This is a genomic window from Caballeronia sp. dw_276, assembly GCF_018449635.1.
Lineage (GTDB): Bacteria > Pseudomonadota > Gammaproteobacteria > Burkholderiales > Burkholderiaceae > Caballeronia.
Genome location: NZ_JAAVUV010000002.1, coordinates 1 through 114,299 on the forward strand (window position 1 = coordinate 1; position 114,299 = coordinate 114,299).

Below are 114,299 nucleotides of genomic sequence, written 5' to 3' on the forward strand. Positions count from 1 at the left end.
TTAAAAATTGATAATTTATCTTATGTAAAGTCATCTATTGATCACCCGATATACCCCTGGGCGTGCGCACATGCATCGTCACACTCGCGTTTTTAATAACGACCGTGGGATGCCGTTAACAACGTCATACGATTCCAGCAACCACGAATACAGAAGTCTCCGCCCCATGACCAGCCCAGACAATCCAGACAACACCCAAACCAACGAAGGTAACCTTCGGGCAGCCTTCCTGCCGCACGACGCCACCCCTGCCGCTCCCGCCCGCGTCTTCATCGATGACGACAGCGCCATCTACCGGACCCTGCTCGAATCCACCAAAGCGATCCCGTGGAAAATCGACTGGGCGACGATGGAATTCGCGTATATCGGTCCACAGATCGAAGCGCTGCTTGGCTGGCCGCCTTCGAGCTGGAAAAACGTCAACGACTGGGCCGAGCGCATGCATCCGGACGATCGCGCATCGGTCGTCGATTTTTGTGTCGCGCAGTCGAAGGCCGGCACCGATCACGAGGCCGATTACCGCGCGCTCACGCGCGATGGCGGTTATGTCTGGCTGCGCGATGTGGTGCACGTAGTGCGCAACGCGCACGGCGAAGTCGATTCACTGGTCGGTTTCATGTTCGATATCAGCGAACGCAAACGCAACGAAGAAAAGCTCGCGCAGCTTCAGAAGGAACTGGAACGACTGTCATTCCACGACAGCCTCACGAACGCAGGCAACCGCCGCATGTTCGACAGCGTCATGGAACGCGAATGGGCGGCATCGAAAGCTTCGGGAACGCCGCTTTCGCTGATCATGGTCGATATCGATTTCTTCAAGTCGTACAACGACTACTACGGCCATCTACAGGGCGACGAATGCCTCAAGCACATCGCCCGCGTGCTGGGCGAAGCAGCCGGCCCGGACGGTTTCCTCGCGCGTTTTGGCGGCGAGGAGTTCATTCTGGTTCTCGCCAATACGCCTGCTGAAAACGCCGTGAAGATTGCCGAACGTTGCCGCATGCTGATATCAGATGAAGGGATCGCGCACGTACGTTCACCGCATAACCAACGCGTGACGGCGAGTTTTGGTGTCGGAACGATCGTGCCGACCGGACGAATGGATGCAACGGCGTTCATCAATCTCGTCGATGCGCAGTTGTATCAAGCGAAGGACAATGGCCGTAACCGCATTGCCGCGGTAGATCATGCGGGAATGGGCGGCGAGGCGTTCAAGTCGCACTCGCGGTGAGAACACGCCCCTCCCTCACTCCGGCGTCGCGTTGCAAGTAACTGGCACCGCCGACACGTTTTCTTCGCGAGCGCCGATACTCAACAGTGCCACAAGCCCCAGCAGCGCGAGCGAACCGCCCAGCAAGAAGTCGGCGGGAATGCCCGCGCGATCGACGATCGTTCCGCCGACCAGCGACCCCGCCGCGATCGCGACCTGAATGATGCTGACAAAAAGCGCCGACCCGGCTTCCGGCTGATCAGGCGCCGCACGCTGGATCCAGACACTGAAGCACAGCGGCAACGCGCCGAACGCGATACCCCATGCGAGCACGATCGCGCTCACGCCCAGTTGCCAATGCTGCAAGGCAGGCATCAGCAACAAGGCGCATGTCAGGATGAAGATCATGGTTGCAGTCGACATCTTCAGATTCTTGACCACGGTCGCGGAGGCGGCGAAGTTCGACACGAAGCCGATCACGCCGAAGCCGAGCAGCAACCAGGTGATCGTCGAAATGTCGAGATGCACATCGCCGAGCAAAAACGGCGTGACGTATGTGTAGGACGCAAAGTGACCGCCGAAAACAAGGGCCACCATCAACAGGCTTTTTCTCGAATGGGACTGCTTCAGCAGCGACGTCAGGTCGGAAAAGCGCAATGCCGTAGACGATGGCAGCGACGGCACCATCACCAACTGAGCAATGAGCGCAACGGCGACAAGCCCACCGGTCGCCATGAACGAAACCCGCCACGAAGCCAGCCCCGCGATGAACGTCCCCAGCGGCACGCCGATCACGGTCGCGCAGGTCACGCCAGTCAATATCGTGGCCATTGCTTTCGCTGCATCCCGCGGTTGCACGAGCCGCCTCGCAGCGGAAGTCGCCAAGGTCCAGAAGCCGCCCAACGCGGCGCCGAGCAACGCACGCCCCAGAAGCATCACGGCGAAATTGGGAGCGAATGCGGACAACAAGTTCGATGCCAGCAACATTGCGGTCAGCAGCAGGAATACATGCCGGCGATCCATTCGCCCTGCTCCAAGCATCAAGCCCGGCGCGGATATCGCCGCAATGATCCCGGGCGTCGTCACCATCAGGCCCGCGGTTCCCGGCAAGACGTCGAGTTCGCGCGATACATAGGGTAAGAGTCCCACAGGCAGGAACTCGGTGGTGACGAAAGCGAATGCGCCGACTGCCACGGCCGCCACCGATAACCACTGGCGTAGCGAAGAAGCGGTGTCGTCGTTTTCCGGCAATGTTTCGCCGGCAGAGGGAGTGTTTTCCGTCAACATGGTTGGGCTTGGAAGTGCTTGCAGAAGAGAGGTTCGTCGAACGGCGTTCGCCTTGAGCAACGTGGCGCGAACGCGGCAAAACGAAGGGTTGCGGCAACATACCATCGCATTAAAGGTCTCGCAGAAACCATCCCCTGCTGATTGTGTGGATTAAGACCAGCATCACCACGCCAGCATGCCCATTCAACAAATGATGTTATTGCTCGATAAATCTGTTATTGGTCGGCTTTATTGCCGGATCGCCGGCGTGTTGCTTCGAGGATCTTCGGACAAGCACCATGCGAAACCAACTCAGCAGAGATTTCATTTTTTCGGGCATCGCGAAAGTCACGGTCGCGCTCTGCATGGCTGCATCGATCCCTGCATTCGCGCAGACGTGGAGCGCCGACGATCTGGCCCGCAGAACGGTCGAGCGGCGCGCCGTCGAAGCCGTCATCTGGGGCATGCCGGCGGTCAACTTCCAATTGATGCTGCAAGCGTTCCAGGCGGTTCAGGGAGCGCCCAACCAGGTCGCTTACTGGTCGCGCCCTCTTGACTGGAAGAACCAGACGCTGACGCCGAACCCGGACACGATCTACCTGATGCCGTTCTACGACACCCGAAATGGTCCGGTCGTGCTGGAAATACCGCCAGCGGGCGATGGCTCCATCACAGGAAGCATCGACGATGCATGGCAAAACGCGCTCGAAGACGTCGGCCCGGCGGGTCTGGACAAGGGCAAGGGAGGCAAGTACCTGATTTTGCCGCCCGGCTACAAGGACAAGATCCCTGCCGGCTACATGCCCGTGCGCTCGGATACGAACCAGGGCTATGCGATCCTGCGCTCGAACCTGAAGAGCGGCAGCGACGCGGACATCGGGCACGCGGTGGCGTATGGCAAGCGAATCAGGTTCTATCCGCTGAGCGAAGCCGGCCGCAAGGACGGCGCGCAAACCGTGTTCGTGGACGCCTTCGGCAAGATGTTCGACGCCAACATTCCCTACGATGCGCGGTTCTTCGATGCCCTCGATCGTTTCGTGCAGAGCGAGCCGTGGCTGACCCGCGACAAGGTCATGATCGACATGCTGAAGTCGCTCGGTATTCGCCAGGGCGCGCCATTCTCGCCCGATGCCGGAACGCGTGCCTTGTTCGACGCGGCCGCGCGGGAAGCGCATGCGTCCATCGACGTGCAATACGAAAAAGTATTCGTTCCACCCTTTAACGAAGGGAGCCACTGGGCGTTGCCGGCATCGAAAGACGTTGCCGAAGGCATGCCGAATTTCTTTGCAAATCCGCAGGCGTACCCAGTCGATGACCGCGCCATCACCTATTCAATGGCCTATTTCAGCGCGAAGACGATTGGCGTCGGCCAGTTTTATTTGATGACCATCAAGGATAAGGACGGCAACAGGCTCGACGGAAGCAAGCGCTACCGGCTCAACGTTCCGGCGAACGCCCCAGTGAGACTGTATTGGTCAGCAACCGTCTACGACGGCGCAACGCACGCGCTGATACGCGAGACACGCTGGTCCAGCCGTTCTTCCAATACACCGGGCCTGCAGAAGAACCCGGACGGTTCCGTCGATATCTACTTCGCCCCGGAAGCGCCTGCCGGCAAAGAGAGCAATTGGGTGCCGACTGATCCGAAGGGACGCTTCGAAGTGCTCTTCCGGCTTTATGGGCCGGAGAAACCGTTCTTCGACAAGACGTGGAAATTGCCGGACGTGGAAGCAGCGAACTAGAAGGTCGCTATCGCAGCATTTGTAGTGAACCCCTGCACGAACGCCTGACGCGGATCGCCGGCCGTCGTGGCGCCCGCCCTTGCAACCGGATTGTTACCGGCGCTCAGTGCCAGCCGCATTCCGAACCAGGCTAGTCCGAAAAAAAGTAGAGCTGCACTATATTGCGTACATGCCCGGTGTTCGAACCGGCAGGAGGCAGGCAATGGTGCGTCTCGTAATGATACTTCTCGGTGTCGACTATTTGCGGACTCGCTGGCGCGGGCTGTTGGCGGCAGGGTTTTTTAGTATCGCGCTCGGCACGGTGATTTTCATCGACGCGCTCGACGGTTCTCTCTACTTCCCGATCACGCCATTCGCCCTCTTGCTGTTGATCGAAGGACTTGCCACGCTCGCGGTGGCGTGGACCGGCATGGGCGGCCAACGTTCGTTGCGGTACGTCAAAGGCACGACGTTCTGCCTCTCGGCTGCCCTCGTGCTGATCGGCGGCGAACACGGTAACTTCGCGCTTGCGCTCATCTTCGGAACGCTCTTTTTCATCGATGGCGCCCTGCAAGTCATCTCGGCTCGACTGGTGCGCTACAGGACGTGGCGGCTCGCGATTGCTGGCGGCGTGCTCGAAATTGGCATTGCGATCTTCTTCTATCAGCCCTATCCGGATTTCTACACAGGAACCGTCGCCTACTGTGTGGCCTTTGGTCTGTTTTTCAGCGGCTGGAACATGATCTTGCTCGCCGTGCGCGTCCGGCGCATGGCGACCAATCCGGCTGTGGTTGCCGAACGAACCGGCGCAGCAGCAGGCGCGCCCATCGCTGCCGCCGAACGATGGGACGGGCCACCCGCGCCCCACGAAGCCGCGCTCACCGTGCACGTCTGGACGCCGGTGGGGTCATCGAAGACGCAGGCCCGGCGGCAAATCATTGTCGACAGATACATTGCAGCCATCGACAAGAACGGTGCGATTTCGACGGGCCACGCCGCGCTGGAGTCGGCCGAAGGTGTGTACATCAGCTTGTACCCTGCGGCCGAGATCGAGCGCTCGCCGGAGGAGTTTGCGCGCATCGTCCGGGCGACGCGCGACAACGATGTCCCAGGCATCTTCCAGCCCGACTACGCGACCGAATCCGCCGCGTGGTGTCCGTCGACCCGGCAAGTGCGTATCCGCAACTACGATCCCGTGCGCCTCGAGCGCTTTTGGCGGGAATACCGGCGCGATACAACCTACAACCTCACCTACCGGAATTGTTCGAGTACGGTCGCGAGAGCGCTGGAAGCAGCTATTGAAGGCGCGTCCGTACGTGCCTGGGGCAAGGGCGGCGGCTGGAAACCGTTTTTGCGCATCCTGACAACGCCTGAATTGTGGGTCGCGGCGCAAGTGAGAAAGCGCGCGGCGACCATGGCATGGACGCCGGGACTGACGCTGGATTACGCCCGCGCGCTCAGTATGCTTGCGGACCCGCGGCCTTCCGGATGGCCGAAGATGGCGCGGCTGGCGCTGCGCACCATGTACCGCTCGAAACAACGCTGGCGCGCTGAAAAACAGGCTGCGCCCAATGTCCATGATGTTGCGCCCGATCCAGCGCTGGCAAGCACGGGCTCGCCCGATATCGAATCAAGGCCGACGCAGTAAATTTGTCAGTCGCGCCTGCCTGTCCTGATCGTCCGATGCAGGCCTGGACGCCAGCCGAAGCGGAACAACGCCTCCGCCAGAACAAATAGCGGGCCGATCACGAGTCCGATGACATCATCGACGAAAGCAGGCTTGCGATGCTCATAGGCTATATGCCCCACGAACTGCAGCGTCCATCCGATCAGGAACAGCCCTGCTCCCGTGACCAGCCAGATGAAAGTGGATTGCGCCGCAAGCCACTGTCCCACGCCCAGACACAACACTGAAACGACCCCCATCATCAGGCCGAGCGGCACGTCGAGGACAAGATAATAGATTGTCGCCGCGACGAACAAAACGCATCCCGGCGAAAGCGCAAACGGCCACGTCCCGGCGAACCATGCGGGGCGGCTCAATAGCACGGCAAGTGCGAGGACGATCATCGGAATGCCCGCCAGGTGGGTGGCGACGTTTCGGCGGTCGCGATGATAATCCGCGTATTGAGCAAGCTGCTCGGTCAGCGTTTTCATACCTTTCTCCTAATTTGAAACAGCAATGCGCTACGGCACGTGTTGAATTATCCGCTGCCTGTTTATTTTATAGACGAGCCCAAAAAACACGCTGAATAACCAAGGGTTTACCCCTATAAATCCACTTTGAATTGGTCTCGATGTCACGTTGCTGTTGCGCATTGTGCGCAAACTGAGCTAGAACCAGATAATACGTTTCGTAGTCCGCTATTCATCTTCATTTCACCTGGTTTTCATCACTTCCCATCGTGCGGGCACGACTCCGGAGTTCTAATTTGAATCCTTATCTTTTCCATTTCTCGACCGACGCCTATTCTGAGGACCAGCGATTCGACGTATGGCGAGATGAAGTCAACGCGATATTCGACGTAGGCATCGAAAAACCCGCTTCTCAGCGGTTTAACTACAAATTGTCGACTGGATACATCGGATCTCTGTTAATGGGATGCGGCACGTGGGCTGGCGAAGATGATCCTGTTGCATATAGCGTCAAACGCCCGTCCCAAATGATACGCCGGGACGGACTCGATCATTTTTATCTCTGCCTCGGCATTACACATTCGATATCCGGGTATGCCGCCCGGGCGACGATCAATACAGAGCCGTCGAAGATTTATATCCTCGATCTCGCGCGCGAGCTGGATTCGGAAATCATTGCCGGCGATACGATCATATTAACCATCGCGCGTGATCTTCTCGATCCGCGCATCAAGTCAGCAAATCTGCACGGAACCGTGCTGGAAGGCCCGCTCAGCGCGCTGCTGGGCGATCACATGCATGCGCTGCGCCGGCAGTTGCCAAACTTGTCACCGGCGGAAATGCCGTATGTCGAGCAGGCGACACTCGCGATGGTTTCAGCTGCCCTCGCCCCGTGTATTGCTACGCTGGCGGACGCCGAAAATGAAATCAATCAAACGGTCTTTACCCGGGTGCGGCGGTTTATTGATGCAAACCTGCAATCCGCCGATCTGACACCGTCGCTTATTTGCCGTGATGTCGGTATATCCCGTGCGCAGCTTTACAGATTGTTTAGTCGCGAATCGGGCGTTGTTTCGTACATTCAACAACGCCGCCTCGACAAAATACGCCAGATACTCGAAAGCCCTGCGGGCGCGAGTTACCGCATATCCACGCTTGCCTTCGAATACGGCTTTAAAAGCGAATCACACTTTAGCCGAACCTTTCGCAATGCTTTCGGTTATTCGCCACGCGAAGCACGCGATCGCGGGTCGTCATTGGAAAAACCCGGTTCAACTGCCGCCAGTAACGCTCAATATGCCGGCTCATTAAAAGAGGTACTTGGAAAGCTTGATTGATTCGTTGCATTTGAGACGCTCAGGCAGGTTTTGGAGACAGTGAGGCAAATTGGATTGACGCGTCACTGTTACCATTTTCTCGCCTTATTCATCAGGCGTTAGACGCAACGAACAGCAATCGATAATCAAAGCGCATCGGGGATCAAGATGAAGTCTCGCTGGCTGGCGCTGTGCGCCGCCCTGGCGCTGGCAGCGTGCGCCCAAAACCCGTCGCACAGCGATCAAGTCCGGATCTGCGACGACCAGGGATGCAGCAACCGCCCCAAAAGTCAGGTGTCGTTCGAAGCATCGGGAAATGGCGATACCGCCGATAACGATGGCCGTATCACAGCATTGAAATCGGCGGCGCAAAAAGAACCGCGCGCGGCCTATGACCTCGGCCTCAGATATTTCCGCGGCGATGGCGTACGGCAGGATAGCTATCAGGCACTCGTGTGGATGAGAAAAGCCGCCGAAGGCGGCGATCTCGAAGCGCAAAAAGCGCTGGGAAATTTCTATTTGTTCGGCCTCGAAGAGATGGGATCCGATCCCCGCGAGGCCGAGAAATGGCTGCTGGTTGCATCGGGGCGAGGCGACGCCGAGTCGCGCAAACTTCTTGAGCAAGCACGGGCTGCGAAGAAGTCAGAGGAGACCTACTACAAATGGCAAACCGAATGGCGAGCGGTCTATTACGGCTACTGGTCGTCTGGCTATCCGTACTACGGTCATTGGCAGCAACGTAGCTGGTACGGATATTAAGCCCCCCTTTTAAACGACGTGCGCCGGCTTCGTGCGAGGCCGGCGGGTCGCGTGCCAATCACTCACAACGCAACTAATAACATGACTCTCAGTTCACAATTTCCCGGCGTGAAGAAAGTGCTTGCGGTCCTCCTGACTGCATCGCTGAGCGCGTGCGGCGGCATGGTATCCACGGGCGGACAAAGCGCGGGCGTCTCGGGCGCAGCGGGCGGCGCGACGAGCGCCGGCGCCGATGAAACCCTCGAACGCTGCACCGCGCCGCTCGGCACGATTGCAGTCGACGACGGCCGCAATGCGGACTGGTTCGGCGCATTCGGCAGTGCGACGCAGGTGACATCGATCGATCCGTTGCTGCGGCTCGCGGTCCAGCAATCGAACTGCTTTGTGATTACGTCGATCGGCAATCAGAAATCCGATGCACGCCTCTCGCGCATCACGTCCTTGCAGCGCAACTCCGGGGAATACAGGGCGGGTTCGAAACAGCAGAAAGGACAGCGCGTCGCCGCCGATTACTACATGGAACCGCAGATCGTCATCAACGACTCGGCCATTGGCGGCGTCACCGGCGTACTCGGCGGGCTCGTGGGAAATGCCGCAATCGCGAAACTTGCCGGCGGCATGCAGAGCCGCGCATCGGTCGTGACCCTCACGCTTTTCGATGTGCGCTCGGCAGTCCAGATTTCAGCGGCCGAGGGTAACGCCACGGCGACCAACTACGGCGCGGCTTTGTCGGGCCTCGGCGGCGGCGCTGGCGGCGGTCTGGGCGGCTTCTCGAAGACGCCGGAAGGCAAGGCCACGGTGGCGGCCTTTATAGATGCGTACAACAAGATGGTCGTCGCGCTGCGCAGCTACAAGGCGCAGGACGTTCAAGGCGGCCTTGGCCGAGGCGGTCAACTGAAGGTCAATTGAAGATCAACTGAATTGCCGGAGACTGCCGTGCCGGCATGCCTGAGAGGAGCGTTGCGATGAAAAGCCGTGTCAAACGGTTGTTGAAGTTCGCGAGCGTCATTGTGTTGCCTGCAATGGCGCTCGCAACCTCCCTTCCCGCCCGCGCGCTCACGGCGGCGGACCAGAAGGAAGTTCAAAACTTCACGCTCACCGACGACTTCCTCAAGCGCTTCGAAGCCGCGGCCGCCGAAGGTGGCGCGCGGCCCGAAGAAAATGACCCGAAGAAGGCGGCGGCGATGTTGTCATCGATCGACGCAATGAGCGCGTCGATCGCGAAGACGCCTGCGAGCAAGGCCGCGCTCGACCGGCACGGCTTGACTCCACGTCAGGCCGCCGTCGGTGCAATCGTTCTGATGCGCGTGCAGATGACGGACCAGATGCTCGCCGATCCCAAGCAGGCCAAGTACGTCGATAAAGCGAAGATTCCCAGCGCCGCAAACATGGCGTTTTATCGTGCGCACAAGGCCGAAATCGAAAAGGCATTCCAGCGCGACAACAACGACTGATCGTTTCAACCGAGGCCGCGCGTCAGGGCGCAGCCTGATTTGAAGCACGCATGGCCCTCAGGCCATTTCCTCCAACAGCACGTGTTTCAGAATGGCTTCCATGAGGCCGGGGAACCGGCTTTCCAGTTCATCGAGTCGCAACGTGTTCTGATGAACCGTGCCGGCCACGCGCGTCTGCACGAGCCCCGCATCCCGCAAGATCCGGAAGTGATGCGACATGCTCGACTTTGGCCTGCCGCCGTCGAGTTCGCCACACGTGGCCTCCGTCACCCGCGCCAGATGCCGCACGATGTCCAGGCGCACCGGGTCGCTCAAGGCGTTGAAGATCCGCTCGAGGGCGAAATCCTTTGGATCGGGATGGTTATAGTTGCGCATAAAGCAAATGGTAAAGGATTCTGCGATACTCCGGTTATTCGATTTTTATCGAACTATCGAAACAGCGCGTTTTTTGGAGCCTCGCAGATGCCGACATTGTTTGAACCCTTCAAGTTGAAAGACGTTTCCCTTCGCAACCGCATCGCCATTCCGCCAATGTGCCAGTACATGGCCGACGACGGGCTGATCAATGATTGGCATCGGGTGCATCTGGCGGCGCTTGCGCGTGGCGGCGCGGGACTCGTGATCGTGGAAGCAACGGCCGTGTCGCCGGAAGGCCGCATCACGCCGGGCTGCACCGGACTTTGGAACGACGAACAGGCGCAGGCTTTTGTTCCGGTTGTTGCATCGATCAAGGCGGCTGGCGCAGTTCCCGGAATCCAGATCGGTCACGCGGGCCGCAAGGCGAGCGCCAACCGGCCGTGGGAAGGCGACGACCATATTGCCGAAAGCGATCCGCGTGGCTGGGCGACCATCGCACCATCGGCCATTGCGTTCGGCGGCGGCCTGCCCAAGGTGCCGAAAGCCATGACGCTCGACGATATCGCGCGCGTGCGCCAGGACTTCGTGGCCGCTGCAAAGCGCGCTCGCGACGCAGGCTTCGAATGGCTGGAACTGCACTTCGCGCACGGCTATCTTGGCCAAAGCTTTTTCTCGACGCACTCGAACCAGCGCGATGACGCTTACGGCGGCAGCCTCGAAAACCGCAGCCGCTTTCTGCTGGAAACGCTCGCCGCGGTGCGCGAAGTATGGCCCGAGCATCTGCCGCTGACGGCGCGCTTCGGCGTGATTGAATACGATGGACGCGACGAACAAACACTCGCGGAATCCATCGAGCTGGCCCGCAATTTCAAGCGTGGCGGTCTGGACTTGTTGAGCGTCAGCGTGGGGTTTTCCACGCCGACCGCGAACATTCCGTGGGCGCCGGCGTTCCTTGCGCCGATCGCCGAGCGCGTACGCCGTGAAGCGCAGCTTCCGGTTGCGTCGGCGTGGGGAATCGACACCCCCGAACTCGCCGACGGCACCGTTCGCGACAACCAGCTCGACCTCGTGATGGTAGGCCGCGCGCATCTGGCGAATCCGCACTGGCCGTACTATGCGGCGAAGAAGCTGGGTATCGACCGTCCGGCCTGGACGCTGCCCGCACCGTATGCACATTGGCTCGAGCGTTACGCGGTCAGCTAACCAGCTTCATGCGTGATCACGGCTGGCGCATCCGGCTGTCGTGATCACGCGAACCGGTGATCCTCCAGCGCGTGGCGGCATACCTGCAGCATCCGCTGAACCACGGTACTCGCCGGATTCAGTTTCATTTCGCCAGTGAAAAGGCCTTGGACATCGGCACGTTTCAAAGCAATGCCAACGCCAATCAAGTCGCGCTGTGCAATTTTCAACGCCAGTTGCCCGAGACGAACACGGTCGAGCCAAGGCATATGCAGGCGGTTGCCCGAAAGCCATGAACGGCAGGCGATCACTACGTGATCGACACGCCAGTCGCTCGTGAGCGCGTACGTCGCCGCAGCCGTGGCGACGACAAAACACAGTAATTCAGCGTGCGCCTCGGGAAGGAGGCTCATATCACCTGTTTCCATACTTGGCACTTTTTACAATGAACGCCTGACGGCGGAAGAACTCATCCAATATCCTGCCACGACAAATGATCGGGCGCGGCGGTTTATCGGCTACGGTGAGTTTTGGAATTTGGGGCCCGGTCACACGCGTGGACGACATCGCAAGAGCTTACCCATATGGGGGCAAAATTGCTGGAACAACAGGCGGTCCTGCTATTTTGTCAGGAAGCGATCGCGCTCAGATAAGGCGGCAGTTCCGGTTGCTCAAGGCGGCTTACCAGATCGAAGCGCAGCATCCAGCGTGTATCGGCCTCGTCGAGGTGCTTCTGCAATTCCTTTGCCGCATGCGTCGGCTTGCCGGCGAGGAGTGCATCGATTACGCGCAGGTGCTCTGCAAAGGCGTTATCGATCAATTCGCCAGGAATGCGCAGATACGGGTCGGCAAGATAACGCGTCGGCACAAACAGCACGTGCGTGCGCGCAAGCGCCTGAACGATTTCGCGATTCGGACAATGCGAAAGCAAATCGATATGCAGATCCGTTTCCGCCGTATCCATATCCGAACCGCCGCGCGCAATTTCCGCCGCCAGGCGCTCGCGCATGATTTCCAGCTTTTCCCGGCCGACGAACGGCGCCGCGTGCATCAGCGCGGTGGGTTCGAGGAGCCTGCGCATTTCAAACAAGTGGCCGATGCGCTCCGCCGTGACGCGCTCTGCAACCCAGTGCCCGATGCGATCCTTCGATAATGCGCCCACGCTGTGCATGCGCGCCATGACATCGCGCGCGACGGTACGGCTGACGTTGAAATGTTGCGCAAGGCGCTCTTCCGTAATACGCACCGAACCGAATAACACGCGCGTGCACAGCTCGCGCTCGACAGCCGCGTACATGCGTTCCCATTGCGGCGTGCTCGTCAATTCAAGTTTATCGAGCGTGGCGGAGCGGCCATCGGGACAACCCTCCGATCCGCCCGCGACGAGATACCCCCGCCCTTCACTCTCTATCACGAGTTTGTCGGCGCAAAGCGCGGCCAGCGCGGAGCGCGCGGGAGACCGGCTGATACTGAAGGACTTTGCGACTTGCGCTTCGAGCAACTTTTCGCCTGGCAGGATGCGCCCGGATTCGATCATCTCTCTCAACAGAAGATAGACGCGCCGGTGAATCGAAGCGCTGGCTTCGGCGGACGGCTCAGCCTCTGGTGTGACGATTAATGAGCTCATGTTGGGTCGTGACGCGCGGTTCCGGAAGATCGATCAAGCGTTACTCTAGCGCATCGGCGCCCGGCGCATCGCGCATCGGCTGGAGCAGCGCGGGACGTGTTGTTACCGGGCGCGGAAGCCGCCAATCTCACGGTTGAGAAATTCAGCGGATCGCGAGTCGGCGTCGGTGGCCGCGAGGTGACCGCTCGTCGATGGCAGACGCAGGAACGCGCAATCTGGAATCAGGCGCGCCGCAAATTCAGCTGCTTCGACCGGGTTATACAGATCCAGTTCGGGTGCGCCGATCAAGGTTCGCGCTCGGATCGATCGAAGCGCGCGTTCTGTATCGTTGTCGAAGCTCGCGGTCGCGCCGACATCGTGCGCGTCGTACGCCCACGACTGATAGATCCAGTCCAGCGGATCGCTTTGCTGCGCGCCCCACCAGGCTGCACGTTGCGCGATCCAGCCGGAAACGGCCGTGGCGTCGGACACGTCCCGGGCAAATCGCTCAGGCGTGCGCATGGCGAAAACATGCATGATCGCGGTCCACGCCTCCATGCTGCCCGACTCGAGGCACAGGCGTGCGGCGTGGTTCATCGCGGCGGCCCATGGCGCGGTCTTCGCCATCGGCGTCAGCGCCACGATGCTGCGCATGAACTGCGGATAAGAAACACCCCACTGCAGCGCCTGCATGCCGCCCATCGATGCGCCGACCACGCATTCAAGGCCGCATACGCCAAGCTGATCGAGCAACGCCATCTGGCTGCGGACCATATCGCGAATGGTGAAGCGCGGGAACCGCCGGCCGGGTTGTTTCGCCGAGTTTGATGGAGAGCTCGACAAACCATTGCCAATTGCATCGATGACAATGATCGTAACCCGCGCGGGATCGAATGCAAGCTCGCGGCCAATCAGAAAATCAAGCCGATGATGCGTACTGCCGATCGCGCACAGACCAAGCACGACGGGTCGCGTCGGATCGGCGAGATCGCCGTGCACCACGTACGAGAGCTTCAACGCTTCAATACACTCGCCCGACTCCAGCCGGAAGTTGCCCAGCGCGCATTCGTGATGTGCGGATTCGATCCATCCGGGTTGCATCGGCGGATGAGACATGATCAGAACTCGATGACGGAACGAATGTCGATACCGCGCGCGAGCCGGTCCAGTCCCGTGTTGATATCAGCGAGCTTGATGCGGTCCGTGATGTATTCGTCGAGAAGCAAAGTCCCCTTGAAATAGGCATCGACCAGCATCGGAAAATCGCGTTCGGGCACCGCGCCGCCGTAACTTGCTCGCACGATACGCTTTTCGCCCATCAGCGATCCCCACCGCAATGCGAGGTTCTCCTGCGCCGGCAATTTGCCGAGCCAGACCACATTGCCGCCCACGCGCACGAGCTCGAGACTCGCCTGGAACGCCGCGGGATTTCCGGCAGCTTCAAATACATAATCAGCGCCTCGACCCGATGTCAGTTCCGCGAGCGCGCTGTTTAGATGTTCATCGGCAAGCAAGGTATGCGTTGCGCCGAATGTGGTTGCCAATTGCAACTTCTTCGGATCGCTATCCACCGCAATGATGCGCTCAGCGCCCGCAAGCCGCGCGCCCTGTATGGCCGATAACCCCACCGACCCGCAGCCGATCACGCAGACTGAACTCCCGGCTTCGACCTTCGCTACGTTGAGCACGGCGCCCACGCCCGTCATCACGCCACATCCAATCAAGCATGCGCGATCGAACGGCATCTCTTTCGAGATCGGCACCGCGCAGTCCGCCGTCACCACGCACAGTTCCGCAAAACTCCCCGAATACATCAGCTGATGCACGGGTTGGTCGCCGAGAAAGAGGCGCGGCCGGCCATCGAAATGCCATGCCGTTTGCGAACGGTCACGATATTGCTGGCATAGAATGGATTGTTGCCTCATGCAAAAGAAGCAGCCGTTGCAATGCGGATTCCACGATGTAATCACGTGGTCGCCAACCGCAACATGCGTCACGGCCTTTCCGACCCACTGCACGACGCCCGCCGCTTCGTGGCCGGGCACGAACGGCGCCGGCACGCCCAGATCGCCGCGCACCGCTTCAAGGTCCGTGTGGCAAAGGCTCGTTGCACGGACGTTGACCACGACATCGTTGTCGGCAAGCGCGCCGAGCGTCAGGCGTTCAACGCTCAAAGGCTGGCGCGTTTCAGTCAATACCGCTGCAGCAAAGTTCATAGGCTCGAAGGTTCAGCGGCGCTGCGCCGCGCCCTTATAAAGGATCTGCTGGTTTCGCTCGCCGATCTGCTGATGCAGCGCGACGAACTCCGGTTCGAGATCAACCGTCGGCCGCGGTTCGTGCTCGAAGGTATTGAAGGTGTCGACACCGCGCACGAGCGTCGCGCTGTCATCGCCTTCGAGCTGGCGGACGTAGGTCGGAATGTAGCGAATCGCGTAACCGATGCGGCGTTTGTCCGACGCGTTCGGCGGCGAGCCATGCACGATGCGCACGTGATGCAGCGACATCTCGCCAGGCTCAAGCTCGATCGATACCGCTTGCGACTGATCCACGTCCACCGCGACCTCTTGCCCGCGCGTGAGCAGGTTGTGTTCGGAGAACGTATCGCGGTGAGGAATCTGGTCCAGCAGATGCGTCTTGGGAATGACCTGCATCGCGCCATTCGATTTATTGCTCTCCGACAACGCCACCCACGCCGTCACCACGTCGGGCTGCGACAGCCCCCAATAGGTCGAGTCCTGATGCCATGAAACGAAGGCGGGATCGCGCGCGTCCTTGATGAAAAAACTGCTCGCCCAGCACAACAGGTTTTCACCGTAAAGATCATCGATGGCATCGACGATCTCTCGCCTTCTCACCAATTCGTTCAGCCACGCAAACAGCAAATGGCTCTTCACGTTCAGCGCTTTCTTGCGCAGCTTGTCGTTGCCATGCTCGAAATCTTCCAGACGTTCGCGCAGTTCCAGCGCCTGAGCCACGGGCATGACGCGAATCGGCGCAACGTAGCCAAACTCCTTGAAGTGCCGGACCTGCTCCGCGGTAAGTGTTTTCAACATGTATCGTCTCCGGTTAAAGCTTGTGTGCTCACGCCGCCTGAACGGCTGCAAGGTGTTCCGTGTGAGGTTCGGCGGCAATCGCCGGCGCGCGCAAATGGCCGCCCGATGTCAGCGCGCGGCAGTCGACCCCGCGCACATCTGTAATGCCGCACAGCGCCATGGTCAGGTCCAATTCGCTGCGAATGATTTCGAGGCAACGCGTCACGCCTGCCTCTCCACCCGCGCCGAGTCCGTATAAAAAAGCGCGGCCTATATACACCGCGCTCGCACCGCACGCGAGCGCCTTCAGCACGTCCTGACCGGAACGAATGCCGCCATCCATATGCACTTCCATCTCGCCACGAACGGCATCGGCAATATGAGGCAACGCGCAAATAGTCGATAACGCGCCGTCAAGCTGACGCCCTCCATGATTCGATACAACCAGCGCATCGGCGCCGCATCGGGCGGCCATCAACGCATCTTCCGGATCGAGAATGCCCTTCACGATCAGCTTGCCCTTCCACAGTCGACGCACCCATTCCACATCCTTCCATGTGAGGGTGGCATCGAACTGATCCGTGGCCCAGTCAGCCATGGAAGCAATGCCGGTCACGCCGGGCGCATGCCCGACGATATTGCCGAATGTTCGCCGCGTCGTACCCAGCATGCCGGCGCACCAGCGCGGGCGGCTCATCATGTTCACGAGATTGCGCGGCGTCAGTTTCGGCGGCGCCGACAAGCCGTTCTTGCGGTCCTTGTGACGTTGTCCCTGAATCTGCAAATCAAGGGTCAACACGAGCGCGGAACATCCCGCCTCTTCCGCACGCTTGATCAGGCTCGCGATAAACCCGCGGTCCCGCATCATGTAGAGCTGGAACCAGAACGGCCGCGTGGTCGCGCCGGCAACGTCTTCGATCGAGCAAATGCTCATGGTCGACAAGGTGAACGGCACACCAAATCGCTCCGCCGCGCGCGCCGCGAGAATCTCGCCGTCGGCGTGCTGCATGCCGGTGAGTCCCGTCGGCGCGAGCGCCACGGGCATGGTGACGGGTATTCCCGCCATGGTCGTGGCGAGGTTGCGGACGCTGAAATCCACTGCCACGCGCTGGCGGAAATGCAGCTTGGCGAAGTCGTCCGAGTTCGCACGATATGTGGATTCGGTCCACGAACCGGCATCGACATATTCGTAGAACATCTTCGGCACACGCCTTCTCGCCTCGATCCGCAGTTCTTCGACAGTCGCGAAGTAGGTCATCTTGAGTGTCCGTGAAAGTGGCAGTTTGCTTCAGCTTCGGGCCGGTTCGGCTTCAAAGGACAATTGCTCCTTGGGCGAGCGCACGAAAATCGCAACGGATATGGCTCCGAGCGCCGCAATCAAACCTGTCAAAAGGAACGCGCTCTTGAAGTTGCCCGACCATTGCACCAAAAACCCTGTTGCGGCCGGCGCCACGATGCCCGCCAGATTCGCGATCAGATGCACGAACCCGCTCACTGCGCCGACGCGATTTTTCTCGACGGTATCGAGGATGATCGCGAAGTACGTGTTGAACGATGCATACATGAAGAAGACTGCGACAGCCATCAACGTGACGGCGAACGTCAGGTCGGTCACGGCGCCCGTCGCGGCGATGCACACCGCGCCCGCAGCGAGGCTCGTGATCAGCACCAGCTTGCGCGCGAATATCGCCCGGCCCGTCTTGCGGTAAATCCAGTCGCACACGAAGCCGCCCGCCACCAGGCCCGTCGTTCCGACCAGCCACGGGATCACGCTCACCACCGACATCTTCTGGATGCTGAGGTGATGGGCCATCGTCAGGTAACTGGGGAACCACGAGAGGAAGAAGTACAGAATGTATGCGTAGCCGAAGAACGCAAACGCTGTCGCGAGGATGCCGGGACGCAATATATAGGTAAGCAGCGGGCCCGTTTCTCCGGCCGGCGCGTGCTGAATTTCGGCTCGTTCCTGACGCGCGTCAAGACCGGATTCGGGTGCGACATCGGGCTTGTCTTTCGCCCATAACATCCATGCAATGACCCACAGTACGCCAACCGACGCGATCACCACAAACGACGTCCGCCATCCGGCGCTCACTGCAATAAGCCCGACGATCGGCCCGGCAAGCGCGGCGCCGAACGACTGCCCTGAATTGGCCACGCCGATTGCCGTCGCCTGATCCTTGCGGGCAAACCAGTTCGATACAAGCTTGTTGATGTTCGCGCAGTACGGCCCCTCTCCCATGCCGAAGATCACACGCACGACCAGAAGGCTCGCAATGCTGAAGACGCCCGCCGTGAGGCCGCAGAAGAGCGACCAGACCAGCATCGAGACGCTCAGCACCGCTTTCGGGCCAAAGCGGTCAGACGCGTAACCGCCCACAAAGCAGAACAGCGCATAGCCGACAAAAAAACTGCTGAACACAATCCCGAGTTGCGCGGGATCGAGATGCAGATCTTTGGAGATCAACGGCGCAGTGATCGATAAAGCCGCCCGGTCGAGGTAGCTGATCATCCCGCCCACGAATAACAAAGTGATGAGTACCCAACGAGGCCGCTGCTGCGTCATGAACGTCTCCAGAATGATGGCGTCCGCTCTTTTGCCGGCTTGCCACGTGGGATCGGATGAGTTGAACATTTTGATCAAAAACGTCCTATGCATCCAAAGTACATTCACTCTAGTAACCGGCCCGTCCGATGTCAACGAAATCTTGAAGCGGGTTTACCCGCTTCCCAGACCTCGCGATATCAGCGCGTCGATAAACACGCGAACCCTCGGCGGCATCATCCGAGCGCCGGGTGTTATGACGTTCACCGGCAGCGGCGCAGGCCGGCATTCGGGCAATAGTTCGACCAGCGTCCCGTTCCTGAGATGACGCTCGGCCATGTGCTCGGGCACTTGTGCAATTCCCGCGCCGTCAAGCACCGCTTCGACCATGGCATCACCATGACTTAGAGCGAACCGCGAACGTGGGCGCAACTGGATAGCCCGACCGTCAACCACGAACTCAAGCGGGCGCTCGCGACCATTGGTAGGCATCCTGAACAATATGACCGGTCGCTGTTCAACCTCGGCAACAGATTTCGGTGTGCCGTTCGCGCTCAGATATCCCGGACTTGCGCACAGCACCAGATGCTGTTGGTCGATGCGGCGCGCGACCAGACCCGAGTCGTCCAGCGCGCCGATCCGCACCACGGCATCCAGCCCTTCGGTGACCAGATTCACACGCTCGTCGGTCAGTCGAATATCGACGTTAAGTTGCGGATACGCGCTGAGCAAGCGGTTGATCACGGGCACGATCTTGCGGGTTCCATAACCAATCGGCGCGCCGACTCGCAATGTTCCTGAGGGTGCTTCGGGTAATCGCGCAGCTGATAACTCCAGCGAATCGATCTCTTCCAGCACGCGAGCGCAACGTGCGAACAGCGCATCGCCCTCCGCCGTCAACCGTACCGCGCGGGTCGTCCTGTGAAACAGGCGCACGCCAAGCTCGCTCTCCAGGCGCGCGACGCTTTTAGCCACAGACGACGGCGCAAGACCCAGTTCGCGCGCCGCCGCGGCGAAGCTGCTGTTTCGTGCGACCGCCGCGAAGCTCATGAATTGTCTGAGGTTTTTCATCGATCATTCACGCTAAGTTGCCGTGAATGTTACGGCAGGCGGGACTATATTTCTTGAACGGTGTGAGGCCTATAGTGAGCAGCCAAACCCGACTACATCGAGAGGAACGCCATGTTCGTGTTGAACACCCAAGCACCCGAATACAACTTCGCAGGCACGCGCATCCGCCTGCTGATTTCCGGAAAGGACACCGCAGGCGTTTTCTGCATGATGGAGATCTTCGGCCCTCCGCATCGGGCTACGCCGCTGCATGTTCACGATCGCGAGGAAGAGACCATCACTGTGCTGGAAGGTGTTGTGGATATCACCATCGACGGAGAACAGGTCAGCGTGCGTGCCGGCGAGACCGCGCTCCTGCCGCGAAACGTGCCGCATCGGCTGGCGAATAATACGGATCAGCCATCGCGATACATGCTCGTCTGCACGCCCGCCGGCTTCGATGATTTTGTCGATACCTGCGCGCATGCAGAGACCGGTCCGGTCACGCCCACGGCGCCGGGCCCTGAAGACATCAGGCGGATGATCGATGCCGCGCCTCGCTTCGGCATTACATTGCTGCCAGGCTGACCGGCCCTTCCCAGTCATCAATCCGTGCAATCCCCACGCGGTGTTACCGCCAGCCTTCAAATGGCCGACGGGCCGCGTGCTGGCCTGGCGTTTTTCGCTCAGCGGTCCTTGTGGAGCTACTTTTTCGATAACCGCTCGCGCGCGAGCCGCGCTGCAGCCAGATCCCACGCGGCGCATCCGACGGTCTTGAACACCACCGGCCGATCTGCCGACGCGCTCCACGACCCGGCTATGACATCAGCCAGCGCACCGACCTTCATCCAGTCGATCCCCGCCTGAATCAGATCGCCCGCTTCGTGTTTCGCGCCCGCGGGATCGTCCACCACCACATCGCTTCCATGCACGATGGACGCCGCGATTTCCGCGCCATCCGGCGTGAATGCGCCGACACCCACAACCAGCCGCGTCGCACGCGCCGCGTCGTGATAGACCGGCGTCCTGCTTGTGGTGAGCGTGACGACCACGTCAATATCATCTGGCACGACGTCCTTGTCGAGTGCGACGATCCCCTGGCGTGTTGAAGCAAACCGCTGCGCCGATTGCAACGACGAACCCTTGACGTAAAGCACGGCGTCCGGAAAAAGCGCCGCAAACGCTTCGGCATGATTGCTTGCCTGTTTGCCGGTGCCAATCAGCAGGATCGACTTCACGCTGCGTGCAAGACGCCTGATGCCAAGCGCCGATATCCCGGCCGTTCGCCTGCCCGTGACCGTCGGGCCATCGAGCGTAAAAAACGCTTGTCCGGTGATCGAATCGTATGCCGTCACTTGTCCGTGAATGGTCGGAAAACCCTTTGCCCCATTTCCCGGACAGACGTTCACGAGCTTGTGGATCGCGAGATCGGTGGCGCTGGCCGGCATCGACAACATGACGCCGTTTGCCTGCAACGGCACGACGAGCCGTTCCGGACTGACGATCTTTTGCGCGCCATATTCAGTGACCGCAACACTCAAGGCATCGACGAGTTCAGGATAGGGAAGCAGCGCTGCCGTCTGTTGTTCATCGAAGGACTCGATCATGTTCATCGCACCAGGAAGCCGTAGGTGAGCGGGTCGCGATCGTCGATGATCCAGTTCGCAAAACCGCAGATATACGCGTTGCCTTCGATCTCGGGGATGACGGCATCGAAGGAACCGAGTTTTGTTTCGCTCAGCACGCGGCCCTTGAAGATGGTGCCGATCACCGATTCGTTGACGAGCGTTTCGTCCTTCTTCAACAAGCCGCGCAAGTACAGTTGCGCGACACGGCCCGCCGTGCCCGAGCCGGTAGGCGAGCGATCGACTTCGCGGTCGGCGAACACACAACAATTCGCCTGCGATGAACCCGCATGGCGCGCCTCGTTTGCGATGATCGTGCCGTAGATATGGTTCAACTCCGGAATCTCCGGATGCACGACCTTCACCGCCGCGTTGGCTGCGGCCTTCACTTCGGCGCCGAACTGGATCAGCTTGTCGACCGAAGATTCGCGGATCGGCAAGTCGAACGGCGCGCCATCGGTATAGAAATAAAACGCGCCGCCAAATGCGATGTCACCGGTCACGCTGCCAAACGATGGCGTCTCGACAGTCACATCGCGTTGCCAGATGAACGACGGCACGTTGACGAAGCGCACATTGCCCGCATGGTTGCCGTCCCACTGCACGAATGCTTCGATGAAACCACAAGGTGCATCGATACCCACGCGGGTTTCCGGCATCGTCCGCTCGATCCAGCCAAGCTCGACCGCCGCCGTTGCAAGCCCGATCACGCCATGGCCGCAATGATCGCTGTAACCCTCGTTGTGAACGAAGATGATGCCAAAGTCGGCGCCTTCGCTGACAGGTTCGGTGAGGTAGCCACCGTACATGTCGGCGTGGCCGCGCGGTTCGAACATCAGCGCGCGGCGAATATGATCCGCATGTTCCTTGAGCCACGCACGGCGCGCGACGATCGTCTTGCCTTGCATCTTCGGCAAGCCGCTCGTCACGATGCGAAACGCCTCCCCTCCGGTATGAACTTCGACCGCGCTGATTGCATTCGTGATTTTCATTTCTTGTCTGGTCCGCTTACTTCACGCTTCATAGCCATGCTTCATGGTTCGCTTCATTGCCCATAAGCGACCGGCAGGCCGTCCTTGATCTCGTAGACGGTCGTGGGGGCGCCTTTCAGGTCGCCTTTTGCATCGAAGGAATAGGTTCCCGCAATGCCCTTGTAGTCCGTCTTCGCGAGTTGCGCAGTCAGCTTGGCCTTGTCCGTGGTCGTGCCGGCTTTCACCATTGCGTCGGCAAGCAGCATCATGCCGTCGTAATAGCTCACGGCGTAGACCTGCGTGTCGGTGTGATACGTGTCCTTGTAGCGCTTGACGAAGTCACGTCCCGCCGCGGTTTTCTCGAGCGAGGTGCCGCCTTGCGCGCAATACACGATCGACGCCGCGTCGCCCGCGACCTTGCCCATGTCGGCGGAACAGATGCCGTCGCCGCCGAGCAGCTTGGCGCGCAATCCGCGTTGACGCATTTGCTTGGCCATCGGCGCGCCTTGTGCCGCGTATCCGCCGAAGAAGATGACGTCGGGGTTCTTCGCCTTGATCGTGGTCAGGATGCCCAGAAAATCGGTCGCGCTGGAGTTGGTGTATTGGCTATCGACAATCTGGATGCCTTGCGCCTTCGCCACGTTCACGAACTGTTCGGCCACGCCCTGACCGTAAGCCGTACGATCGTCGATAACCGCCGCCGTCTTCGCCTTGAGCGTCTTCTTCGCGAACACGGCCATGGCGCCGCCCAGTTGTTCGTCGCTTGCCCCTATGCGGAAAATATTCTTGAAGCCTTGCGTGGTCAACGCAGGATTCGATGCAACCGGCAGCATCGGAATGCCGGCCGTGTTGAAGACACGCGACGCCGGAATCGCAACGCCGGAGTTGTACGGTCCGAGCACGGCGACTACGCCGCCATCGGCCAGCTTCTGGGCGATTTGAACGCCAATTTTCGGATCAGCCTGGTCGTCTTCCGAATCCAGTTTAAACGTCACCTTCTTCCCCGCAACCGTGACGCCTTTTTTGTTCAGATCTTCCACCGCAAGGCGTGCGCCGTTCTCGTTGTCCTTGCCGTTGACCGCTTGCGGCCCTGTCAGCGGCGCCGAATGACCTATCGTCACCACCTCTTGCGAGTGGGCGCCCATGCTTGCGAGGGTCGCGGCGGCGACCATAAAACCTGCGACAGCCTTATTCATTTATTTCGCTCCGTGTGGGACTATACTGGTCTTTATTGCAGACCAGTTAATGTATGCCACAACGGGTCAAGGTCGCAACCATTTCAAAATAACTCGGACCAATTCTGGTTTTGCTTTTGACCACGCGGTTTGATTACACGAGCGAGATTTACGAATGTCAGCGGTGCACGCCGAACTCGACGGGTCGTTCCGGCCCAGGCAAATCTATGAACAGGTATCGCAGAAAATCCGCGATGAAATCGCGGCCGGCCGCTTCATGCCGGAGTCGCGTTTGCCGTCGGAGCGCGATCTTGCCGCATTGTTCGGCGTGGGACGGCCGGCCGTTCGCGAAGCAATCGGCGCACTGCAAAACGAAGGTTTGGTCGTCACAAAGCGGAACTCCGGAACCTTCGTGTGCGGTGACGCATTCGACCGTCTTTCACGGCCGAATACGAACAGCACAGAAACTGCGGACTTCAGCCCGAGTTCCACGCTCGATGTACGCATGGTGCTCGAACCGGCCATCGCGCGGCGCGCCGCGATTCGCGGCCAGCGGGACAGCATGGCGGAGCAGTATCTGAATCAGATGGAAAGCGTGCATGACATAGACGACCCGGCGCAGCGCGCGCTTTGGAACAGCAGCGACCGCTTGTTTCACCGGCAACTCGCCGTGATGACGGGCGATGCCTTGATGGTCAAGATCGCCGATGAAGTCGCGAGTTCAATGGACCAGCCTTTGTGGAAGCGCCTGAAAGACGAAGGCATTTACGACGCCGGCCGCATCCGGCTGTATGTGGCGGAGCATCGGCTGATCTACGAGGCGGTCATTCAAGGCGACGCCGATGCCGCGGCGTTCTACGTCGAGCAGCATATCAAGCGCGTGGAACGCGATATCGCCCCGAAATGAAGGCATGTGGTCACCCGATATTCTTCAGTACGAGCCGCGCCTCAAGGCCGCCACCGCTGCGGTTGTGCAACGTGAGCGTTGCGTCCATGGCCAATGCGAGTTGCCGCGCGATCGCAAGTCCGAGTCCCGTGCCCCCGGTATTGCGGTTACGCGAGCTCTCCACGCGGAAGAACGGTTCGAACACCGCTTGCATTGATTCGAGCGGTATGCCCGGACCGCGATCGAGCACCGAGATCGTCACCTTTCCGTCTGGCGCTGCCCCTACGTCGATCTTTGCCTCGCCGCCGAACTTCAGCGCGTTATCGACCAGATTGCACACGATGCGCCGCAACGCCTGAGGACGCGTCACCAGCGAACGCCTGATGATGCCTTGCATCGAGACCTGCTTCCCGGCATCGACGTAATCGCACACCAGGCTGTCGAACAACGCGTCAGGATCGATACGGCAAGGCACCTCGGTTGCGCCATGCAAGGTCCGCGCGTACGTCACACCCTCCTTCACGAGCGTCTCCATCTCCTGCAAATCCTGTTGGAGCTTGCCGCTTTGCGCGCTCTCCTCCATCACGTCGACACGCAAACGCATGCGCGTGATCGGCGTCTGCAGATCGTGCGAAATCGATGCGAGGATCTGCATGCGTTCGGTCATGTACATGGCGACGCGATCCTGCATGGCGTTGAATGCCCTCGCCGCGCGCGCCACTTCGTCCGGGCCGTCCTCGGGCAGCCGGCTTGCCTTGAGGTCGGGTCCGAGTGTATCGGCGGCGATTGCCAACTGCTTGAGCGGGCGCGTTGCCAGGCGCACTGCGAACCAGCAACACGCAGCGAGGACAAGCAGTTGCATCACGAGCACGAGCGGCAGCCACGGCGACAACGGCGTGCCCGACATGGGACGCAGATCGATGGTCAGCGGCGAGCCGTCGCTCAGGCGCAGATGGACCTGCAGGCGTTCCATGCCACCGGGAACGGCGTTCACCGTCAATGGATAGCGCTTGCCAATACCCTCTTCTATCGACGCCGCCACGCGCGCCGACAACTTCTCATCAGGCGCCTCGCCGCTCACGCCCGGCCCGAGAATGAAGGCGTAGCTGCGTCGTTCCAGCCGCGGCAGCCATGCGGCACGCTGGTCCGCCGGCAGAAGATCCAGCAGCGCCACCGAACTCGTCACCTCGCGTTCGATATAACCCGTCATGACGTTGGTCATCGACTGGTCGCGCTCGGTCATGGTGAGCCAGAACGACATGGTCTGAGCCAGCGCGAGACCGACCAGAAGAATCAGCGCGAGCCTGGCGAACAGCGTTCGCGGCCAGCGCAATGGCGATTGCGGGCTCATTGTGGTCCTTCGAGCGGGATCACCGCCGCCGAAAATACATAACCTTCACTGCGGAGCGTCTTGATGTAACGCGGTTCGCGCGCAACATCCTGAAGGCGCTGCCGCAAGCGGCTCACCATCAGATCGATCGACCGGTCGAACTGATCGGCCTGGCGGCCCTGGGTGAGGTTGAGCAATTGATCGCGCGTGAGGACGCGTTGCGGGTTGTCGAGAAAAACGCGCAACAGGCGATACTCCGCGCCGCTCAGCGCGACCATGGTGCCGTCCGCATCGAGCAGATGCCGCGCGGTGGTGTCGAGCCGCCAGTCGCCAAAGCTCAGGATTTGCGCTGATTCCGTCACCTCCATTCCAGGGGGCAGCATGCGCACGCGCCGCAGCACCGCCCGGATCCGCGCGAGGAGTTCACGCACCGCAAACGGTTTGGCGAGGTAGTCGTCTGCGCCCATTTCCAGGCCGACGATCCTGTCCGCCTCCTCGCTGCGCGCGGTCAGCATCAATACCGGCACCGCTCGGAATTTGCTCGCCCGCAACTCACGGCACAGCACGAGTCCGTCTTCGCCCGGCATCATCAGGTCGAGCACGATCAGGTCGGGCGCGCCCTGCTCCAGCACAGCGCGCATCTGGCGGCCGTTGGCGGCAAGCGACACCCGCATGCCGTTCTTCTCCAGATACGTGGCGAGGAGTTCGCGGATACCGCGGTCGTCGTCGACGATCAGCACGTGGTCGGTGGTTTCCATCTTGGGATCATCCCTTCCTGCGTTTCACCAGCATCCGGCTCGCGTTGATCAACTCGCATTGCACCGGATGCGCCATTTCTGTCGCGATCCCGCCCGCGAGGAAGGCGACGATTGCGAGAAACCGTCTCATGCGTCCTCCGCGACTTCCACGACAGACAGGCTGGCGCCATCGGCGACGCCGGCTTCAAGCGTATACGGATCGACACCTTCAAGGCAACCGATGTTGACCCGCCACAGCAGCGGGTCTTTGCGCGTCTGATGAAACGGATAGATACCGCAGTGCCTGCAGAAAAAGTGCTTCGCCACGCGGCTATTGAACTGGTAGAGCGTCAGCGCGCCCTCACCGCTCAGTATCTTTAGATCACTCGCGGCGAAAGGCGGCGTCATCAGCGCGCCCTTGCGGCGGCACAGGCTGCAATTGCAGCGCGATGCCGGCACGACCGCCGTGCGGACTTCGAATTTGACGGTCCCGCAATGACAGGATCCTCGCAGCAGATCGGCGTTCATAAAGCTCTCCGTTTTATCGATGTCTGCTTTATAGCGCCGCATCCGAAAAGTTTTATGTCGCAATGTATCTGGGTCCGTACACGATACAAAACCTTTCACAGACGGGGTTATCACGACACAAGCCAGATACGTGCAGGCGTTCAAATGCAATCACGCCAACCGACGGAAGCTCATCGTGCACAACCTGATCGAAACACCGCTCGCCCTTCTGGCAGGTCTCTTGACCATAGCGTCGCCCTGCATCCTGCCCGTGATGCCGATCCTGCTCGGCAGCTCGGTGGATCGGCCGAGCCGCGTGCGGCCGCTTTTTATCATCGCCGGATTCATCCTGACCTTTGCCTCGTTCGCAATGCTGCTCGGCGCCGTTTCAAGCTCCGTGCACATTGCCCAACAGGCGCTGCGCAACACCGGCATTGCGCTGCTCGCGCTGTCCGGATTGCTGCGCGTGTGGCCGGCGCCCTATGACTGGCTCGTGGCGCGCGTGCAACCGCAGTTGCAGCGCATGTGTCCTTCATCGCCGGGCGTCGGGCCGCGCAACGGCAATGCGGGTGGTTTTGTGCTGGGTATGTCACTTGGTGCGGTGTGGACGCCGTGCGCCGGACCGGTGCTTGCATCGATCCTGCTGCTGGTCGTCAAGGCGCAGGACTTCCAGTGGTCGGCCTTGCTGCTCGCGCTCTATGCCATCGGCGCGGCCATTCCGATGCTCGCAATCATCTATGGCGGCCAATTTGTCACGCAGCGCGTGCGGATCGTGGCGCGCCATGCGCACCGGCTCCAACAAGTGTTTGGTGTGCTCGTCGTGCTGACCGCACTCGCCATCTATCTCCAATACGACATCCTTGCCTACTCCTGGATTGCGTCGTTTCTTCCCGCACTCAAAGGACTTTGAAATGCGCTCCTCACTCAGGACCGTCGCCCTCTTTGCAGCAGTTGCCGGCGTTGCCACAGTCGCCGCCGTCGCCGAAAGCAGCCGCGGGGCAATCGCGGGGTCGCACAAGACCAGCCAGCCCGACGCCATCGCGCCGGAATTCACAGGCATCGATAAATGGCTCAACAGCGATCCACTAACCTTGCAGCAATTGCGCGGCAAGGTCGTGCTGGTCGACTTCTGGACCTACACGTGCAGCAATTGCATCAACACGCTGCCCCACGTCAAGAGCTGGAACCAGAAGTACAAGGATCAGGGACTCGTGGTGATCGGCGTGCATACGCCCGAGTATCCGTTCGAGCGCAGCACGGACAACGTCAGGACCGCGCTCAAGCGCTTCGACATCACCTACCCGGTTGCACAAGACAACCAGTACGCAACGTGGAGCGCATACAACAACCAATACTGGCCAGCGATTTATCTCATCGATAAAAACGGTCAGGTGGCCTACACGCATTTCGGCGAAGGCCATTATGCGCAAACCGAGGCGGCGCTCACGGCCCTTCTCGCGCAGAATTAGGACGGCGACCATTCAAGTAGTCAAACAACTCCAGCTAAGGAATCCATCATGACCCGAATCGAAAAAGTACTGTACACAGGCAAGACACACACGACCGGCGGCCGCGACGGCGCTTCGCAGAGTTCGGACGCGCGGCTCGATATCAAGCTCGCCGCTCCCGGCTCGACCTTCGCGGGGACGAATCCCGAGCAATTGCTGGCGGCGGGCTGGTCGGCGTGTTTTATCGGCGCGATGGGAATTGCCGCGGCAAAGCTCAAAGTCAGGCTTCCGGCCGAGACGGCGGTCGATGCCGAAATCGATCTCGGCACGACCGATGGCGCCTATTTCCTGCAAGCGCGTCTGAACATCAGCCTGCCCGGGCTGGACCGGGAAGTTGCGAGCGCGTTGGCGAATGCGGCGCACGAGACGTGTCCGTATTCGAAGGCGACACGCGGGAATATCGATGTCGTGATCAACGTGGTTTGACGCTCACGCAATGCGTTGAAAAAAGGCGCACCGTCCGGTGCGCCTTCTTCCCTAGCCTTTTGGCCCGGTCTCAGCCACGAGCGCCGGAGCCTGCGCCGTGCTCGCCAGTTCGTCGCTGGACCAGCCACCGCCCAGCGCCTTCACCAGTTGCACGTTCGCGCTCAGTTGCCGCGTCTGTATGTCGAGGACAGCACGTTGCGCATCGAGCGCGGCGGTCTGTGCCTGCACCACGTCGAGATAACCTACTGCACCTTGCCTGTACCGGTTCAACGCGAGATCGACGGAATGTTGCGCAGAATTGCCGGCATCGCGTTGCTGCTCGAGCGCCGTGCCGAGATCCTGGAGCAGCGAAAGATTGTCTTCGATCTGCTGGAACGCCGACAACACCACGCCACGATACCGCGCGCCCGCTTCATCGGTTGCCGCTTTCGCGGTATCGAGCTGTGCGCGGCGCAAACCGCCATCAAAGACGTACTGCACGAGTTGCGGACCGATGGCCCAGAACAGGTTGGGCGCGCTGAGCAATCCGGCATAAGCGGAACTCTGAAACCCACCTTGCACGCTCAGCGTGATCGACGGGAAATAAGCCGCGCGCGCCACGCCGATCTTCGCGTTCGCTTCGGCCACCCGGCGCTCGGCTGCGGCAATATCCGGCCGGCGCTGCAACAAGGTCGACGGCAAGCCGGCCGGAATCACCGGCAACGTGATAGACGCCGTCTGTTGCGGCAAACTGAACTCGGATGCCGAAGCGCCAATCAATTCCGCGATCGCATGCTCGATCAACGCGCGTTGCGCCAGGTTCTGCGATAACTGCGATTTCGCCGACGACAACTGCGTCTGTGCGCGCGACACATCGAGTCCTGACACAATTCCGCCGCCATGCAGCGTTTGCGTAAGCTGCAACGCGCGCGCGAAAGCCTTGACGGTGTCGGTCAGCAATTGCGTCTGCTGATCGAGCCCACGCAGGCGGATGTAGCTATCGGCGAGCTGGATCTGCAAACTCAACTGCACCGATGCAAGATCGGCTTTCGACGCTTGCGCTTCATCCTTCCCCGCCGCTACCGAATCACGCACGCGGCCCCATAAATCGAGGTCGTAATCGACTTCACCGCTAAGCGTCGCGGAGTTGTAGTCGTCGGGACCGCCAGCGCGCAACGGCCGCGTCCTCGACTGCCTATCGCGTTGCGGAACCGCGCTCGCGGTGACTTTCGGAAACAGCCCCGCCGAGACCTGATCCACGAATGCCTGCGCCTGCCTGTAATGCGCGAGCGCCGCGGCAAGATCCGTGTTGTTCGCAAGCAGCCGTTGCTCGAGATCGTCGAGGCCGGCGTCGTTGTAGCTTTTCCACCAGCCGGTGCGGCTCAGTTGATCGGCCGGTTGCGCGCTGATCCAGGGCCCCGTCGTTTTGTATTGCGCGACGACAGGCGTGGGCGGCACGTGGTAGTCCGGCGCCAGCGAGCAACCGGCCAGGACGCTTATGGCCGTCATCAGCGCGGGAACGCGAAACTTAGCCATCCTAGCCATTTGCGGGCACCTTCTTGGCGGCGCTTGCGACCTGTACGCGATCACCATCGACAAGACCGTCAGGCGGTGTATCGATTACCCGGTCTGAGGCGACGAGTCCCGAACCGACTTCCACCGAGTCGCCGAAATCGCGATTGATCGTCACCTTCTTGAACACGACCTCGCCGTTCGCGCCGAGCGTCGCGACCATCAGGCCGCGTGCGTCGAACACGAGCGAACTGGCGGGTACGCGCACCGCGTTTTGTTGCACCGGCAGCTTGAATTGGAGACTCGCGAAGCCGCCGGGCAAGAGCTTGCCGTCGGTGTTATCGACCAGTAATTGAACCAGCGTAGTGCCGGACGCCACATTCACCGAATCCGCCGATGCAATCACGCGCGCCGTGAAATGCTGGCCCGGATATTCCGGCACGGTGAGCGTTGCCGTCGTGCCGCTGCGGACATCGGGCGCGTAGCTCTGCGGCACTTGCACATACACACGCAGCTTCTTGACGTCGGAGACCACGAACAGCTCCTGTCCAGTACCGCCGCTGCCCGCGTTGATCAGCGCCCCTACGTCCGTATCGCGCGCGGTGACGACGCCGTCGAACGGCGCGATGATGCGCTCGAATCCCTTGGTCGCCAGCAAGCGGTCCACATTGGCCTGCGCGGCCGCGACCGTGGCTTTCTTCGCGGTATAGTCGCCGGTGCGTTCATCGACTTCCTGTTGCGCGACCGAGTCCGAGCCGAGCAGGGCCTGCCAGCGTTTCGCAGTCGTACCCGCGAGCGCGGCATTTGCCTGGGCGCTCGCAAGGTCCGCACGCGCCTGCAGCAACTGCTGGTCAAGCTCGGGCGATTCGATCACCGCAAGCAGTTGACCGGCTTTCACGGGCGTGCCGATGTCCACGCTCCACGACTTCAGATAACCGCTGACACGCGCGAAAAGCGGCGCACGCGAATACGCTTCGAGGTGCGACGGCAAGTCGAGCGTCGGCCCGTTCGCCGCGCTGACCGGATGGATCACCGTCACCGTCGGGACGGTTTGCGCGGCCGTCCAGGTCTTGAGATTGCGGGCATCGACCACGCGCAGCGCAACGCCCGCCGCAACGACGATCAACGCAACGGCAACGCCCACCACGCCGATTACGACGAGTCGCCGACGCGGCACGGGCGCGTTGTTGACGTTGGGGACAGCGGGTTCAGACGACATGAGCAGGACCTCCCGTAACGGGTGTCGGGGCAATCGCGCGGCCAGGGCGCGAGTGAATGATGCAGAAGATCACCGGGACAAGAAGCAATGACGCGGTGGTTGCGAAAATCAGGCCGCCGATCACGGCGCGGCCAAGCGGTGCATTCTGTTCGCCGCCCTCGCCCAGCGCGAGTGCCATCGGCGCCATGCCGATGATCATGGAGAGCGCGGTCATCAGCACCGGCCGGAAACGGGTGAAGCCGGCTTCGAGTGCAGCCTTGAACGGGTCGCCATGAACGGCTAGGCGCTCGCGGCAGAAACTGACCACGAGAATGGAGTTCGCTGTCGCCACGCCCATGCACATGATCGCGCCCGTCAGCGCCGGCACCGACAGCGTGGTGTGCGTGGCAAACAGCATCCAGATGATGCCCGCGAGCGCCGCGGGCAATGCGGTGACGATCACGAACGGATCAGCCCACGACTGGAAGTTGACCACCACGATCAGATAAATCAGCACGACCGCGCCGAGTAACCCGAACAGCATGCCGGCGAACGCGCTGTTCATGGTCTGCACCTGACCAAGCAGAGCAACTGACGACCCCTTCGGCAAGGTACCCGCATTGTTTTGCACGACGCGCTGAATGTCCGATGCAACCGCGCCAAGATCGCGATCTTGTGTCGTAGCGAATATCTCGACCATTGGCTGGATGTTGTACTGGCTCACGACAGCGTTGGTGTTGGTGCGCTGGACGGTCGCCAGGCCGCCGAGAATCTGCCCGCTGCTTTGCAGATTCGATGTGATCGGCAAGTTCTGCAGTGACGCAAGCGAGTCGAGGCTGTATTGCGGCGTCTGCATCACGATCGGGTACGAAACACCGTTCGCATTGTTCAGCCAGAACGTCGGCGCAACCTGGCTCGATCCGGCAAGATTCACCACGAGGCTGTTCGTCACATCGCGTTCGTTGATGCCGAGCAATTGCGCGCGCGTTCGGTCCACATCCACGTTGAAAGTCGGTGAGTTTTGCGCTTGCTGGATACGTGCATCTACCACGCCGGGGATTCGGCGGATGTCGCGCAACAGGCGGTTTGCATAGGCGAAGTTCGCAGGGAGATTGTTGCCACGAACCTGCAGGTCGACCGGCGCGGGCGAACCGAAATTCAGGATCTGGCTGATGATGTCCGCGGGCGGAAACGAGAACGTCACGCCCGGATAAAGACGCGGCAGTTTCTCGCGCATCTGCCGCACGTAGTCATCCGTCGGATGATGGTCTTCGTTCAGCGCGATCTGGATATCGCCGTCTTGCGAGCCGATGGTCCCCGTGTTGTTGTATGCAAGGTTGATACCGCTTACCGGCAAGCCGATGTTATCGACCACGGTGCTGAGTTCATTGGGCGGAATGATCTGCCGGATCGACGCTTCAACGTCAGCGAAGATCTGCGCTGTCTTCTCGACCCGCACTCCAACCGGCGCGCGCACGTGCAACAAGATTTGCCCCGCGTCCACCGACGGGAAAAAGTTGCGGCCAAGCAAAGGCACGAGCGCGAACGAGATCAGCACGAACCCAAGGAAGCAACTCACGAATGGCGCGCGATGATTCAGCGCAAGTTCGAGCAAGCCGTGATATCCCGCCCGCACCTTTTCAAAACGCCGCTCGAAGCCTTGCTGGAAGCGTCCGAGTGGTCCCGGACGTTTCTTATCGTGCGCATCTTCGCTGAGGTCATGCGGATGCAGCAAGTACTTCGCCATTGTCGGCACGAGCGTACGCGACAAGATAAACGACGAGATCATCGCGAAGATCACGGCTTCGGCCATGGGCACGAACAGGAATCGCGCAACGCCGTTCAGAAAGAACATCGGTACGAACACAATGCAGATGCACAACAGCGCCACGAACGCCGGCGTGACGATCTGCGCGGCGCCATCGAGAATGGCCTCTTCAACCTGCTTGCCCTGCTCCAGATGCCAGTTGATATTTTCGATGGTCACCGTCGCGTCATCGACGAGAATCCCCACCGCGAGCGCCAGGCCGCCGAGCGTCATGATGTTGAGCGTCTCGCCGAGCGCGGAGAGCGCCGCGATCGAACCCAGAATGGCGAGCGGAATCGAGGTCGCGATGATCACCGTCGAGCGCCAGCTTCCTAGGAACAGCAGGATCATCAGGCTGGTCAGCGCCGCCGCGATCACGCCTTCACGCGCCACGCCGCTTATGGCCGCGCGCACGAACAGCGACTGGTCGCCAATAGGCGCAATCTGCAGCGCGTTGGGCAATGAAGGTTTCGCATCGATCACATGCTGCTTGATGCCGTCGATGATCCCGAGCGTGGAGACCGAACCGTTCTTGAGTATCGACATCAGCACCGAGCGCTTGCCGTCCACGTGCACGATGTTAGTCTGCGGCGGACTGCCGTCGCGGACATTGGCGACATCGTGGATATAAACGGTCGTGCCGTTGACCGCCTTGATCGGCAGGTCGCCGAGCGCCTTGATTGCGGACGGCGCGTTGTTCAGCTGCAGCGTGTATTCGTGATCGCCGATCTTCTCCGTACCAATAGGCGTCAGCAAGTTCTGGCTCGCGAGCGCATTCGAGACGTCTTGCGCGGACAGCCCGCGCGCTTGCAAGGCCGCCGGATTGATGTCGATCTGGACCTGACGCGTCTTGCCGCCGAACGGGAAAGGAATCGACGCACCGGCAACCGTAACGAGCGCCGGACGCAATTGGTTCAGCCCAAGATCGGCAAGGTTCTGCTCCGACAGTCCGTTGCCTGATAGCGCGAGCTGGATGATCGGCACCGTCGATGCGTTGTAGTTCAGGATCAGCGGCGGCGTGGTTCCCGGTGGCAACTGGCGCAACTGCGTCTGCGAAACGGCGGTAACCTGCGCGTTCGCATTGCTGATGTTGACGCCCGGCTGGAAGAAGATCTTGATGATCCCAAAGCCATTCACCGATTCAGCTTCGATATGCTGGATGTCGTTCACCGTCGTAGTCAAGGACCGCTCGAACGGCGACGTGATTCGTCCAACCATTTGATCGGGCGGCAAGCCCGTGTACTGCCATACGACGCTGATCACGGGAATGCGGATATCGGGAAAGATATCGGTCGGCGTGCGCAGCGCCGAAAGCGGACCAATGATCAGGATCAGGATCGCCAGGACGACAAACGTGTATGGCCGCCGCAGAGCGATACGTACTAGGGCAAGCATGGGAATTCCAGGACTTGAGGTTGCGCCGGCGCGCGCCGTGAAGCCGCCGCGCGCGGCGATCGGCGACATGCGGCCGCATTCATTCGCATGGCCCGGAAAGTACGCCGGGTGGGATGGTTTTCGTCATGACGGCAGACGGCACAGCTACAAGCGAACCATATTGGTCTTGGATTCGACCTAGCGGAAATCTCGAGCACCATAAATGTCAGTCGAGCGGAAATTGTGGTTTTCGTATGCCTTTCGAAAGTTTTAGCGAGAAAGGCAAACTGAAATCAAAGCACCGTCAAAGGCGTCTACTTCAGCAACATGGACGAATGCGGGAATGTACACAAACGAAAACAAATCTGCAGCGACCGTCCGCACTCCCATCGATGAAAATACTGACTGGCGGAGTGTACATAGTCAGATCATTGCGAAGCTGGCAGTTTTGCCATTTTCGAATCGCGCCAAGCAAGGATGGTTTTTTCGTCGAGAAGCGCGCCTCGTGGCGGCTTGCGGAAATTAATCATCTTGAGATTCTCGTCGATAGTTTGGAATCCGTATTACCTGCATTCGATTGAATTCAACGACGTTTTCACTGCACATGACCTAGCTGAGCATTGCCTATGAGCTAACCCGAGCACGTGCTTCGGAGTCCGCAAAACGTCGCGGATGGCGTCAACCGGTTGCCATTCGAATCCGGAAAATAGCCGACAAGGAAAGCATTGAGATAAATTCCCATATGAATTACATTTGTATTACGACGAGCAGGGAAAACACTAAGAGCGACGTTTGGGTGCATTACGCGACCGGAGAACTCATTCTTGACCTGCATTCGCCGACGGTCTATACAAGACACTCAAGCCGTTCCGTTAAAGGCAGGTGGCCGCCAGCCTTTTAGTGGCGCTCCATGTCGCCCACTGTCTGGAATCGAATGCACTGCGAGGAAGCAATGAACAAGACCTCCCGTTTATGCAGCGCTTCTCTCCGGCAACCGCCTAAGCTAGCGGACGCATCTCCGCACCATAAGAAAAGCGGACCGGTTCCGCGTGCGCCAAATTCTCCAATGCAATCCACAGGATCACGCTTGCGCGCGCCGGGCGTCGCTTAGCGCGAGCATTGCCCATTGAGGCAGCATCGCGCATCACGGTTTTTCCGCAGTTGCAGTCACTAAAAACGAAGCAACATCTCAGGAGACAAACAGATGAACGCAGCGCTCAAGCTTTTGCCTGTTGCCGTTGGTGCAATGCTCGCCGGCTTGCCGTGCGCCCAGGCGGCGCAGGACAACGTCAACACGCTTTCGAACTTCCAGCAAACGGGCAATACCATACCTGCCGAAACCGTGGCGCAGACGGGCCAGCGAGCCGATGCGCTGCGCGACAATCTGAAGGCGATCAAGTTGCCACCGGGCTTCAAGATCGAGTTGTACGCAGTAGTGCCCGAAGCGCGTCACATGGCAATCGAGCCTTCTACGGGCGTCGTCTTCGTTGGAACGCGCAAGGCGCGCGTCTGGCAAGTGACGGACCGCACCAAGCGCCGGGTTGCGGACGATGTCGTCGCCTTCGCGAGTTCAGTGACCTTCAAGGTGCCCAACGGCGTGTGCTTTTCTCCCGATGGCGTGCTGTATGTCATCGAACAGAATCGCGTGCTTGCGTTCCCCGCGGCGCAGTTTTTCGGTGAAGGCGGCAGCGATGTCGCGGCGGCCGTCGTCGTGCCGCAAGGCAAGCTGATCCCGACGCAGTTCGAAAGCTTCAACCACGGCGCGCGCACCTGCCGTATCGGGCCGGACAAGAAGTTGTACATCACGCTCGGCCAGCCGTGGAACGTACCCGCGAAAGACAAGCTCGCCGAGCTCGACAAGAACGGTCTTGCAGGCATCATCCGCATGGATCAGGATGGCAAGAACCGTGAGAACTATGCGCATGGCGTACGTAACTCCGTTGGCCTCGACTTCAATCCGAAAGACAAGACGCTGTGGTTCACGGACAATCAGGTCGACGGAATGGGCGACGATATTCCACCCGGCGAACTCAATCGCGCGACGAAAGCAGGCGAAAACTTCGGCTTTCCGTGGTACGGCGGTGGCAAGGTCCGCACGGTTGAATACAAGGACGCGACACCCCCTGCGGGCGTCGTGTTCCCGCAGGTGGAGATGGCGGCGCACGCAGCGGACCTCGGCATGTCGTTCTACACCGGCAAGATGTTCCCGGCGAAGTATCAGGGCGGCATATTCGATGCCCAGCACGGCTCGTGGAACCGCACGAAGCCCATCGGCGCGCGCATCATGTTCACACCGGTCAAGGACGACGGAACGGCGGGCGAGACGGAAGTGTTTGCCGAAGGCTGGCTCACGCCGTCCGGCGAATACATGGGCCGTCCGGTAGACGTGCAGCAGTTGCAGGACGGCTCGCTGCTCGTCTCCGATGACTTCGCCGGCGCGATCTATCGAATCTCATACACGGGCGGAAAATGAAGAAATCATCGACGACGATCATCGCGGCGTTGGTATTGGCCGCGGTCTGGCTGCCAGAGACGTCATTCGCCGGCGACGTCCAGGCCGGCCGCGCGAAGGCCGTGCAATGCCAGGCGTGTCATGGCATCGACGGCCTTGCGAAGATACCCGACGCGCCTAATCTCGCCGGACAAACGGAGGAATATCTGGTCAAGGCGCTGAACGATTTCAAATCCGGCGCGCGCCAGAACGAGATGATGACGATGATGGCCAAACCGCTGTCCGATACGGACATTGCAAATCTTGCAGCGTACTATCACAGCCTTGGGAAGCAATGAAGGGGATGGCCGGTTCTTGCTCGTGGAATCAAGCAGAAGCCGGCCTGCCTCTTCTCAAGCTGAAGGCGCGTTCCCTTCGGCAGAATCGAACAACCGCACGATTTCATCAACCCCACGCAACTCCCAATCCGGCGTCTGCCCCATTTCCTCAAACACGTTGCCGCCGCGATTGATCCAGCACGTCGGGAATCCGAAATAACGCGCGCCCGTTGCATCCCACCCGTTCGACGACACGAACAGAATCGACGTCCGCGCCAACCCAAAGGCCTCCTCGGCCAACCCGTACGCACGATCATGCGGTTTAAAGACCCGTACCGGATCGACGCTGATCAGATGATTGAATTCATCGCGAAGGCCGGCGTTACCCACTACCGAACCAATCGAATGCGGCGAACCGTTCGACAGCACCGCCAGCTTCAGTCCGCGATTCCTGAGTTCGCGCAGCGCGGCGGGCACTTCCGGGAACGATTGCAGACGCAAGTAGGCATCGCAAAGAACGGTGCTGCCCGGCTCATCGAGCGCAAGTCCCAGATGCCTGCACGTATAGCGCAACGCATCTTCGGTCGCTTGTTCGAAAGTCACGTATCGGTTCATCAGGCTTCGCAGCCACGTGTATTCCAGTTGCTTTTGCCGCCATAGCGTACTGACTTCGCGGCCCCGGCCCGGAAACCGCTTCTCACACTGATCGATGACCGAATGAACGTCGAACAGGGTGCCGTAAAGATCGAATGCGATCGCCTTGATATGTTTCATCTCACGCTCCTGAATGAATCGTACGCCGATACACGCTTAAAACCTCAACGTCCTCCAGCCTCAAGATCCTTGACGCGCTTGCGGTGCGCTGCCACCTTTGCGCGGTTGCCGCAAGCCGCCATGCTGCACCATCGGCGAGCGTGACCGCGCGTGTGGTCCGCGAACATCAGCGTGCACGTCGGGCCTTCGCACGCCTTAACGTAGTTGAAGTCTTCTTCGCATACGAGCTTCGCCAGTGCTTCGGCTATTGGCATCAAGAGCGATTCCGGTGAATCCCAACGTCGAACCGCGTGAAGTTCGAAGCGCGTGACGCCATCGGATGAATGCTTGACGATTAGCTGATGCTGCTGATCGCGTTCGAGCAATTTATTCAGCGGTTCGAGTTCGCGAAGATCCTTCGCGGCCAGCGGTCGACCCCTCCTCTTCTGCGCAAATGCCCTGAACCATTCCCTCAGATCGCGTGCCTTCGCCGCAAGGCTGTCGAGTTCGGCAACCGTGGCGCGATTGCGGATCGCTGCGATTGCTTCCGGCGGCGCAAACCCGGCCTGTTGCAACCAGGACAAGAAGCCTTCGCCATCGATAATCCAGTCGACCTGTTCATCCACCGGCGTTGCGACCGAGTTCAGAAAATCGAGGCCTGGTGCGTCGGCCACAAACATCGGTGGTATTTGACGGTAATCCATCTTTCATGCGCTTCCAAATTGACGATGATGAAATCGTAACCTCTAAAACTCATCTTGACAAGTTACATACTAAATTAGTAACCTTTAAATAAGCAACAAGGAGGTTACCAAAAACATGCCTCCGGCGACGCCATGTGACATCGCCGGATGCCGTGACCAGCGTGATCATCGAAGCGGCTCGCGCAGTTGCCGCTCACTAACTTAATAAGGAAGAAAACTCATGTCCGCCATTACCTACCGTTCCGCCGACGTAGACGGCTTCAAGGTGTTCTATCGCGAAGCGGGTCTTTCAGGCGCGCCGAAGCTGCTGCTCCTCCATGGTTTCCCGAGCTCAGGCCACATGTTCCGTGACCTGATTCCAAAACTCGCCGAACAGTTTCATATCATCGCGCCGGATCTGCCGGGCTTCGGGCAATCCGACATGCCGGGCCGCGATGCCTTCACGTACACGTTCGAGAATATCGCCAAGGTCATTGGAAGGTTTACCGAAGTCGTCGGCTTCGATCGCTTTGCAATGTACGTGTTCGACTATGGCGCGCCAACGGGTTTCCGTCTGGCGCTCAGTCATCCTGAACGAATCACCGCGATCATCTCGCAGAACGGCAACGCTTATGAAGAAGGCTTGAGTGTAGGCTGGAATCCGATTCGCGCCTATTGGCAGGATTCTTCGAGTGCGAATCGTGAAGCGCTGCGCGCAATGCTCACGCACGATACAACCTACTGGCAATACACGCACGGAGTACAGGACACGACGCTCGTATCGCCCGATGGTTATTCGCTCGACGATTTCTATTTGAGCCGTCCCGGCGCCGATGAAATCCAGCTCGATCTGTTCGGCGACTATAAGAACAATGTCGCGTTGTACCCCGCGTTCCAGGAATATTTCCGCACGCATCGCCCACGTTTTCTTGCCGTTTGGGGAAGGAACGATCCGTTCTTTTTGCCGCCGGGCGCCGAGGCGTTCAAGCGCGACATCCCGGATGCAGTCGTGCGTTTCTTCGATACCGGGCATTTCGCGCTCGAAACACATGCCTCGGAAATTGCCTCGGCCATCGCCGGATTCCTGAATACCAAAGCTTGAGGAGACACGACATGTCCAGGAAAGTAGCCATCGTCACGGGCGCGAGCCAGGGTATCGGCCGCGCGACGGCCATCAGATTGGCGCGGGATTTTTCATCGATCGTGCTGGTCGCGCGTAACCGCGAAAAACTCGACCAGACAGCGGCCGACGTTAAAAACGCGAACGCAGAATCGCTGGTCATCGACGTTGATTTGTCTCACCCCGAAGCGGCGCAGGACGTCGTCGACAGGACACTTTCGGCGTTCGGCCAGATCGACGCGTTGCTCAACATCGCGGGCGCCGTGCCGCAAATCGATCTCTTCGATATGACCGACGACCAATTTATCGTGTCGCCCGGAGCGCACTGGATGACTGGCTCGACGTTGAGGATGGACGGCGGAGAGGTCAAGTCGATCTGAAACGGGCATCAAGAGACGCGCTCAGTTCATGCCCGGAATGTCGTACTGCAGCTTGTCGATATTCATGTCGGACTGGACGTTGAAATCAGCCGACTGAACGACGAGCTGCGGCGCGGCCGCGGACGTTGAAGCCCTTCGACTTAACAGCCGTGGTGATCAGCACCCTGCCAGATCGCGTCGTGGTCATGTCATTTATCCGTGAGTGGAGTGTTTGGCGCCGGTGGTTTCGTTAAGTAACTTCCAGGGGGAAGCATTTATTCCTCGAAAGATGTTCAAATCGTCCATGCGGGGAACGCAATCACGTACCCGCATTACCCGCAGCCCAACTCAAGAGAAAATTGGCTATGACGGAAGCTGTTTTTATCGTGCCCGGAATCGGCAATTCGGGTCCGGAACATTGGCAAAGCTTGTGGCATGACGCGCATCCGCAATGGCGGCGTCTGGTCGTCGATGATTGGGATCGTGTTGAATGCGACGACTGGGTCTCCGCGATAGACCAGCAGATCGGCCCGCGTCCAACCGACACCGTGGTCGTGACGCATAGTCTGGGATGCCTCGCGGTTGCGCATTGGGCGGCACGCACGGGCGCCCGGGTGCGTGGCGCGCTGTTCGTCGCCGTGCCCGACCCTGAAACATCGGCCTTTCCCAAGTTGGAGGTGTTTGCGCCTTTGCCTTTGACGAGGCTGGCATTTCCTTCCGTTGTGGTGTCGAGCAGCAACGACCCTTATGGCAGCGAGGATCATGCGCAAGCATGCGCCGCCGCGTGGGGCAGCGAATGGATCGACGCCGGCGCGCGCGGGCATCTCAACGCGCTAAGCGGTCTGGGCGAGTGGGCCGAAGGCTTGAAGCTTTTGGAAAAGCTCCAAGCCGTCTGATGCTGCGCGCCTTTTACACAGGCCACTCAAAAACGAGATCGGCGCGCGCGCGTGTCAATTCGATGAGCGCCGCGTTGACCTCATCGGTTTGCTGCACCCAGGTTCTTGCAGCATCTTCACTGCGGCCAAAGTGAATGTGACGCGCGACCAGCCGCTGAACACGCAACTGCGGATCGACGTCCACGTACCAGGCTTCATCGAGCAACGATCGAACGGAGTTCCAGTGACCACGTTGCAAAAGCAAGTAATTACCTTCTGTAATCACGAGCGGCACATCGGCCAGGACGGGAATTGCGCCGGCGATAGGCTCCTCGATCTCGCGGCGAAACGCGGGAGCGTAAATGATCTCGCCTTCACGCTGCGCGCGAATCCGGCTTAGCAACGCGACAAAACCGGCGCTGTCGAAGGTATCTTCCGCGCCCTTGCGCGAAGCGCGGCCGAGTCGTTCGAGTTCAACGTTCGCCAGGTGGAACCCGTCCATTGGCACTACTACGGCGCGGCCCGGGAAAGCATCGAGAATGGCTTGCGCCAGCGTCGATTTACCCGCGCCCGGCGCACCCGCCAGACCGAGTATGCTGCGCTGGCCGCTCGCAACAAGTTGCTGCAGCCGTTCCATAAAGCGGTCTTCGATCATCGACTCCATCCAGGAATAGTCGCAGTAAAACGCCTTGTTTAGTGATGCGCCTTCGCTTTCGCGGCTGCATTGATGCCGCCGGCCATGAACGCCCGCGCGTGCGTAGCGAGATCCATGCTGTCTTCCCACAGGTTGCGCCAGATCGCCAGCGCGTTCGACAACTGCTCGTTCACAACGGTCGATGAAAAGCTTTCGAACGTCACGACGCCCTTGTAGTCGATCATGGCAAGCGCGTGGAAAAACTGCGCGAAGTCGATAGTACCCGAGCCGAGATAACCACGATTGCTTTCGCCGATATGAACATAGCCCAGCCGCTTGCCGCACGCCAGCACCGGCTGCATGAAATCCGATTCCTCGATGTTCATGTGATAGGTATCGAGGTGCACCACAACGTTGGGGGCGTCGACCTCGTCGAGCATGTCGAGCGCTTGCGAAGCCGTGTTAAGCAGATTGCTTTCATAGCGGTTCACGACTTCGAGGCCGAGCGTCACGCCTTTCTTCAATGCGAAATCGGCGATGCGCTTGAGCGAGTCCACTGCGTGGCGCCGGCCTTGCGGCGTGATCGGCGCGGAGTATTTCGCCATTGCACCATACAGAATGCCGCCGAAATAGTTGCCGCCGAGTTCAGCGGTGATGCTCACGCCTTCTTCCAGCAACGCAAGGCCGCGCGCAACCGCTGCCGGGTCGTCGCTCGATACATCTGCGTCGAAAGTGAGACCTCGGGAACAGCCGATCTCCAGGCCGTGCTCCTGCAGCAAGTCACGCGTGAGCGACAAGTCCATGACCTTGGGTCCATGAAGCGATAGTTCGACGAGATCGAACCCGGCCGCCTTGGTCTGGCTGATGACCTTGCGGGTCGATTCCGGCGTGAGATCGCCGGCCCAGACCAATGCGTGAACGCCTAACTTGTTCATTGCTCAACTCCTCGGGTAGCGGTCGCGCAGTGAACGGACCGGGTGGTTTCGCCATTAATCTCGAAATTTGCTGAATCCATTTAGCAACCTATTGAAACGATGCTGAATCCATTCAGCGAACGGAGCAATTCTCGGATACCCTAATATGGCTGGCGGGCGAAGCGCGTCAGCCTTCTGCTGCAAACGGATCAAATCGACATGGAAACTCCGATGGCCCGCACTGTCACCGCACGCAAATCCACCATCTACGACATATCCAAGGCAACCGGTACGTCGGTGGCGGCGGTGAGCATGGTCCTCAACGGAACCTGGGCGCGGTATCGAATCAAGGAAGAGACGGCGAACCGCATTCTCGAAAGCGCGCAGCAACTCGGCTACGCCGTGAACATGGCCGCGCGTGGTCTGCGGCTGTCCCGCTCAGGGCTGGCCGGCATGATCCTTCCGCATTACCGGAACCGCTTTTTCGCGGGGCTGGCCGAGACTTTCGAAGATCAGGCGAGAAGCCGCGGCTTGTGCCCTATCGTCGTGAGCACCCAGCGCGATCCGGCAGTGGAATCCAGCGTCACGGAAACGCTGCTTTCGCAGCGCGTCGAAGTCCTTTTCATAACGGGCGTGCAAGACCCTTCGCCGCTCAATGCGCTGTGCGCGGCAGCTGGTGTTCCGTGCATCAATGTGGACTTGCCGGGTGCGGACGCGCCGTCCGTTGTCTCCGATAACCACGGCGGCGCTCGCGCCCTTACCGATGCCCTTATTAACAAGATGCAGGCACGCGGAGCCCCAGCCGATGAGTTGGTGTTTCTCGGGGGTATCGCGAATGAGTACGCGACAGAAAAGCGCATAGACGGATTTCGCGAGGCGTTCGCGGCACGCAATCTGACGCCAGCGGCCGACGCCGTGGAGTGCTGCGGCTATAGCGCATCCGATACCCGGCGTACGCTCGCTCGCCGCGTCGAGCGGCTCGGCCGCCTTCCTGCGGGTTTGCTGATGAACTCGATCACCGCGTTCGAAGGGCTGGTTCAGTTTGCATCGCAGTTACCTCGTGATGCATGGCAGTCGTCGGTATTCGGATGCTTCGACTGGGACCCGTTCGCCGCACACCTCCCCTTCGATGTCACCATGATGCGTCAGGACGTCGACGCCATCATTTCGGAGGCGTTCGCACTGGCCGACAACCACGACACGGCAGCGCGCCCCCTCGTGATCGTGCCGACCGGCTTCGGACGCATGCTCGACGAACATGATCAGGCTATCTAGTCACGTTTTGGTTCACGGGTGGACCTACTGCGCCACGATTGGCACTATCGATGCGATGCGCCAGCCTTCCGGCGTCCTCACCACGACTTCATAGACCAGGAACGGTACGGTCTTCGCCTTGTCTTCCGAGGCGCCTAACGTGATCTGCGTATTGGCGTAAAGCTGCGCCACATCGCTGGTCAGCGGCACGATCCTGATGCTCGCGACGTCCGGCTCGAACTTCCACACGCCTTTGAACGTCTCCTTGAAGTGATCGATAAGCGCCGGCTTGCCCCAGAACTGATAGGCACGTGCGACGAATACTATGGGATCAGGCTGCCCCGTCGGCGGCGAAGCAAACACACCCTCGAATGCGACGATGTCATGCGCGGTCGCAGCCGCTGCCTGCCGGAGGAAAACGTCCTTCACTGCTTGCCTGTCGTTATCGTCGAACGTGTGCGATGGCACGGTAGCGCAGCCGGTCACGGCAGCAGCGGCAAAAAACAGCGTGACGAGCAGGTTATGGAGTCTCATATGCTTCTCCTCTCACTCCGCCGGTACGGGAATGACCGCCGATATTTTCCAGCCAGCCGGCGTCCGGATCGCGAACTCGTTGATCAGGAAGGTTGCTGTCTTGGGCGGCTGGCCCGCAGCACCAAGCGTGACGCGCGTGGGCGCGTAGACTTGTACGGTGTCGTTATTGAGCGGAATGATGCGGATGGCGCTCTCATCGGGCTCGAGGCGCCAAGTGCCGTCAAAGGTCTTGCGGAAGTGATCGGTGACCGCGTCTCTGCCCCAGAACCGGTATGCCCGCGCCACGAACGATACCGGGTCCGCCTCTCCCGGCGCAGCCTTCGCGAACATGCCTTCGAGCGCGTCGATGTCATGGGCTGTTTCGGCCGCAGACTGGCGCAGGAACAAGTCGCGGACTGCCTGTATATCGCTCGCGGTGACCGAGGCCGCCGCGGGATTCGCAAACCCGATGGCAGTCAGCATCGAAAACGAAAGTGCAGCCACAAGAATACGACGCAAACGGCGAAATTCGGTTTTCATCACGATGGTCTCATATGCCCGTATAAGGGATTTTTTTGCGGCGAGAACACGGGGACGCTCTCGCCGCATGGTGCGTGGAATTGCGTGTTTCCCGAGCTTGATACGTTTGCCCGAGACTTTAAATCAACTGATTTCCTGATCGGCGGTCAACTCCAGCACGGCGATTCGAGCCATCACGCGCCGCATTGCCAATGCGTCTTCCTTGCCGAATTCCTGCTCGAAGTGAGCTTGCGCCTTCAGCCACAACGGTTTGCTTTGCGCCTCTGTCTTCACCCCGAGCCGCGATAACGCTACCTCGCGCTCACGCCGGTCTTCGCGCCCGACTTCAATGGTCACGAGTCCGTCGCGTTCAAGCGGACGCAAGTTATGACCCATGGTTGCGCGGTCCATCGACAATAAGTCGGCGAGCGCGGCCATGGTGATCGGACCTTTTGCGGCGAGAAAGCTGAGAATGGTGTACTGCGTGGCTCGCAAGCCGGTTTCCGCCATGCACGCATCGTAAAACCGCGTCAGCCGACGCGCGGCTTTGCGCAGTGCGGTGTTATTGCAAATGCCGGGGTTTATTGGAAAGTTGGACACGGTGCAGTGTGATCAAAGCGAAGGACATGGATCTTATTATTATGGGCATATAAGACTATTGTCAAGAAATCTAAGTGATTACCCAGGATTGACTGGATATCTCAAAATCTTTGATAATTAATCACATTGTGGACGTACGTCCATATTATGGATAAAGATAAAAGGTCGCTCATGCCAGATACTGCCAATACATATCCCGCCACCATGCCTTATCAGTTGCCCTTCCCCAAGGACGCACAGAAGGAAGTGGTCGTGCCGTTCGCCATTCCAACCGATGAGCGCGTGTGGGTCCCGCAAGCCGAGAATGTGTCGTTCCGGCCGCTTTGCCTCAACGCCTCGCAAGGTTACTGGATGAACCTGCTGCGCGTGCGAAAGTCGGGCGTCCTGAGCCGGCATCGTCATCCGCAAGGCGTTCATGGATTCGTATTGAAGGGACGATGGAAATACCTCGAGCATGAATGGACCGCGACAGAAGGAAGCTACGTCTACGAACCGCCCGGCGAGACCCATACCTTGTATGTGCCTGAAGACGTCGAGGAAATGATCACGTATTTTCAGGTGAACGGTGTGATGTTCTATTGTGATCCATACGGTAACTACACGGGCTACGAAGACGTCTTCACCAAGATCGAGATGTGCCGCAAACACTATGCATCCGTGGGCCTGGGCGAAGATTACGTGGACCAGTTCATTCGATGAACCCGCGTTCTTCATCTGCGCGCTACGACTTTACCGAACGCGTGGCAGTCGTGACAGGCGCGGCCGGAGGGATCGGCCGGGCGATCTGCGATGCGTTCAGCAAGAACGGTGCATCGGCGGTGAACTGGGACCGGATAGCAGGAGACATGGATACTCCGGACGCACCCGTGCATTTTCCAGTCGATGTCACGGACCCTGCTTCCATTGAAGCCGCGCTTGCCGCGACCATCCACGAGTACGGCCGCATCGACTATCTCGTGAACAACGCGGGCTTTGCAGGTTCCACACAGCCTCTCGATGAATGCGATCCCGAAGAATGGCAACGCGTGATCGAAGTCAACCTGCTCGGCACTTATCATATCTGCCGCATCGTGCTGCCGGCCATGCGCCGAGCGCAGAGTGGGCGTATCGTCAACATTGCGTCGCTGGCGGGCAAGGAAGGCACGGCGAACGCATCGGCTTATAGCGCGGCAAAAGCGGGAGTCATTGCAATGACGAAGTCCCTCGGCAAGGAACTGGCGCAGACCGGCATTCTGGTGAACGGCATCGCACCGGCCGCAGTGGAAACGCCCTTGCTCAAGCAGATGGCCGCGTCCCACGTTCAAACCATGATCGATAAAAGCCCGATGGGCCGGCTCGGTACAACTCAGGAAGTAGCCGCCCTCGCGCTCTGGTTATGTTCGGATTCATGCACCTTCAACACAGGCGCGACCTTCGATCTTTCCGGAGGACGCGCGACCTACTGACCGTGGGGCGAACGCGCATCATGCGCCAATAAGAAAGCAGTCATTGCTCACGACAATTCCATGCAGGAGACAAGCACATGCTACAAAAATCTTCGCGCCTCAAGCGCACGCAGGTCATCGCCGTCACCTTCCTGACCATTGCGGGTATCGTCAATTATCTGGACCGTTCCACCCTTTCCATAGCGAATCACTCAGTGAGCCAGGAGTTGCATCTCTCGGCTTCGCAAATGGGTTTGCTGTTGTCCGCATTTTCGCTCGCGTACGCGTTCGCGCAGCTTCCAGTAGGTGCCCTGCTTGACCGATTCGGTTCGCGGGCAATGCTGGGACTCGGCATGCTGGTTTGGTCTGTCGCGCAACTTGCAGGCGGCTTCATCCAGACACTCAATCATTTTCTCGTAGCGCGGATTGTCCTGGGGGTCTCGGAAGCGCCCTTGTTCCCGGCCGGCGCGAAGGTCGTCAACGAATGGTTCGCCGTGCATGAGCGCGGGCGGCCAACCGGCACTTTCGTTGCTTCATCGACCATTGCGCCGATGATCGCACCACCGCTGCTAACCGTGCTGATGCTTTCCTTCGGATGGCGAACCATGTTCATCATCATGGGCGCGCTCGGCATTTTGGTGTCGATTGGCTGGTACGTTCAATATCGGAACCGCGATGAAGTGGCGCTCGACGAATCGGAGATTGCTTATCTGGAATCGGACCATAAGGTCGAGCCGCGCGCCAAGGGCGTGAGCCTCGCCGAGTGGGGCAACCTGTTCAAGTTGCGCAATACGTGGGGCATGGTCTTCGGCTTCATGGGCGTGATTTATATGGTGTGGCTGTATCTCACATGGCTGCCGGGTTACCTCGAAAACGAACGTCATCTCAGCATTGCGCATACAGGCTGGCTTGTATCGATACCTTATGTTTTCGGGACTATCGGCATGGTATCGAGCGGCTATATTGCGGACCATCTGCTCAAGCGCGGCATGGCGCCCATTCGCAGCCGCAAGTGGCCGCTGTGCATCGGGCTCGTGGGCGCCGCCGCCTTCACGGTGCCCGCAGCTTATACGCCGAGCACCACGCTTGCCATTGTCTATATCTCGTTCGCCATGTTCTTCGTCAACATGTCGAGCGGCACGGCATGGGCGCTCGTCAGCGTCGCCGCACCTCGTCATCTGGTCGCCTCACTGGGCAGCATGCAAAACTTTGGCGGATATCTCGGCGGCTCGTTCGCGCCGATCATCACCGGTATCGTGGTCGACCAGACGCATTCGTTCGTCAACGCGCTGCTGATCAGCGCAGCAGTCGCCTTCGCCGCCGCGCTGGTGTACTTGTTCGTGGTGAAAGAGGTTACGCCTGAAACGCTGCCCGCTGCGATCGAAACACAGCCGTCGTGATTTTAATTTTCAGGACCGAACATGACTTTCAAGAATAACTTGCTCGAAGGCAAGGTGGCGCTCGTCACCGGCGGCCTGACCGGCATTGGCGCGGCGATCGCGAATCATCTTTCGCAGCTGGGCGCGCATGTTGTAGCGGCCGGCTTGCCGCTTGCAACGGAAACGCCTGACGTATTGGACGCCGCGGTGCGCAAGCTTACGCTCGACGTGCGCTCGACCGCAAACGTCAATGCTGCGCTGAAGGAATTCGACCGGCTCGATATTGTCGTGAATTGCGCGGGCGTGATTCGGCGTGGCGCCGAACACGAAGTCGATGTGTTCGAAGATGTCGTCGATATCAACCTGAACGGCACCATGCGTGTTTGTTCCGGCGCGCGTGAATTGCTCAAGGCGTCGTCGGGATGCATTGTGAATACCGCTTCCATGTTGAGCTTCTTCGGTGGCGGACTCGTACCCGCCTATAGCGCAAGCAAGGGCGCGATTTCGCAATTGACGAAGTCGCTCGCGATTGCCTACGCTGCCGACGGCATTCGCGTGAACGCGGTGGCGCCGGGCTGGATCGCCACGCCTTTGACGCAGGCGCTACAGGAAGATACGGGCCGCTCACAGGCAATTCTGGAGCGCACGCCAATGAAACGCTGGGGCGCCCCTGAGGAAGTTGCGCAAGTCGTCGCGTTTTTATGCACACCCGCTGCGTCGTTCATGACCGCAGCGATCGTGCCTGTGGATGGGGGTTATCTCGCGGCTTAAGAGGTCTTGCGCTGTAGTTGCGCCTCAATAGCCGCCTTGTCGATCACCGACCAGACCTCCACGATTTTCCCTTCCCGAAACTGATAGAAGACGTTCTCCGCGAACGTTACCGCCTCGCCGTTCACCGGAAGACCAAGAAACGTTCCCTTCGGTGTACACGCGAAGGCAAGGCGGCTCGCGATGAAAGGCGGGTCGGCGGTCAGTAATTGAATGTTGAAATGAAGGTCGGGGATTTCATCGAAATCTTTTTCGAGCATCTCGCGATATCCGCTCACGCCCAAGCGCTTGCCGTTATGGGACGCATCTTCATGAACGAACTGTCCGAGATGCGGCCAGTCCTGGTTGTTCAAACATGCAATGTAGGCCCGGTAGATGTCGGTGAGTTCGGTCTTTTCCATTCAACTCTCCTGATGGTTCTTCGAGGTCGTTAGTGGTCGCGCAACAGGAACTGACAGACGATCTTAACAACTTCGCCACACCTGGGCTGGTATCGCGTGTTAATCGTATAGCGGATCGTGTTCTGCGCCGATTGCAAGGCGCGAGAGACTATCTGAAGAACCCGCATACCCCTTTGGTAAAATGCTCGGCTTCCGCTGGCCACTTGCTTCACAACCGCTGCACGACGGTCGATGAAAATAATTCTCTCGCGCGATTTCCTCGGGCTCATATTAAGCGTCGCCGTGGTCGGTCTGGGCCTTGGCGCAACCTTGCCTCTTACGGCACTTGCGCTGACGAATGCCGGCTACGGCACCGACGTCGTCGGACTGATGACGGCCATGCAAGCAGGCGGCGGCTTGCTCGTGATACCCGTGGTCGGCCGCATCACGGGCCGGTTCAGCGCGCGCCAGATCATCATGGGCGCCGCATTGAGCGTCGCTGCAGCCACCGTACTCATGCAGTTCACCGCGCATTTGTGGCTTTGGGCGGTCCTGCGCGTGGTGAGCGGCGCGGTGCTCATGTTGCTCTTCACCATCGGCGAAGCGTGGGTAAACGAACTCGCCGACGACACCAATCGCGGCCGTCTCGTCGCGGTCTACGCGACCAATTTCACTGCCTTCCAGATGGCAGGTCCGGTCATGGTGAGCGTGATTGGCGAGTGGCACGCGACGCGATTCATCGTATGCGGTGCGGTGTTTTTATTTGCGCTGCCGGCCCTCGCGCTCGTACGTGCGGGACCGCCCGCGCACGCATCGGGCGGCGGATTTCATGCTGCTGAAAGCAACCGCGGAGCATGGCGCAATGTCGTGCCGCTGATGCCAGCCATTTTGATTGGCACAGCGTTCTTCGCGCTCTTCGATACCCTCGCACTGTCTCTCATGCCGTTGTTCGCGATGTCGAAGGGTGTCCCGGAAAATCTGGCGCTGCTATTCGGCTCGGCAGTCCTGCTGGGCGATACGCTGATGCAGTTCCCAATTGGCTGGCTCGCCGATCGCGTGGGACGCGTGCGTGTGCATATCGGCGCGGCGCTGGTTGTCATCGGCCTGTTGCCGTTGCTGCCGTGGGCGGTATCGATTGCTTGGCTGTGCTGGCCGCTTTTGTTTGTCATTGGTGCGGCGGCGGGAAGCATTTATACGCTATCGCTCGTGGCTTGCGGCGAGCGCTTTCGTGGCGCGGCGCTCGTCTCGGCGAGCGCGCTTGTCGGTGCATCGTGGAGTGTTGCCAGTTTCGGCGGTCCAATCATCACAGGCGCGTTGATGCATGCGATCGCGCCCGCTGCGTTGATCGTCGTGCTGCTCGTGTGTGCAATGGCATTTCTGCTCGCAATATTTTGGGAGCGGCGTTCACAGCCGAATACAGGCGTGATCGGTCACTGACAGATCTAAGCGGAGTCGAACGCGGCAACAACGCCTTCCAATTGCAGCGCCTGCGCTTTCAGCGATGCGCTTGCTGCCGCCGCCTCCGCCAGCGCCGCATTCTGCTGCGTCACGGGATCGAGCTGCGCGATCGCCACGTTGACGCTCAGCATCACAGCATGCACGCCGAGCGCGCCAAGATCCACCGGGTTGAGCTGAGCGCCGCCGTACTCTCGCCTCGTGCAATGGCAGTCATTTCGGCTACTCAGCAAAAAAACGCGAGGCCCGACAAATCGGAAGCCCCGCGTTCTGACATGCGCCCACATTACGCCAAACCGTCTACCTGATCAGACTCAAGTAATTGCCGCTTGGATAAGCGGTGTTCAACCACGTCGATAACCGATTCACCTGCGTCCTGTCGATTCCCTCGCCTTGCATCAGCGGAATCTGGTTCCACGTCCACGTCGGGAAGTTTTCAACCGTCCCACCCGACACCGTCCCGTGAACATAACCAATCTCGCACAGGCTTCGCATGCTCCAGCCGCAGGTCGTCTCGCCGGAGACAGCATTGGCCTGGCCTTCGCGCTGCCACGTGTTAATGTCGAAGCTGGTCGTGGTGTCCATCCAGTTCGACAAGAACGCGTTGACGACTGCCTGCTCCGTTGCGGGGTTCGTGCCCTTCCATACACCGGTCTGGCCGCCGTTCCAGACATCCAGCGGACTGCTGTCCCGGATGGTCCAGCCGCGCTGAACGTCGGTTACGCCGACGCCGTTATCCATTTCCTGCGCGCCTTTAAGCACGTACAGGAAGTTGCGGACCGGCTCGGGCCGGCCGCTGCTTTGGTACAGGTTGTTGAGCAGGCCATACGCGTATTGCCAGTCGGTCGGCAAGTGCACGTTGTGCGCGCCCGAACCCGGATTCAACAGGATCTGCAGGTAATACCACTGGTTGGCCTTTACGTAATGCGCCACGGGGCTTCCAAACATGCTGTTGGCGGCAGGGAAGCCCTGGATATGCGGCGATACATTGAAGATGAAGCGCCAGTATCCACACCAGCCGCGTTTTTCCGCCTTGGGCGCATTTTCCACATTGACCCACGCCACGGGACAATTGGTTTCCAACGAAAAGTCCTGGGCGAGTTCCCACGATTTCATTAGCTGCCATTGCGCCGTGCCGTACAGGTTCTTCTGTTGCGCGATCGTGTAGCTGCCGCTCACGCCTTCGTTCGGCGGCGCAAACCGTTCGCCGAATTCAACGCCCCAGTAATAGAGGTTGCCGAAGATATCCCCGGTTGTGCCCTGGGCGTAACTGGTGCCGCCATTGGCGAGTTGACTGCGCATGTTGTAGGTCGCCGAGCCGGTACCCTCGCCCGCGTATTCCTTATTCAAATTGCCATTCGTAAAATAGTCGCCCCATGCGTCTTTCGGATGAATGCGAGGGACCCAGTGATTCCAGTCCGGCAACTGGAAACCGACTGGGATTTCCCGAAGATTGATCTGGCCTTTGGTTGCAATCGCAGCCTTGTTCACTCCGCCCGGAAATACCGTGGCGAGCGTATCCAGGTCATTCTCCAATACCGCGTCGATACCCGCGCCACACGTCCAGTCGCTTACCGGCGCGCTATCCAGACCAGGACCTGGCTGATATGGCGGATTCCAGGGACGGCATTTCGGGCCCGGTGCCGGATAACGGCTCGCAAGACTTCTGATATAGCTGGCGATCTGCAAGCCCTGGTTTTCGCTCAGGCCGTGATATTCGCTTCGGACGACAATCGAGTTGTTCGAATAGTTGAACTTGAACAGGTCGCTTCCGCTCGCGCTATGGCAATCCATGCAATGCGCCTTGATTTGCTGCCCGGCGTTGACGGGTGAATCGATCAGCGTTGCGCTTTGCCACAAGGTTGCGCCTGCACTGATATCCGCATTGCTCGAAAGCGGCGCTGTCCATTTGGTCGGATCGTCTTGCGCGAAGCTGCTGTCGGCAATCAGCGCATTGCCTGATGCATCGAGAAAATTAAACGATAAAACCCGATACCCGGAACTCACGCCATCGGTCGAGTTGAAGCGGAAGTTGACGACGTTACTGCCGTTGATTGCGCCGGATATGGGGACATTCAGGCTGATGGTGTCGTAGCCGCCGCCAATGCCGCCGTACAGTTTTGCATTACCCAGCACGGTAACGTTTGCGTTCGTGAGGTCGATCCAGTTGCCACCGTTGACCTGAACCGAACCCTTGGCGTCGTAGGACAGGTTGTTCACGCGCATGCTCAGCGTCCTGGCCGATGCGCCGGCCGGAACCGATAGCGTTGCAGCAATGATCTTTCCGCTTCCCGCGCTCATTACTTCCAGCGGCATAATTACCGCGCCGGACGCGGTGGTGCCGGCATTGGACGGCGGCGCCAGCACCGGGATCGTTGCCGGCGGAGCACTACCTACAACGTTCGAGCCGCTCGCCGGGGAAGTCACTCCGGCCGACGATGCCGGAGATGTCGCAGCGCCGCTCGCGCCATCGGGCGTAATAGCGTTCGAACCCGACGCGCCCGCAGCACTGCCGCCAGACCCTGACGAGTTGGTAAGGCCCGCGATGGCCGTTGAATCCGAACTGCCGCCACCGCCTCCACATGCGCTGACGCCGAGGATCACGCCGCTGACCATGGAAACCAACAGTACCCGGTTGAATTTAATCATTAATTGTTATGTTGCGGAAACGATGAAAATCCCCCGCAGAAAGTCGCGGAGCCCGGTGTTTTCAAATAGACGTCTTTTCCGCGAATACCGACACTTGCATATAACGACAACTTAAAAACTAATTCGGCTCGTCACGCAATTCTTCATACAAATAAGCATCGTGAGTTTTTGTGACTTTTTATGCAAGCCGCCTTAAAGCTACCAATGCTCTTGCATTGGTTAATCTCCGTTCTGCGAAAGCCCGGAATCAAAAACACTACTGCAGCACATTTAGATGTTCGGATTGTGAAAGCCCGCATATAAAAAGTTAAGCTGGCGCTGAATTCCGCCCTAGGGACACAGAGCGACGCAATGAAAAACGGCACGCAAAGCAAATCAGCGGGTTTGCTTTTTGTAATCCTCTCAAACCATGCAAACAACAAAGTCTTTGATATACGGACGAGCCAGGTTCCATGCGATTTCCAAGCGCGTACATCATCTGGCGTGAAAAAGGACCGCGTTGACCTGGATTAGCCTGGTTCTGTATTTGATGCCGGATTGAGCCGGGAAAGACTGTCTTCGATTACTTGTTATCGGCATGTTGCGGGAAATTTAATAGTAAAAAATCCCGGTGTCAATTTGCAATAGCGGCGCTCAGACCGATAGCTCGCGTGTGCAGAAAAAGCGCCTTTCAAGTAGTTGAACGACTGGAGGTTTATTGATACACCGAAACACGTATCGATAAATCCGCTCATGGCGTAGTCATGTTTACCACGACGTTCACGAACCTGCTCCTGGAACCGATGCAGCCGCACCGCCTCCGGGAGCAAGAGTAGAAATACCTGAATCGCCGCTCTTCGAACATGCCACGCACGCAAGCGCCAACAGGGCTGATCCAATCCACCCGATCCGTCTGGCCGACATGATTTATCTGCCGTTTTGTAAAAAAATCTGGATGACTTACGAAAGGCAGCATTGACCGTTCCGGGTTTGATCTTTGCGGACCTTGTTCAAACCTCGATCAGATAACTGGAGACTTACTTTGAGACATATAGGCAAAACGGCTTGCATACTGGCGCTCACCGCCTGCTTGGCAGATAGCGCATTCGCACAGGGAACCAGCACCGGTGGAGCGCCGCCCGCCACACACTCGAGCAGCAGCGATGCCGGGAGCGGGCGATCAGCCGGTATTAAGGGCGGCGCCGGGGCGGCCGGTGAATACGGCACAGACCCCGCGACCCTGAAGAAAGAGGAAACGGCGCGGCAACAAGCCGGGAAAGGCCAGCAGCCTGGCGCCTCCGGCGCGGCGGGATCGAAGTAGACTCCTCGCTGGTAACCACTATCTAGCAGTAAAAGGCCTTTGCTGGACAGGGTTATCGAGAATGATTATTATTAACTATCCCAAGTACGCAGGCGTCCGGTCAACGAAAAGGGTGCAGAACAGGAGCCCCTTTCATGCACCAGCCACGCGTTGCGCCGTTTGCCGAAGCTGTCACGACATCCCATGATGCCAGTCTGAGTTCATGGGAGCGCGTCATGCGCGCGGCCCTTGCCGCGTCACGTGCCGCCCAGCCACTTGCCGCATTGGATGGTTATGAGCAAGCGCTCGACATCGCACGTCGTTTGATCGAGGAACCTCCCGAAGGCCGTGCCGGCGACTGTGTCGCGGCGTTCGTCGTCGCGCATCACAATCTGGCGGACCTCGAACTCGAACGTGGCCGTATGGATCACGCGGTCGCGCATCTTTGCGCCGCGCACGAAACCCCCTGCTGAAGCTTTTCGTCGATACATCCCGCAACCCCACCCTGCAGCAAGCCGCGTTGCGCCATAGCCGCGAGACGCGCGTGGCGTTGCTCAGTCATATCGCTACACAGGGTCCTCATCCGCTTATTGCGCGCACGCTCGAACTGGGCGAACGCGCGATGAACGCCGGCGCCCTCTATCCGCACTGATGCACTGACTCCAAAAGGAACCCAAAATGCCCTATACCCTTCCCCCTTTGCCCTATGCGTTCGATGCACTCGAGCCGCATATCGATGCCCGCACGATGGAAGTTCATCACACGAAGCATCATCAGACCTACGTCAATAACCTGAACGCCGCGCTGAAGGACACCGAGTACGCAGAATTGCCGATAGAAACGCTCGTCGCACAGGTAACGTCGCTGCCTGAGGCACTGCAGGCGCCCGTGCGCAACAACGGTGGCGGCCACGCGAATCACAGCTTGTTCTGGACGGTCATGTCGCCCGAAGGCGGCGGCACGCCCGACGGCAAACTCGGTCAGGCAATCACAGCCGATCTGGGTGGCTTCGAAGCTTTTAAGGAAGCCTTCACCAAGGCGGCCTTGACGCGTTTTGGCAGCGGCTGGGCGTGGCTTGCGGTCGATAAACAAGGCAAGCTGGTCGTGGAAAGCTCGGCGAATCAGGACAATCCGCTGATGACGAAACTGGCGTCCGGCAACACGCCGATCCTCGGACTCGACGTGTGGGAACACGCCTATTACCTGAAGTACGAGAACCGCCGTCCAGAGTACATATCCGCGTTTTACAACGTGATCAATTGGCCGGAAGTTGCGCGCCGCTACGCCGAAGCGCGCGCTTAACGTAATACTGCCAAGCAATTCAAGGCCCGGACGGGCCTTGAATCAAGCATCAATAAACATCCCGACGATACAACCCGTTGGCGACCATCATGCTCACGCGTTCATCGCCGAGAGCGGTACGTAGTTCCGTATCGACTGCCGGCGCCATTCCGGCAAGACTGCCGCACACCATGATCGCGGCGCCCCCGGCCACCCACGTGAAGATATCGCTGGCCGAATGCCTGACGAGATCCTGCACGTAGCGTCCGCAATCTTCGTCGCGGGAATACGCGAGGTCGATTCGCGCCAATGTGCCATCGCCGCGCCACGCATCGAGTTCATGCTTGAAGAACGCGTCGTAACGGGCGTTGCGCTCGCCGAACAACAGCCAGTGGCCCTTCGACCCGGCCGCGCTTCGTTCACGCAAATGCGCGCGCAATCCCGCGAAGCCCGTACCGTTTCCAATCAGGATCAGCGCGCGTTCGCCTTCCGGCCGATGAAATCCCGCGTTCGCCCGGATGCGCGCCTGCACTGGAGCGCCTTCCGCGGCATGGGCCGTCAGCCATCCCGAACCCACCCCAAGTTCGCCCGATGCCGTGACCAGTTGCCGGACCACGAGGTCGAGGGAACCATCGGCGGGAATGGAGGCGATCGAATAGTCGCGATGCGGCAAAGGCTTGAGGGTATCGACGAGTTCCGCGGCGCTCATTTCGCGCACGGAATCAGGCGATGGAAGAATCGCGCCGGACAAATGTGCATCGAGACGCTGACCGCGTATTCGTGTGCCGGCCTTCAAGCCGGCCGCCAATACAACGCGCGCCGCCGCAGCCGGATCATTTTGCGGATAGATCTCGACAATATCCCCCGCGGTCCAGTGAGGCGAAGATGCGGCGTTCGCCTTGAGCCGCAAATAATGAACACCGCCGCCCTGACTGCCGGGATTCAGAAGCTCGCGCCGCGCAAGCTTCCACGCCTCTACCGGCGCTTCTTCCCAGCCAGCCACGGCCGCCGCGCCAAGCTTCGATAACTGCCGGCGCCAGCGCTGCTCGCTTTCGTCGTCGCGCCCGTTCATTTCGATACGCTCGAACAACTTCCGGGCGCCGGCTTTCGTCAGCCATTCATCGATCTGACGGCCGAAGTGGCAGAAATCCGGATATTCGCGGTCGCCCAGCGCGAGCACTGCGTAGCTGAAACCGCCGCTCGGCGCGGGGCGCCCCATCATCTGCCGCACGAACGAACGGGCGCGGTCGGGCGCTTGTCCGTCGCCATAGGTGCTCACCACGAAAAGCACGCAACGGGCGGCGGCCAGCGACACGGAATCGAGCGCGGAGATGGGCAAACAGCGCGCCGCCTTCCCTGCCGATGCAAACGCGGCCGCGCTCATGCTCGCGATGCGCTCGGCGGTGCCGGTCTGGCTTGCATGAACGATCAGCAGATCGCTGTTCATGTCGTTCGCGGCTGCGCGCGTCAAAGGAACCACTGCCCCTGCCTCGCGACGCTTGCGACGCCGGCCGAGATATAGCAGCCAGCCCGTCACGGCGAAGAGCGGCATGGTCAGACTGCAAAGCATGACCACTACGCGGCCCGCAACGCCAAACACGCTTCCGCTGTGCATCGACAACATGCTTGTGCCGATCACCTTGTTGATCGGACGATTCGCGTAAAGGTCGGTGACTTTGAGCGCGCCTGTGGTTGAATCGAAGGTGTATCGATCCATGAGACCGCCGCGCAACGGCCCGTCGAAGCGTTCAATCGATACCGATTTGCCATCCCGCGAAACCGTCAACGAAGCGCGCCCGAAATCCGGGCCGACGCGTTGGACGAAGGTTTGCCAGGCGGGGTCGAAGCTTATTGCGCGGCTCGAATCCGAAGCTTTGGCCGCGCCTTCCGCGCCACGCTTCTTACGCGGACCGGCTGCACGAGGGGCATCGGCCTTCGCGTCAGCGAGCGCTTCCTTCGGCTTACGATCCGGGGCGGGCGCGCGGCGCGTCTCTTCGATTCCCAGCGCCTTGCTCGCGAGGTCGTGGTACCAGCCGTACGACCACCACAGCCCGGTCAACGCGCTCATCAGATAACACAAGACCATCCATCCGCCGATCACCGCATGCAACGACCGGTACAGATTGCGGCCCGTGCGTTTCAGATCGAGCACGAACCACGACCGCCAGTCGAGCGGCTTGCGTGGCCATCGGAGGTAAAGGCCTGAAAGCGCGAAAAATATCAGCGAGAAAGCCGCAACGCCGGTGATCTGTTTGCCGATCTCACTGTCTCTGCGTCCTTCCGTCAAAGGCAGTGCGAGGAAACGATGCAAGTCCTCGATGAACGAGAAAAAGTCGCTGCCAGCCGCTTTGCCGAGCACGTGTCCATTGTAGGGATTGGCGTAGAACGTGGCCGCGCCGGAGGGCTGGCGCACCCGGAACTGCGCGGCTCGCGCCGGATCGGCCGATAACACCAGCGGCCTGACCTCTTCACCCGGCAACTGCACGCGGATGCTCGCGAGGAGCGCGTCCGGCGTCATGAGACCGGCGCTATTTGCGCCCTTCTCGACGTGGATGGTGCGGCTGTTGAGCAACCCGGTTATCTCGTCCTCGAAGCTCATAGTGGCGCCCGTCAGCCCCATGAGCGCCAGCACCAGTCCCACTGAGATGCCGAGCAGCCAGTGCACTTGAAACAGAATTCGACGCGTCATTGCGATACCTGCAGTCCCTGCCCGGTTCCGGCGGTCATAAATAGTCTTACCGTTGGTTCAAAGCCCTGTTCCGAATTCAGGCTTACAGTTTTAAACGCGGTGTTTCAGTGCGGTTTTCGAAAACGGCTCAGGGAAAAACTCGCCGCAGCAGATGAACGCGACCGAATGGGAATGATTCTTGTTTATTTTAACGATCAGCCATCGATACACGCAACAGATTTAGGTTCGTCTCTTCGCCAACCGCCTCTTCAAGGCCCAGGACTTGCGCAGCCGTCCCCAGACGCCGCGTATTACGTATCCGCAGATCGGATCGCGCGGCCGGCGGCATTCCGGAGGGCACATGCAACTCATCCGCTACCGAACGCTGCGAATCATCGCCGATCACCCCGGCGCATTCGCCCTGCAGGTACTCAAGGCATTTCGCGCGAACCAGGGCATGTTGCTCGCGGGCGCGGTAGCGTATTACGCGCTGCTTTCCATCGTTCCTTTGCTGATCCTGGTCGTGATCGCGCTCTCGCATGTGTTCGACCGGCACGTGCTGCTCGATACCCTTTCCCACCTGCTCGAATGGCTCGTGCCGGGACAGGCGAAAGCGATCGTCAGGGAGCTTGCCAACTTTCTCGCGCATCGAACGGTGATTGGCTGGGTGCTGCTTTGCACGATGATCTTCTTCAGCTCGCTCGCCTTCACGGTGCTCGAAAATGCGATGTCCGTAATCTTCGTGCATAGGGTGGCAATACGCCGGCGACACTTTCTGATTTCCGCGCTGCTGCCGTATTGCTATAGCTTGTCGTTGGGCGCGGGCGTGTTGCTCGTTACGCTTGTATCGACGGGATTGCAGGCGGTGGGCGCGCATAGCGTCGATATATTCGGCATCGAGGTGTCGCTTAGCGGTACATCGCGCGTACTGCTTTATCTTTTCGGATTCGGAGGGGAAGTCTTTGTGCTGACCTCCATTTATATGGTGATTCCGGTCGGCCGCCCGCGTTTCAGGCACGCGCTCTTCGGCGCGGTTGCCGCCGCGATGTTGTGGGAAGTCACGCGCCATGTGCTCGTCTGGTATTTCGCCACGCTCTCGCAAGTGAGCGTGGTGTATGGATCGCTGACGACGTCGATCGTGGTGCTGTTCAGCCTCGAAGCCCTTGCAACATTGCTGCTGTTCGGCGCCCAGATGATCGCGGAGTATGAACGGCTGCACGCGGGCACGACGGAGCTTCGGCCCAGGCCGTTTCGCACGAGTTGATATAGCCGAGACCGGCGATAATGCGCGGACGTCAAAACGGATCTGCAAGGAGACCCTTTGGAACTTCGCCAGCTTCGCTACTTCGTCCGTGTCATCGAACATGGCAGCATGGGCCGCGCGGCCATGGAACTCGGCGTGGTGACATCGACCCTCAGCCAGCAGATCAGCCGGCTGGAAAGCGAGCTGTCCACGCGACTTTTGCAGCGCACCGCCAACGGCGTGGTTCCCACGGACGCGGGCCTTGCGTTCTGGCGTCAGGCGCAACTCGCGCTTCGTCATGTCGACGACGCCGCTCACGCCGCGCAACACGCGCGCCTTTCCGATCACGTCAGCGTCGGCATGGCGCCGAGCACCACGGGCGTGCTTGGTCTCGCGTTCATGCGGGCAATGCGTGAGCGTTATCCCGATGTCCGACTGCGCATGGTCGAAAGTCTGTCGGGTCATTTGTCGGGCATGTTGAACGCGCGCCAGATCGACCTTGCGATCCTGTTCCAGAGCGACAACATCAAGCGCTTCAGCGCGACGCCTTTGCTTGATGAACGTCTGTTCGTGATCGCATCGGCCGGTTTCGAGCCGATGCCGAGGACGAAAACCACGAAGCTCGCACACATCGCGAAGTTGCCGATGATCCTTCCGAGCGGACCGCACGGTTTGCGCTCGCTGCTCGATACGGCGTTCGCGCGCGCGAATATCGAGCCGAATATCGTGGCTGAAATCGATGGCCTCGCGATGCTCATGGATGCAGTCGGCGGCGGCCTGGGCGTGACGATCCAGCCGGGCGCAGCGCTCGCCCGCCGCGACCTGACATTGTTTCGCGCGCTGCCCGTGAGCGAGCGTCACATGGTGCGTCCCAACCAGCTCGTGAGTCTTTCCGACGATGAACTCTCGCCCGCCGGTCTCGCGGCCCGCGTGGTTCTCGCCGACGTCGCGCGCACGCTCGTCACCGACGGCAAGTGGACGGGCGCGACCTTGCCGCCTCTTCACGATTCGTGAAGACCTGTTGCTCGCCGCCTGCTGGCGGCCGAACACCACACGTCCTACACTCGCGTGATTGGAGGAGACATCACAATGGTGGACGTATTGGTGATCGGCGGCGGCAACGCGGCTTTGTGCGCTGCATTGATGGCGCGCGAAGCGGGCGGGTCCGTAATGCTGCTGGAAGCAGCGCCGCGTGAATGGCGCGGCGGGAATTCGCAGCACACACGCAATTTGCGCTGCATGCACGACGCGCCGCAGGACGTGCTGATCGATGCTTACCCCGAAGAAGAATACTGGCAGGACCTGCTCAAGGTCACGGGCGGCATCACGAACGAACCGCTTGCACGCCTCGCGATCCGCGAATCATCGACTTGCCGCGACTGGATGCGCAAGCACGGCGTGCATTTCCAGCCGCCGTTATCCGGCGCGCTGCACGTTGCGCGCACCAACGCGTTTTTCATGGGCGGAGGCAAGGCGCTCGTCAACGCGTATTTCCGCAGCGCGGAAGCACTCGGCGTACAGGTTCGATACAACGCGCCGGTCGATTCCATCGAACTCGATGGAGACCGTTTCGTCGCGGCGCGTATTGGTAATGAACGCATCGAAGCCCGCGCGTGCGTGCTCGCGGCGGGTGGCTTTGAATCGAACCGCGAATGGCTGCGCGAAGCGTGGGGCCAAATCAACGGCGAATGGGTGGCCGACAACTTCCTGATTCGCGGCACGCGTTTCAACATGGGCGTGCTGCTCAAGTACATGATCGACGCAGGCGCGGATTCCATCGGCGATCCGTCGCAATCGCATTGCGTCGCCATCGATGCCCGCGCGCCACTCTACGACGGCGGTATTTGCACGCGCGTGGATTGTGTATCGCTGGGCGTGATGCTGAACCGCAACGCCGAGCGTTTCTACGATGAAGGCGAGGACTTCTGGCCCAAGCGTTATGCAATCTGGGGCCGGCTTGTCGCGCACCAGCCGGGACAAATCGGCTATTCGATCATCGATTCAAAAGCAATCGGCCGCTTCATGCCGCCCGTGTTTCCGGGCACAAAAGCAAATACGCTCGGCGAACTTGCGCGCGCCATGGACCTCGATGAAGCGAAGTTTACAGATACGATCCAGACCTATAACGCCGCATGCCGTGTCGGAACCTTCAATCACGCCGTTCTCGATGATTGCCATACCGAAGGCCTGACGCCTGCGAAAACGCATTGGGCGCAGCCTATCGATAAACCGCCCTTCTACGCCTTCGCGCTTCGTCCGGGTATCACGTTCACATACCTCGGGCTCAAGGTAAACGATAAATCCGCCGTGCATTTCGGCGGCAAGCCGAGTCCGAACCTATATGTTGCAGGCGAGATGATGGCGGGCAACGTGCTCGGCAAGGGTTATACCGCCGGCGTCGGCATGGCGATCGGCACGGCGTTCGGACGGATTGCCGGAACCCAGGCTGCGCAGGCGGCTTTGAAATCGAAGGAAGCCAGTCATGCAGTCGCTTGAAAACCTGACGCGCGAAGCCAGCGCGCTTGCACTGAACGAAGTTCCCATCACGTTTGCAAAGCCGATGTCCGCTGCCGAAGGCGAAGTCAGCCGCATCATGCAAATCTGCAATGCGTGCCGCTATTGCGAGGGCTTTTGCGCCGTCTTCCCCGCCATGACTCGCCGCCTCGAATTCGGCCGCGCCGACGTGCACTTCCTTTCGAATCTTTGCCACAACTGCGGCGCGTGTTTGCACGCATGCCAGTACGCGCCGCCGCACGAGTTCGGCGTGAACGTTCCCAAGGCGATGGCCGAAGTGCGTTTGCAGACCTACGTGGATTACGCGTGGCCAGCGGGTTTTGGCGCGCTGTACAAACGCAATGGCCTTACGTTGGCGCTCGCGCTCGCCGGTGGTCTCGCGCTTTTCCTGATCATGACGATGGCGCTGAAAGGCGCGCTGCTTTTGCCGCCACTGGCGGGAAATTTCTACGCGGTATTCCCGCACAACACGCTAGCGCTGTTGTTCGGCATCGTATTCGTGTTCGCGATGATCGCGCTCGGGGTCGGTGTGCGGCGCTTCTGGCGCAATGAAGATCCGGGGGCGATGTCGGCCGAGGCGATCGGTGAAGCAACGCACGATGTACTCAGTCTGCGTTATCTGGGCGGCGGCCACGGAGAAGGCTGCAATAATGCCGATGATGCGTTTTCCCTTGCGCGCCGGCGTTTTCACCATCTGACGTTCTACGGCTTCATGTTGTGTTTTGCATCGACGTGCGTGGCGACGCTGTATCACTATCTGCTGAAGCTCGAAGCGCCTTACGCACTCACCAGCTTGCCTGTGGTGCTCGGATCGATTGGCGGTCTTGGTTTGCTCGCGGGACCTGCGGGCTTGTTGTGGCTGAATCTGCGGCGTCATCCGCAACATGGCGACGCCGCGCAAAAACCGATGGACCGTGGTTTCATCGCGTTGCTGCTGTTGACCAGCGCAAGCGGTCTCGCACTGTTGATCCTGCGCGATACATCCATGATGGCGTTATTGTTGGCCGTTCATCTTGGCATTGTGATGGCGTTGTTCCTGACGCTGCCGTACGGAAAATTCGCGCACGGAATTTATCGCAGCGCAGCACTGCTGAAGTGGGCGGTGGAAAAACGCCAGCCGAGTAAACTGCTGGTCGATGATTGATGCAAAACGGGGCCCGTCGAGCCTATCATGGCCGGCGTGGCAATAAAAAAATCCAGGAGACGACATGGCAACCGGTAACGAATTTCAACCGCAGGCGTTGGGCGCAACCGCGCCGAGCGTCTCGAAGCTGGGCGCGGTTCTGCGCGTCACCAGCGGCAACTTTCTCGAGCAGTTCGATTTCTTCCTGTTCGGTTTCTACGCAACTTACATTGCCAAGACGTTCTTTCCTGCCGCCAGCGAATTTGCATCGCTGATGCAGACGTTCGCCGTGTTCGGCGCCGGTTTCCTGATGCGGCCGTTGGGCGCGATCGTGCTCGGCGCGTACATAGATAAAGTCGGACGGCGGCGCGGGCTGATCGTCACGCTTTCGATCATGGCGAGCGGCACCATTCTCATTGCTTGCGTTCCGGGATTTGCGACCATTGGCTTGCTGGCGCCGGCGCTGGTGCTGATCGGGCGCTTGCTGCAGGGATTCTCGGCGGGCGCTGAACTTGGTGGCGTATCGGTTTATCTTGCGGAAATGGCGACGCCCGGCAAGAAAGGCTTTTATACGTCGTGGCAATCGGCCAGCCAGCAGGTCGCAATCGTGGTCGCGGCGGCGCTTGGTTACGCGCTGAACAGCTGGCTCTCGCCAACGCAGATTGCCGGTTGGGGATGGCGCGTGCCGTTTTTCATCGGCTGCATGATCGTGCCGTTTCTGTACATTCTGCGCCGCTCGCTGCAGGAGACCGCCGAGTTCCAGGCGCGCCGCCATCATCCGGCAACCTCCGAAGTCTTCCGCTCGATGCTCACGAACTGGAAGACCGTCATTGCGGGCATGCTGATGGTCGCGATGACCACCACCACGTTCTATCTGATCACTGTCTATACGCCGACATTCGGGCGCGCCGTGCTGCACTTGAGCACGTCGGACAGTTTGATTGTGACGCTGTTCGTGGGCGTATCGAACTTTATCTGGCTGCCGATCGGCGGGGCGATCTCGGATCGCATCGGACGCAAACCCGTGCTGTTGTTTGTATCGGCGCTGGCGATCATCACGGCCTACCCAGCGCTCTCGTGGCTCGCGCACGATCCGAGTTTCCTGCGCATGCTCGGCGTGCTGCTGTACTTCTCGTTCTTCTTCGGCGCATACAACGGCGCGATGGTCGCAGCGCTCACCGAAGTAATGCCGGTCAATGTTCGCGTGGCAGGCTTCTCGCTGGCGTTCAGTCTGGCGACGGCGATTTTCGGCGGCTTCACGCCGGCGGTATCGACGTACCTGATCCAGGCAACCGGAGACAAAGCCGCGCCCGCCTACTGGCTTATTTTTGCCGCGGTGTGCGGATTCTTTGCGACGTTGGCACTCTACAAGCGCGGCGGAGCCGCGGAGTTGCAGGCGAAGCTGGGGTGAGGAAATGACGGCGCGCGGCCGGGGATGTTCGCGGACCGCGCGATGAGATTGCGAGAAGTTCGGTTCCTCTACCCCAAAGAATTTTGGCTACTCGATCAGCCTCAAGCCAGCCGTTTTCGCGGCCTTTGTATCGAACGTCGCCGTGTACTCGCAGCTTGCGTCGTGGCAAGCACGTTCAATAAGACAATCCGGAAAGTCCGCGGCGGAAGAGGAGAAAACCCTTAACGCCTTCGATACCGTCTCCGCCCCCTCAATGACCAGTTCCTTAGTGCGCAACGACGCCTCTATGACCTCCGCGATTTCGTCGCGCTTCGCGTCATACGCTCTTGCAAGAACCCAAACCACTTCGACCAGGGCAACCTGCGTCACATATCCAGGCCGATCCGCTGTCAGCGATTCAATCAGAGCTGTCGCTTTGGGCGACTGGACGGGATCGTCCTAAGCGAAATACCGCACCAACACGTTGGTATCAAGACCAATCATCGCTTCCACACTCCCTGCCCCGCTATCGCAGCATTCATGTGTTCGATAGAGACCGGTTTCCTGGGCTTGCCAATAATGCCTTTCAACGCTTTGACCGATTGGACCGCGGGTACGAGTTCGTACCGTCCTGTCGCCTCGTTCAACACAAACTCGATCCGGTCTCCAGCAGAAAGTCCCAAGACGGTCCGAACATCGACTGGGATGGTAATCTGACCCTTTGAGGTGACGGTTGCAGAGGTCATCACTTTTCCCCTTTAAATTGACGGCTCCTTACCTTAAAGTAAGGAATGAGTCAGCGTATCACGCTGCGATTGTGTCCAGTTCCATAACCCCCTTCACCACCATCTCGATGACCCGCGCCCCCCAGCTTCTCGACATGCGCGTCATCCAGGCCCTGCAGCGGGCCTTCGATCATCAGCATCGCGAGGCCGTGCACGGCGGACCACGCCAGGTATTCCGCGCCGGGCCTGCGAGCGGCATTGAGCGTGCCGGTCTGGTCATGCACGCGGCGTTTCGAATTGGAGAGACCACGCTCATGGGGTCCGACGGCATGAACAGCGGCAAGCCTTCGTTCCAGGGGTTTGCGTTATCGCTGAGCCCGTCTGAGCCCAAAGAGGCCAGCTGTCTTTTCAACGCACTTGCCGATGGCGGACAGGTTCACATGCCATTGACGCAGACGTTTTTTTTCGCCCAGCTTCGGCATGGTGGCGGATCGCTTCGGGGTATCGTGGATGATCGTCGTCCCGGGCGAAACTCCGAACACTCAGTACACCCAACAGAAGAAGATTGCGCATGAAGCATGGCATTGAAAGCGCCGACGAATCTGACCGCTCGTCAGCGCTCTTCGAACATGCTGCTTAAAGCTTGATCTCCGTCCCAAGGCGCGCCAGGAATTGCGCAAGCCATTGCGGATGTGCAGGCCACGCGGGCGCGGTGATGAAATTGCCATCGGTGACCGCGCTGTCCACCTGGATGTCCGCGTACTCGCCCCCGGCAAGCCGTACTTCCGGCGCGCACGCCGGATATGCCGATATGCGTTTGCCGCGAATCACGTCCGCAGCGGCCAGCAATTGCGCTCCATGGCAGACCGCGGCAATGGGTTTTTTCGCATCGGCGAAATGCCGGACAATTTCGATCACGCGGTCGTTCAAGCGCAAGTATTCGGGCGCGCGGCCGCCGGCGATCATCAACGCGTCATAACTGGCGGGATCGGCGTCATCGAAACTCGCGTTCAGCGTGAACAGATGTCCGGGTTTCTCCGTATAGGTCTGATCGCCTTCGAAGTCATGAATTGCGGTCTTGATCGTATCCCCGCTCTTCTTGCCGGGGCAGACTGCATGCACGGTGTGACCGACCATCTGCAGCGCCTGGAAAGGCACCATGGTTTCGTAGTCTTCCGCAAAATCGCCGGTCAGAAACAGAATCTTCTTGGCTGCCATCTTGTTCTCCCATCGAAGAGATCACGCAGGAAACCGGTCCGCGTGGACCGGCGCTCGCCGATATCTTAGCTCGTATGGGAAACGTCCGGCCCGATGTTTCAGGCAAGCATTGCACCATTGCGTGCAACGACCTTGCCCTTCGATACAACCAGCTTGCGCACCGGCCGCGCCACGACGGCATGGGCGATGGTGGCGGCATCCACAAGAACAAGATCCGCGCGTGCGCCTGGATGCAATCCGTAGTCTGCGAAACCGCAGGCTTGTGCGCCAAGCGTGCTGACGCAATCGAAAGCGAGCGCGAGGTCGTCGTCGCGGCGCAGGTCGTGGCGCATGGCGAGGAACATCGCGCGCTCCAGCATGTCCGGCGAGCCAAAAGGCGTCCATGTATCGCGAATGCCGTCATTGCCGGCAAAGAGCGTGACGCCGGCTTCGATGCAAGCACGCAGTGACGGCACCGGCACCGAAGGCGGAGCGGTTGTCAGAAGCGCCACGTCGAGGTCGGCGATTCTTCCAAGCAACGCATCACGTTCACGGTCGGGCAGCATGCCGAGGCAAAAGGCATGACTGATCACAACGCGACCCTGCATGCCCAGCGCTTCGACGCGATCGAGCAGAAGCTTGATTGTGAATGCGCCTATTTCGCCGGGCTCGTGGAGATGGATATCGATGGGCTTCTGATGCCGGTTCGCAATCTCGAATGTGGTATCGAGCGACTCGACCGGGTCCTGGTCGATCAGCGCGGGGTCCAGCGCGCCGAGCACATCGGCGCCTGATTCAAGCGCATCGCTTAGAAGCGAACTGGTTCCGGCGCGACGCAGCATGCCCGACTGCGGGAACGCCACGATCTGGATGTCCACGATATCGGCAAGTGTTTCACGGGTCGCGAGCACGCCCTTCAAGTGCTTAAGACCGGCGTCGGTGTCTATGTCGACATGCGTCCTGATGCGCGTCGTTCCTGCTGCGATGAATGCGCGGGCGAGCGCGAGAGATTGTGCGCCCGCGTCATGTCCCGAACTCGCGCGCCACGAGCGTTCGTTCTCGATGCGGTTGACAAGCTTAGGACCGACATTGTTTCGATACCAAGGCAAACCCCAGTTCGTCTTATCCAGATGCGTGTGGCCCTCAACGAATCCGGGAAGCACGAGTGCGTTCGCACCGTCTTTGATTACCGTGTTTGCATCGCGCGGAAGATTTGCACCGATTGCATCGATACGTCCAGCGGCGATGGCGATTTCGACAGGCGTGCCGTCCGCCAGGCGAACGTTACTGATCAACAAGTTCGGGTTCACAAAAATCTCCTGACGTCGCGGTAGGCGTTAAGCAGACCGCGAGTGTGTCATAAGAGATTGAGTGTCGGAAGTCTGCGTTTCCTATACGTTCGACGGGTTGTCCGGATCCACGGCGCCCTTTTCGACATTGTCCTCGAAGTCCGCTTTATCCTTTTTATTCGAGCCATTGGTAATTTCCACCTCGCCTTTGAGCGCTCGGTCTTCATTGCCGGTAAGTTTCCCGATGCCGAGATTTACCACACCTTTGATCTGTTCCTTCACGCCGTCCACTTTGTCTTTGTTCACGATACCTCCTGTCGAGAGTTTTAATGCCGTGAGAAACATCACGCAACGGGCGTTCCTGCAGTTGCGGTCAGGACGCCATGGCGCCGTGCGTTGGCATCGAGCAAACGCAGCTTGTTGGTTGCGCCGCGAAACTTGAACGACCCCGCGTGCTGCAAATGCTCGCATTTCAAATACACACCGCAACCCCTCGCCTTCGATAACAACGGGCTCAGCATCAACGGCGTAACAGCCACTTGCGGACGTATCGCGCGGTGTGCCTCTTCAATGCGCTCGAACAAATCAGTCGTTACTCGTTGCCCCTCAGTTCCTTCAGATAGTTGAACACCGTGGCGCGGCCGATAGACAGCACCTTCGCAACATAGTTGGCCGCACTCTTTCCCTTGAATGCGCCCTCTTCGTGCAGCGCTTCAATGAGCGCGCGTTTGTGATCCCGCGTCAGCATCGACAAAACAAGCTTGCGTTCCTGCAGCCAGTGATTGAGAAAGATGTTGACGCGTTCCTGCCAGTCGTCCTGAAAGAGCTTCTCGGGCTGAGCTTGCAGCGCGGCGCTCGAAACCAGCAGTTCGAGCGCCTGCCTTGCCTGCTCGAGCGCCGCGAGATGAAAATTGATGCACATGACGCCGATAGGTCCGCCTTCGTCGTTACGCACGACAATGCTCACCGAGCGGATCTTGCGACCGTCCCAGCCAAGCTTCTCATACGGACCGATCACGCTTTCGTCCGGATCGAACTCGATGTCGTCCAGCGCCGAGTCGTCGCCCAGTTCCCGTTTCGATTGATTGTTCGCGACGTGGACCACCGTCTGCGTACTGAGGTCATGGATCACGACTTCCGTATAAGGCGGAAAAAGCAGGACGATACCGTCCGCGATCGAGCGATAACGGACGAGCAGTTCTGTAGAAGGCTTTCGCGCGCTGCGCCTGACCTTGGTCCTGTCTGCGGATCTTGAATTCGTTTCAACTGAGGCTTCCGCCATACGTGCTTTAGTCATTATTCGATGTCGAGTCGTGCGGTGATCGGTCAATAAGTCACGTCATTGCCCAGAATGTACTTTTTAGTCTAAGATAGACTGTAAAATACAATCGGTCAAACGACGAAAATAAAACGGTTCTGAGTGCCGGAGCCGCGTAATATTTTTCGACGTGGAATCAGGCTATCGTCAAGATGAATTGGACTCGCGGAGATTTGAATGAAGATCAAGGACTTTCTGGTCGAGCGCTGGATGGACCGCTACGAGCACGAGGCGCGTTACAACCTCGCTGAGACTTGCGTCGAATCGCTGACCGTCGATCAATTGCTGACACTGACCGGCAAGCAGGACAGCATCATGGACGAGTTGCGCCCCATGAAGCTGACCTACGGCGCGATCGAAGGATCAGACCGGTTGCGCGCGAACATTGCCGCGCTATACGACCGGCAGACGCCAAAGAACATATTGGTGACGCACGGCGCGATTGGCGGCAATGCGCTGGTCTATGAGACGTTGATCGAACCCGGTGATCGTGTGATTGCGGTGCTGCCAACCTACCAGCAGCACTATTCGATTCCCGAAAGTTATGGCGCCGATCTACACACCATGACGCTGCGGGAAGAGAACGGCTTTCTTCCCGACCTCGATGAACTGCGCAAACTCGCAAGCCAGAAAACGAAGCTGATCGCCATCAACAATCCGAACAATCCAACGGGTTCCTTGATGGACGAAGCCTTTCTCAAAGAGGTCGTCGCCATCGCGCAATCGTGCGGCGCATATCTGCTGTGCGACGAGGTTTATCGGGGAACGGATCAGGAGGGTTCGGGATTCACGGCGTCCGTTGCCGACCTTTATGAACGTGGCATCAGCACGGGCAGCATGTCGAAGACGTGGTCGCTCGCAGGGCTGCGGCTGGGGTGGATTGCCGGGCCGGTCGAACTGATTCGCGCTGTCTGCATTCATCGCGACTACAACACCATCAGCGTTGGAATGATCGACGATTACCTCGCGTCGATCGCGCTGGAAGCAAAGGACAGGATTCTCGCGCGCAGCCACGCGATCACGCGGACCAATCTGGCGACGCTCGATGCCTGGATTCAGCAGGAGCCGCTGGTCTCATACATCAAGCCAAAGGCCGCGACCGTTTGCCTGCTCAAGTTCGACGTCGACATGTCATCCACTGAATTCTGTACGTCTTTGATCGAAGCGACCGGCGTCATGTTCACGCCGGGCAGCGCGTTCGAAATGGAAGGTTACGTGCGGATCGGTTTCGCCAATCCACTGGATGTGCTGCAACAAGGACTTGGCCGCGTGTCTGAATTCCTGAGGGACATCGAACGCAGGTAAAAGCTATTCGAACCGATACAACTCGCGAGCCGAGCGCGCGAGAATGACCTCGCGTTCTGCAGCGTCAGGTATCCACTGATCCAGCGCGCGACGGGTTGCGTCGTAATCGGTCAATTGCTGATGTTGTGTATGGGGCCAGTCGCTGCCCCAGACGAGGCGTCCGGGTGTGTATGCATCCACCAATGCGCTTGCCAGGCCCGTGCCGACCGTCACACCCGAATCGTCCACCGCGCTGCGGTACGCTGCCGATAACTTCACCCAGACCCGCCCCGTTCCGCCGATCGAAAGCAGGTACTTGAAGCCGGGATCATCGGCGCCGGCGTGCGGATCGGGCCGGCCGAAATGATCGATCACGACCGTGCAGCCCTGCTCCAGCAGCGGGCGCACGACGTCATGCAGATCCGCCGCCTGACGATGCACCTCGACATGCCACCCAAGCGCGTTGATCCGTGCAAACAGCCGCTGCCATGCGGGCGTGCGAAGGTCGGGAATCGCCAGACCAATCAGGTTCAGCCGCATTCCGACCACGCCTGATCGATCAAGCGATACGAGCTCGGCATCGGTAAAGCTGCAATCCACCACGGCCACGCCGCGAAACCGGCGCGGATAGCGCTTGATCACATCGATGAAAAAGCTGTTGTCCGTGCCGAGAAAACTCGGCTGAACCAGCACCGCATGCGATACGCCGTTCGCAAGCAGATGGCCGGCGTAGGCGTCGAGCGTTGCATCGTAATCAGGCGCATGGCGGCGCTGCGGCGCGAGCGGCAAACCGCGCACGAACACGTGAGCATGGCTGTCGATAGCTGTAATCTGCTCGCCGCCCGTCTCGTACCAGCGGTCGGCCATGCAAGTCTCTTGCGTTTGCATAAGTTGAGTCCGTTGATCAGGCGTTGACCGCGACGGTCGCAATGCGGCGGTTCTTCGTCTCCGGCAACATCAGCGCGGCGACAACCACGAGACCGTAGGCAATCCCGGCATCGATACCCAACGCCGAGCCAAGCGGCATCGAATTGCCCATGTGCCCGACCAGCACCGGAAAACCCGCCGAGACAATCCGCCCGAAGTTGTAGCAAAAGCCCACGCCCGTGCCGCGAATACCCTGCGGATAAAGTTCGTTGAAAAGTGCGCCGAGCGTCGCCGGAATGCCGGCCGAAAAAAGCCCGAGCGGGAAGCTCAGCAACAGCATGGCGGTGTCGCCCATCGGCAGGAAGACGTAGATGTTGACCGTCGCCACGCAGCACACCGCGAACAGGATCACGTTGAGCTTGCGGCCAATGCGGTCCTGCAACCACGCGCTGACAAAACAGCCGCAAATAAACGCCGTGATCACCACGGCGAGATAACCGCCGGTTCCGAGCACGGACAAATGCCGTTCGGTCTTGAGGTAGGTGGGCAGCCACGTGGTGATCGCGTGGTATCCGCCGTGCGCGCCCACACCGATCAATCCGCCCACGATGGTCGAGCGAATCACGGATTTATCGAAGATGCTTTTAGCCGGGGGAAGCGTCCCGCTCGCGGCTTTTGCCGGGACGGCCACGCGCGGCGGTTCGACCACGTTACGGCGCACATACAGCACGAGCGCCGCTGGAATCACGCCGATGGCAAACAGCAGCCGCCACGCCCATTCCGGCGACACGTACGAAAAGACCACCGTATAAAGCAGCACCGCGCCCGCCCAGCCGAAACCCCAGGCGCTCTGAACAATGCCCATCGCCTTGCCGCGATGCTCCGCGCGCATGGTTTCGCTCAACAGTACGGCGCCCGCAGTCCATTCGCCGCCGAAGCCGATCCCTTGCAACGCCTTCAGGGCCAGCAATTGTTCGAAATTTTGTGCGAACGCACAGAGGAAGGTGAACAGCGAGAACCAAATCACGGTGATTTGCAGCGCACGCACGCGCCCATACCGGTCCGACAGCATCCCGGCCAGCAATCCGCCGAGCGCCCCGGCCACGAGCGTCGCGCCGCCGATCAACCCCGCCTGCCCCTTGCCGATACCCCACGTCACCAGCAAGGTCGGGATCACGAGGCTGAACAACTGCGTGTCGACGCCGTCGAGCGCCCATCCCGCGAAGCAGCTCCAGAGCGTGCGCTTTTCCGTCGTCGATATATCGCGATACCAGTTCATCGTCGTCTCCTGACTGTATTTTTCCGGGCCATTTGAAATGGCCCATGAAACGCATTCTAGGGATCGGCGGGATAAAGAACTATGATGCAAGTGATCATCTTTCATATCGTTTTAATATGGACACTCGCAATCTCAAGTACTTCCTCGCCGTCGCCGATGCAGGCAGCGTCACGCGCGCCGCCGATCACCTGAACATCGCCCAGCCGGCATTGAGCCAGGCGCTCACACGCATGGAAAAGGAATTGGGCGTCAAGCTTTTCAGTCGCACGAGGCGCGGCGCGGACCTGACTGCGGCGGGGCTGGCGATTGTCGAGGACGTGCGCATGAGCGTCGCGAGAATCGACGCCGCCTCGCATCGCGCGCGCGAAATCGGCGCGCAACGGGCGGGACGGCTGACGGTGGGATTTGCATCGGCGGCGCTGTTTGCCGTTTTACCGCGCGCGATTGCGGCGCTGCGTGCATCGGTTCCCGACGTCGATCTCGTGCTGCGCGAGATGAGCAACGCCGAACAGGCAAGCGCGCTCGAAAAGGGAGAAATCGATATCGGCTTGCTGCACACGCCGGTTCCCGTCGCGGGGAAGATGCACGAGAAGCTGATCGCGCGCGAGCAGTTGATTGCGGTGTTGCCCGAGAACTTTCCGCTCGGCGCGAGCGGCGTGGTATCGCTCAGCGAACTCGCGCCGCATGGACTCGTGTGGTTTCCTCACGGGCAGTTGCCGGGCGTTCGCGCGGGCATTTTGAGTGCGTTCCGGCAGGCTGGTTGCGCAGTGGAAATCGTGCAGGACGCCAACCGTTCGCTGACGGTTCTCGCGTGCGTGGCCGCAGGATGCGGCGTGTCCCTGTTGCCGCGTTCGGTGCGCGCGCTGCAGTTCAACGGCGTGCGTTTATGCGAGATCGTGGATGGCGCCGCGTTGCCGCCGTTCGAGCTGAGCGTGGTCTGGCCGGCGCGCGCGCGCGCGACGCTCGCGGACCGCTTCGCGGGACTTATCGAAGCCTATGCGGGAGAATAGACGCGCAGCATCCGCATTCATGAATAGCAAATATCGATTCGATGGTTCGCCGCACCGTTTGACCGTGCGATGCTATTGGCCCTTCGCATCCTTCATCCATCGTTTTCCGCGTGGACTCCCATGAGCAAGAAAAAGATCCTTTTGAACGCGTTCAACATGAACTGCGTCGGCCACATCAACCATGGCTTATGGACGCATCCGCGTGACCGCTCAACCGATTACCGCAAGCTTTCGTACTGGACCGACCTCGCAAAACTGCTCGAGAAAGGCCTGTTCGATGGCCTCTTCATCGCGGATATCGTCGGGGTCTACGACGTGTATCAGCAGTCGGCCGACCTGACCTTGAAAGAGTCCGTCCAGCTTCCCGTGAACGACCCCATGATGCTCGTCTCGGCCATGGCCGCCGTCACGCAGAACCTTGGCTTCGGCATCACGGTGAACCTCACGTACGAAGCGCCCTATCTTCTTGCGCGGCGTTTCTCGACACTCGATCATCTAAGCGATGGACGTATTGGCTGGAATATCGTCACGGGTTATCTGGACAGCGCCGCGCGCGCGATGGGCCTGACCGAACAGATTGCGCACGACGAACGATACGACCGCGCCGATGAATACCTCGACGTGCTCTACAAGCTCTGGGAAGGCAGCTGGCAGAACGACGCCGTGGTCCGCGATCGCGAAGGGCGCGTCTTCGCCGATCCCGCGAAGGTGCACAAGGTGAATCACCACGGGCGCTATTACGATGTCGAGGGTTATCACCTCGCCGAACCTTCTCCGCAACGCACGCCGGTGCTCTTCCAGGCCGGCTCCTCGGGCCGGGGACAGGCGTTCGCAACGCGTCACGCGGAGTGCGTGTTTGTATCGAGCCAGAGCAAGGGGGGCACGAAAAAGCTCGTCGATGCACTTCGCCAGCAAGCCGCCGATGCCGGCCGCAACCCCGCGGACCTGAAGGTCTTCATGGGCATCACCGTCGTGGTTGGCCGCACGCACGCAGAGGCCGAAGCCAAGTTCGCCGAGTATGCGCAGTACGCCAGCCCCGAAGCCGGACTCGCACATTTCGCGGCGGGCACGGGCACCGATTATTCGACCTTCGATCCCGACGATGAAATCCAGGCACCGGGCGCCCCTAAAAGCCGCGGGATCGAATCGTCCGTGCAGCGCGTAACCGATGGCCAATCCGGCTGGACCGTGCGTCGTCTTCTCGATCAGCTGAAACTCGGCGGGCGCTATACCACGATCGTCGGCGACCCGGTAGAAGTGGCCGACGCGCTGGAATCCTGGGTGAACGAAGCGGGCGTGGACGGTTTCAACCTGACGCGCACGGTGACGCCCGAGAGCTACGAGGACTTTATCGATCTCGTGATTCCGGAGCTTCAGGCGAGGGGCATTTATAAAACCTCCTACGCCGAAGGCACCCTGCGCGAGAAACTTTTCGGCGGCGCCGCGCATTTGCCTCGGGAACATGCGGGCGCATCGTTTCGCGATTTGTCCGCGGATCCTGCCGAGCCTTCCGAATAAATTTCGCACGGCGCATACAAACTTCCCGACCGCTCGTATTCCTCATACAAGACCGCTGCATGCGCCCTCGCGTGAATGCGGCAGGGTTTTCCCGGTGGCGCAGTTTTAACCCCATGCGCGCTTTATCTTTTAAGTTTCTAACCAAAAAGTCGTTATAAAAGGAGCATGCGCCCCAACGTCCGTGTCAACACGGAAAAAATCGCAAGCGAGACAACGCGTGCCACCGAAGGTTTTGGTGGCATTATTCGTTGTAACCAACCGGTGTAACTTTTCATGGCAGCGTTTTCGTCGAGTCCCAGACATCTCTATTACGTAGGCGACCCCTTGACGCTCGAGGTTCGCTCTCTGATGGATGCGCGCGGCTGGACGGTCAGAAATTCCGAACTCGGTCGCGACCTGGAGAGTTTTTCATCGAATGCTAGCGGCGGATTGCTCGATTTTTCGTCCCGCAACGTCCAGATGAATTTGCGCCTGGCCGAAACGATGCTGTCGATCAAGACCATCGGCTGGGTTGCCTTGCTGACTCCCGTCCAGCTCGATAACGAAACAATCCGCCGTCTCGTGCGCGATTTCTGCTTCGATTACGTCACGCTCCCTGCTTCCGGCGAACGTATCCTGAACGCGCTCGGGCACGCCTATGGGATTGCTGCATTGCACGACGGCGGCACGCGCGCGGGTGTAGTCGGCGCCACGCATGGCAATGTGAGCGCAATGGGCAGCAGCGAGGCCGAAGGCGAGATGATCGGCTCGTGCGACGCCATGCTTGCGCTGTTCCGGGCAATCCGAAAAGTCGCCATTACCGACGCGCCCGTGTTCATCTCCGGCGAATCGGGTACGGGAAAGGAACTTACGGCCGCTGCCATTCACCGGCATTCCACCCGGCGCGACCAGCCGTTCGTCGCGATCAATTGCGGCGCGATTCCTACGCATTTGCTCCAGTCGGAGTTGTTCGGCTACGAGCGCGGCGCGTTCACGGGCGCGAACCAGCGCAAGATCGGACGCGTTGAGGCGGCGAATGGCGGCACGCTTTTCCTCGATGAAATCGGCGACCTGCCGCTCGAAAGCCAGGCAAGCCTGCTGCGTTTTCTGCAGGAACGCAAAGTCGAACGGCTGGGCGGACATGCCTCGACATCCGTCGATGTACGGATCATCTCGGCCACGCACGTGGAAATGCAGACAGCCATGGTCGAAGGCCGGTTTCGCGCCGACTTGTACCACCGTTTGTGCGTGCTCCAAATCGACGAACCGCCGCTTCGCGCGCGTGGCAAGGACATCGAATTGCTGGCGAAACACATGCTCGACCGCTACAAGAAGGACGCGCACCGGCCGCTGCGCGGCTTCGCGCCCGATGCCGTCGCCGCGCTTCATAACTACTCGTGGCCGGGCAACGTCCGCGAATTGATCAACCGCGTGCGGCGGGCGATCGTCATGGCCGAAGGACGGCTGATCGGCGCGCATGACCTGGAACTCGGCGAATTTGCCGAGCCGGTCCCGACCTCGCTTGCACAAGCACGCGAAGCCGGAGAACGGCAGGCGATCGAAATGGCCTTGCTCAGGAATCGCGGGCGTCTTGGCGAAGCCGCGAAAGAGCTCGGCGTGTCACGCGTGACCCTGTACCGGATCTTGTCGGCGTACAGCATGCGCGATGCAACGACATCGCCGGGCGTGGACGTCGAGTAAGGACGCCTGTAGGGACGCCTGTAAGGACGCCTGCCTTAATCCGGCCAGCGGGTCTTGATGGTCGGCACCGACGACAATCCGAAAGAACACAACCCCTTGCAACTGGCGATTGCCTGATACATCAACCCGATTGTCAGGACCAGTAGCAGGCTGCCCAGCTTTTCGTCGTCGCGCATTTCATCCCCCGGTTATTTTCGACGCCTGTCCAGGCAGGCATAACCGTAAGCATACTTATCAATTTGAGGCCCGCTCTGTTCGGTATCGCGCAAGACAACGTCCATGTTTTGAACATGTTGTTCAGGCTTGGCCCCAACGGTATGCATCGCGCAACCGCTCCCGCAAATAATCGATAAACCCGCGCACGCGCGGCGCGAGATGCCGGTTATGCGGATAAAGCGCATGCAGCGGCGCGGCGGGCATGGAATGAGCCGGGAGGATGCGCACAAGCCGGCCTGCTGCAATGTCGTCGCCGACATCCCAGATCGACTTCACGCCTATGCCAACGCCATGCAGCGCCCACGCGTGGGCGGCGGCGCCGTCGTTGGTGATGAGCGCGCCCGTCACGCGTACCGTGACGGATTCCTCGCCCTCGAAACGCCACTCGGCGCGCGGCTGGTCGCCGATGAGGATGCAACGGTGGCGCGTGAGCTCAGCGGGTTGCTGCGGCATTCCGTATTGGCTCACGTACGCGGGAGCCGCGACCAGCACACGATAATTCGGCGCGAGCGGGCGCGCGATCATCGACGAATCTGCCAGGCTACCAAAGCGCACGGCCATATCGAGGCCCGAATCGAGCAGATCGACCACCACGTCCGTCAGCTCCAGCTGCACCGTCAGTTGAGGATGCAGTCGCTGAAAGTCCGCCATGATCGGCGCGATCCACTGCCGCCCGATAGCTCCCGGCGCGCTCACCCGTAACACGCCACTCACGACATCCCGTCTGCCCGACATCAGCGTTTCTGCCTGCTCGACCTCGGCGAGGATCCGCAGCACTTGTTGGTGGAACAGCGCGCCCTCCTCCGTCAAGGTCTGGCGTCGCGTGGTGCGCTGAATGAGCCGCACGCCGAGACTTTCTTCGAGTTGCGCGAGCCGCTTGCTGATCACTGCCAGCGACATATCCATTTCCCGCGCCGCAGCCGAGAGACTGCCGGCCGACACCACCCCCGCAAAAGCGACGAGATTAGGCAAGTTATCGATCATTCTTCGCGTTTTGGAGAGAATGCATTGAATGAGAGCCCGTATTACATCTTGAAACAGCAAGGTAGCATAGGTTTCACTGGCTCACGCAAGGCTTTTTGCACAACGCGGAGCCCCAAGGAACGCATCTCAGGGAGAATCCAAATGCCGCTTTCGTCGAAATTGTTCAAGAAAGGCGTGGCCGCCGTGATGGCCGCCGCTTTTGGCGCGGGTTTAGGCTCGGTGACGCCGGCGTTCGCGGCAAGCGGCGCACTCGTCAAGCCGGCCACGCTGATTATCGATCGCAGCTTGCCCCGCGCGCAGGCCGACGCCCAGATACTGGCCGCGCGCCGCTACGACACGTTCTGGACCAACGGTGACGAATCGCTCGCCCGCACTGCGCTGAGCACCGGCTTCATGGACCGGACGCTGCCGCCCCGCCGGCCGCAAGGGATTGCAGGACCGCTAGCGGCATCGAAAGTCGTACACGCCGCTGTTCCCGACATCCATTGCGATGTCACGCAAATGATCGTCGCAGGCGACCGTGTCGTTTCGCATCTGCACTTCACCGGGCACTTCACCGGCGGATTCAAGGGCGTGAAGGGCAACGGACAAGCGGTTGACTTCATTGCGACCGATATCTATCGCGTGGCAGATGGCCGCATCGTGGAGAACTGGCACCTTGAAGACAACTTGACGTTCCTGCAACAGCTCGGTGTCGTCGCGCGCTGAGACCTATCCATAAAGGAGTCTGGAAATGAACACTTTTGAATCGAAGAACGTATTGATCGTCGGCGGAAGTTCGGGAATTGGCGCTGCTACGGCAAAAGCCTTCGCCGAACTGGGCGCTCGCGTGACGATCGCATCGCGTAATCAGGAAAAGCTGGACGCAAGCGCGGCAGAGATCAAATCGAGTGTGGGATCAACAGTTCAGACAGCCGTGCTGGATACGGGCGACGAAGCCGCTGTCGAACGTTTCTTCGCACAGACGGGACCATTCGACCACGTGGTGGTATCGGCGGCTCAAACGCCAGGCGGCCCCGCACGCACGCTCGCACTCGCCGATGCGTACGCCGCCATGGACAGCAAGTTTTGGGGCGCATATCGCATTGCGCGTGCCGTGAAGATCAACGACGGCGGTTCGCTCACGCTCGTCTCAGGTTTCCTGAGCGTGCGGCCAAGCAAGAGTTCAGTGCTGCAAGGCGCCATCAACGCCGCGCTGGAAGCGCTGGCGCGCGGCCTGGCGCTGGAGTTGTCGCCGGTGCGGGTGAACACGGTGTCACCGGGAATGATCGCCACGCCGTTATGGTCGAAGCTCAGTGACGAAGCCCGCCAGAGCATGTTCGAAAACGCCGCGGCCCGTTTGCCGGCACGCCGCGTGGGGCAACCAGAGGATATCGCCAACGCCGTGATCTATCTTGCGAGCACGCCATACGCAACAGGTTCGACCGTGCTCGTGGATGGCGGTGGCTCAATTGCGTAGGGTTCCGAATCAACTCTTTTTTTAGCTCAGGCTCTTGCCAGCGGCGCGATGCCTTCTTTTATGTCGGCATCGCGCAGCATTTGCTGCGTCAACACGACATGCTGACGCGCGAAACCGCGCGTCGTCAGATCCTTGGATGTCAACTCACGTTGTGCGCGGCGGATGCGTTCGGTCGTAGCCTCGGGGTCCGCGCCTAAAGCGGCAACGGTTTCACGAAGACTGCGCGGATCGTGGACCGGAACATAAGAGACGGAATCAGGCGAGAAATAATCCGTGAGCCCGCCAATGTCGGTCGCGACCACCGCCTTACCCGCCATTACGCCTTCCAGCATCACCGTGATCCCCGATGCATGATGATTGGGATGCAACGGCACCACGATCACATCGGCCCATTCATAGAGCTTGCGTTGCTCATCGATACCCGACACGGGTCCGACCACGACGTTGTCCGCCACGCTCGGCCGCGAGACCTTGCGCTGCGTTGCAAGCCGTGCGGAAAAACGCTTGTCGTTCTCGAAGGCTTCCATGAAGGTCTGCCAGTCGCGATCGCGATCATTGCCGATCGCGGCCACGCGCAACGGTTCATGCGGGCGCCATTGCGACACGGGCTGCAATGGGAAATCGTCCGTGCTGATTCCATAGAGCACCACGGTTGCCTCGCGGTTCCAGAATTGCCTGACGAGCGCGGCGTTGTCGGTGGTATGGGTTGTCAGCAGGTCCGCCCGGCTGAGCAGCTTCTTGTAGACGAACCGCTTGAAACCGCTGAGCGACTTCCAGAGATCGAGCAACCAGACGCTTTGCGCAAGCAGCAACGGCTTGCGTCCACGCTTGAGCATCAACAGCGCAGCGGCGGAGAGATATTCGCGCTCGGTATGCGTCCAGATGACATCAGCTTCGAGCAACGCATGTCGATTGCGAAACGTATGAATGACATCGCAGCCGAGGAGCGCTTTCAGGCCGCGCCGGATGGAGCGCATCACGCGCCCTTCATGATGATCCTGCGAGTACGAAAGCGCCATGGATTCAGACTCGGCGTAGTGATAGCCGTACAGGCAACCCACGTTGTCATCTTTGCGATAACGGCTCGGATCGACGCCGTAATACAGATGAACGTGGACCTTCGCCGGCACGCTGGCTACAGTGCTCTTCGATCCCATCAATCCCCCGATAAAAACGCCCGGCCTAAGCACTGGCCACGCTAAAAAACGCATCGTACAGGGACCGCGACTATCGTCCAGTACGACGTGAGGCGCAGCGTAGGGTAGACCACACAACAAGACGCCATGCAGGCTTTGTGTTCGGCAGCACGCAAACAATACGAAGGGATTCTGCTAGGCCAGATGCGCACATGGCATCGGGCCTTTTGTTGTTCGTATCGATGTTCTCGTTCGTTGAAGATCCCTTCATTCGCAGACTTGATTTGACACTGCCTGACACTTCACGCGCATCTATTTGTTTCGCAATAAGCGGCATGGCACATAGGGCGCACGGTTGACCTGGATTCAGGGCACATTTGTTCGGCTTGCAACATTCATCGCATTACCCCCGTTGATAAATTCCGCTCGCATTCAAATAACAAATACCGGGGTGATTCTCATGTCCAGTCCTGTTCGTTCGCGAGCGATCTCGCTTGCACCGTCGTTGCTGCTGATTCCATTTCTTCTCAACCCGATTGCTGCCGCAGCCGCATGCGCAGTGAACGGCCAAACCACGACTTGCAGTACCGGCGCACCGAACCCATGGACGAAGACAATCGGCACGGGCGACGCACCGGGTAATGACGACCGCACGGTCACGATCAACAACGGCGCTACCGTACGCACGAAGGACGCGTCGGCGATCAGCATTGGCGACCGCGCCAACATCACGGTCAAGTCGGGCGGCACGGTCAGCAACACTGCCGTTGTCGCACCGGGCAACTATGACACCGGCGCCAACACGATCGAGTTCCGCGACAACGGCACGCTCACGGTGGAAGCCGGCGGCAAGGTGCTGTCCACTGGGACCGAGCCGAATGGCGAAGCCGTGAACCTGCAAGGCACGGGCAGTGTGATCAGGAACAGCGGCCTGATTCAGTCGAGCCATGCCGCCGCAATCTGGTTTCAGAACATGTCGGGCAGCAACACGGTCATCAACACGGAGACCGGCGTGATTGCCGCGCCTGAAAACGTGACTGGATCGAGCGGCAGCGGCGCGATCGACTTCACGAACAAGGGCAAGGTCATCGGCAACATCGTGTTCTCCCCTGCAGATGACTTCATGCGCATCTACACCGGCTCGACGGTGCAAGGCAGCATCATCGGCGGCGCGGGGAACAACCAGTTGTTCCTGAGCGGCACCGGTACCGATACGCTGGACACTTCGGTCAGCGGCGACATCACTGGCTTCCAGACACTCATCAAGAACGACACCGGCACGTGGACGCTCAACGGCATCCTGCCCGACGTGCAGACGGCGGAAGTTGCTGGCGGCAAGCTGATCCTGACCGGCGACAACAGCGCTTATGCAGGACAGTTCAAGGTCGATGCCCCCGGCACGCTCGAAGCACGCGCGCAGAGTTTGCCATCGGCGATTACGGACAACGGGCTTGTGCGCTTCGCGCAAACCGACGACGGCACGTACGCGGGATTGTTGAGCGGCACGGGTTCCATCGAAAAAACCGGTGCGGGCACGTTGACGCTGGCGCCTGCCGCAGTCGGCGGCAACACGTATTCCGGCGGCACGCTGATCACGCAAGGCACGATCAACATCAGCGCCGATAACGCCCTGGGTGCGCCCACCGGCGGCGTGACGTTCAATGGCGGCACGCTGCAACTCGGCAACAACCTGGACCTTGCGGTCACGCGAGCAATCACGATTGGCACGGATGGCGGCACCATCGATACGCAACAGTTTTCTTCCACACTCTCGCAGGCCGTGACCGGCTCGGGCGCGTTGACGAAGCTGGGCAGCGGCCAGCTCACCATGAACGGCGCAAGCACCTACGGCGACACGAACGTGCTTGCCGGCACGCTCGCAGTCGGCGATGCACAACACGCGAACGCCACGATCGGCACGGGCACGACGACCGTTGCAGATGGCGCGACGCTCGGCGGCTTCGGCACGGTGCTGGGGTCGGTGAACAACTCGGGCACCATCGCGGTCGCGAACGCGTTGCCGGCGTTCTCGGCAAGCTCGACGGGGTCGTTCCTGATCCAGGGCAATCTCACGAACAACGCCACGATCAACCTCGCGGCTGCATCAGGCACGACGGGCAATGTGCTGAACGTCAGCGGCAACTACGTGGGCAACAACGCGAAGCTGATCGTCAACACGGTGATGAACGAAGGCGGTGCTGCATCGAACCAGTTCACGGACAAGCTCGTGATTGGCGGCAATGCAAGCGGTGATACGACCGTGACCGTGAAGCCGACGGGACTTGGCGCGCTGACAGTCGGCGATGGCATCAAGGTCGTGCAGGTGAATGGCACGGCTGCATCGGGCACGTTCCATATGGCAGCGCCGGTTCAGGCGGGCGCGTACGAGTATCTGCTGTATCAGGGTGGATCGGGACGGCCGAGCGACTTCTACTTGCGTTCATCGCTGGAGAATCCGCCGGTTACGCCGCCGGTTACGCCACCTGTGACACCACCGGTAACGCCTCCTGTGACGCCTCCGGTGACGCCTCCGAAGACACCGCCGGCCACGACGCCGCCCGTCACGACCACGCCCACTCCGCCCATCGACACCGCAGTGATCGGCGGTACGGGCACGCCGCCCACGGCGCCTACGTCGCCGGCTCCGATTGCGTATCGTCCGGCCGTGGTGGGTTATTCGCTGACGCCGTCGCTGAACATCGACTATGGTTTCGCGATCCTGAGCCGCTTGCATGAACGCGTGGGCGACATCGCCAGTCTCGAGAAAGCGCAAGGCGCGCACGACAACGGCGTGTGGGGACGCATCGGCGGCCAGAACCTCGACGCGAATTCCGGCAACCGTTTCTCCGCCGATGAACGCACGTTCTTCGCGCAGTTCGGCAAGGACTGGACGTTGACGTCGAACCCGGCGGGCGGCAGCACGCACGCAGGTGTCACGCTGACGATCGGCTCGACCTCGGCAACCTTCGAAGACAGCGCGCGTAGCCTGAATCCGACGCTCGGCACCGGTACCGGTTCAGTGGAGACGCAAGCACAATCGCTCGGCGGCTACTGGACGAAGTACCTGAAGGACGGCAGCTATTTCGATGCCGTCGCGCAGCTGACCCACTATCGCAACAAGTACGGCGATGTGTACGGCGGCGGTGCTTCGCAGAACGGCTACGGCACGGGCCTTTCGGGCGAAGTCGGCAAGCCGTTGCTGCTCGGCTCTACGACGATTGCCATCGAACCGCAGGCGCAGTTGATGTACCAGTATCTGCATCTGAATGGTTTCAACGATGGCATCTCGCCCGTCGGAAGCACATCGAGCAACGCGTTGCGCGGCCGCGCCGGGTTCCGCATCTTCAAGGCGAACCTGAGCAACGACACGAAGACGGGTGCATTGACGCCTTACTTCACGGCCGACGTGCTGCACGACTTCCTGAGCCCGGGCAACACGACGGTGGATGGATCGACCTTCAACGGCGCGTTTTCGAAGACGTGGTATGAACTCGGCGTGGGACTGACGACCAGCATGGGCAAGTCGTCGGAGATGTATGCCAACGTGAAGTACGCACGGAACATTGGCGGGGATTATCGCCGGGGCGTGTTTGGTCAGGTCGGATATAAGTTCAGCTGGTAAGAACAACCGTAGTACCTGGGCTTTGAGCGGGGGAATCACGAACGTCATGTTCGTGATTCCCCCGTTTTTTTTGTGGGCCGCTTGTTCAGGCCCTGCAGCGATGTGAAAATGAGGCGATCATCTGCATGTGTGCGATACCTTACGATTTTCCCTTCGCCATTCAACAACAGAGACCCATTTCAGGAGAGCATTGCCGTGAATTCAGAATCAGACCGTCGCGCGCGCATCGCCATTGTCACCGGAGCGGGAGCAGGCATTGGCCGCGCTGCATCGCTTGCGTTATTGCAGGACGGCTGGACCGTGGTGGCCGCGGGACGCCGCCTCGAACCGCTCGAACAACTTGCCGCCGACGCACCCGAAGGCAGCCGCGTGCTGCCCTGCCCCTGCGACGTGGCTGATCCCGAAGCCGTGAAGAATCTGTTCGCCACTGCGGTTAATACATATGGCCGCATCGACTTGCTGTTCAACAACGCGGGGGTATCGAATCCGCCAGGACCGTTCGAGGACTGGACCGTCGAGCAGTGGAAGTCGGTCATCGATATCAATCTCAGCGGCATGTTCTATTGCATCCAGCAAGCGTTCCGCGTGATGCGCGCGCAGACGCCCATGGGCGGGCGGATCATCAACAACGGTTCGATATCGGCGACATCGCCGCGTCCGAATTCCATCGCGTACACGGCGACCAAGCATGCGGTCGAGGGCATGACGAAGTCGGCCTCGCTCGATGGCCGCAAGTATGACATTGCAGTAGGCCAGATCGATATCGGCAATGCGCAGACCGATCTCGCGGCGCGCATGGCGAAGGGCGTGCCGCAGGCGAATGGAGAAATCGCCGCCGAGCCCATGCTCGATGTGAACATCGTCGGGCAGTCGGTGCGCTATATGGCGAGCCTGCCGCTGGAAGCAAACATCCTGTTCCACACGGTCATGCCGGCGAAGATGCCTTTCGTAGGTCGCGGATAACGATCACGCCAAAAGCGGCGGCGCATTATTTCGAGTCGCCGCTTCGAACGCTTACATGCGCCAGCGGGCCGTCACCGTGAAGGTACGCGGATCGCCCGGCATGTTGCTCATATCCGCGTTGCCGTGCGCGGAGATGAAGTAGTTGCGATTGAACAGGTTATCGAGCGTCAAGGTAACGTCGACCTTCTTACCGTGATAACCGGCGCCAAGATCGAACGTGACGAAGGACGGCAGCGTGACCAGATCGCTCGCCGACGTAAACCGCGCCGACTGGAACTGGCTGCCGCCCGCTACGTAGAAGCCGTAAGGCAGATCGCGCTTGATCCAGATGCTCGCGCTGTGCCGCGGCGAGAGACCTGGCGTGCTGTCGTGCAGCGAGATGCCGGCCGCGGTTGCCTGGGGCGATCCCTGCACGTTCCCGTTCAAATACGTATAGCCGCCAAACACGGACCACTTCGGCGCGACCTCGCCGGCAAACGACAACTCCACGCCACGCGAATGCTGCGTGCCGATAGGCAGCGAGAACGTCGGGTTTGTCGGATCGGCGATCTGCTGGTTGGTCTGCTTCATATCGAATAAGGCGATGCTCGCATTCGCGTGTCCGCCGATGTCGAACTTCGAGCCCACTTCGAAGCTCGTCGTCTTCTGCGGCTCGAGCGTGGATGCATTGGCGACCACGCCGTTGCTGATGAGCGTATCGGCCAGCGGCGAGAACGACTGACTGTAAGTGCCGTACAACGTCACCCATTCGAGCGGCTCGTACATGAGGCCAACGCGCGGGCTCCATGCGCGATCCGTGCGCGCGAGGTTCACGCCCGCCGCCGTATAGTCGCGACGCGTCTGGTCGATATAGTCAAAGCGCAAACCTGCAAGCACCTTCCAGTGTTCGGTCAGCGAAATCAGGTCCTGCGCATAAAGCCCGGCAATGCCGATCACCGTAGAGCCATTGGTCGTCGCGAGCGTGCCGGGTTTGATGCCGGGAAGATCGATTTGTTGCGGGCTGAAGAGGTTGTAGGTCGCGACGTTCTTGTTCGTATAGATGGTGTCGAACTTTTGCTGTTGCGATAATTCAAGGCCATACAAGACTTCGTTCTTCATGCCGAACAGCGTCGCTTTTTGCGTCAGTTCGAACATGCCGTCGACGCCATGATCGTTGCGAAACCGCGTTGACTCGTCGAGCGTCACCACCGGATTCGCGGCCGTCTTGATCGGTTCGTAGTTGACGTAATTCTTGCGCTCGAGCGAGAAGTCATACGCGCGCACGGCTGCATGGAACGAGAGCGAGTCGTTGAATCGATGATCCAGCGACGCCGTCGCGCTCTCCACCGTAATGTCGTTATAGGACGTGTTGGCCGCGTTCGCCGAGCCGTAGTAGGTGTTGTGCGGCACGTCGACCGGCCGCCCAAGGTAGGCGGGCAACCCCTGGTCCGACGTGCGCCGGTCATGCAGGTAATCGGCTTCGAGATTCAGCGTGGTGTCGGCATCGATCTTGAATTGAGCGGATGGCGCCACGGCCTGGCGGTTCAACTGGAACTGATCGCGAAAGCTGTTGGAGTTCTCGTCGGCACCCGTGATGCGGAAACGCGCTGCGTCGTTGGCATTCAATCCGATGTCGAACTCACCGCGACGTTCACCCTCCGTTCCAAGCGACACGCCGACTTCCTGCTGTGGATCGGCCTCGGGCTTCTTCAACGTCCGGTTGATCAGCCCGCCGGCCGATCCGCGTCCGTACAGCACCGCGGCGGGTCCTTTCAATACCTCAACGCTCTGCACGTTGGACAGGTCGCGGTAGTACAGCGAGTCGTCGCGAATGCCATCGACATACTGGTCAGTGATGCTGTTGAAACCACGAATGGTGACCTGGTCACGCTGCCCGTCGCCGACTGAGAAGCCTACCCCCGGCACATTGCGCAACGCCTCCTGGATCGACGTGGCGTTCTGTTCTTCGATAAGCGCACGCGGCACGACGGTAACGGTCTGCGGCACATCCATGAGCGACGTGCTGGTTTTGGTGGCGGTCCTGGAGCGGCTCGTGTCGTACGTCGTGCGATCCGTTTGTGCGTTGATGTTGATTGCGGGCAACGTGGCTGCGGGAGCCGGCGGCACGGATGGCGTTTCTTGCGCGAGCAAAGGGCGCGTGCCGGCAAGCGAGGTGGCAATGACAAGCGCGCGGCAAGCTTTCTTCTTGATAGACATGGAAAGGTTCGTAGGGTTGAAGACGATAAAGCGACGCAAATGCAACTGGAACAGCCGAGCCGCAGTTACCACGAACACCATGCGTTTCGAGAAGACACGACAACGGCTGCCGTGGAACGGCATTCGATGTGGGGAGGAGGTTTTGTTTGACCGCGTGAGGCGCAGAGGGCTCGAACGCGGCTCAAGCCGATATATTTCGGCTTGTCATATTTCGAAAGACTGGATAATAGCTTCAATAAAACGGCTAACGCGCATACCCTAAGAACGCTTAGGGCCTTTAATCAAGCATTCGCAAATCCTGCGAGCCACGCGATTATATTTATTACGATTCAGTAATTTAAAATTATGCCAACGTTAGGAATTTGATTGTATTTTGAATGCTTTCGCCGCTTTAGAAATTCAACGCAGACGAGCAAAAAAAAAGCGCCATGCGAACATGGCGCTTAAAATTCTAGCTTCCGAGGGGATGGGCTAGAACTGAGAGACGGTCAAGCGGCAGGCCTCGCGCACGCTCAATGCATGACGCCGAAAAATGCCATGACGGCATCGTCGGGACTCAGGCCCACTTCAAAATATCCTTGCAAACGCTCAGCGGTCGGATCGTCGAGCCGGAATGGCGGCCGTATGAAACTCGCCGCCACCGCTCGTTCGTACCAGAGGCTTATCCACTCCTTCAGATCAACGAGCATCAACTCTTCAGCCACTACAGATTGGTCGGCCATAAGATCTCCGCAACCTCGTCCGGGCGAACGCTGTGAACGAAACAGGGATTTATCGCTGAAACGCGCATCATGCGCGCGCATCGTTTCATACAGCTTCATGTTAACCACTGCGCCTCGATTTGCCAGTCGGCGGAAGCGGATTTTCCCTTAGGCGATTCCTGATTCTGCTATCAGGATTTCCTGACAGATCAAGTCGATCGCTATTCTGTTACCAGTCCGTGCCTCACCGCGTATCGGATCATTTCCGAATTATTGTTAAGGCCAAGCTTTTGCATGAGCCGCATCTTGTGTGTGCTGATCGTCTTGGCGCTAAGCGACAACGCATCGGCAATATCGTTGATGCTGCTGCCTGCCGCGAGCAACCGCAACACCTGGAATTCGCGATCCGACAGGATTTCGTGCGGCGGACCATCGTTGGACGGGGCATCGAAGACAATCGCATCCACGAGCTTTGGATCGATAAACCGTCCGCCCGCCGCGAGTTTGCGAATGGCCGCGAGCAAAACCTCCAGGTCGCTGTCCTTCGTGACATAACCCGTTGCGCCCGCACGCAACGCGCGCGAAACGACCTGCCCTTCGTTGTGGATGCTCAGCACGAGAATGGGCAGTGCAGGCTGTTCGGCGCGCACGCGCCGGATCAGGTCCACACCGCTGATGCCTGGCATGGTCATGTCGAGCATCAGCAGGTCGACGTGACAGGCACGCAGCTTGTCCACCACGTCGGCGCCGTGCGCCGCTTCGCCGACCACCTGGATATCGGTCGTGGTCGCGACGATCTGCTTGAGTCCGCTTCGTACGATTGCGTGGTCATCGGCTATAAAAATACTGATCATTGTTCCCGTCCGCCGTCGAGCGGTAGATGAATCGATACCATGGTTCCCGCGCCAGGAGCGCTGTCTATTTGCAACGTCCCGCCAATCAGCCTCGCGCGCTCGCTCATGCCAAGCAGGCCGTATGAATAACCGCCTTGCGCGGAATCGGCGTCGAAACCCTTGCCGTCGTCGCTCACGCGCAGATCGAGCGCGACGTCGCTGCTTACCAGCGTGACGGTCACGCGGGAAGCGCCCGCATGCCGTGATACGTTCGTCAGCGATTCCTGGACAATGCGAAACACGGCGGTGGAGAACGCATCGGCAAGCACGGGTTCGCCGCCGCGCACGACGAGCTGGCACGGCATGCCATTGCGCCGCGCGAAGTCCTCGGCGAGCCATTCGAGCGCGGACACAACGCCGAAATTCAACGCGGCAGGCCGCAGATGACTCGCGACATTGCGCACCATCCAGATGGTCTTCTCGACCAGTTCGCGAATATCGTCGATCTTTCGCGTGGCTTCCGGGTCGGTGTTCGGCTTTGTGCCTGCGTCGCCGACAAGGCGCATCTTCAGCAACGCGACATCCATTTTCAGCGCGGTCAGCACCTGCCCAAGTTCGTCATGGATCTCCATTGCAATGCGCCGTCTTTCCTCCTCGCGAATCGCTTCCAGATACGCCGACAGTTCACGCAAGCGCTCGCGTGACGCGAGCAGTTCTTCCTCGGTCCGCTTGCGCTCGGTAATATCCTGCACCGTCCCGACGATACCCCACGGGCCGCCGTCGCGCCCCTCCACATGTTCCGCCTGCAGCCGCACGATCCGTGTCGAGCCGTCGGGCCCGACAATGCGGTGATCGATACCAAACGGCTGCCTCTTGCATACCAGCACGCGCACCGCGCGTCTGACAGCGGCATGGTCCTCGCGATGAACCGCTGCGAGATAAGCGCTGTAACGAGGTTTCACCTGCGAGCAGGCAACGCCCAGGATTCGGTAAATCTCCGACGACCAGTGCGTGAGACCTCGCGCGCTGTCCCACGCCCAATCGCCAAGGCGCGCGAGGCGCTGCGCATTTGCAAGACTCGCCTCGCTCGCGCGCAGTTTCTCGTCGGCAGCCTTGCGCGCGGTGATGTCGTAAAGGCCCACGTAAATGGCGGGAACGTCGTCGTAGGTCGCAACGCGTGCATTTGCCACGGCCCAGAACGAGGTGCCGTCGGGCCGTCTGAAGCGCAGCTCGGTGTTATGCAGATTGCCTTCGCTGCGCAATTTGAACACGACCGGATCACGCTCGTTTGGCGCCCCATAAAAGTCGATGATGTTGCCGGTTGCCTGCTCGGCATCAAGCGCGAAGAGTTCTCGCAGCGGCTGGTTCATGTAGAGAATCCTGCCTTCCGGCATGGAAGTGATACACAGCGGCACCGGACTCGTTTCAACGATCGCGCGAAAGCGCGCCTCGCTCTCCTTGAGGCGCGCCTCGACCCCTTTGCGCTCGATGATCTCGAGATTCAGGCTCGCATTGGCGCGCGCGAGTTCGTCGGTGCGTTGAGCGACACGTGCCTCGAGTTCATCGCGTGCCTCGCACAGCTTGCGCTCGGTTTCCTCACGCACCGCTATCTCATGCTGCAATTGCAGGTTGCGCGTGACGAGCTGCCGCTGCAGCGTGCGCAGCGACAGATGCGTGCCAATGCGTGCAACCACTTCATCCACGCGAATGGGTTTCGTGACGTAATCCACGCCGCCCGCGGCGAGCCCTTCGACAACGTCGGCGGCGGCGGACATGGATGTCATGAAGATCACGGGGATGTCGTTCGTATCGCTGTTCGCCTTGAGGCGCCGGCAGGTTTCATAACCATCGATACCGGGCATTTTCACGTCGAGCAGGATCAGGTCGGGCCGCGAGAATGCAGCGCGCTCCAGCGCTTCCAGCCCGTCCAGCGCAACCAGCACGCGATACCCCTGGTCCTCCAGGCTCTCGACCATGACGCTCAGGTTCGCGGGCATGTCGTCCACGATCAGGACCGCCGGCGCCTCGACTGCAACCGTTGCAATCTCGCTCATGACGCGTGCCTCCCCTCAAGATGCTGTTCCACGATTTGCACGATAGCCTTTGTCCGATAACCCTTCGCCAGCGCGCGCAACTCCGCTGCGAACGCGCCGTAACGTGCATCGAGATGCGCGATGCGCTCGGCCCACATCACGATTTCACGCATGTTTCCCTGACGCGCCAGCCGATGCAGCGTTTCAAGCTCATCAAGCGGCAATGGCAGATACGGCATTGGCGGACTAATGGTTTCGGCGGCCTCGATGATTGGCACGGGCGCGTAGATCCATTCAATCGGCATCACCGACGCAATCTTTTGCAGCAGCGTATCGAGATGAAGCGGCTTGACGACAAACGCATTCGCGCCCGCGGCAAGACTGCGCTGTTCGTCGCCGCCGGATGGACTGGCCGACATCGCGATGACCGGGACCTCGCTCAATCCCGGCATGAGACGCAGTCGATGAATGGTCTGGAGTCCGTCCATGCCGCCCATGACGACATCGGTGAGAACGAGCTCCGGTGTTGTCCGCCGGGCGATCTCGACCGCCTCCGCGCCGCTCTCGGCTTCGTGCATCACGAAGCCGATGTGCGCCAGCATCGCGGCCGCCACCGCGCGGTTGGTCGGTGCATCGTCGATCACGAGCACCGTTCTGCGTGCGCCCGCGTAGCCCGTGATCAACTGCGCGGGCACCGTCACCGGGTGCGCAACAGCCAAATCCGGCGTGGCTGCATCGAGTTCGAACCAGAACGTGCTGCCCTCGCCTTTGCGGCTCTCGACAAAAATCTCGCTGCCCATCGCGCGCATGAGTTGCCGGCTGATGCCGAGGCCAAGCCCCGCGCCGCCGCGTTGCCTTTGTTCGTCGCCAGTTTGCTCGAAGGGCTCGAAGATCAGTTCGCGTTGCGCTTCGCCGATGCCAATGCCCGTATCCTCGACCGTGAATCGCACGCGGCCATCCACGAGCGTCGCCACGCGCAAACTCACGCTGCCGTGGTCCGTGAACTTCACTGCGTTCGCGAGAAGATTGAGCAACACCTGGCGCAGGCGCCGTTCATCGGCACGTACGGCTTCGGGTGTATCCCGCGCGGCGTTGCAGACGAACACGAGGTCTTTCTGTTCGGCCTTCACGCCGATGATCTCGCGGATGTCGTTCAGCAAACCGGCAAGCGGCACGGCGACAATATCGAACGGCACCTTCCCCGCTTCGATCCTCGCGATGTCCAGGACGTCATTGATCAACGCCAGTAAATGTTCGCCGCTGCGCTGGATCACGCCGAGTCCGTCGCGCTGGCGCTCGTTCAGGCTAGGATCGCGGCTCAGCACCTGCGCGTAGCCCAGAATGCCGTTGAGCGGCGTGCGTAATTCATGGCTCATGTTGGCAATGAACTCGGACTTCGCGCGATTCGCCGCTTCCGCCGCGTGCCGCGCTTCGCGGCCTTCGGCGGCTTCACGTTCATCGATATACGCACGATAAAGCCGCGCCGACATGGCATCGAACGACGCCACCACGCGCTCGAGTTCGTCCGGATGACGCGGGGGTTTGCGTTGCAGCGCGAACGCTTGCGGCGCTTGCCGGAAGTCATAGCGCTCGACGCGGCGCGCCACTGCCGCCAGATGCCGCGTCACGAGACGCGAAAATATGTAGAACGTGAAGAGCGAGACAAGGAACGTGTTCGCGGCCTGGCTCAACAAGATGACGAGCGCGGTTTTATACAATTCCCGATACAGGTTCGCGAGCGTTGCCTCCACTTTCAGGGTGCCGATCATTTCCTCGTGGCCTTGAATGCGATACACCACGGGAAAGCTGCGCACGATCACCGGACCCAGCGTGCGTTCGCCGGCGGCGACAACCATGGATGTATCGCTCGCGATGATTTCGGTGACTTCGGCAATGCGGATATCGGGCAAGTGAAGAATGCCGTCCAGTTGCAGTTCGAGTTGCGGACGGTCCAGGCGCCATAACGCTTCGCCCAGGCTTCCGCGATAACTCTCGTTAATCTCCGCGAGCCTGCTTTCGATCAATGCCATGCCCCGGTCATAGTCGCGATAAAGCTGCAGCGCGGTGAGTGTCAACGTCACCATGCAACTGAAGAGAAAAACGGTTGCGAGCAGCCGCAACACGACACTGCTGCGGTGGCGATCGACCGAATCCCACAGTCCGCCAAACGTATTGAGCGTCATATTTCCCGGCCCGCCTGAGTTCTCGACTGGCGTATTTTGCGCTCTCCAATAGCGCGGGTCTAACATGAGGAGTGCGAGGAAAAGCCGCTAACGAAGCGATTCAAGGCTAGCGAAAATGTACTGAGTACTTAATTATTTATAATCTGCACGCTTCAATTCAAGCGGCATAGCTGCTCGACTTTGGAGCTTGCCCAGATGCGTTCAATTCGATCGTCACGACCACCCGTTGCGTGAAGCCGCATCTCTTCTATGCGTTCTTCCAGTTCCAGAAGCAGACCGGCTTCATTATCTCCGACAGCGGCGCCATGCGATCTGCGCAATTCGCCCAGGGTATCGGAGAGATGTTTGAGCGACGATGTCTCGACGGTAATCAGCGGCCAGCAATGCATGAGAAATGCCAGCGGGGTCAGGTTCCTGGTTTCGCACCAGGTATCGAACAAACGCAGACAAATGCCTTCGATCTGTTCCGACGCGGTCCTATGGTTGAATAGATCGGCACTCATCATCACGCGGAGAACGAAGTCATGGGTGTCATGATCGTAGAGCGCGATTAACCGTGGCGAAATCGGGAAACCCTCGAAAACTACTAGGGAAATCCTGCTCTTGCATTAGGGAAATCCTTAATGGATGCGAGGGCAGTGGACTATGTCTATTAGTCCACATACATTCCTGGGTCAATTGACAACCGTCAAACGACCTTACTTCTCAGCGTCTCCGCCCATTTCACATGCACGACCCGCACCGGCATGTCATGCGCGGCGCAGTACGCAAGCCAGCGCGCCTGGTTGTCCTGCAGGCGGTCGCCCGGACCTTTCACCTCGATCATTTCGTAGCGCTTCTGTTCCGGCCAGAAACGGATCAGGTCCGGAAAGCCCGAGCGGTTCGCGCCAATGTCCTGCAAAAGCCTGCGGAACCATAACTTCATATGCGCGGCGGGCAGGCACAGGAGCGCCTGTTCCAGCAGTTCGCTCGTCAGCATTCCCCAGTGAACGAATGGTGATTGAACTCCCGCCTTCGATACAAACGCCAACCGAATCACGTGCTCGTGCTGCGCGCTATCGAGCAGGGACAGACATTGGTCGAACGCATCGCGCCGGGCGGCATGGAAGCCAGGCGAATGGAGATCGGCGGGACCGCGCTGGAACGGATGAAAAAACGCGCCCGGCAACGGCATGAAAATCGCGTCCCAGCAAAGCAGCCCGAAGAGCGAATTGATCAGCGTGTTCTCAACGTAATGCACGCCCGCACCGGGCTCACTGAGCGCATCGCGAACAATCATTTCGACCGATGCCGGTTCGGCCGGCATGGGCAGGACGACATCGATACGTTCAACCGCGCGCGTCCTGCCCACGGCCTCGACGGGAAGCCCGAGCTTGCGTTTAAGGCGCGGCAACATCCGCGCGACGCGTTGGGATTCCTCCTCGCTCTCAGGATTGCTGCGCGCCTGAAGCGCCAGAGCGTAGGCATCGTTGTAAAGACCGGCTTGTTCCAGCGCCCGCATGCGCCTGTGCCGCGCGCCCGGAAACGCGCAGACACTGTACGCGGCAAGCGCCATATCCCAATGACGCAACCGCTCGCAATACTGCCCCACGCGATACAGCAACTTCTGCCGCCGTTGATTGAGCCATCCGTGATCGCACGGCAACGCTTCGATCTCGGGAATCATGGTTTCGATGGACGTCAGATCGTCGATGGTATCAAGCATGTCGCGATACGCATGCACTGCCAGAAATACATCGATATCCGCGCGGCTTTGGAACGCGCGCGACGACCGTTCGAGCAAGACGCGCTCATACCGCACGATTCCAAGGTCCGCCAGCACGAACTCCGCCCAGCTTTGCCGCAAGTTGCCGAAGAACATGAGCCTCAAGCGCTCGCACAGGGCGGTTATGTTCAAGCACATGACAACGTCAGACGCGCCGGGATGCCATTCCCGATAAACCCGCGCCTCGGGATACGCCGGCAACAGCGAATCATGCAGTTCGGACTTTCGTGCCGCCGCCAGAGACGGGGTCAGCGAGAAAATCTTCTTGAGCTCGGGCTTGGTATGAAGGCTGAAGATTTCATCGAGGGTGAGTGGCGGATTCATGTTCACCCAGCCGAGCGTGCTGAGCGGCGCCAGTGCTTCGAGCGGACAGCCGATTTCGTCGTAGAGCAGTTTGCTTGCACGGAAATACGGGCCCACGCGCATCAGCATGCGAACCAGCAACGCCCGTGATGCCAACGGCAGAACCGGAAATTCGCGCAGGAAAACGCGCTCGTCTTCCGCCCAAAGATCGTCGTAACGATCCGCGAGCCATTCAAGCGCGCGCTCGAAATTTAGCAAGTAGTAAAACCGGCGCTGAAAATCCGCTTGTTGAGAGGATGTCGGATCGCTCATGATCACTGTATGCATATACAGCAATATGATACCTTCATCGTGGTCCTTTGCGATCGTTTCGCGTCAAATCTGCGCCGAGCCGCCATCGACGAAAAGCTCGCTGCCCGTCACGAAGCTGCTTTCATCGGAGGCGAGGAAAAGCGCCGCGTTTGCCGTTTCTTCAGGCTTGGCCAGACGTCCGAGCGGCGTGGCCGACTGCACGTATTTGATCATCTCGTCGCTGGCTTCCTGAGTGGTCGCAAGGCCATGCCAGCCGGGCGTAGATGTCGCGCCGGGAACCAGCACATTGACGCGGATCTTGCGCGGCGCAAGGTCCAGAATCCAGCTTCGCGCGAAGTTGCGGATCGCAGCCTTGGTCGCGCTATAAACGCTGAACGATGCCCCTCCGGTCACCTCGGTCGTCGATCCCGTGAGGATGATCGAACTGCCGTCTTTCAGCAGCGGCAACGCCTTTTGCACGGTAAAAAGCGTTCCTTTGACGTTGGTATCGAAGGTCTTGTCGAAGTGTTCTTCCGTGATCTCGCCAAGCGCCGCAAATTCGCCGCCGCCTGCGTTGGCGAAGAGAATGTCGATACTTCCCGCTTCGTTTTTGACAACCTCAAAAAGCCGGTCGATGTCATTGAGTTTCGACACATCGCCTTGAACCCCGCGCGCGTTTGCGCCCACTTCCGCGACCGCTGCGTCGAGTTCCTGCTGGCGCCGGCCGCTCATGAACACGCGTGCGCCTTCCTCGGCGAAACGCTTGGCGGTAGCCAGGCCAATACCGCTGTTTGCACCCGTGATGACCGCAACTTTTCCTATGAGCTTGCCCATCTGGAATCTCCTTAAGCGAGTTAGAGAATTCATTATGGGCGGGTACATTCTGTTATGCTAGTACCTACCTAAAGGTATGTGCTAAGGAAAAATCCATGGAACCCCGTTCGTTCAGTTGTGGACTCGAGGTCGCGTTATCGGTCATTGGTGGAAAGTGGAAGCCAATCGTGCTGTTTCATCTGAACGGCGGCCCACGGCGCTTTGGCGAGCTCAAGCGCCTGGTCGCGGGCATCAGCGAGAAGGTGTTGATCCAGCAAGTGCGCGAACTTGCGGAAGACGGCGTAATCATGCGGCGCGACTACGGCGAGATTCCGCCGAGGGTCGATTACCAGATGACGGAATTCGGGATGACGCTCGCCCGTGCACTCATGCCGCTATGCGCGTGGGGCGATGCAAACCGCGAACGCATCGACACGCTGCTCGACGAAAAAGCGCGAGCCGCGGCCGAGGAAAAATAGGGGCCGGGTACGGATTCCTAAAAGTGCCCTTTTGATGTCGTGTTGCGCAGACATCGACATCAAAATTGACTGTGCGGTGAAGGCAAACGTTACACGCGGTGGCATCATATGCGCCTTGCTCTCCAACGCCCGGCACCCATACATGTCCAATCTGATCGTCCACGGCGGCCTTCCACTGCGCGGTGAAATCACCCCTTCCGCCAACAAGAACGCCGTCCTGCCCATTCTTTGCGCCACCCTTCTGACCGACCAGCCATTGCGGCTCGTCGGTGTTCCTGAGATTACCGACGTCAAGAAGATCCTCGATATTTTTCGCATGCTCGGCAGCAGCGTATCCATGGATTTCGCGACCGGCGTTCTGCAACTTCACCATCACGCCACCCGGTTTGATCCTGTTGAACACCGGCTGCCGGAAGAGATGCGTTCATCGATCATGCTGGTGCCGCCGCTGCTCGCGCGCTTCGGCGTGGCGCGGCTGGAAAACGACGTAAAAGGCTGCACGCTGGGCGTGCGCGAGATCGACCCGCACGTTGAAGTCTTCGAGCGCTTCGGCGCCCGCATCGAGCGCACGACGGATTCGCTGATCGTTCGCGCCGAGTCGCAGATGACCGCGAATCATCACTGGTTCGACTACGCGTCGGTGACGACGACCGAAAACTTCGTGCTGTGCGCAGCATCCGCGAATGGCACGTCGTCGCTTGTGAACGCGGCGTCGGAGCCGCACGTGCAGGAGTTCTGCCGTTTTCTCGCAATGCTCGGCGTGGCGATCGAGGGAATCGGAACCTCGCGCATCACCGTGACCGGCGGCAAGAAACTGGGCGGCGGCGAATTCCGCTTCAGCGAAGATTTCCATGAAATCGCGACGTTCCTCGCGCTGGGCGCGATCACGGGTGGTGACATCGTGGTGAAGAATACGGCGCCGGAACAGTTTCCGCTGATCGACCGGACCTTCGCGAAGTTCGGCGTGCACGTGGAGCACAGCAACGGCTGGTCGCGCACCGTTCGCGATGGTCCATTGCGCGTGCGCCGGCCGTTCACGCAGAACATCCTGACGAAGGTCGAGGCAGCGCCGTGGCCGTATCTTCCGGTCGACCTGCTGCCAATTTTCATTGCGCTTGGCGTGAAAGCGGAAGGCAGCGCCATGTTCTGGAACAAGGTCTACGACGGCGCCATGGGCTGGTCCGGCGAACTGTCGAAGTTCGGCGCGCATGTGTTCTTGTCGGACCCGCATCGTCTGATCACGTTTGGCGGCCTTACGCTTACGCCGGCCAAGGTCGAAAGCCCTTACATCATTCGCGTGGCGATCGCGCTGCTGATGGTTGCCGCAAGTATCGAAGGACGCTCGGAAATCACCAACGCCTTGCCGATACGGCGCGCGCATCCGCGTTTTGTCGAAAACCTGCGGTCGGTGGGTGCGAACGTGGAATGGACCACCAGCGAATAACGCTGATACGGCGCGGGCGCTCATGCCCGCGCCTTTTGCGCGGCTTCTCATACGACCGCAGATCAAAAGCCCCAGTCGGGCAACACTGGCTCATTAAGCCCGCTTAGAATAAATAATTAATTAAACTGCGTGGCGTCAAACGTTAGTGCCATCAATTTGCGAATAAACTCTCGCGTGCCCGATGTGTCATCCTGTCGGCAAATCTACTAAACGAACACTTAAGTCAATTCGCTAAACAAAGAAGTACAGGCCCATTGAGCCGGCGTGCTCCTAGTTAACCTCATCCACCACGGAGACACAGTGATCAGAAATGGTCTTGGCGGGTTGCTGCTCATGCTTTGCTGCTTGGTCACATTGCTAAGCGCGCCAATGAGCCATGCAGTCGCGGCGGGTCCCGACTGCTCGCGGCCATTTACACTCGCATTGCACGATCACGGCCTGCTCTATTCCGCCGATACCGACACCGGTATCGATAAAGACTTCGCCGACGAACTCATTCGCCGCAGCGGCTGCAAGGTTACCGTCAGCCTGATGTCGCGTGCGCGCATCTGGCAATTGATTGAATCGGGCGCACTCGATTTCAGCTTGTCAGGCATTACGAATGCCGAGCGCAATCAGTTTGCATCGTTTGCGTGGTATTTCACCGATAAATATTATCTCCTCGTCCGAAAGGATTCCGGCATGCGCCGGCTGGCGGATTTCGAGCGCAGCGATCAATTCCAGTTAGGCGTGATCCGGAGCTTTCGCTATAGCGATTCCGCCAATAAACTCGTCGATACACTCGCCGCCCAGAATCGTGTCAGTCAGGCCGGCGGCCTCGAACCTCTATATGAAGCGCTGATCAACCGCCGCATCCAGGGCATGATCATGGAGCCCTTCGATTATCCCGCGCTCGAAGAAAAGCGGATTCGCGACGTCACCACGGTTATCGAATTCAACGATCCCCCCGTTCCGCATGGTTTGATCATGTCGAAGAAAGCGCTCTCGCCCGGGGAGCAGGCAAAGTGGCGCGCACTTGTGAACGAGATGCGCGCGGATGGCACCGTGCTGCGCATCTTCCGTAAATATTTCAAACCCGATCTGGCTCAGGCGATGGTCGATTTCAAGGCGCCGCAATGAACCGGACGCGCCGCCGGGCTCGTGCCGGCCTGACGCCGCGGTTGATATATCGGCTGATCCCGCTATTGATTCCGCTACTCGTGCTCTTCGCCGCCCTGAGCGTCACCTGGGTCGTGTGGGATCACGAACAACAGGCTTCAAGGCGCGAGTTGCTGTCCCAGTTCGACTTCTCGCTGGGTGACGCGGTGAGCCGCGTCGAACAGCGCATGGCCACTTACGAGCAAATGCTGCACGGCGTGCAGGGTCTCTTTGCCGCCGTCGGAAATGCCGACCGGGACCACGTGCGGGACTATGTCAGTGCGCTCAATCTCGATGCAAATTTCTCTGGCATTCAGGCAATAGGCATCATCAAGTGGGTACCGGCGGCGCAGAAGGACGCGCATGTCGCGGCCATGATCATGGAAGGATTCAGCCACTACGGTATCCAGCCCCCGGGCACGCGTGATCATTACGCACCGGTCATCCAGCGCGAACCGAATGTTGGTGCGAACCGCCGCGCGCCCCTCGGCTTCGACGGCTGGACCGATCCGGTGCGCCGCCTTGCCATGGAAAAGGCGCGCGACTCCGGCATGGCAGTGATGTCGGGCAAGCTGAGGTTGGCGGTCGACGACGGTCCCGACGCGCAACCCGGTTTCGTCATGTATGTGCCGGTTTATACGCGCGGCCAGTCGCTGGATAACGTCACCCAACGCCGCGCGCACCTGACGGGCTGGGTGTATGCATCGTTTCGAATGCACGATGTGATCGCAAGCCTCTACGGCGAGCAGCCGCGCGGCTTGTCGCTTGCCATTTACGACGGCGTCGAACCCTCGCCTGCGGCCCTGCTCTACCGTTCAGCAGACGTTGGTGGCGGGAAAAGTCCGGCGGAGACGATCTCCGCCAGCGAATATCTGGTGGTCGCGGGCCACAACTGGACTCTCTCGCTCGCCACGCAGGACGGCTTCAAGACTGGCTTCGGGCGTAAGGCGCAATGGATTATCGCGATCACCGGCACGGGCTTGAGCATCACCCTGGCCTTGCTCGCGTGGCTGCTGGTAACCGGCCACGGCCGCGCGATGCGGCTCGCGTCCACCATGACGCGCGAATTGCGGGAAAGCGAAGAGAAGTTTCGCGCCATCGCCGATTGCACCGTCAACTGGGAAGTCTGGTGGGGTCCGGACGGCAAGCCGCGCTGGATCAATCCTTCGGTCAAGCAATACACCGGCTATACCGTCGAAGAATGCATGGCGATGCCCGACTTCGCCGGCACGCTGATTCATCCCGAAGACATGCCGCGCGTCGCGCCGGAATTCATGAAGGGGCTGCAAGGACATCGTGGCGATGACCTGGAATTCCGCTGCGTGAGAAAGGATGGGTCGATTGTGTGGCTCTCGGTTTCATGGGTGCCGATCACCGACGCCAAAGGCGTCTTCACGGGCTTTCGCACGAGCGGGCGCGATATCACCGAGCGCAAGCAGGCCGAGTCCGAATTGCGCATTGCCGCGGTTGCATTCGATTCGCTGGAAGGCATGATCGTCACGGACGCCAACACCAAGATCCTGAGGGTGAATTCGGCGTTTATCGAATGCACGGGTTACAGCGCGGAGGAACTCGTCGGCAAGACGCCGCGCATGCTTCAGTCCGGCCGCCACGACGCTGCTTTTTTCCGCGCGATGTGGGAATCGATCAACCGCGTGGGCGGATGGCAAGGCGAGATCTGGGATCGCCGCAAGAATGGCGAGGTGTATCCGAAATGGCTGAGCATCTCGGCCGTGACGGGCGCAGACGGCGTGGTGAGCCATTACGTGGGCGCGCATCACGACATCACCGAACGCAAGATCGCGGAGGAACGCATTCGCGAACTCGCTTTCTTCGATGCCCTCACACGCCTGCCCAACCGCACGCTGCTGATCGATCGCCTGACGCAAGCCATTGCGCTCAGCGCGCAAAAGAAGACCTGCGGGGCGCTGCTTTTTATCGACCTGGATCACTTCAAGACGCTTAACGATACCCTGGGCCACGACAAGGGCGACGTGCTCCTGCAGCAAGCGGCGGGACGGCTTGCCGCGAGCGTCGGCCGCAGCGATACCGTCGCGCGCGTGGGCGGCGACGAGTTTGTCGTGGTGCTCGGAAGCCTGCATGCCAACCCGCAGGAAGCGGCGAATCAGACGGAGATCGTCGGCGAGCGCATTCTCGCCATTCTCGGCAAACCGTACCATCTCGACGATGTCGAATACCGCAGCACGGCGAGCATCGGGGCGACGGTGTTCACGGGACATCAGACAGTAATTGACGAACTGCTGAAGCAGGCCGACCTCGCAATGTACAAATCGAAGGAACGCGGCCGCAACGCGATGTGTTTCTTCGATCCCGCCATGCAGACGGCCGTGGTCGAGCGCGTTGCGCTTGAAGCGGGTTTGCGCCGCGCGATCGAGGACAATCAGTTCGTGCTGCATTACCAGGCGCAAGTGACCGATAACGTAATGGATAACGCTGTCGATAACTACCGCGTCATCGGCGCCGAAGCGCTGGTGCGCTGGCAGCACCCCGAGAACGGTATCGTGGCGCCGGCCGAATTCATTCCGCTCGCCGAGGAGACCGGCTTGATTCTCGCGCTTGGAAACTGGGTGCTGGAGACTGCATGCGTGCAATTGGCGCGTTGGATGGAGCAACCTGAAATGGCGCATCTGACAATGGCCGTCAATGTCAGTGCACAGCAGTTCCGCCAGCCGGATTTCGTGGACAAGGTGCTCGCGGTCATTCTCAAGACAGGCGCCAGTCCGAGCCGTCTGAAGCTCGAACTCACCGAAAGCCTGCTGGTGGACAACATGCAGGACATCGTCCAGAAGATGTGGACGCTCAAGGCGAAAGGCGTGGTGTTTTCGCTCGATGATTTCGGTGTCGGCTATTCGTCGCTGTCTTACCTGAAACGCTTGCCGCTCGATCAATTGAAGATCGACGAATCATTCGTGCGAGACGTGCTTGTCGATCCGAACGATGCCGCCATTGCGCGCACCATCGTGGCGCTGGCGCAAAGCCTCGGCCTTGGCGTCATTGCCGAGGGCGTGGAGACGGCGGCGCAGCGCGATTTCCTCGCCAGCGTTGAATGTCACGCCTATCAGGGCTTCTATTTTTCCCGTCCGATGAGCGTGGAAGGTTTCGAAGCGTTCGTGCGCAAGGACGATGCGGTAGCTGCCTGACTGTATTTCGAGTGCGTAGGACGCAACCAGCGCAACCGATCCGCGCGCGCAGCAGAAAATGCCGTGGCGGCCCTGCAAAACAAGGCATTTACGTTTTTTGAGGAACAATTAGCGCGACGAAAAAATTGGGGTTTTCAATACCATGGGAGATTGAACAGGCACCTCAATCCCACATTCGCCACGAGAAAATCCCATGTCGATCCAATCGCTCATCGAAGCCGACCGCAAGCATCTCATTCATCCGGTCATCAACTATCGTGCGCATGAAGCGCGTGGCGTCACCGTGCTCGAATCGGCGGATGGCGCCTTCCTGCGTGACGCTAACGGCAACGAGTTGCTCGACGCCTTCTCAGGCCTTTGGTGCGTGAACGTGGGGTACGGACAGCAGAGCATCGTCAAGGTCGCGGCCGAACAGATGGCGCGCCTGCCCTACGCCACCGGCTATTTCCACTTCGGCAGCGCGCCGGCAATCGAACTTGCCGAGAAGCTCGTGGCCCTCTCCCCCGCGTCACTGCAGCACGTGTACTTTACGCTCGGCGGCTCGGACGCGGTCGACTCCGCGCTGCGCTTTATCACCCATTACTTCAATGCCACGGGACGGCCGACAAAAAAGCACATCATCGCGCTGGAACGCGGATATCACGGGTCGTCGGCGGTCGGATCGGGATTGACCGCGCTGCCGGTTTTCCATCGCAACTTCGATGTGCCGCTGCCGAACCAGCATCACATCCCATCGCCCTATGCGTACCGGAATACGTTCCCTGATGACGCCGCGCTGATCGCCGCGTCCGTCGCTGCGCTCGAAGCGAAAGTGGCCGCCTTGGGCGCGGAAAACGTCGCCGCATTTTTCTGCGAACCGATCCAGGGATCGGGCGGTGTGATCGTGCCGCCAGCCGGCTGGCTCAAGGCGATGCGCGAGACGTGCCGCAAGCTGGACATTTTGTTCGTCGCCGATGAGGTCATCACCGGCTTCGGCCGCACGGGCCCGCTGTTCGCGTGCGAAGCCGAAAACGTCGAACCGGATCTGATGACCGTCGCGAAGGGGCTGACGTCCGGTTACGCGCCGATGGGTGCCGTCCTGATGTCCGATGCCGTATACCAGGGCATCGCCGATGGCGATCCGGTCGCAAGCGTCGGTCATGGCCACACGTATTCGGCGCATCCGGTAAGCGCGGCGATCGGACTGGAAGTCATGCGCCTGTATCACGAAGGCGGATTGCTCGCGAACGGTTTGGCGAACGGGCCCCGTTTTGCGCAGGGGCTCGATGCATTGCTCGCGCATCCGCTCGTGGGCGATTCGCGCCATCGCGGTTTGCTGGGCGCGCTCGAACTCGTCGCCGACAAAAACACCAAACAGGGCTTCGATGCATCGCTAAAATTGCCGGACCGGATCGCGGCGGCGGCCTACAAGAACCGCCTCGTATTTCGTGCATTCGGCGACAACATCCTGGGCTTCGCGCCGGCGCTCAGCTACACCGCATCCGAGTTCGACCTGCTGTTCGAGCGCCTTGAAAAAACGCTCGACGATGTCCTCGCCGAACCCGAAGTCCGCGCGGCGCTGCGTGTAAAAAGCGGCGTGGCCGCGTGATAAGATCGTCGGGCAAATCCCGCATGCCCCAACGATCCCAAACACCGGAACACGTCCCGACGATGAGCAGCGACGGCAAGCTCGACCGCATAGACCTGCGCATCCTTTCGCAGTTGCAGAAGAAAGGCCGCATCACGAATGTCGAGCTTGCCGACATGGTCGGGCTCTCACCCAGCCCGTGCCTGATCCGCGTGAAGCGGCTTGAAAAAGCGGGGTATATCGTCGGGTATGGCGCGCAGATCCAGCTCGAAAAACTCGGCGATGTGCAGATCGTGTTTACGGAAGTGACGCTTTCGGATCATCGGCGGGAGGACTTCATCAAGTTCGTCGCAGCGATCAAGGACGTGGATGAAATCGTGGAGTGCCACCTTGCGAGTGGTGGTTATGACTATCTGCTCAAGTTCGTCACGCGCAGTGTGAGCCACTATCAGGGCATTATCGAAGGCTTGCTCGAGCGCAATATCGGCATTGAGAAATACTTCAGTTTTGTGATCATCAAGTCGCCGATCATGAAGCGCGATTACCCGCTGGAAAGTCTCTTTTCTGCGGGTCAAGGTTGAGCATCGTTCAGGGTGGCTGAACGCTCCACTGCGCGAATTCATCGGCGAGAAAATCAACGCAGACTCTGACCTTCGCCGATGTCGCCAGCCGCGCCGGATACACCGCCCAGACGTTTGCCGGCTGCGTGACCTCCGGCAGGACCTGCACGAGCTGCCCGCTTTCCAGCAGCGGCCGCACGTCCCACAAAGACCGCAACACAATCCCCCGCCCGGCCAGCGCCCATTGCACCGCGACTTCTCCGTGGTTGGTCGAAAGCGGTCCCGTGACCTTGATCGATACGGGTTCGCCGCGCACGTTCAGACGCCACAGGCCAAACGGATGATCGCGTTCCTTGATCGCAAGGCACGCGTGGCTCGTCAAGTCGGCAAGCTGTTTGGGCGCACCCTGGCGCTTCAGATATTCAGGCGATGCACATAACACCCGATGGTTCGAAGCGAGCCGCTTCGCAATCAAATGCGCCGCAATTTCGTCGCCGATGCGGATATCCAGATCGAAGCCTTCGCCGGCGACATCGACGAGACGGTCGAACAGATCGAGCCTTACGCTTAATTGCGGATGTTTGTCGGAGAGCCGCGCGAGCGCCGGCGCCACGATATGCCGGCCGAACCCGAAGCTGCTCGATATGCGCAGCGTCCCGCGTGGAACACGCCGCGTGGTGGAGACGTCTTCCACGAGCTGATCGACATCGTCGAGGATCTTTTCGGCCCAGGCATAGACGCGTTCGCCGGCTTCCGTAATCGCAACGCGGCGTGTGGATCGATGCAGCAGGCGCGTGCCGAGATCGGTTTCCAGCACGCCGACTCTTTTGCTGACATACGCCGCCGATACCGACAGCGCCTCCGCTGCCCCGCTGAAACTGGACTTGCGGGCGACCATGCAAAACACGCGCAGGTCATCGAGATTCGGGGATGGCAGTGTGTTCATTATTCACGCTTCGTGCACAGTGGCTTAACCAAAAACCCGATTCTAAGCGGTACGCAGCGCAATAGAATAGTTACATCGAATAGACTATCCATCTCAACCCGGAGACACCCCTCATGACCAAAACCTACAAGATCGCAGTCATACCCGGCGACGGAATCGGCACGGAAGTGATGCCGGAAGCCCTGCGCGTGCTCGACGCCGCCACCAAGCGCTTCGGCATCGCGATCGAATATCAGCACATAGAATGGGCGAGCTGCGCGTATTACGAGAAACACGGCCAGATGATGCCGGACGACTGGAAAGCCCAACTGCAGGGCGCCGACGCCATTCTCTTCGGCGCCGTCGGCTGGCCCGATACCGTGCCGGACCACATTTCGCTGTGGGGCTCGCTCCTGAAATTCCGCCGCGAGTTCGATCAGTACATCAACCTGCGCCCAGCGCGCCTGTTCGAAGGCGTGCCCTCGCCGCTCGCCAATCGCAAGGCTGGCGATATCGATTTCTGGATCGTTCGTGAGAATACGGAAGGCGAATATTCGTCGGTCGGTGGCGTGATGTTCGAAGGCACGGACCGCGAATTCGTATTGCAGGAGTCGGTCTTTACGCGTCACGGCAGCGAGCGCGTGCTCAAGTTCGCATTCGATCTCGCACAGCGTCGCGAGAAGAAAAAGATCACGGTCGCGACCAAGAGCAACGGCATCGCGATCAGCATGCCATGGTGGGACAAACGCGCTGCGGAAGTGGCCGCGCTTTATCCGGACGTCAAATGGGACAAGCAGCACATCGACATCTTGTGTGCGCGTTTCGTGCTGAATCCGGATCGCTTCGACGTGGTCGTGGCCACCAATCTTTTCGGCGACATCCTCTCCGACCTGGGTCCCGCATGCACCGGCACGATTGGTCTCGCGCCCTCGGGCAACCTGAATCCCGACCGCAAGTTTCCGTCGTTGTTCGAGCCCGTGCATGGGTCCGCGCCGGATATCGCGGGCAAGAACATCGCCAATCCCGTCGCGATGATCTGGTCGGCTGCGATGATGCTCGAATTCCTCGGCGACGCGAAAGGCCCGGAACGTGATGCACACGACGCGATTCTTGCGGCTATTGAAGCGACGCTCAAGGAAGGTCCGCGCACCGGCGACCTTGGCGGCAAGGCAAGTACGACAGAAGTCGGCGAGGCGATTGCGGCACGGCTGGCTTAAGTATTGCTGCCTCGTCGAGCAGGCTCAAACGAGCCCGAAACGGTCGCGTCTTGCGATCGTGTTCAACCTCGACGGGGCAAATCATGGATGTTCAATTGTCAGAAGAGCAAATTCGCACGCTAGCGTTCTATCTCTGGGAACAAGACGGTAGTCCGGAAGGAAGATCGGACGAGTACTGGGAAAAGGCTCGCCAGCAATTGTCTTCGGGAAGTGATTCCGAAAGCACAGTTGACGACAAAACCGCCGGGTTTGGAGAGGAACCGGACGAATCGCTTAATCGCCCGTTAGCGGAATAGCATTAACGGACGCACCGATTTAACTCGTGGGCCACGTATGCATCGCGCGCTTTGACGCATCGCTCCCTACGTGGTTGACTCATTCAAGACACCATTCAAAACTTGATCTCATGAATGGCGGTTAGCCGCATTAGCGAAATAACCAAAATAGTGTTGCCGCAAACATACGGTAGATACTGCAGAGCCCACGCCAGCGGTGCTTTGCGCGGCCGCATTGGTATCACTACCTATGTCATGAACCCTTCGGTTGGCGCTTACTGGAATAACACCGCCGCGAGCTTGGCCCGGCGAGTGACTAGTGAGCGAATAAGAAATTGTTTTTGCCAATAACTACTGAAGTGGTGTTTAACATGAATACGTTCAATCATCTCAACGCTGCATCCTCGAACACTGCCGGAAGTCGTAACAAGGTAATGAAGGCAGGCTCCAAAGTTGAAAAGCAACACTCCTCGTATATGTCGATGCTTCAGGCGCCCATGACCGTTCTGGCATGCAACGTCTCGGACCGCGCCGACATCACGGCCTGCGCCATCCTCGGATATAACTGACAGCGTCTTAAGACCGGCGGGTTGTCACGGTCTCAGGCAAGCTCGCCGAGAGCTTGCCGAGAAAACTCAGGCATTTGGACAGTTGCTCGAGCTCGACGTATTCATCGGCCTTATGTCCTTGTTCGATGGAACCCGGTCCGCATACGACCGTGGGAATCCCTATCGATTGAAAGAGGCCTCCCTCGGTTCCGAACGCGAGCGTGCGCACGTCGTCGCGTCCAGCCGCAGCGCATGCCAGTTCGCGCAACCAGCCGGCTGCGGCCTGATCCGACAGAGCCGGATAGTCGACTAGTTGTTCCCAGTCGATACCGCTTTCCGCACACGTCTCGCGCATGGTCGCGACAAGTTCCGTGTCCGCATATTGCGTGATGGTTTGCACGATGGCGTCCGCGTTATCGGCGGGCAGATTGCGGATTTCGAACTCCACTTGCGCGTGATCCGGAATCACGTTCAACGCGATGCCGCCATTCAAACGTCCTGTATGAATGGTCGTGTACGGAGGATCGAAGTCGTGGTCGAGCGTTGCCTTGGTGCGCAAGTCGCGCTGTGTACGCCGCAAGAAAGTCACGAGTTCCGCCGCAAAGTCCACGGCATTGACGCCGAGATGCGTCAGCGCAGAATGTCCAGCGAGGCCTTTCACGCAGCATCTGTACGCCTTCTTGCCCTTGTGCGCGACCGCGACCTGCATGCTTGTCGGCTCGCCGATAATGCAAGCGAGCGGCTTCACCGGCGCCGCCGCCAGTTCGCGCAATAACCCGCGCACGCCACGGCAACCGACTTCTTCGTCGTAGCTGAACGCGAGGTGAATTGGCACTTCCTTGCAGGTCGCAACAAAGTGCGGCACGCTCGCAAGCACCGCCGCGATAAACCCCTTCATATCAGCGGTCCCACGCCCGAACACGCGATCGCTGCCGCGCGTCATCTCGAAGGGTGGCACGGTCCACGGCTGACCCGCTGCGGGCACGACGTCGGTATGGCCCGACAAACACAAGCCCGCCCTGTCCCTCGGGCCGATGGTCGCGTAGAGGTTCGCCTTGCGGCCGGTTTCATCGAAAACGAGGGACGATTCCACGCCGTGCTTGCTTAGATATTGCTGAACGTATTCGATCAGCATCAAGTTCGATTCGGAGCTGCGGGTATCGAAGGCGATCAGGTTATTCAGCAGGTCCAGCGTGTCATCGAGCAAAGCGTGCGTCATTAGCTAGAGATCTCCTGGTACTCCATATGAGGGTGCCTGCTCGGGACGCTTCGCGCGCGTGGCGTAGTCGTTCATTTGCGGTTCGTAGCGATGCCAGAGCGCACGCAAGTCAACGATGGGTTGATCGGACCAGTCCACGCGCAACTCCGCGAGCGGCCAGACCTCCCGCCCATACACGCAGAATCCGGCTGAATGCACGGGGCCCGCCTCGCCGCCCGCGGCCGCGCCGGCTTCAAGCGCGGTGATCAAACGATCGGCCAGCGAGCTTGCGTGCGACGCTTCGAAAGCTTCGATCATCGCGGACGGTATGCCGTCGTGCGCAAGCAGATTGCCCGCTGCAACACAGTCACGCCCCAGCTGCGTCGCGATTATACCCAGCCCTTTTTCGCCCGTCGCGGCGCCGCGCGAACCGTCGGCATCGAGCACCGCAAGCTGGCGCCATTCCGCGAAAGGGCGTGCATGCTGCAATTGTTGCAAGGTGCTTTCAGCGCCGAAACCTTGCGATAGCAATTGCAAGCCGAGCACGCCAAGACGCGGGTCGGTCACGTTCTGGCTGAGCACCACGCCGTGCGGACTTGCCCATAAACAACGGCTGGGAACCGCGATGCTCGAACTGCATACAATGCCGCCGACCATGCCTGTACGTTCGCATCGGCCAGCCAGTGAAAACGTCATGCCTACCTCCTCTAGCTATTCGGAATGACGGCGATCACGTCGATTTCCACGAGCCACTCGGGTCGCGCAAGGGCTGAAATCACAATACCCGTCGATACCGGATACACGCCCTTCAGCCATTTCCCGACGACGGTGTACACCGCTTCGCGATACCGTACATCGACGAGATAGATGGTGATCTTGCAAATATCTTCGAGCTTGCTTCCGGCTTCGCCGAGCAACATCGCGATGTTTGCCATCGCCTTCTCGGCTTGCGCGCCAACGTCACCAATACCAACCGATTCCCGCGTATCCAGATCCTGACCGATCTGGCCGCGCAAATAAACCGTTCCGTTCGCGACGACTGCCTGGCACAGATCGTTATCGAGTTTCTGCTCGGGATACGTCTCGCGCGTATTGAACTTGCGGATGCGGGTATGACTCATGGACACCTCACACGACGCGCTTGAGCCGCGGCTCTGCGCTGGATTGAACAACACGGTCCGACAAGTTTGCGGCCTTCTTGACATAGCCGAGCGTGCTGTCGAAGTCGAAGTTGCGGAACACGGCGCCGAGATGCGCGAACGGCGGCGACTGGGCGAACAACTGAAACGTCAGCCTGTGCCCTGCGTAGTCCGAATTCAGCAAATCCCGTGCGAACGCCAGCAGCTTGCGGCGGTCGTCCGAGACCCAGTTTTCGTTGACGGTATAGAACTTGTCGAGCCAGCCGCTGATCTCGGGATTCGCAAACGATGCCGAATCCGGCGTCACGCAAATCTGGCCGCCGCAAAGTTCGCGCGCGAGATGCATCATCTCGTGAAGACGCGAACATGCCTGCACGCGGCCCGTATAAAGCAGCGATTGATTGGGCATCATCAGGCCGGCGGGACTGCGTTCACCGCATGCGATCGATGCCGTCAAATGCGCATTGATGGTCTCGCGATACACCGCGAGCGTCGACAGTTTTTCCTGCACGGCCTGCTGTTTTTCCAGGCCGGTTTGCCGCGCGTTGAACAGCGCCGCGCCGATCATCAGGTCGGCGAGACGCAGGTTGCGCTGGACAAACGCGAACGCGCTGTATCGATGCAAGGTCGAACGAATGAACGTGGCCGCCTTCGTATGCTGATAGAACAGCACGTCTTCCCAAGGGATCAGGACGTTGTCGAAGATCAGCAAGGTATCGACTTCATCGCAGCGATTCGACAACGGATAGTCTTCCGGATTTGCGCGTCCGGCAAAGCCCGTGCGGCAGATGAATTTGAGCCCCGGCGCCGACATGTTGACCACGAAACCAACCGCATAATCGGACAGCTTTGCATCGCCCCAATTTGCGATGGTGGGCTTCACGAACGCCTGGTTCGCATATGCCGCGGCCGTTTCATACTTGGCGCCTCGCACCACGATGCCAGCATCGGTCTCCTTGACCACATGCAAAAGCATGTCCGGGTCCTGCTCCTGAGGCGGTTTGGAACGGTCGCCCTTCGGATCGGTATTGGCGGAAACGTGGAACGGATCTTCATGCAGCGCACGATTGATATGCCGCTCGATGTTCGCCGCAAAACGCGGATCGACTTCGTTGAGCACATCCTTGCCGTCGTAGAGCGACCACATCTCGCCGATGGTTTCATCGCCTACGCGAGTCGCGATTCCGCCGATGTCATCCAGCACCGTATCCACCGCGAGGCGTTTGTCGTGCCAGTCCTGTTGCGTGTACGGCAGTTTCAGGCCGACCGCGTTGCGCTCGCCGGTTTTTTCATCGGCGTAGCTCATCACGTCCTGCGTCGCCTTCTCGTGCGCCATGTCATAAATGCGCGCGCGGATATCCACGATAGGCTTGAACATGGGATGCGTGGTCACGTCCTTCACGCGTTCGCCATTGATCCAGACCTGTCGTCCGTCTCGAATGGACTCGCGATACTGCTCGCCTGTTCTGATCATTGCTGTGCCTCGATCCGTTGGAGAATATCGTTGTGTGTGCTCTGGTCGCCTAGAAAGCCAGGAACTGGCCGTAATCGCGTTTGCAGTAAAGCAGTGGCATGTGCGCGGCCGGCGCGCGCCTGACAGCCGCCACCTCGCCAAAAAAGACCGTATGCGTGCCAATGGTCTGCTGCGCGACAAGCCGGCATTCGATTGCGGCAACCGCGCCATCGATAAGCGGCACGTCCAGCGTCCCCGCCGTCACCGTGCAGCATGAAAAGTCGAAGGGCTTGGCCGTGGCCGAGCGTCCGGCGAAGGTATCGGCAATGCCGCGCTGCGCGACGTTCAGCAAATTCACCGCGAACACGCCGTTTGCCGCGACCGCCGCGTTCGCCGGGCTGCGCGTATTGATGCAGACGAGCAACGTGGGCGGGTCCGCGCAAACCGAGCTACATGCGCTGACGGTCACGCCGAAACGCTCGCTGCCGGCGCCTGTCGTCACCACATGGACCGATGTGGAATTGGACGCCATCGAATCCAGAAAGGCAGCACGCAGGTCGCGCTGCACCTCCGGCGAGACTTCCATCAAAGCGTTGTCTGGTTGCTCTGTTTGCATACCGCCCCCTCGCGTTTGCACTGACCTTGCGCAAAATCTACGCTCACGCTCCGCATCCGAAAAACATATTTCAAAAATGCAAATCATCGGTTTTGCCTATGCAAGCGTATTTATGTCCAAGCACAATAGGCGCGACAAAAGACCGGGGGCGACTCGTGGAACCTGCGCAATTACGCTATTCGCTGAGGCAGTTGAGGTACTTCGTGGTGACGGCCGAAGTGTTGTCGTTCACGGCTGCGGCAAAGCTGCTGCACATCTCGCAGCCCTCCATTTCCACGGCGCTCGCGGATCTCGAGGTGTCGTTCGGCGTCCAGCTCTTCATCCGGCATCACGCCAGCGGGTTATCCCTGACGCAGGCCGGGCGCGAAATGCTCGGACGCGCGCGGGACCTGTTGAAGAACGCAGAAGACCTTCAGACAGCGGCCAAGGAAATGGACGGCGGCATGTCAGGCGCGATCACTTTGGGCTGCCTGGTTTCACTGGCGCCGCCACTCATGCCGGCAATGATGAGCCGGTTCATAGCGGGTCATGTCGGCATCGCATTTCGCACACTGGAAGCGCATCAGGACGATTTGCTGCGTGGTCTGCACGACGGTTCGCTGGATATTGCCCTCACATACAACCTCGATCTGACCGATGACATCGCATTCACGCCGTTGCTTTCGTTGCCGCCCTACGTGATCCTGCCGAAGAATCATCGGCTGGCGAAGCAGCGCGCGGTGGCGCTCGCCGACCTGCGCGACGAACCCTACGTGATGCTCGATCTCCCCCATAGCCGCGAGTATTTCGCCGGTCTTTTCGATGCTGTCGGCGGACGTCCCATCGCGGCGTTCCGGTCATCGCAACCGGAAGTGGTCCGGGGAATGGTTGCCAATGGCCTGGGCTACAGCATTCTTAATTTCCCGCTGAAATCGAGCCGCACCGTGGACGGCGAAGACTTTGTGATCAAGCAATTTAAGGACGAGGTCAACGCGACGACACTCGGCATTGCGCAGTCGAGAAGCATGAAACCGCGGCAGGTCGTGCAGCGCTTCGCCGCCTTCTGCGAAGCGCAAATCAGACCTGAACGTTCAAGTTGAGACAGGCAGTTTTCTGGATAGGAAAAAACTTGGTTCTACATGCAAAAACAATATTTTGGCTGGTAATTTGACTTGATAGATTGATGTCCATGCAGCGAGCAGCTTGCCTCACAGGCGGGTTGCAGCATCCACTGAATACGACAGGGAGGCGCGATGGGATCTTCAACGGCAGCGTCCGGCGCCGGGCTCGACATAGTCCGCCAGTTGCAGGCCGGGTGCGAGCGTCCCTTCAGCGACGCGCATTCCATGCCGCCCGCCGTTTACACCTCGCCCGAATTTCTCGCGCTTGAACAACAGAATATTTTCCGCAGCGAATGGCTTTGCGTCGGCCGGGCAAGTGCGATTGCCGAAGCCGGCGACTACCTCACGGCAGATATAGACGGACAACCGATCGTGGTCTTGCGCGACGAGAAGCTGGAATTGAAGGCGTTCTCGAACGTGTGCCTGCATCGCATGTCGGTTCTGCTCGAAGGGCGCGGCAATACGCGTCGAATCGTCTGCCCATATCACGCGTGGAACTACACGCTCGACGGTGCGCTCAGCGGCGCTCCGATGATGGACCGTCAAAGCGGCTTCTGCAAAGAGAACTACCGCTTGCCGTCCGTCCGATGCGAGGTCTGG

General features: G+C 59.8%; 108 protein-coding genes and 3 pseudogenes (1 of these 111 running past the window's edge). 53 read left to right on the top strand and 58 right to left on the bottom strand.

Annotation, left to right across the window (positions count from 1 at the left end):
• Nucleotides 1–166: 166 nt before the first annotated feature.
• Nucleotides 167–1,231 (top strand): sensor domain-containing diguanylate cyclase, encoded by a 1,065-nt coding sequence (locus HB633_RS02930; protein ID WP_213776589.1) that lies wholly within the window; start codon nt 167–169, stop codon nt 1,229–1,231.
• A gap of 15 nt (nt 1,232–1,246) precedes the next feature.
• Here HB633_RS02930 and HB633_RS02935 read toward each other — a convergent pair whose 3' ends face one another.
• Nucleotides 1,247–2,497: an MFS transporter gene (locus tag HB633_RS02935; RefSeq protein WP_213776590.1), complete on the bottom strand. Its 1,251-nt coding sequence runs from the start codon at nt 2,495–2,497 to the stop codon at nt 1,247–1,249.
• A 278-nt stretch (nt 2,498–2,775) separates the two neighbouring features.
• On the opposite strand from HB633_RS02935, the gene HB633_RS02940 reads away from it, so the two are divergent.
• Together HB633_RS02940 and HB633_RS02945 are read left to right on the top strand one after the other, a co-directional pair.
• A complete protein-coding gene (locus HB633_RS02940) occupies nt 2,776–4,218 on the top strand; it encodes a DUF1254 domain-containing protein (RefSeq protein WP_255580718.1) in 1,443 nt (480 codons plus the stop codon).
• 202 nt (nt 4,219–4,420) lie between these two features.
• Nucleotides 4,421–5,845: a DUF308 domain-containing protein gene (locus HB633_RS02945; protein WP_255580719.1), complete on the top strand. Its 1,425-nt coding sequence runs from the start codon at nt 4,421–4,423 to the stop codon at nt 5,843–5,845.
• 5 nt (nt 5,846–5,850) lie between these two features.
• Here HB633_RS02945 and HB633_RS02950 read toward each other — a convergent pair whose 3' ends face one another.
• The gene (locus HB633_RS02950) at nt 5,851–6,354 is read right to left on the bottom strand and encodes an Mpo1-like protein (RefSeq protein WP_213776591.1); all 504 of its coding nucleotides are present in this window, start codon (nt 6,352–6,354) and stop codon (nt 5,851–5,853) included.
• Between the two features lie 275 nt (nt 6,355–6,629).
• Between HB633_RS02950 and HB633_RS02955 the strand changes: the two genes are divergently transcribed.
• The 4 genes from HB633_RS02955 to HB633_RS02970 all read left to right on the top strand — a co-directional run bounded on the left by HB633_RS02955 (nt 6,630) and on the right by HB633_RS02970 (nt 9,862).
• Complete coding sequence (locus HB633_RS02955) at nt 6,630–7,670, top strand: helix-turn-helix domain-containing protein (protein ID WP_213776592.1); 1,041 nt, start codon at nt 6,630–6,632, stop codon at nt 7,668–7,670.
• Between the two features lie 147 nt (nt 7,671–7,817).
• Complete coding sequence (locus HB633_RS02960) at nt 7,818–8,408, top strand: tetratricopeptide repeat protein (protein WP_213776593.1); 591 nt, start codon at nt 7,818–7,820, stop codon at nt 8,406–8,408.
• Nucleotides 8,409–8,489: 81 nt separating this feature from the next.
• Nucleotides 8,490–9,317 (top strand): hypothetical protein, encoded by an 828-nt coding sequence (locus HB633_RS02965; protein WP_213776594.1) that lies wholly within the window; start codon nt 8,490–8,492, stop codon nt 9,315–9,317.
• Nucleotides 9,318–9,373: 56 nt separating this feature from the next.
• On the top strand, nt 9,374–9,862 hold the full coding sequence (locus HB633_RS02970) for a hypothetical protein (protein WP_213776595.1): 489 nt from the start codon (nt 9,374–9,376) through the stop codon (nt 9,860–9,862).
• Nucleotides 9,863–9,919: 57 nt separating this feature from the next.
• Here the strand turns inward: HB633_RS02970 and HB633_RS02975 are convergent, their stop codons facing one another.
• Entirely contained in the window at nt 9,920–10,237 is a 318-nt protein-coding gene (locus tag HB633_RS02975) for a helix-turn-helix domain-containing protein (protein ID WP_213776596.1), read from the bottom strand.
• Nucleotides 10,238–10,324: 87 nt separating this feature from the next.
• On the opposite strand from HB633_RS02975, the gene HB633_RS02980 reads away from it, so the two are divergent.
• Nucleotides 10,325–11,422: an NADH:flavin oxidoreductase/NADH oxidase gene (locus tag HB633_RS02980; protein ID WP_213776597.1), complete on the top strand. Its 1,098-nt coding sequence runs from the start codon at nt 10,325–10,327 to the stop codon at nt 11,420–11,422.
• A gap of 44 nt (nt 11,423–11,466) precedes the next feature.
• On the opposite strand, the gene HB633_RS02985 is transcribed toward HB633_RS02980, so the two are convergent.
• The 8 genes from HB633_RS02985 to HB633_RS03020 all read right to left on the bottom strand — a co-directional run bounded on the left by HB633_RS02985 (nt 11,467) and on the right by HB633_RS03020 (nt 19,655).
• Nucleotides 11,467–11,814 (bottom strand): hypothetical protein, encoded by a 348-nt coding sequence (locus HB633_RS02985; protein WP_255580720.1) that lies wholly within the window; start codon nt 11,812–11,814, stop codon nt 11,467–11,469.
• A gap of 215 nt (nt 11,815–12,029) precedes the next feature.
• On the bottom strand, nt 12,030–13,028 hold the full coding sequence (locus HB633_RS02990) for a GntR family transcriptional regulator (RefSeq protein WP_213776599.1): 999 nt from the start codon (nt 13,026–13,028) through the stop codon (nt 12,030–12,032).
• 102 nt (nt 13,029–13,130) lie between these two features.
• On the bottom strand, nt 13,131–14,123 hold the full coding sequence (locus HB633_RS02995) for an alpha/beta fold hydrolase (RefSeq protein ID WP_213776600.1): 993 nt from the start codon (nt 14,121–14,123) through the stop codon (nt 13,131–13,133).
• Nucleotides 14,124–14,125: 2 nt separating this feature from the next.
• A complete protein-coding gene (locus tag HB633_RS03000; RefSeq protein ID WP_213776601.1) occupies nt 14,126–15,223 on the bottom strand; it encodes a Zn-dependent alcohol dehydrogenase in 1,098 nt (365 codons plus the stop codon).
• 12 nt (nt 15,224–15,235) lie between these two features.
• The gene (locus HB633_RS03005; protein ID WP_213776602.1) at nt 15,236–16,060 is read right to left on the bottom strand and encodes a phytanoyl-CoA dioxygenase family protein; all 825 of its coding nucleotides are present in this window, start codon (nt 16,058–16,060) and stop codon (nt 15,236–15,238) included.
• A gap of 28 nt (nt 16,061–16,088) precedes the next feature.
• Nucleotides 16,089–17,297, bottom strand: a complete 1,209-nt coding sequence (locus HB633_RS03010) for an alpha-hydroxy acid oxidase (RefSeq protein WP_213776603.1) — start codon at nt 17,295–17,297, stop codon at nt 16,089–16,091.
• Nucleotides 17,298–17,327: 30 nt separating this feature from the next.
• Nucleotides 17,328–18,605, bottom strand: coding sequence for an MFS transporter (locus HB633_RS03015; RefSeq protein ID WP_213777161.1), 1,278 nt, complete (start codon nt 18,603–18,605; stop codon nt 17,328–17,330).
• A gap of 153 nt (nt 18,606–18,758) precedes the next feature.
• Entirely contained in the window at nt 18,759–19,655 is an 897-nt protein-coding gene (locus HB633_RS03020) for a LysR family transcriptional regulator (protein WP_213776604.1), read from the bottom strand.
• Between the two features lie 111 nt (nt 19,656–19,766).
• Here HB633_RS03020 and HB633_RS03025 point away from each other — a divergent pair, with 111 nt between their 5' ends.
• Nucleotides 19,767–20,222, top strand: a complete 456-nt coding sequence (locus HB633_RS03025) for a cupin domain-containing protein (RefSeq protein ID WP_213776605.1) — start codon at nt 19,767–19,769, stop codon at nt 20,220–20,222.
• Between the two features lie 116 nt (nt 20,223–20,338).
• Here HB633_RS03025 and lhpI read toward each other — a convergent pair whose 3' ends face one another.
• Genes lhpI through HB633_RS03040 form a run of 3 tightly spaced genes read right to left on the bottom strand, consistent with a single transcriptional unit; the run spans nt 20,339 to nt 23,426 of the window.
• Nucleotides 20,339–21,241: a bifunctional Delta(1)-pyrroline-2-carboxylate/Delta(1)-piperideine-2-carboxylate reductase gene (gene lhpI, locus HB633_RS03030; RefSeq protein WP_255580721.1), complete on the bottom strand. Its 903-nt coding sequence runs from the start codon at nt 21,239–21,241 to the stop codon at nt 20,339–20,341.
• 2 nt (nt 21,242–21,243) lie between these two features.
• Nucleotides 21,244–22,251 carry a trans-3-hydroxy-L-proline dehydratase gene (gene lhpH / locus HB633_RS03035; RefSeq protein WP_213776607.1) on the bottom strand — a complete coding sequence of 336 codons (1,008 nt, stop codon included), beginning with the start codon at nt 22,249–22,251 and terminating at the stop codon, nt 21,244–21,246.
• A gap of 53 nt (nt 22,252–22,304) precedes the next feature.
• The gene (locus HB633_RS03040; protein ID WP_213776608.1) at nt 22,305–23,426 is read right to left on the bottom strand and encodes a branched-chain amino acid ABC transporter substrate-binding protein; all 1,122 of its coding nucleotides are present in this window, start codon (nt 23,424–23,426) and stop codon (nt 22,305–22,307) included.
• A 154-nt stretch (nt 23,427–23,580) separates the two neighbouring features.
• Here HB633_RS03040 and HB633_RS03045 point away from each other — a divergent pair, with 154 nt between their 5' ends.
• Complete coding sequence (locus HB633_RS03045) at nt 23,581–24,312, top strand: GntR family transcriptional regulator (protein WP_213776609.1); 732 nt, start codon at nt 23,581–23,583, stop codon at nt 24,310–24,312.
• Nucleotides 24,313–24,322: 10 nt separating this feature from the next.
• Here HB633_RS03045 and HB633_RS03050 read toward each other — a convergent pair whose 3' ends face one another.
• Genes HB633_RS03050 through HB633_RS03060 form a run of 4 tightly spaced genes read right to left on the bottom strand, consistent with a single transcriptional unit; the run spans nt 24,323 to nt 26,886 of the window.
• Nucleotides 24,323–25,642: a HAMP domain-containing sensor histidine kinase gene (locus tag HB633_RS03050; RefSeq protein ID WP_213776610.1), complete on the bottom strand. Its 1,320-nt coding sequence runs from the start codon at nt 25,640–25,642 to the stop codon at nt 24,323–24,325.
• Entirely contained in the window at nt 25,639–26,379 is a 741-nt protein-coding gene (locus HB633_RS03055) for a response regulator (RefSeq protein ID WP_213776611.1), read from the bottom strand. The genes HB633_RS03050 and HB633_RS03055 overlap by 4 nt, the downstream gene beginning before the upstream one ends.
• 7 nt (nt 26,380–26,386) lie before the next feature.
• Nucleotides 26,387–26,509 (bottom strand): hypothetical protein, encoded by a 123-nt coding sequence (locus HB633_RS30745; RefSeq protein WP_255580722.1) that lies wholly within the window; start codon nt 26,507–26,509, stop codon nt 26,387–26,389.
• Nucleotides 26,506–26,886, bottom strand: coding sequence for a GFA family protein (locus HB633_RS03060; protein ID WP_213776612.1), 381 nt, complete (start codon nt 26,884–26,886; stop codon nt 26,506–26,508). The genes HB633_RS30745 and HB633_RS03060 overlap by 4 nt, the downstream gene beginning before the upstream one ends.
• Before the next feature lie 175 nt (nt 26,887–27,061).
• Between HB633_RS03060 and HB633_RS03065 the strand changes: the two genes are divergently transcribed.
• Genes HB633_RS03065 through HB633_RS03075 form a run of 3 tightly spaced genes read left to right on the top strand, consistent with a single transcriptional unit; the run spans nt 27,062 to nt 28,799 of the window.
• Nucleotides 27,062–27,775, top strand: coding sequence for a cytochrome c biogenesis protein CcdA (locus HB633_RS03065; RefSeq protein ID WP_213776613.1), 714 nt, complete (start codon nt 27,062–27,064; stop codon nt 27,773–27,775).
• A gap of 1 nt (nt 27,776) precedes the next feature.
• Nucleotides 27,777–28,334 carry a thioredoxin family protein gene (locus HB633_RS03070; RefSeq protein WP_213776614.1) on the top strand — a complete coding sequence of 186 codons (558 nt, stop codon included), beginning with the start codon at nt 27,777–27,779 and terminating at the stop codon, nt 28,332–28,334.
• Nucleotides 28,335–28,382: 48 nt separating this feature from the next.
• Complete coding sequence (locus tag HB633_RS03075; RefSeq protein WP_213776615.1) at nt 28,383–28,799, top strand: organic hydroperoxide resistance protein; 417 nt, start codon at nt 28,383–28,385, stop codon at nt 28,797–28,799.
• Nucleotides 28,800–28,850: 51 nt separating this feature from the next.
• Here HB633_RS03075 and HB633_RS03080 read toward each other — a convergent pair whose 3' ends face one another.
• From HB633_RS03080 to HB633_RS03090, 3 genes are read right to left on the bottom strand one after another with little or no spacing between them, the layout of a single operon-like run.
• Complete coding sequence (locus HB633_RS03080; RefSeq protein WP_213777162.1) at nt 28,851–30,314, bottom strand: efflux transporter outer membrane subunit; 1,464 nt, start codon at nt 30,312–30,314, stop codon at nt 28,851–28,853.
• 1 nt (nt 30,315) lies between these two features.
• Nucleotides 30,316–31,509 carry an efflux RND transporter periplasmic adaptor subunit gene (locus HB633_RS03085; RefSeq protein WP_213776616.1) on the bottom strand — a complete coding sequence of 398 codons (1,194 nt, stop codon included), beginning with the start codon at nt 31,507–31,509 and terminating at the stop codon, nt 30,316–30,318.
• The gene (locus HB633_RS03090) at nt 31,499–34,690 is read right to left on the bottom strand and encodes an efflux RND transporter permease subunit (RefSeq protein WP_213777163.1); all 3,192 of its coding nucleotides are present in this window, start codon (nt 34,688–34,690) and stop codon (nt 31,499–31,501) included. The genes HB633_RS03085 and HB633_RS03090 overlap by 11 nt, the downstream gene beginning before the upstream one ends.
• 1,183 nt (nt 34,691–35,873) lie before the next feature.
• Between HB633_RS03090 and HB633_RS03095 the strand changes: the two genes are divergently transcribed.
• Nucleotides 35,874–37,142, top strand: coding sequence for a PQQ-dependent sugar dehydrogenase (locus tag HB633_RS03095; protein ID WP_213776617.1), 1,269 nt, complete (start codon nt 35,874–35,876; stop codon nt 37,140–37,142).
• Nucleotides 37,139–37,459 (top strand): cytochrome c, encoded by a 321-nt coding sequence (locus HB633_RS03100; protein WP_213776618.1) that lies wholly within the window; start codon nt 37,139–37,141, stop codon nt 37,457–37,459. The genes HB633_RS03095 and HB633_RS03100 overlap by 4 nt, the downstream gene beginning before the upstream one ends.
• A 54-nt stretch (nt 37,460–37,513) precedes the next feature.
• Here the strand turns inward: HB633_RS03100 and HB633_RS03105 are convergent, their stop codons facing one another.
• Nucleotides 37,514–38,212, bottom strand: a complete 699-nt coding sequence (locus HB633_RS03105; RefSeq protein ID WP_213776619.1) for a haloacid dehalogenase type II — start codon at nt 38,210–38,212, stop codon at nt 37,514–37,516.
• A 44-nt stretch (nt 38,213–38,256) separates the two neighbouring features.
• Complete coding sequence (locus HB633_RS03110; RefSeq protein ID WP_213776620.1) at nt 38,257–38,895, bottom strand: ABATE domain-containing protein; 639 nt, start codon at nt 38,893–38,895, stop codon at nt 38,257–38,259.
• A gap of 220 nt (nt 38,896–39,115) precedes the next feature.
• Here HB633_RS03110 and HB633_RS03115 point away from each other — a divergent pair, with 220 nt between their 5' ends.
• The 3 genes from HB633_RS03115 to HB633_RS03125 all read left to right on the top strand — a co-directional run bounded on the left by HB633_RS03115 (nt 39,116) and on the right by HB633_RS03125 (nt 41,249).
• Nucleotides 39,116–39,976, top strand: coding sequence for an alpha/beta hydrolase (locus HB633_RS03115; protein ID WP_213776621.1), 861 nt, complete (start codon nt 39,116–39,118; stop codon nt 39,974–39,976).
• An 11-nt stretch (nt 39,977–39,987) separates the two neighbouring features.
• Nucleotides 39,988–40,374 (top strand): SDR family NAD(P)-dependent oxidoreductase, encoded by a 387-nt coding sequence (locus tag HB633_RS03120; RefSeq protein ID WP_213776622.1) that lies wholly within the window; start codon nt 39,988–39,990, stop codon nt 40,372–40,374.
• 344 nt (nt 40,375–40,718) lie between these two features.
• Nucleotides 40,719–41,249 (top strand): alpha/beta hydrolase, encoded by a 531-nt coding sequence (locus HB633_RS03125; protein ID WP_213776623.1) that lies wholly within the window; start codon nt 40,719–40,721, stop codon nt 41,247–41,249.
• Between the two features lie 13 nt (nt 41,250–41,262).
• Here the strand turns inward: HB633_RS03125 and HB633_RS03130 are convergent, their stop codons facing one another.
• Nucleotides 41,263–41,883 (bottom strand): nucleoside/nucleotide kinase family protein, encoded by a 621-nt coding sequence (locus HB633_RS03130; RefSeq protein WP_213776624.1) that lies wholly within the window; start codon nt 41,881–41,883, stop codon nt 41,263–41,265.
• A 38-nt stretch (nt 41,884–41,921) separates the two neighbouring features.
• Nucleotides 41,922–42,797 (bottom strand): sugar phosphate isomerase/epimerase family protein, encoded by an 876-nt coding sequence (locus HB633_RS03135; RefSeq protein ID WP_213776625.1) that lies wholly within the window; start codon nt 42,795–42,797, stop codon nt 41,922–41,924.
• Nucleotides 42,798–43,007: 210 nt separating this feature from the next.
• On the opposite strand from HB633_RS03135, the gene HB633_RS03140 reads away from it, so the two are divergent.
• Complete coding sequence (locus HB633_RS03140) at nt 43,008–44,051, top strand: LacI family DNA-binding transcriptional regulator (protein ID WP_213776626.1); 1,044 nt, start codon at nt 43,008–43,010, stop codon at nt 44,049–44,051.
• A gap of 24 nt (nt 44,052–44,075) precedes the next feature.
• On the opposite strand, the gene HB633_RS03145 is transcribed toward HB633_RS03140, so the two are convergent.
• From HB633_RS03145 to HB633_RS03155, 3 genes are all read right to left on the bottom strand, one after another.
• A complete protein-coding gene (locus HB633_RS03145; protein ID WP_255580723.1) occupies nt 44,076–44,564 on the bottom strand; it encodes a nuclear transport factor 2 family protein in 489 nt (162 codons plus the stop codon).
• Between the two features lie 12 nt (nt 44,565–44,576).
• Nucleotides 44,577–45,083, bottom strand: coding sequence for a nuclear transport factor 2 family protein (locus tag HB633_RS03150; RefSeq protein WP_213776627.1), 507 nt, complete (start codon nt 45,081–45,083; stop codon nt 44,577–44,579).
• A gap of 123 nt (nt 45,084–45,206) precedes the next feature.
• Nucleotides 45,207–45,572 (bottom strand): MarR family transcriptional regulator, encoded by a 366-nt coding sequence (locus HB633_RS03155; protein ID WP_213776628.1) that lies wholly within the window; start codon nt 45,570–45,572, stop codon nt 45,207–45,209.
• Between the two features lie 261 nt (nt 45,573–45,833).
• Here HB633_RS03155 and HB633_RS03160 point away from each other — a divergent pair, with 261 nt between their 5' ends.
• The 4 genes from HB633_RS03160 (at nt 45,834) to HB633_RS03175 (ending at nt 49,236) form a co-directional block, all read left to right on the top strand.
• Nucleotides 45,834–46,361 (top strand): 2,4'-dihydroxyacetophenone dioxygenase family protein, encoded by a 528-nt coding sequence (locus tag HB633_RS03160; RefSeq protein WP_213776629.1) that lies wholly within the window; start codon nt 45,834–45,836, stop codon nt 46,359–46,361.
• A complete protein-coding gene (locus HB633_RS03165) occupies nt 46,358–47,107 on the top strand; it encodes an SDR family NAD(P)-dependent oxidoreductase (protein WP_213776630.1) in 750 nt (249 codons plus the stop codon). The genes HB633_RS03160 and HB633_RS03165 overlap by 4 nt, the downstream gene beginning before the upstream one ends.
• Nucleotides 47,108–47,184: 77 nt before the next feature.
• Entirely contained in the window at nt 47,185–48,486 is a 1,302-nt protein-coding gene (locus HB633_RS03170) for an MFS transporter (RefSeq protein WP_213776631.1), read from the top strand.
• A gap of 21 nt (nt 48,487–48,507) precedes the next feature.
• Nucleotides 48,508–49,236, top strand: coding sequence for an SDR family oxidoreductase (locus HB633_RS03175; RefSeq protein ID WP_213776632.1), 729 nt, complete (start codon nt 48,508–48,510; stop codon nt 49,234–49,236).
• On the opposite strand, the gene HB633_RS03180 is transcribed toward HB633_RS03175, so the two are convergent.
• On the bottom strand, nt 49,233–49,634 hold the full coding sequence (locus HB633_RS03180; RefSeq protein WP_213776633.1) for an ester cyclase: 402 nt from the start codon (nt 49,632–49,634) through the stop codon (nt 49,233–49,235). The two genes, HB633_RS03175 and HB633_RS03180, sit on opposite strands and share 4 nt — an antisense overlap.
• Before the next feature lie 231 nt (nt 49,635–49,865).
• Between HB633_RS03180 and HB633_RS03185 the strand changes: the two genes are divergently transcribed.
• Complete coding sequence (locus tag HB633_RS03185; RefSeq protein WP_213776634.1) at nt 49,866–51,050, top strand: MFS transporter; 1,185 nt, start codon at nt 49,866–49,868, stop codon at nt 51,048–51,050.
• Between the two features lie 5 nt (nt 51,051–51,055).
• On the opposite strand, the gene HB633_RS03190 is transcribed toward HB633_RS03185, so the two are convergent.
• Nucleotides 51,056–51,301: a hypothetical protein gene (locus tag HB633_RS03190; protein ID WP_213777213.1), complete on the bottom strand. Its 246-nt coding sequence runs from the start codon at nt 51,299–51,301 to the stop codon at nt 51,056–51,058.
• Between the two features lie 67 nt (nt 51,302–51,368).
• Entirely contained in the window at nt 51,369–53,717 is a 2,349-nt protein-coding gene (locus HB633_RS03195) for a hypothetical protein (protein ID WP_213776635.1), read from the bottom strand.
• A gap of 1,434 nt (nt 53,718–55,151) precedes the next feature.
• On the opposite strand from HB633_RS03195, the gene HB633_RS03200 reads away from it, so the two are divergent.
• The 3 genes from HB633_RS03200 to HB633_RS03210 are packed head-to-tail and all read left to right on the top strand — an operon-like array spanning nt 55,152 to nt 56,298.
• The gene (locus HB633_RS03200) at nt 55,152–55,469 is read left to right on the top strand and encodes a hypothetical protein (protein ID WP_213776636.1); all 318 of its coding nucleotides are present in this window, start codon (nt 55,152–55,154) and stop codon (nt 55,467–55,469) included.
• Complete coding sequence (locus HB633_RS03205) at nt 55,442–55,648, top strand: hypothetical protein (RefSeq protein WP_213776637.1); 207 nt, start codon at nt 55,442–55,444, stop codon at nt 55,646–55,648. Before HB633_RS03200 ends, HB633_RS03205 begins: the two co-directional genes overlap by 28 nt.
• A gap of 26 nt (nt 55,649–55,674) precedes the next feature.
• Nucleotides 55,675–56,298 carry a superoxide dismutase gene (locus tag HB633_RS03210; RefSeq protein ID WP_213776638.1) on the top strand — a complete coding sequence of 208 codons (624 nt, stop codon included), beginning with the start codon at nt 55,675–55,677 and terminating at the stop codon, nt 56,296–56,298.
• 49 nt (nt 56,299–56,347) lie between these two features.
• On the opposite strand, the gene HB633_RS03215 is transcribed toward HB633_RS03210, so the two are convergent.
• Nucleotides 56,348–58,966, bottom strand: a complete 2,619-nt coding sequence (locus HB633_RS03215) for a sulfite reductase flavoprotein subunit alpha (RefSeq protein WP_213776639.1) — start codon at nt 58,964–58,966, stop codon at nt 56,348–56,350.
• A 340-nt stretch (nt 58,967–59,306) separates the two neighbouring features.
• On the opposite strand from HB633_RS03215, the gene HB633_RS03220 reads away from it, so the two are divergent.
• From HB633_RS03220 to HB633_RS03240, 5 genes are all read left to right on the top strand, one after another.
• Nucleotides 59,307–60,209, top strand: a complete 903-nt coding sequence (locus HB633_RS03220; protein ID WP_213776640.1) for a YihY/virulence factor BrkB family protein — start codon at nt 59,307–59,309, stop codon at nt 60,207–60,209.
• Between the two features lie 57 nt (nt 60,210–60,266).
• Nucleotides 60,267–61,202: a LysR substrate-binding domain-containing protein gene (locus HB633_RS03225; protein ID WP_213776641.1), complete on the top strand. Its 936-nt coding sequence runs from the start codon at nt 60,267–60,269 to the stop codon at nt 61,200–61,202.
• A 75-nt stretch (nt 61,203–61,277) separates the two neighbouring features.
• Nucleotides 61,278–62,684: an FAD-dependent tricarballylate dehydrogenase TcuA gene (tcuA, locus tag HB633_RS03230; RefSeq protein WP_213776642.1), complete on the top strand. Its 1,407-nt coding sequence runs from the start codon at nt 61,278–61,280 to the stop codon at nt 62,682–62,684.
• Nucleotides 62,671–63,846: a tricarballylate utilization 4Fe-4S protein TcuB gene (gene tcuB, locus HB633_RS03235; protein ID WP_213776643.1), complete on the top strand. Its 1,176-nt coding sequence runs from the start codon at nt 62,671–62,673 to the stop codon at nt 63,844–63,846. The genes tcuA and tcuB overlap by 14 nt, the downstream gene beginning before the upstream one ends.
• A 64-nt stretch (nt 63,847–63,910) precedes the next feature.
• Entirely contained in the window at nt 63,911–65,236 is a 1,326-nt protein-coding gene (locus HB633_RS03240; protein WP_213776644.1) for an MFS transporter, read from the top strand.
• 87 nt (nt 65,237–65,323) lie between these two features.
• Here HB633_RS03240 and HB633_RS03245 read toward each other — a convergent pair.
• Together HB633_RS03245 and HB633_RS03250 are read right to left on the bottom strand one after the other, a co-directional pair.
• A pseudogene (locus tag HB633_RS03245) lies at nt 65,324–65,719 on the bottom strand (type II toxin-antitoxin system VapC family toxin).
• Entirely contained in the window at nt 65,716–65,961 is a 246-nt protein-coding gene (locus HB633_RS03250; protein ID WP_213776645.1) for an AbrB/MazE/SpoVT family DNA-binding domain-containing protein, read from the bottom strand. The pseudogene HB633_RS03245 and the gene HB633_RS03250 overlap by 4 nt, the downstream one beginning before the upstream one ends.
• Before the next feature lie 254 nt (nt 65,962–66,215).
• On the opposite strand from HB633_RS03250, the pseudogene HB633_RS03255 reads away from it, so the two are divergent.
• A pseudogene (locus HB633_RS03255) lies at nt 66,216–66,528 on the top strand (VOC family protein); the annotation flags it as partial.
• A 48-nt stretch (nt 66,529–66,576) separates the two neighbouring features.
• Here the strand turns inward: HB633_RS03255 and HB633_RS03260 are convergent.
• The 5 genes from HB633_RS03260 to HB633_RS03280 form a co-directional block, all read right to left on the bottom strand.
• The gene (locus tag HB633_RS03260; protein ID WP_213776647.1) at nt 66,577–67,158 is read right to left on the bottom strand and encodes a DJ-1/PfpI family protein; all 582 of its coding nucleotides are present in this window, start codon (nt 67,156–67,158) and stop codon (nt 66,577–66,579) included.
• 98 nt (nt 67,159–67,256) lie between these two features.
• Nucleotides 67,257–68,447, bottom strand: a complete 1,191-nt coding sequence (locus HB633_RS03265; protein ID WP_213776648.1) for an amidohydrolase — start codon at nt 68,445–68,447, stop codon at nt 67,257–67,259.
• Between the two features lie 81 nt (nt 68,448–68,528).
• On the bottom strand, nt 68,529–68,732 hold the full coding sequence (locus tag HB633_RS03270) for a CsbD family protein (protein WP_213776649.1): 204 nt from the start codon (nt 68,730–68,732) through the stop codon (nt 68,529–68,531).
• A gap of 38 nt (nt 68,733–68,770) precedes the next feature.
• Nucleotides 68,771–69,010, bottom strand: coding sequence for a pyridoxal-phosphate dependent enzyme (locus HB633_RS03275; protein ID WP_255580724.1), 240 nt, complete (start codon nt 69,008–69,010; stop codon nt 68,771–68,773).
• A gap of 8 nt (nt 69,011–69,018) precedes the next feature.
• Entirely contained in the window at nt 69,019–69,723 is a 705-nt protein-coding gene (locus HB633_RS03280) for a PAS domain-containing protein (protein WP_213776650.1), read from the bottom strand.
• A 198-nt stretch (nt 69,724–69,921) separates the two neighbouring features.
• Between HB633_RS03280 and HB633_RS03285 the strand changes: the two genes are divergently transcribed.
• Nucleotides 69,922–71,049 carry an aminotransferase gene (locus HB633_RS03285; protein WP_213776651.1) on the top strand — a complete coding sequence of 376 codons (1,128 nt, stop codon included), beginning with the start codon at nt 69,922–69,924 and terminating at the stop codon, nt 71,047–71,049.
• Nucleotides 71,050–71,052: 3 nt separating this feature from the next.
• Here the strand turns inward: HB633_RS03285 and HB633_RS03290 are convergent, their stop codons facing one another.
• Nucleotides 71,053–71,895 (bottom strand): amidohydrolase family protein, encoded by an 843-nt coding sequence (locus HB633_RS03290; RefSeq protein ID WP_255580725.1) that lies wholly within the window; start codon nt 71,893–71,895, stop codon nt 71,053–71,055.
• A gap of 37 nt (nt 71,896–71,932) precedes the next feature.
• A complete protein-coding gene (locus HB633_RS03295; protein ID WP_213776653.1) occupies nt 71,933–73,174 on the bottom strand; it encodes an MFS transporter in 1,242 nt (413 codons plus the stop codon).
• Nucleotides 73,175–73,290: 116 nt separating this feature from the next.
• On the opposite strand from HB633_RS03295, the gene HB633_RS03300 reads away from it, so the two are divergent.
• The 3 genes from HB633_RS03300 to HB633_RS03310 all read left to right on the top strand — a co-directional run bounded on the left by HB633_RS03300 (nt 73,291) and on the right by HB633_RS03310 (nt 77,382).
• On the top strand, nt 73,291–74,184 hold the full coding sequence (locus HB633_RS03300; RefSeq protein WP_213776654.1) for a LysR family transcriptional regulator: 894 nt from the start codon (nt 73,291–73,293) through the stop codon (nt 74,182–74,184).
• A 120-nt stretch (nt 74,185–74,304) separates the two neighbouring features.
• The gene (locus HB633_RS03305; RefSeq protein WP_213776655.1) at nt 74,305–75,702 is read left to right on the top strand and encodes an LLM class flavin-dependent oxidoreductase; all 1,398 of its coding nucleotides are present in this window, start codon (nt 74,305–74,307) and stop codon (nt 75,700–75,702) included.
• 273 nt (nt 75,703–75,975) lie between these two features.
• Complete coding sequence (locus HB633_RS03310) at nt 75,976–77,382, top strand: sigma-54 dependent transcriptional regulator (protein ID WP_255580726.1); 1,407 nt, start codon at nt 75,976–75,978, stop codon at nt 77,380–77,382.
• Between the two features lie 35 nt (nt 77,383–77,417).
• Here HB633_RS03310 and HB633_RS03315 read toward each other — a convergent pair whose 3' ends face one another.
• Together HB633_RS03315 and HB633_RS03320 are read right to left on the bottom strand one after the other, a co-directional pair.
• Nucleotides 77,418–77,558 carry a hypothetical protein gene (locus HB633_RS03315; RefSeq protein WP_213776656.1) on the bottom strand — a complete coding sequence of 47 codons (141 nt, stop codon included), beginning with the start codon at nt 77,556–77,558 and terminating at the stop codon, nt 77,418–77,420.
• 121 nt (nt 77,559–77,679) lie between these two features.
• Nucleotides 77,680–78,582, bottom strand: coding sequence for a LysR family transcriptional regulator (locus HB633_RS03320; protein WP_213776657.1), 903 nt, complete (start codon nt 78,580–78,582; stop codon nt 77,680–77,682).
• A 141-nt stretch (nt 78,583–78,723) separates the two neighbouring features.
• Here HB633_RS03320 and HB633_RS03325 point away from each other — a divergent pair, with 141 nt between their 5' ends.
• A complete protein-coding gene (locus HB633_RS03325; protein WP_213776658.1) occupies nt 78,724–79,290 on the top strand; it encodes an ester cyclase in 567 nt (188 codons plus the stop codon).
• A gap of 25 nt (nt 79,291–79,315) precedes the next feature.
• Nucleotides 79,316–80,041 carry an SDR family oxidoreductase gene (locus HB633_RS03330; protein WP_213776659.1) on the top strand — a complete coding sequence of 242 codons (726 nt, stop codon included), beginning with the start codon at nt 79,316–79,318 and terminating at the stop codon, nt 80,039–80,041.
• Nucleotides 80,042–80,067: 26 nt separating this feature from the next.
• Here HB633_RS03330 and HB633_RS03335 read toward each other — a convergent pair whose 3' ends face one another.
• Nucleotides 80,068–81,198, bottom strand: coding sequence for a glycosyltransferase (locus HB633_RS03335; RefSeq protein WP_213776660.1), 1,131 nt, complete (start codon nt 81,196–81,198; stop codon nt 80,068–80,070).
• A gap of 1,102 nt (nt 81,199–82,300) precedes the next feature.
• On the opposite strand from HB633_RS03335, the pseudogene HB633_RS30750 reads away from it, so the two are divergent.
• The 3 genes and pseudogenes from HB633_RS30750 to HB633_RS03345 form a co-directional block, all read left to right on the top strand.
• A pseudogene (locus HB633_RS30750) lies at nt 82,301–83,053 on the top strand (autotransporter-associated beta strand repeat-containing protein); the annotation flags it as partial.
• Nucleotides 83,054–83,158: 105 nt separating this feature from the next.
• The gene (locus HB633_RS30755) at nt 83,159–84,799 is read left to right on the top strand and encodes an autotransporter outer membrane beta-barrel domain-containing protein (protein WP_346730270.1); all 1,641 of its coding nucleotides are present in this window, start codon (nt 83,159–83,161) and stop codon (nt 84,797–84,799) included.
• Nucleotides 84,800–84,994: 195 nt separating this feature from the next.
• A complete protein-coding gene (locus tag HB633_RS03345) occupies nt 84,995–85,762 on the top strand; it encodes an SDR family oxidoreductase (protein WP_346730255.1) in 768 nt (255 codons plus the stop codon).
• Between the two features lie 51 nt (nt 85,763–85,813).
• Here HB633_RS03345 and HB633_RS03350 read toward each other — a convergent pair whose 3' ends face one another.
• The 8 genes from HB633_RS03350 to HB633_RS03385 all read right to left on the bottom strand — a co-directional run bounded on the left by HB633_RS03350 (nt 85,814) and on the right by HB633_RS03385 (nt 96,901).
• Nucleotides 85,814–87,958, bottom strand: coding sequence for a TonB-dependent siderophore receptor (locus tag HB633_RS03350; protein WP_213776663.1), 2,145 nt, complete (start codon nt 87,956–87,958; stop codon nt 85,814–85,816).
• 512 nt (nt 87,959–88,470) lie between these two features.
• On the bottom strand, nt 88,471–88,680 hold the full coding sequence (locus tag HB633_RS03355) for a hypothetical protein (protein ID WP_213776664.1): 210 nt from the start codon (nt 88,678–88,680) through the stop codon (nt 88,471–88,473).
• 200 nt (nt 88,681–88,880) lie between these two features.
• Nucleotides 88,881–89,513 carry a response regulator transcription factor gene (locus tag HB633_RS03360; RefSeq protein WP_213776665.1) on the bottom strand — a complete coding sequence of 211 codons (633 nt, stop codon included), beginning with the start codon at nt 89,511–89,513 and terminating at the stop codon, nt 88,881–88,883.
• Complete coding sequence (locus tag HB633_RS03365; protein WP_213776666.1) at nt 89,510–91,546, bottom strand: response regulator; 2,037 nt, start codon at nt 91,544–91,546, stop codon at nt 89,510–89,512. The genes HB633_RS03360 and HB633_RS03365 overlap by 4 nt, the downstream gene beginning before the upstream one ends.
• On the bottom strand, nt 91,543–93,708 hold the full coding sequence (locus HB633_RS03370; RefSeq protein WP_213776667.1) for an ATP-binding protein: 2,166 nt from the start codon (nt 93,706–93,708) through the stop codon (nt 91,543–91,545). The genes HB633_RS03365 and HB633_RS03370 overlap by 4 nt, the downstream gene beginning before the upstream one ends.
• Nucleotides 93,709–93,860: 152 nt before the next feature.
• Nucleotides 93,861–94,211: a hypothetical protein gene (locus tag HB633_RS03375; RefSeq protein ID WP_213776668.1), complete on the bottom strand. Its 351-nt coding sequence runs from the start codon at nt 94,209–94,211 to the stop codon at nt 93,861–93,863.
• A gap of 185 nt (nt 94,212–94,396) precedes the next feature.
• On the bottom strand, nt 94,397–96,088 hold the full coding sequence (locus HB633_RS03380) for a VRR-NUC domain-containing protein (protein WP_213776669.1): 1,692 nt from the start codon (nt 96,086–96,088) through the stop codon (nt 94,397–94,399).
• A 63-nt stretch (nt 96,089–96,151) separates the two neighbouring features.
• A complete protein-coding gene (locus HB633_RS03385) occupies nt 96,152–96,901 on the bottom strand; it encodes an SDR family oxidoreductase (protein ID WP_213776670.1) in 750 nt (249 codons plus the stop codon).
• A 95-nt stretch (nt 96,902–96,996) separates the two neighbouring features.
• On the opposite strand from HB633_RS03385, the gene HB633_RS03390 reads away from it, so the two are divergent.
• The 6 genes from HB633_RS03390 (at nt 96,997) to HB633_RS03415 (ending at nt 105,249) form a co-directional block, all read left to right on the top strand.
• Entirely contained in the window at nt 96,997–97,359 is a 363-nt protein-coding gene (locus HB633_RS03390) for a helix-turn-helix domain-containing protein (RefSeq protein ID WP_213776671.1), read from the top strand.
• 142 nt (nt 97,360–97,501) lie between these two features.
• On the top strand, nt 97,502–98,803 hold the full coding sequence (locus HB633_RS03395) for a UDP-N-acetylglucosamine 1-carboxyvinyltransferase (protein WP_213776672.1): 1,302 nt from the start codon (nt 97,502–97,504) through the stop codon (nt 98,801–98,803).
• A gap of 300 nt (nt 98,804–99,103) precedes the next feature.
• Entirely contained in the window at nt 99,104–99,922 is an 819-nt protein-coding gene (locus tag HB633_RS03400; RefSeq protein WP_213776673.1) for a transporter substrate-binding domain-containing protein, read from the top strand.
• Complete coding sequence (locus tag HB633_RS03405; RefSeq protein WP_213776674.1) at nt 99,919–103,101, top strand: EAL domain-containing protein; 3,183 nt, start codon at nt 99,919–99,921, stop codon at nt 103,099–103,101. The genes HB633_RS03400 and HB633_RS03405 overlap by 4 nt, the downstream gene beginning before the upstream one ends.
• 193 nt (nt 103,102–103,294) lie before the next feature.
• A complete protein-coding gene (locus HB633_RS03410; protein ID WP_213776675.1) occupies nt 103,295–104,689 on the top strand; it encodes an aspartate aminotransferase family protein in 1,395 nt (464 codons plus the stop codon).
• 62 nt (nt 104,690–104,751) lie between these two features.
• Entirely contained in the window at nt 104,752–105,249 is a 498-nt protein-coding gene (locus HB633_RS03415; RefSeq protein ID WP_213777167.1) for a winged helix-turn-helix transcriptional regulator, read from the top strand.
• A 7-nt stretch (nt 105,250–105,256) separates the two neighbouring features.
• Here the strand turns inward: HB633_RS03415 and HB633_RS03420 are convergent, their stop codons facing one another.
• A complete protein-coding gene (locus HB633_RS03420; RefSeq protein ID WP_213776676.1) occupies nt 105,257–106,174 on the bottom strand; it encodes a LysR substrate-binding domain-containing protein in 918 nt (305 codons plus the stop codon).
• Between the two features lie 113 nt (nt 106,175–106,287).
• Here HB633_RS03420 and HB633_RS03425 point away from each other — a divergent pair, with 113 nt between their 5' ends.
• From HB633_RS03425 to HB633_RS03435, 3 genes are all read left to right on the top strand, one after another.
• A complete protein-coding gene (locus HB633_RS03425) occupies nt 106,288–107,370 on the top strand; it encodes a tartrate dehydrogenase (RefSeq protein ID WP_213776677.1) in 1,083 nt (360 codons plus the stop codon).
• 83 nt (nt 107,371–107,453) lie between these two features.
• The gene (locus tag HB633_RS03430) at nt 107,454–107,666 is read left to right on the top strand and encodes a DUF2934 domain-containing protein (RefSeq protein WP_213776678.1); all 213 of its coding nucleotides are present in this window, start codon (nt 107,454–107,456) and stop codon (nt 107,664–107,666) included.
• A 350-nt stretch (nt 107,667–108,016) separates the two neighbouring features.
• Nucleotides 108,017–108,214, top strand: a complete 198-nt coding sequence (locus HB633_RS03435; RefSeq protein ID WP_213776679.1) for a hypothetical protein — start codon at nt 108,017–108,019, stop codon at nt 108,212–108,214.
• A gap of 7 nt (nt 108,215–108,221) precedes the next feature.
• On the opposite strand, the gene argE is transcribed toward HB633_RS03435, so the two are convergent.
• From argE to HB633_RS03460, 5 genes are read right to left on the bottom strand one after another with little or no spacing between them, the layout of a single operon-like run.
• Complete coding sequence (gene argE / locus HB633_RS03440; RefSeq protein ID WP_213776680.1) at nt 108,222–109,412, bottom strand: acetylornithine deacetylase; 1,191 nt, start codon at nt 109,410–109,412, stop codon at nt 108,222–108,224.
• 3 nt (nt 109,413–109,415) lie between these two features.
• Nucleotides 109,416–110,087 (bottom strand): DUF1028 domain-containing protein, encoded by a 672-nt coding sequence (locus HB633_RS03445; protein ID WP_213776681.1) that lies wholly within the window; start codon nt 110,085–110,087, stop codon nt 109,416–109,418.
• Between the two features lie 11 nt (nt 110,088–110,098).
• Nucleotides 110,099–110,512, bottom strand: a complete 414-nt coding sequence (locus HB633_RS03450; protein WP_062002399.1) for a RidA family protein — start codon at nt 110,510–110,512, stop codon at nt 110,099–110,101.
• A 7-nt stretch (nt 110,513–110,519) separates the two neighbouring features.
• Entirely contained in the window at nt 110,520–112,004 is a 1,485-nt protein-coding gene (locus tag HB633_RS03455) for a 4-hydroxyphenylacetate 3-hydroxylase family protein (protein ID WP_213776682.1), read from the bottom strand.
• Between the two features lie 49 nt (nt 112,005–112,053).
• Nucleotides 112,054–112,599 carry a flavin reductase family protein gene (locus tag HB633_RS03460; RefSeq protein ID WP_213776683.1) on the bottom strand — a complete coding sequence of 182 codons (546 nt, stop codon included), beginning with the start codon at nt 112,597–112,599 and terminating at the stop codon, nt 112,054–112,056.
• A 155-nt stretch (nt 112,600–112,754) separates the two neighbouring features.
• On the opposite strand from HB633_RS03460, the gene HB633_RS03465 reads away from it, so the two are divergent.
• Together HB633_RS03465 and HB633_RS03470 are read left to right on the top strand one after the other, a co-directional pair.
• Nucleotides 112,755–113,678: a LysR substrate-binding domain-containing protein gene (locus tag HB633_RS03465; protein ID WP_213776684.1), complete on the top strand. Its 924-nt coding sequence runs from the start codon at nt 112,755–112,757 to the stop codon at nt 113,676–113,678.
• Nucleotides 113,679–113,831: 153 nt separating this feature from the next.
• Nucleotides 113,832–114,299 carry the 5' end (the start) of an SRPBCC family protein gene (locus HB633_RS03470; RefSeq protein ID WP_213776685.1) on the top strand. It continues 678 nt past the right edge of the window, so 468 of the gene's 1,146 nt are visible here — the first part of the coding sequence; it begins with the start codon at nt 113,832–113,834; the stop codon falls past the right edge of the window.

Bases quoted from the DNA above. Each gene is read 5' to 3' on its own strand.
- HB633_RS02930 (WP_213776589.1), top strand. From the start codon at position 167: ATGACCAGCCCAGACAATCCAGACAACACCCAAACCAACGAAGGTAAC.
- HB633_RS02935 (WP_213776590.1), bottom strand. From the start codon at position 2,497: ATGTTGACGGAAAACACTCCCTCTGCCGGCGAAACATTGCCGGAAAAC.
- HB633_RS02940 (WP_255580718.1), top strand. From the start codon at position 2,776: ATGCGAAACCAACTCAGCAGAGATTTCATTTTTTCGGGCATCGCGAAA.
- HB633_RS02945 (WP_255580719.1), top strand. From the start codon at position 4,421: ATGGTGCGTCTCGTAATGATACTTCTCGGTGTCGACTATTTGCGGACT.
- HB633_RS02950 (WP_213776591.1), bottom strand. From the start codon at position 6,354: ATGAAAACGCTGACCGAGCAGCTTGCTCAATACGCGGATTATCATCGC.
- HB633_RS02960 (WP_213776593.1), top strand. From the start codon at position 7,818: ATGAAGTCTCGCTGGCTGGCGCTGTGCGCCGCCCTGGCGCTGGCAGCG.
- HB633_RS02965 (WP_213776594.1), top strand. From the start codon at position 8,490: ATGACTCTCAGTTCACAATTTCCCGGCGTGAAGAAAGTGCTTGCGGTC.
- HB633_RS02970 (WP_213776595.1), top strand. From the start codon at position 9,374: ATGAAAAGCCGTGTCAAACGGTTGTTGAAGTTCGCGAGCGTCATTGTG.
- HB633_RS02975 (WP_213776596.1), bottom strand. From the start codon at position 10,237: ATGCGCAACTATAACCATCCCGATCCAAAGGATTTCGCCCTCGAGCGG.
- HB633_RS02980 (WP_213776597.1), top strand. From the start codon at position 10,325: ATGCCGACATTGTTTGAACCCTTCAAGTTGAAAGACGTTTCCCTTCGC.
- HB633_RS02985 (WP_255580720.1), bottom strand. From the start codon at position 11,814: ATGAGCCTCCTTCCCGAGGCGCACGCTGAATTACTGTGTTTTGTCGTC.
- HB633_RS02990 (WP_213776599.1), bottom strand. From the start codon at position 13,028: ATGAGCTCATTAATCGTCACACCAGAGGCTGAGCCGTCCGCCGAAGCC.
- HB633_RS02995 (WP_213776600.1), bottom strand. From the start codon at position 14,123: ATGTCTCATCCGCCGATGCAACCCGGATGGATCGAATCCGCACATCAC.
- HB633_RS03000 (WP_213776601.1), bottom strand. From the start codon at position 15,223: ATGAACTTTGCTGCAGCGGTATTGACTGAAACGCGCCAGCCTTTGAGC.
- HB633_RS03005 (WP_213776602.1), bottom strand. From the start codon at position 16,060: ATGTTGAAAACACTTACCGCGGAGCAGGTCCGGCACTTCAAGGAGTTT.
- HB633_RS03010 (WP_213776603.1), bottom strand. From the start codon at position 17,297: ATGACCTACTTCGCGACTGTCGAAGAACTGCGGATCGAGGCGAGAAGG.
- HB633_RS03015 (WP_213777161.1), bottom strand. From the start codon at position 18,605: ATGACGCAGCAGCGGCCTCGTTGGGTACTCATCACTTTGTTATTCGTG.
- HB633_RS03020 (WP_213776604.1), bottom strand. From the start codon at position 19,655: ATGAAAAACCTCAGACAATTCATGAGCTTCGCGGCGGTCGCACGAAAC.
- HB633_RS03025 (WP_213776605.1), top strand. From the start codon at position 19,767: ATGTTCGTGTTGAACACCCAAGCACCCGAATACAACTTCGCAGGCACG.
- lhpI (WP_255580721.1), bottom strand. From the start codon at position 21,241: ATGATCGAGTCCTTCGATGAACAACAGACGGCAGCGCTGCTTCCCTAT.
- lhpH (WP_213776607.1), bottom strand. From the start codon at position 22,251: ATGAAAATCACGAATGCAATCAGCGCGGTCGAAGTTCATACCGGAGGG.
- HB633_RS03040 (WP_213776608.1), bottom strand. From the start codon at position 23,426: ATGAATAAGGCTGTCGCAGGTTTTATGGTCGCCGCCGCGACCCTCGCA.
- HB633_RS03045 (WP_213776609.1), top strand. From the start codon at position 23,581: ATGTCAGCGGTGCACGCCGAACTCGACGGGTCGTTCCGGCCCAGGCAA.
- HB633_RS03050 (WP_213776610.1), bottom strand. From the start codon at position 25,642: ATGAGCCCGCAATCGCCATTGCGCTGGCCGCGAACGCTGTTCGCCAGG.
- HB633_RS03055 (WP_213776611.1), bottom strand. From the start codon at position 26,379: ATGGAAACCACCGACCACGTGCTGATCGTCGACGACGACCGCGGTATC.
- HB633_RS30745 (WP_255580722.1), bottom strand. From the start codon at position 26,509: ATGAGACGGTTTCTCGCAATCGTCGCCTTCCTCGCGGGCGGGATCGCG.
- HB633_RS03060 (WP_213776612.1), bottom strand. From the start codon at position 26,886: ATGAACGCCGATCTGCTGCGAGGATCCTGTCATTGCGGGACCGTCAAA.
- HB633_RS03070 (WP_213776614.1), top strand. From the start codon at position 27,777: ATGCGCTCCTCACTCAGGACCGTCGCCCTCTTTGCAGCAGTTGCCGGC.
- HB633_RS03075 (WP_213776615.1), top strand. From the start codon at position 28,383: ATGACCCGAATCGAAAAAGTACTGTACACAGGCAAGACACACACGACC.
- HB633_RS03080 (WP_213777162.1), bottom strand. From the start codon at position 30,314: ATGGCTAAGTTTCGCGTTCCCGCGCTGATGACGGCCATAAGCGTCCTG.
- HB633_RS03085 (WP_213776616.1), bottom strand. From the start codon at position 31,509: ATGTCGTCTGAACCCGCTGTCCCCAACGTCAACAACGCGCCCGTGCCG.
- HB633_RS03090 (WP_213777163.1), bottom strand. From the start codon at position 34,690: ATGCTTGCCCTAGTACGTATCGCTCTGCGGCGGCCATACACGTTTGTC.
- HB633_RS03095 (WP_213776617.1), top strand. From the start codon at position 35,874: ATGAACGCAGCGCTCAAGCTTTTGCCTGTTGCCGTTGGTGCAATGCTC.
- HB633_RS03100 (WP_213776618.1), top strand. From the start codon at position 37,139: ATGAAGAAATCATCGACGACGATCATCGCGGCGTTGGTATTGGCCGCG.
- HB633_RS03105 (WP_213776619.1), bottom strand. From the start codon at position 38,212: ATGAAACATATCAAGGCGATCGCATTCGATCTTTACGGCACCCTGTTC.
- HB633_RS03110 (WP_213776620.1), bottom strand. From the start codon at position 38,895: ATGGATTACCGTCAAATACCACCGATGTTTGTGGCCGACGCACCAGGC.
- HB633_RS03115 (WP_213776621.1), top strand. From the start codon at position 39,116: ATGTCCGCCATTACCTACCGTTCCGCCGACGTAGACGGCTTCAAGGTG.
- HB633_RS03120 (WP_213776622.1), top strand. From the start codon at position 39,988: ATGTCCAGGAAAGTAGCCATCGTCACGGGCGCGAGCCAGGGTATCGGC.
- HB633_RS03125 (WP_213776623.1), top strand. From the start codon at position 40,719: ATGACGGAAGCTGTTTTTATCGTGCCCGGAATCGGCAATTCGGGTCCG.
- HB633_RS03130 (WP_213776624.1), bottom strand. From the start codon at position 41,883: ATGATCGAAGACCGCTTTATGGAACGGCTGCAGCAACTTGTTGCGAGC.
- HB633_RS03135 (WP_213776625.1), bottom strand. From the start codon at position 42,797: ATGAACAAGTTAGGCGTTCACGCATTGGTCTGGGCCGGCGATCTCACG.
- HB633_RS03140 (WP_213776626.1), top strand. From the start codon at position 43,008: ATGGCCCGCACTGTCACCGCACGCAAATCCACCATCTACGACATATCC.
- HB633_RS03145 (WP_255580723.1), bottom strand. From the start codon at position 44,564: ATGAGACTCCATAACCTGCTCGTCACGCTGTTTTTTGCCGCTGCTGCC.
- HB633_RS03150 (WP_213776627.1), bottom strand. From the start codon at position 45,083: ATGAAAACCGAATTTCGCCGTTTGCGTCGTATTCTTGTGGCTGCACTT.
- HB633_RS03155 (WP_213776628.1), bottom strand. From the start codon at position 45,572: ATGGCGGAAACCGGCTTGCGAGCCACGCAGTACACCATTCTCAGCTTT.
- HB633_RS03160 (WP_213776629.1), top strand. From the start codon at position 45,834: ATGCCAGATACTGCCAATACATATCCCGCCACCATGCCTTATCAGTTG.
- HB633_RS03165 (WP_213776630.1), top strand. From the start codon at position 46,358: ATGAACCCGCGTTCTTCATCTGCGCGCTACGACTTTACCGAACGCGTG.
- HB633_RS03170 (WP_213776631.1), top strand. From the start codon at position 47,185: ATGCTACAAAAATCTTCGCGCCTCAAGCGCACGCAGGTCATCGCCGTC.
- HB633_RS03175 (WP_213776632.1), top strand. From the start codon at position 48,508: ATGACTTTCAAGAATAACTTGCTCGAAGGCAAGGTGGCGCTCGTCACC.
- HB633_RS03180 (WP_213776633.1), bottom strand. From the start codon at position 49,634: ATGGAAAAGACCGAACTCACCGACATCTACCGGGCCTACATTGCATGT.
- HB633_RS03185 (WP_213776634.1), top strand. From the start codon at position 49,866: ATGAAAATAATTCTCTCGCGCGATTTCCTCGGGCTCATATTAAGCGTC.
- HB633_RS03195 (WP_213776635.1), bottom strand. From the start codon at position 53,717: ATGATTAAATTCAACCGGGTACTGTTGGTTTCCATGGTCAGCGGCGTG.
- HB633_RS03200 (WP_213776636.1), top strand. From the start codon at position 55,152: ATGCACCAGCCACGCGTTGCGCCGTTTGCCGAAGCTGTCACGACATCC.
- HB633_RS03210 (WP_213776638.1), top strand. From the start codon at position 55,675: ATGCCCTATACCCTTCCCCCTTTGCCCTATGCGTTCGATGCACTCGAG.
- HB633_RS03215 (WP_213776639.1), bottom strand. From the start codon at position 58,966: ATGACGCGTCGAATTCTGTTTCAAGTGCACTGGCTGCTCGGCATCTCA.
- HB633_RS03220 (WP_213776640.1), top strand. From the start codon at position 59,307: ATGCAACTCATCCGCTACCGAACGCTGCGAATCATCGCCGATCACCCC.
- tcuA (WP_213776642.1), top strand. From the start codon at position 61,278: ATGGTGGACGTATTGGTGATCGGCGGCGGCAACGCGGCTTTGTGCGCT.
- tcuB (WP_213776643.1), top strand. From the start codon at position 62,671: ATGCAGTCGCTTGAAAACCTGACGCGCGAAGCCAGCGCGCTTGCACTG.
- HB633_RS03240 (WP_213776644.1), top strand. From the start codon at position 63,911: ATGGCAACCGGTAACGAATTTCAACCGCAGGCGTTGGGCGCAACCGCG.
- HB633_RS03250 (WP_213776645.1), bottom strand. From the start codon at position 65,961: ATGACCTCTGCAACCGTCACCTCAAAGGGTCAGATTACCATCCCAGTC.
- HB633_RS03260 (WP_213776647.1), bottom strand. From the start codon at position 67,158: ATGGCAGCCAAGAAGATTCTGTTTCTGACCGGCGATTTTGCGGAAGAC.
- HB633_RS03280 (WP_213776650.1), bottom strand. From the start codon at position 69,723: ATGACTAAAGCACGTATGGCGGAAGCCTCAGTTGAAACGAATTCAAGA.
- HB633_RS03285 (WP_213776651.1), top strand. From the start codon at position 69,922: ATGAAGATCAAGGACTTTCTGGTCGAGCGCTGGATGGACCGCTACGAG.
- HB633_RS03290 (WP_255580725.1), bottom strand. From the start codon at position 71,895: ATGGCCGACCGCTGGTACGAGACGGGCGGCGAGCAGATTACAGCTATC.
- HB633_RS03295 (WP_213776653.1), bottom strand. From the start codon at position 73,174: ATGAACTGGTATCGCGATATATCGACGACGGAAAAGCGCACGCTCTGG.
- HB633_RS03300 (WP_213776654.1), top strand. From the start codon at position 73,291: ATGGACACTCGCAATCTCAAGTACTTCCTCGCCGTCGCCGATGCAGGC.
- HB633_RS03305 (WP_213776655.1), top strand. From the start codon at position 74,305: ATGAGCAAGAAAAAGATCCTTTTGAACGCGTTCAACATGAACTGCGTC.
- HB633_RS03310 (WP_255580726.1), top strand. From the start codon at position 75,976: ATGGCAGCGTTTTCGTCGAGTCCCAGACATCTCTATTACGTAGGCGAC.
- HB633_RS03315 (WP_213776656.1), bottom strand. From the start codon at position 77,558: ATGCGCGACGACGAAAAGCTGGGCAGCCTGCTACTGGTCCTGACAATC.
- HB633_RS03320 (WP_213776657.1), bottom strand. From the start codon at position 78,582: ATGATCGATAACTTGCCTAATCTCGTCGCTTTTGCGGGGGTGGTGTCG.
- HB633_RS03325 (WP_213776658.1), top strand. From the start codon at position 78,724: ATGCCGCTTTCGTCGAAATTGTTCAAGAAAGGCGTGGCCGCCGTGATG.
- HB633_RS03330 (WP_213776659.1), top strand. From the start codon at position 79,316: ATGAACACTTTTGAATCGAAGAACGTATTGATCGTCGGCGGAAGTTCG.
- HB633_RS03335 (WP_213776660.1), bottom strand. From the start codon at position 81,198: ATGGGATCGAAGAGCACTGTAGCCAGCGTGCCGGCGAAGGTCCACGTT.
- HB633_RS03350 (WP_213776663.1), bottom strand. From the start codon at position 87,958: ATGTCTATCAAGAAGAAAGCTTGCCGCGCGCTTGTCATTGCCACCTCG.
- HB633_RS03355 (WP_213776664.1), bottom strand. From the start codon at position 88,680: ATGGCCGACCAATCTGTAGTGGCTGAAGAGTTGATGCTCGTTGATCTG.
- HB633_RS03360 (WP_213776665.1), bottom strand. From the start codon at position 89,513: ATGATCAGTATTTTTATAGCCGATGACCACGCAATCGTACGAAGCGGA.
- HB633_RS03365 (WP_213776666.1), bottom strand. From the start codon at position 91,546: ATGAGCGAGATTGCAACGGTTGCAGTCGAGGCGCCGGCGGTCCTGATC.
- HB633_RS03370 (WP_213776667.1), bottom strand. From the start codon at position 93,708: ATGACGCTCAATACGTTTGGCGGACTGTGGGATTCGGTCGATCGCCAC.
- HB633_RS03375 (WP_213776668.1), bottom strand. From the start codon at position 94,211: ATGAGTGCCGATCTATTCAACCATAGGACCGCGTCGGAACAGATCGAA.
- HB633_RS03380 (WP_213776669.1), bottom strand. From the start codon at position 96,088: ATGAGCGATCCGACATCCTCTCAACAAGCGGATTTTCAGCGCCGGTTT.
- HB633_RS03385 (WP_213776670.1), bottom strand. From the start codon at position 96,901: ATGGGCAAGCTCATAGGAAAAGTTGCGGTCATCACGGGTGCAAACAGC.
- HB633_RS03390 (WP_213776671.1), top strand. From the start codon at position 96,997: ATGGAACCCCGTTCGTTCAGTTGTGGACTCGAGGTCGCGTTATCGGTC.
- HB633_RS03395 (WP_213776672.1), top strand. From the start codon at position 97,502: ATGTCCAATCTGATCGTCCACGGCGGCCTTCCACTGCGCGGTGAAATC.
- HB633_RS03405 (WP_213776674.1), top strand. From the start codon at position 99,919: ATGAACCGGACGCGCCGCCGGGCTCGTGCCGGCCTGACGCCGCGGTTG.
- HB633_RS03410 (WP_213776675.1), top strand. From the start codon at position 103,295: ATGTCGATCCAATCGCTCATCGAAGCCGACCGCAAGCATCTCATTCAT.
- HB633_RS03415 (WP_213777167.1), top strand. From the start codon at position 104,752: ATGAGCAGCGACGGCAAGCTCGACCGCATAGACCTGCGCATCCTTTCG.
- HB633_RS03420 (WP_213776676.1), bottom strand. From the start codon at position 106,174: ATGAACACACTGCCATCCCCGAATCTCGATGACCTGCGCGTGTTTTGC.
- HB633_RS03425 (WP_213776677.1), top strand. From the start codon at position 106,288: ATGACCAAAACCTACAAGATCGCAGTCATACCCGGCGACGGAATCGGC.
- HB633_RS03430 (WP_213776678.1), top strand. From the start codon at position 107,454: ATGGATGTTCAATTGTCAGAAGAGCAAATTCGCACGCTAGCGTTCTAT.
- HB633_RS03435 (WP_213776679.1), top strand. From the start codon at position 108,017: ATGAATACGTTCAATCATCTCAACGCTGCATCCTCGAACACTGCCGGA.
- argE (WP_213776680.1), bottom strand. From the start codon at position 109,412: ATGACGCACGCTTTGCTCGATGACACGCTGGACCTGCTGAATAACCTG.
- HB633_RS03445 (WP_213776681.1), bottom strand. From the start codon at position 110,087: ATGACGTTTTCACTGGCTGGCCGATGCGAACGTACAGGCATGGTCGGC.
- HB633_RS03450 (WP_062002399.1), bottom strand. From the start codon at position 110,512: ATGAGTCATACCCGCATCCGCAAGTTCAATACGCGCGAGACGTATCCC.
- HB633_RS03455 (WP_213776682.1), bottom strand. From the start codon at position 112,004: ATGATCAGAACAGGCGAGCAGTATCGCGAGTCCATTCGAGACGGACGA.
- HB633_RS03460 (WP_213776683.1), bottom strand. From the start codon at position 112,599: ATGCAAACAGAGCAACCAGACAACGCTTTGATGGAAGTCTCGCCGGAG.